Raw genomic sequence first — 84,199 nt, forward strand, 5'->3', positions numbered from 1 at the left:
CTGTGTTGAAGACAACCGCCCGAGACCTGACGGCATGGCGCGAGGACGACGAGAACATCAGCGCGCGAAGCATATCCGAGATCATTGCGCGCGATCCCATGATGACGGTCAAGTTGTTGCGCTATCTGCAGCACCACAAGCGTAGCAAGCAAGAGCACGAGGTGATGGAAGTTGAGCAGGCGATGTTGATGCTCGGCGTCGATGCGTTTTTCACCAAGCTGCCGCCGGAGCCATTGACTGACGAAATGCTGCGGGCGCATACCGCCGCACTGGTGAGTCTGTTGCGCGTGGTGCGCCGTGCGCAACACGCGTCGGCGTACGCATTGGATTGGGCATTGCGCCTTCGCGACCTGCACTTTGAAGAAGTGCGCATTGCGGCATTGCTGCACGATCTCGCCGAATTGCTCATGTGGTGTTTTGCGCCGGTCGAGATGCTCAAAATACACGCCATGAAACAGCAGGACAAGAGCCTGCGCAGCCACGATGCACAAACACAGGTGCTGGGATTTTCACTGGTCGAGTTGCAGTCGGCGCTGACGCGCGAATGGGGTCTGCCGAAATTATTGCTTACGCTGATGGATGACAAGTGCGCCGATCAGGAACGTGTGCGCAACGTGGTGCTGGCCGTCAACCTTGCGCGCCATCTCGCCAATGGCTGGGACGATGCCGCCTTGCCCGATGATTACAAAGATATCGGCCAGCTACTTGGCATGCCACCGGACAATGTCATGATCATGATCGGGACCGAAGAAGACACTGTTTGCGACGTGGTCTCGCCGCATTTCTGATTTTTCGCGCGTCAATCATGCCGTGGATCGAACGGGTCCAATTGCCAGTGGCAAATACGTCGGACTCCTTGTCCGGCGTGCGTTTTCAGCCAATATCGCCCTGAACGCCGCGCCAGTGCTTGACTTCTAATTCTTGGTCGCACATAAAGCTCTCCTGCGCGCGCCGCCGTCGCCCGCCACGCGTCGCAGATGATGTCAAAATACACAGACATTCATTATGCGGAATCCATGTATGGTTTATCTCATCGCAGGGCTGGTGTTGTTCCTCGGCGTGCATTCGGTCCGCATCTTCGCCGACGACTGGCGCACGGCGCGTATCGCCGGAATGGGCGCGGGTGCCTGGAAAGCGCTCTACGCGGTGGTCTCGATCATCGGATTCATTCTGATCGTGCACGGTTATGGATTGTCGCGGCAGACACCGATCAACTTGTGGATGCCACCTGTTTGGACGCGGCACGTTACCGCTCTTTTGACGCTACCCATTTTTGTCATGCTCGCGGCGGCATATGTGCCGGGCACGCACATCAAGGCCGCGCTCAAACACCCGATGATGCTGGCTGTGAAGCTTTGGGCGTTCGCGCACCTCCTGTCGAATGGCCGGCTTGATGATGTGTTGTTGTTTGGCGGATTTGCACTGTGGGCCGCGCTGGCATTTCGCGCCGCGCGCCAGCGTGACCGGAAGTCAGGCGTGGCGTATCAGGCCACCGGGTTTTCGCGTGATGTCATCGTCGTTGTCATTGGTCTCGCCGTTTGGATGGCGTTTGCGTTCAGTCTGCACGGCATGCTGATTGGCGTACGGCCTTTTGGATAATCCTGGTAGCAGAAAATGATCGCAACCCATCATCGTCACGGCCGGGTCCCGCATCATTTGATGGGGCAAGGGGCGGCATCTTGCTCGGGGCCTTTCAGCCCCCCCCCCCCCCCCCCCCCCCCCCCCCCACGGCGGTCTCGATCGCGGCCCAAAAGCAGGGCGCGGGGGGCGGGGGGGGCGAGGCACACCGCGCGTTGCAGGCCGTGGGGCAGTGCCAGCCCGGGAGTCGGATAAGTAAAAAAACAAGGGACAGTGCATGCGCCATCCCTTGCTGTTTTGTCTGCCCGATCTTAATGAGGCGGGCGTAAATCTGTTTCTAGAGGTTCTTCGTATCGTGGCACGCTGCGCCACATTTGTTGGTGTAGGGAATCGGCATGGCCGCGCCCGGTGCGACGCCTTTCACGCCCTTGTTGTCCTTGCGCGGAACATCGTAGACGTGTGAGCTGATGTCATTGACCCAGTAGTTCTTGCCGTCCTTGCCATCCATGCCCTTGCCGAAGCCGGCGCCGGTCTGCGCGGTCTTGCTGTTGTGACAATCGATGCAGGTAATCTTGCTTGCATCGACCGTGCACTTTGCTTTTTCCGCCAGATGTTTCTTCATGTCGTTGCTGCCCTTGTGGCAGGACGTGCAAACCTCGGAAGTCTTCGGATCGTGCTTCAACTGATGGAGGGATTTGCCGTTTCCATGCGTATCGTGGCAGTCCGAGCAAGCCACCAGTTGGCTGCCGTTGCGGTACTTCTTGGCCTTGATCAAATCCGAGTAGGGCTGATGGTGGCTCTTGGAATGCAAACCATCCGCCCAAAAATCTTTTTCGCCACCATCTGGCCGGGTGGTGTATTCCTTGATGAATCTATTGCGCGAGGTGCCCGGCAACATCATCTTGTTATCCTTGTTGACCGGCTGGTCGTTGTTCAGGAAGCCCTGGGGTCGGCTGTGACACTGCCCGCATAGCACATCGGCGCGTTCCGCGGACAGCTTGTTGGGACTGACAATGGTGGCAGGCATGTCGATCTCTTTCGCCTTGTCATGCACGGAGCCGGGCCCGTGGCAGGTTTCGCAACCCAGGTTCAGCTCATTGGGCTTGCCGTCGCCATCGATGTCCATCTCACCATTACGATCATTGGCTGAGCCGGCGATGTAATCGCCATTCGCTTTCTTCGTCAGCGTATAGCCGGCGTAATGGCAGGACGCACATTCCTTGTCAAAGGACTTGCCCACCGGAGGATCGGTCAGCTTTGCGGTCTGTTCATTGAAGAACCAGTCGGCGTGGTAATCGCGCCAGGGCTTGCGGCTGCGGTCGGCAAAACTGTCGTCGCCGTTCTGGTTGAACTGCACGAACGGGAACAGGTTGGCACCAACACGAACCAGGTAGCGCTGCTTGTACAGGCCGCCTCCGTAGGTCATATCCACCGAGTAGATGCGGGCCGGGTCCTTGGGATCCTTCACGTTTTCGGCGCGGAACCTGAGGTTGCCGCCATTATCCTTGTAGAAGGTTGCTGTAAAACTCACGCTGGACGCATCGGCGGGGGCCTTGGTGCTGATCTGGTATTTGTCGAACCCACGCGCCTTGTCGTAGCCATAGAACCAGAACTTGGTGCCGGCCATGAGCTTGTCGAGGCCCTTGTTGAATTCCGGGAAGCGGGAGAAGTCCTGCAGCTTGCTTTGCTTGCCGATGACCGTCATGCCCAGCCGGTGCAGGGGTTTTGGTGAAGTGTTTTTGATTCTCGTGGCACTCGATACAGGCCGAGCTGCCGATATAGGTGGCATTCGGTGGAACGTTGCCGGAAATCTTGATCAGCATGGGTGCGGCACCCAGTTCATCGGTGCCGAAAGCCTTTCGCGATTTGTCCCCGCCCGGCAGGTACTTGCTGGTGGCCGGTTCCACATAAACGAAGTATTTGCCGCCCGGCACGTTGGCAAAGCTGAACTCGCCCTTGGCGTTGGTTTTCGCATTCAGGTAGCGCCCGCGGTTGGCGGCCAGGTTGTCTTCCAGCGGTTCGTCATTCGTGGCGTCCGCCTTGACCTCGATCGGCGTCTTACCCATCGCCGCCACGTCGATCGACGGAATCAGCCAGACCGTGGCGTCGGCCACCTTGAGGAAAGTTTCCTTGCTGCCGTCTTCAACCACACCCTTGAACGGCATATTCGGATAGCTCTTTTCGCCGGTTAGCGTGCAGCCGTACATGATCAGGCCCAAACCCAATGCGAGCAATCCCGCGATAAATCTCTTCTTCATGACCTTCTCCCCAAGTGAAAAGCCGACAATACGTGCAGATACTATCCCCCGCCCCGCGCCGACTTGTTTGATTTGCATCAAACCGGTGGCACAAGTTCGGCCCTTGAGCTAATTTCGGCGCCGAAGTCAATGTGCTCCCGAGTGCCACGCAGGACAAAGACGCTATTTGTCGCGGAAGTACTTACACTACACGCATGCCCCTGGACTTCAATTCGCATTCACTCTTGGCCGTTTGCATCGCACTCGGCATTGGCCTGCTCATCGGCGCCGAGCGTGAGCGGCGCAAAGGCGAGGGACCGGCGCGCGCGCCCGCGGGTATCCGTACCTTTGCCGTCGCCTCGCTCACGGGCGTGGTCGCCATGCTGCTGGGCGATGTGTTGTTGATGGCCGTTGCGGCATTGCTGGTGGGTGCGTTTGCGCTGCTGGCTTATCGCCGGGCAAGCACGGACGACCCGGGCATGACGACCGAGATCGCGCTGGTCCTGACATGCTTCATCGGCGGGCTCGCCGCGCGTGAACCGCTGCTCGCCGCCGGGCTTGGCGTTGCGCTGGCGGGTTTGCTGGCGGCGCGTGATCGCCTGCACCACTTTGTAAGCGGGGTGCTGAGCGAACGTGAATTGCACGATGCATTGCTGTTTTGCGCGGCCGCATTGATCGCACTGCCGCTGGCGCCCGATCGTTTTCTCGGCCCTTTTAACGCCATCAATCCGCACTCGCTGGTCGCCATCGTCGTGCTGGTGATGTCGGTCAGTGCGCTGGGCTACATCGCGTTGCGATTACTCGGCCCGCGCTACGGATTGCCGCTGGCGGGACTGGTATCGGGTTTCATTTCCAGCTCCGCGACCATACACGCAATGGGCCGGCGCACGCGCGAGGAACCCGCGCTGATGCCGGGACTGGTGGCGGGCGCGGTACTGTCATCGGTGGCGACCATCGTGCAACTATCGGCGGTGATTGCTTTTCTCGCGCCAACACTGCTCGCGCAACTCGCGCTACCGCTGGTGTTTGCCGGACTGGCGGCCGTGCTGTATGCCGCCTGGTTTACCCTGCGCCTTGCGCGCCGTTGACGCGGCACCTCGCGGCAGTGGACGGGCATTCGACCTGGTCGCCGCATTGACGTTTGCGGCATTGATCGGCGCGGTACTGACCATCGCCGCCGCCCTCAACGCCTGGGTAGGTGAGCGCGGCATGCTGGTAACCGCCGCGGCGTCCGGCCTTGCCGACGCGCATGCCGCCGCCGTCGCGACGGCATCAATGCTGGTGGCGGGGAAAATATCGTTGCCGCTCGCGGTGACCGCCGTGCTGACAGGATTGAGCACCAATGCGCTGGTCAAGGCGGTGCTGGCCTTCACGTCGGGGGGCGCGCCATATGCATTGCGGATCGTGCCAGGACTGGTGATGATGATCGCGGCAGCGTGGGTGGGCACCTTGATATAGGGTGCGGCGCATTCGCCGGTGTTCCGACGATGCGCAAAGGGCGATTGCGGACGCCTGAGGGCTTATTCTCGAACGAACAAAGGAGCTGCACAAATGCTAGGCGTTTTGGGGGGAATGGGTCCACTGGCCACCGCCGATTTTTTTTCGAAGCTGCTTGCAGCCACGCCCGCGAGTGACGATGCCGATCATGTGCCGGTGCTGATCCTCTCCGATCCACGCATTCCGCCGCGCCCTGTGGCCATTCTGGGCGATGGCGAGTCGCCATTGCAGGCGCTGCGTGCCGCGCGCGACAAGCTGGTCGCCGCCGGTGCCACCTTTTTGGCCATGCCCTGCAACACAGCGCATTTCTGGTTCGCGGACCTGACTGCGGATTGCCCGGTACCGTTCATCAGCATCATCGACGCGACCTGCCGCGAAATCGCCTCACGGACGGCGCCTGGTAATGCGGTCGGGGTCATCGGAACGCGCGCGACGCTCGCCACGGGTCTCTACGATTCGCGTCTGGCTGCGCTGGGTTACGCATCGCACGTGCCGGACGAGGCTTCGATGATCCGCAACATTTTGCCGGCAATCGAGTTGGTCAAAGCGGGCAAGTCTGGACAAGGTGGTGCGCTACTTGAGCCGGTGGTCAGGCAGTTACTTGCCGACGGTGCCCAGCTGGTGATTCTCGCTTGCACCGAAATGCCGCTTGCACTGGACGCCATCGACTCTCCGCTGCGCGAGCGTTGCATTGATTCGACCGCCGCACTGGCCCGCGCCTGTGTGACTTTCTGGCGTCGGCAACAAGCCTGACACAAGCGCACGAACTTGAAAGCCCGTTCAGCGCCACCAAGGCTTCGCGCCCGTGGGCGGTCTGCGCTGGATCAATTCGTCGCTCATTTTTACGCCCAATATCTCATCCATGTCCGCCAACGTGCGCCGACGGGCACAAATATGCACGACCATTGATCCAAAGCAAACTTGACGTTATATCAAAATCTATAATGAATTGTCCGTCTTTTGCGGATCTTTCGCCCTATCAGAAGGAGCATTCGTGAATCCCGCGTTTACCCGACTTGCGCTCGTTACGTGCTGCGCTGCCTGGCTGGCGGTTGCTGGCTCCGTGTTGGCCGAAGAAGCCAAAACGGAACCCAAGCCTCTCAAGCTCAATACCACCGCTGATCACAGCAAATTCAAGGAGTTGCAGGGCCAATTCAAGTCCGGCCCGGAAGTGACCAAAGCCTGCCTGGTCTGTCACACGGAGGCCGCTGGCCAGATTCACCGTACCAAACACTGGAAATGGGAATACCTGAACCCTGATACGAAGCAAATGCTGGGTAAGAAAACCATCCTCAACAACTTCTGTATCTCGATTGCCTCCAACTATGCGTCCTGTACCAGCTGCCACATCGGTTACGGCTGGAAAGATGCCAACTTCGACTTCAAGTCCGAAGAAAATGTCGATTGCCTGGCCTGCCACGACACTACCGGCAACTACAAAAAACCACCGGGACTGGCCGGCAACGTCGTTACCAAGGAAATGGAATTCCCGGCCGGTTCAGGCAAGATCCTGAAGGCGATCGACCTCTCGAAAATCGCACAGAAAGTCGGCAAATCCAGCCGTGACACCTGCGGCGCCTGCCATTTCTTCGGCGGCGGCGGCGATGGCGTCAAGCACGGCGATCTGGATAGTTCCATGTCAGCGCCAGACAAAGAGCTTGATGTACACATGGATGCGACCGGGCTCGACTTCACTTGTGCCTCTTGCCACAAGACATCGAGCCATGATGTGGCTGGTAGCCGCTACACGCCGACCGCAAAAGATACCAAGGGTGCGCACATGCCCGGCCGGGCCAGCAACGGCAATCCGGCAAGCTGTGTGGCTTGCCACAACAACGCCCCGCACAAGAAAGAACCGCGCCTCAACCAGCACACCGCCAAGCTTGCCTGCCAAACTTGCCACATTCCAGCTTTTGCGCGCGGCGGTGTTGCCACCAAGATGACCTGGGACTGGTCCACGGCGGGCCAAAAGGACGAGCAGGGCCAGCAAATCACCCGCAAGGACGCCAAGGGCCGCATCACCTATGAATCCCGCAAGGGTGACTTCACGCTGGCCGAAAACGTTACGCCGGAATATGCGTGGTTCAACGGGCATGTCGAGTACACGCTGCTTTCCGACAAGATCGAGAAAACCGACCAGCGCACGCCAATTAACAAACTCGGCGGTAGCCCGACCGACGGCAAATCGCTGATCTGGCCGATGAAGGTTTTCCGTGGCTCGCAACCCTACGACCCAATCAACAAGACACTGATCACGCCACACACCGCCGGCAATGACGACACCGGCTTCTGGAAAAACCTGGCGTGGGACAAAGCCATACCGGTCGGCATGAAGGATTCCGGCGCGCCGTATTCGGGCAAATTTGAATTCATCAATACCGAAATGTCGTGGCCGATCACCCACATGGTTGCGCCGAAAGAAAAAGCGCTGGGTTGTGTGGCATGCCACACCAAGGATGGACGGCTGGCCGGCATACAGGGTGTGTATTTGCCCGGGCGCGATGCCAACAAATTCGTCGACACCGCCGGCTGGGGCATTGTCCTGCTGACTTTGCTCGGCGTACTCGGCCACGGCGCGCTGCGTGTCGTGCACCGCAAGCGCTAAGTTGAACCAATGCGAAACATGACGAATTTCGGAGAACTCACATGACACAACGCGTTTACATCTTCAAGGCCTTCGAGCGCTTCTGGCACTGGTCACAGGCCGCCCTGATCATCTTCCTGATGCTCACCGGTTTTGAAATCCACGGCACTTATACCAACTTCGGCTTCGAAAAGGCGGTGGCCTACCACGTCATCGCCGCCTGGTCGCTGGTGGGATTGTGGATTTTCGCGATCTTCTGGCATCTCACCACTGGCGAATGGCGCCACTACATTCCGACGAGGGAGAAAATATTCGTGATGGCGAAGTTCTATTCGTCCGGCATCTTCAAGCACGAACCCCATCCGTTCAAGCCGAGCCACATCAACAAACACAACCCCCTGCAACGGCTGACCTACCTCGCCATTCTCACGATGCTCAGTCCGCTCATCTGGTTTACCGGCTGGCTCTACCTTTTCTATGCCGACTGGGCCGCGTGGGGACTCACCAAACTGCAGCTGGAATGGATTGCCGTCGGCCACACCGTCGGCGCCTTCCTGATGCTGGCATTCCTGATTTCGCATCTTTATCTCGCCACCACGGGTCACAAGGTCACCTCCCAAGTCAAGACCATGATCACCGGCTGGGAAGAAGCCGAATAATCCGCAACCCTAAATCACCAAGGAGCAAAACCATGAAACTCAACCACACACTCGCCGCAGCAGCCGTATTGGCCTTGCTCGGCACTTCATTGTCCGCCCAGGCCTACGATGCCGACTGGAAACGCGGTCGCGTCTATTACCGTGCTGTCTGCACCACTTGCCATCTCGCCGCGCCGATCGGGTCCATCAACCCAAGCACGAAAACCAAAGCCGAGTGGGCCGCTTATCTGAAGGCCGACAAGCACGCAAAAGGCAAGGATACGGTCAAGGAATATGTCAGCAAGGCCTACCGTGCCAAGATCAAAGCCGGCAACAAGGCCGCCGAGAAGTTTGCGGATGCGCCGGACCAGGAATTGCTGGATGACGTCGCGGCATTCCTCAACAAAGGCGCCAAGGACGGTGACGCACCGGCCAGTTGCAGCTGATCGTTGCCCGCTGGCGGTGCGGCGCCATTCAGCCGCGGGCCCGCCGCGCGCGCGATATGTCGCCAACGATAAGCAAGGAGAAAACAGATGAGCGCCAAGAGTGAAGCCGGCTGGCTGGCCGGCTTCAAATCGGACTACGAAAAAGTCGTCGTCAAGGAATGGTCACCTTTCGTCGGCGCCCTCCTGCTGATACTCGTGATCATCGGCCTGATGCTCAGTGGATTGGTGTGGGGCGTATTCGGTGGCGTCAAATTCTGGGGCGACTGGTTCAACAACCTTATCGGCCTCGGGCCACTGATCGGCGTTCCCCATGACCTGGATAATTTCATCATGCACCGCATGTCGCTGATGAATATCATGCTGGTGGTGGGTGCATTCGCGGCGGCATTGCTGTCGGGTCAGTTCACGCCCAATCTCGCGCCCAAACTGGAGTACATCTGGGCAGCCGTGGGTGGAAGCTTCCTCGGCATTGGCGCGGCACTTGCCGGCGGCTGCACAACCGGTGGCTTTTTCAATCCGGTGCTGCACTCCTCTCCCGCGGGCTGGGCGATGTGGGCCGGCCTGCTCGCGGGCGCGGCCATTGGCGTCAAGCTTTTGTTGTGGACGCTGGAAAATATCGACTGGGGAATGAAGGCGCCGCCCTCGATCAAGGTTCCGGATGGCGTCAAACGTAAATATCCCCTGCTGGGACTTGTCGTGGTCGTCGGCGTGTTGATCTGGGCCACGAAATGGTACGGCTCAGCCAACGAGCAACTGGCGGCGCGTGCCGTGATTGTCGTGGCAGGATTCGCCATCGGTTACATCATGCGCAGCTCGCGCCTGTGCTTTGCCCGCGCCTTTCGCGAACCCTTCATTACCGGTGAGGGCGCGATGACCAAGGCCGTGATTCTGGCGCTGGCCGTGGGCATACCGATCGCCGCATTGTTGTTCCAGAAAAAGGTGATTGATCCCTATCTCGCCATTCCCGCCACGTTCTGGATGGGCTCACTGGTGGGCGGCTTCATTTTTGGTATCGGCATGGTGTTTGCCGGCGGCTGCGCATCGGGCTCGCTTTGGCGGATGGGCGAAGGCCAAAGCAAGCTTTGGGTGACGATTTTCTTTTTCTCCTGGGCCGGATCCACCGCCAGCGCCCTGTTCAAGAAATTCGGCCTCACCTCGATTGACGAAACCAATGTCGAGACCTTTGAAATGACCCGGGTCGGCTTTCAGGCCTACCTTCCCGAAATGCTCGGCAACTGGGGATGGACGCTGGCCATTGGTGGCGGCCTGCTGCTGCTCTGGTATGCACTGGTGCGCTACAACGAAACCACCGAAAAATTCACTCTGATGTAAATTCTGTCGCACGTTCAAGGAGAACCTTATGAATGCCAAACGCATGACCCTGCTGACCGCGATACTCGCGGCCCTCGCCATCAGTCCCGTCGTATTCTCGACGGCCGCGGTTGCACAGCCCGCCGCCATCCAGGTCAAGGATGGCTACTACAAGACGCTGGTTGATTTCGATTTCATGCGCCAGAACGTCGATATCCCGCTAAAGAAGGGCGTGATGATCATCGACTCGCGTCCCGCCGCGCGCCAATACGATCCGGGCCACATCCCCGGTGCGGTAAATATTCCTGACAGCCAATTCGACAAAAATGTCGACAAACTTCCCGCCGACAAGGCCACGCTGCTGCTCTTCTATTGTGGTGGTCTCGAATGCATGCTCAGCCACAATTCCGCATTCAAGGCCGAAAAACTGGGCTACACCAATATCAAGGTCTATGCGGCCGGCTCACCGGACTGGAAGGCGAAGGGCGCTCAGATATCGGTGTCCGCCGCGCATGTCAAGAAGCTGATCGATGAAAAAGCCGCTTACGTACTGATCGACGCACGACCGAAACGCGTCGCCGAGAAAGGCATGATTCCAACCGCCCTCAACATTTCCGACAGCGAGTTTGACAAGAACATCGACAAGCTTCCTGCCGACAAAGCCACGCCACTGATCTACTACTGTGGCGGCATGGAATGCGTGTTGTCCGACAAATCGGCGGAGAAGGCCAAGAAGCTTGGTTATACCAATGTCCTCACCTATCCGCCGGGCTATCCGGAGTGGGAAAAACTGCACGGCGCCCCCGCCACGGCAACAGCCGCAACTTCCGCGTCCTCCGCCACCAGCGGCGGCGTCAAGTCCGCAGCCGCATTGGTACCAGGAAAAGAAAAGGGCTCGGTCACTGTCGCCTCGTTTGAAAAGGTCTGGAAGGAAAATCCCGGATCGATCATGCTGGTCGATGTGCGTGACGCAAAAGAGTTCGCTGCCGGAACCGCCAAGGGCGCCGTGAATATCCCCATCAACGAGCTTGAGAAGAAACTTTCTACGTTGCCCACCGACAAACCCGTGGTCTTTATCTGCGGTACGGGCGCCCGCTCTGGCGAGGCCTATGACACCGTGAAGCTACTGGGTGGAAAAGTACAGGCTTACTTCATCGATGCCGACATCAAGTTTGCCGGCAATGGCGAGTACACGATCACCGAAAAGAAATAGTTCGCCATCTACACAACACTGTTGCCAACGGCCGGGGTGCGCTCTTCCCCGCCTCGGCCAATTCGTTTTATTTTCCGGAGTTCAAAAACAATGAAAAAGCTGTCTATCGTCCTCGCGCTGGGCCTCTCGTGCGCATTGCCCCTTCACGCGGAAACCGCGACGGAACTTTTCGTCACACTCAACTCCGGCAACCCGCAAACGCAGGGCATGGCGTTAGTACTGGCGACGCAAGCCGTCGAACAGAAAGCCGGCGTGCGCGTGCTGCTATGCAGCGAGGGCGGCCAACTGGCGGTCAAGAACAAGGAATCCACGCTCCTCAAGCCACGCAACGTGACCCCCAAGGACATGCTGCAAGGCCTGTTGAAAGCCGGCGCCAAGGTCGAAGTCTGCGCCTTGTTCCTGCCTAACAGCGACTGGAAACCCGCCGACCTGATGGAAGGCATCAGCGTTGCAAAACCTGGCGACGTGGCTGCGCACCTGCTGAAGCCGAATGTGAAAGCGCTGTCGTACTGAATGCCGGTGGTTGCATTTGAATCGTGAGGCAGGTCAGGAACCTGCCATCGATTGCGATTGACTGATAGCGATTCCGGCAATCAACATAAAACCCTAGATCTGGCGGGGCTTTCCGGGCATTTTAGGCCGGAAAGCCGCGCCAGTCTTTGTGTTTTATTCAATCGACATTGCGCAGGCCGCCAGAAAGTCCGAGGCTCGTCGCGGCCCAGAATTCTTTTGCGCGCGCCGCGCCACGCAACTGCCCAATGATGTTGCGCACGCGCTCGGCATGGCTGACAAATTCCGCGACTGTCTTGACGCTCAATGGCGACGGCGAGACCATCGCCTTCCGGCCCGAGCAAAGAGACTCGATCTTCTCGGGGACCCTTGGCATCGGCCAGATTGAAGGTCGCCGAAACGCTAGCGGCGATATTGGCAGCGCCCGGTAATGCGCCAGCGGCAGCCGCCTGCCCTCCCACGGGGGAAATAAAACCATCGCGCCACAATTTCTCTATCGACGCAAATCCATCGCCCGGGATCTTGGACAGCAACACCTCCACTGTCTGCTTGCCGTCGACCTGAATGAGTGCGATGCGATGTCGAAAATCGATGTGAAAGGCGCGCTTCTCGATTTCTTCGGTGCCCTTCGCTTTCTTTTCAAAGATGTCGCCGGTGTCCATGAAGCCCTCTGATCGCACGATCATGAATGGCCATTGTGTTTCCGCGGCCAAGGCGGGTCAATGTACTTGTGCCCGCGATACATACCCGCGATGAGCACCCGGCTGTGCGCGCACGACACCTCGAGATTCAGGCTCGCTGGGGACAAACAACATGACATCACGAAGAAGTGAACGGAAACCGGCAAGCGCGCGCTTGCCTGCACATGCGCTCGCGTGCATATACGTATTCGGCACATTTTCAGGAATAAGCAGGGTTGCGCAAATAAAAACCTGAAATTGCCCATCGCAATGGGCAATTTCAGCGGAAGTTACGCGAATTCACCGCGCGGGACGATCTGCCGCCATCAAGAAAAGCTGCGCGCTGCCGAAAGCATGGTAGGGCGCCTTCATCGTCCGCCGGCGCAAAAACGCCGCCGGTGAGCGGATCCATTCCGGCATGGAAGCACACGTCCCCATCAACCATCGCAGGCACGCCAATGCACACTGAACCCATGACCGTCCTAATCATCGATGACAACGCGACGAACGTCCTGTTGCTGTCCGCGCTGGCGCAGACGGTCGCTGGCTCGCGTCCGGTCACCTTTGAAGATCCGCTGGAGGCAATCGGCTGGTGCACCTGCAACATGCCCGACCTGGTGCTGGTTGATTACATGATGCCGAACATGGACGGCCTCGAATTCATCCGCCGATTTACCGCCATGCCGGGTCGCACCGATATTCCGATCATCATGGTCACAACCGAAAATGAAAAGGCGATACGGCGCGAAGCGCTGACCGTCGGCGCCACGGAATTTCTCGCCAAGCCGGTGGACACCATTGAGTTTCGCACCCGCGTGCGCAATCTTCTGGCCCTGCGGCGCTCGCAAAAAATGCTCCGGGATCGCGCGACGCTGCTGCAGACCGAAGTTGAATGCGCGGTGGAGAAAATCATTCAGAGCGAACGCGACCTGATCCTGCGTCTTTCAAAGGCGGTCGAATACCGTGATTCGGAAACGGGATCGCACGTTTCGCGCATGTCGAAATACTCCGCGCTGATTGCAAAGGAATTGATGCTTCCGGCGGAATTTCAGGAGATGATGCTGCTCGCGTCACCACTTCACGATGTCGGCAAAATCGGCATTCCCGATCACATCCTGTTAAAGCCCGGACGCCTTGATGACGGCGAGCTCACCATCATGCGGCGGCACGCGGAAATCGGCGAACGCCTGCTGGCTGGCAGCGAATCCCCACTGGTGCAATTGGCGGCGGAAATCGCCGGATCCCACCACGAAAAATTCGACGGGTCCGGTTACCCGCGCGGAATCGCCGGCGAGAAAATTCCCCTTTCCGGGCGCATAGTTGCCGTCGCCGATGTTTTTGACGCCTTGACCTCGACACGTCCATACAAAAAGGCGTGGACAGTTGAAGCCGCCCGAAAATTCATCCTGGAGCAAAGCGGCGGTCACTTCTGCTCGCTGTGCGTGATTGCGTTTTTTGGTGCCTGGAGCGAAATCCTCGACATCCGGCGGCAATACCCTGATGAAACGCATGAGTCCGAGCAATTGGAGAACATGCTATGAAAACCCAACAGGTCTTGCTGAAAGACACGCTCAACCTTGACGCGGATCTGCAAAGCCTTTCGGTCTTGAGTCCCGGATTGGTGCTGGTATTTGGCGGCGTTGGGTTCTTCTCGAATCCGGCGCTGGTTGGCGCACTGCGCCGGCGATTTCCACACGCGACGTTCGCTGGTTGCTCGACGGCGGGCGAAATACACGGCAATCGTGTTTACGACAGCACTGCCAGTGTCACGGCGATCGAGTTTGATCGAACCATGGTTGACGTCAAATCCATTCGCATTGCGTCGATGCCGGAATCGTTTGCGGTTGGCGCGCGGCTGGCGCAAGCGCTGCCGGCTGAAAATCTCACCGCGGTTCTGCTCTTTGGCACCGGTGTGGCGATCAATGGCAGCGCGTTGGTTGCCGGGCTGCAATCGATACTTCCAGGCGAGGTGAAAATCTCCGGCGGGCTCGCGGGTGATGGCGGAAAATTTGTTCGCACCTGGACGCTGGGACCATCGGGTGCCACGGATGATCACGTGGTGGCGGTCGGACTCTATGGCCGCGACCTGCATTTCGCTTGCGGGTCATTCGCGGGCTGGGTACCGTTCGGCCCGGCGAGGAAAGTCACGCGCTGCGATGAGAATGTGCTGTTTGAGCTCGATGGCGAGCGCGCACTGGATGTCTACAAGCGCTACCTCGGTGAGTATGCCGAGAAACTTCCCGCATCCGGCCTGTTGTTTCCATTCGAGATGCTGAGTGAAACGCAGGAAACGCTCGGCGTCTATCGCACCATCCTCGGCATCGATGAGGCCGCGGGATCGCTGACGCTGGCCGGCGACATCAACCCCGATGGATATCTGAAACTGATGCATGCCAGCACCGACAAATTGATTGACGGTGCGGAAACAGCCGCGCAGATGGCGGGGGAAAATGGCCTGCTGAAGGGCGATGGGTCGCTGGCGATCCTGGTCAGTTGCGTGGGCCGAAAGATCATCATGGGCGACCGCGTCGAAGAAGAAGTTGAAGTCGTGGCGGACCAATTGCCCGTCGGGACAGCACTCACCGGCTTCTACTCCAATGGCGAGATCTCCAGCACCGAGATGCATGGCGGATGCCGCTTGCATAACCAGACCATGACAATCAGCTGGATGGCGGAAACCTGACATGCACCGCACCCTCGCCCGGCAACTTAAGCGCTGTACCGGTATCGGTACCGAAGACGCGCGAGCGAGCCTGACCAACGCAATCGCCAGCGCCAACCTGCCAGCCGACTCCGCACTGGTTCCATTCCTGTCCGGGCTGGGCGACTTCATCGATCGAATCGACAGCACCTACGAGCAGTACGACCGCGACCTCGATCTGCGCACGCGCAGCCTGGAGATCAGTTCCGGCGAACTCAGCGGCGTCAATCAGCGCATGCGCCAGGATCTGGCGAGCCGCGATCGCATTCTCGAGTCGCTTGTCGATGCCGCCTCGGCATTGATGGCGCATAGCAAGGAGGTGGTGACGATTCCCGACCAGGGCGATCTGGAAGGCATGTCGGCGCTGCTCAGGGCACTGATCAAGCAGCAGGAGAAAAATCATATCGAGCTGATCAATCATCGCTTTGCCATCGATCAGCACGCCATCGTCAGCGTGACCGATACGGCGGGGGTCATCCGTTACGTCAACGACAAGTTCTGCGAAATCAGCGGCTACTCGCGCGAGGAGCTGATCGGCCAGAATCACCGGATGGGCAAGTCGGATTTTCATTCCGATGCGTTTTTCAGGGAACTCTGGGAGACCATCTCGGCCGGCAATGTCTGGCATGGCGAAATTCGCAACATGAAACGCAATGGCGAGTGCTACTGGGTTGATGCGACAATCGTGCCGCTCAAGGACCAGGACGGCAAGCCGGAGGAGTTTGTGGCGATCCGTACCGAGATCACGGAACGCAAGCTGCTGGCGGAAAAAATTGCGTCGAGCGAAGCGCAATACCGGTCGGTGGTCGACAGTGTGCGCGAAGTCATCTTCCGCATGGATGCCGGTCTTCGCTTCACATTCCTCAACCCGGCGTGGACGCAGATTACCGGCCTCGCCGTGGAGCACACCATTGGCCAGCGCTTCCCGGAATTTATCCCCGCCGAGGACCGCCACACGTTGCTGATGCTGATCCATGAGCATGCATCAGGCGACAAATGCATCAATCACTGCGAAGTTCGCTACATCCATCGGGATGGAACCACGCGCTATCTGGAAGTTGACGCACGGATCGAGACCGATGAGTCCGACAACGTGACTGGCCTTGCCGGGACGCTCAATGACATGACCGAGCGGCGGCAGGCCACCGAGTTGCTGCGCGAGCAACTGCAACTGGTCGACGCCCTGTTCGAGTCCATTCCGGTGCCGGTCGTGATGAAGGGCGTTGATGGCCGCTACCTGCGTTTCAACAAGGCGTATTGTGACTTGCTCGACAGTACGCCAGACCGGCTCTTTGGCAAGACCGCCTACGACATGCTCAATGACGTCGCGGCCCGCACGCATCGCGAAATTGACGAAGCACTGATCAACCATCCGGGCTCTCGCACCTACGAGGTGCGGCAGCGCGTCGGTCACGGGCGCGTCATTGATGCGCTGGTAAGCAAGGCGACGCTTTGCGACAAGGAAGGCAACGTCACCGGGCTGGTCGGCACCATCGTCGACATGTCGGATCGCAAAGCGGCCGAACGAGCGATGCTGCACGCGAAAGAAGTGGCGGAATCGGCCAACTCCGCCAAGAGTGATTTCCTCGCCAACATGAGCCACGAAATTCGCACGCCGATGAACGGCATTATCGGCATGACCGACCTGGTGCTGGAAACGCAACTTGATCCGGTGCAGCGGGAACAACTGGAAGTGGTCAAGGCGTCGGCGGGCGGGCTTCTCACCATCATCAACGACATTCTCGATTTTTCCAAAATCGAAGCCGGCAAACTCAGCATTGAATCGATTCCCTTTGATTTTGGACGCGTTGTTTCGGACGCGCTGCGGCCACTGGCGCTGCGCGCGCACCAGAACGGCCTGGCGTTCATCGTTGAAAACAACGTGGCACTCGCCACCAGACCGATCGGCGATCCCGGACGGATTGCGCAAGTGCTGATCAACCTTGTGGGCAATTCAATCAAGTTCACGAAACAGGGCAAGGTCCTGGTTCGTGCCGACACCGTGGACAGCGATGAACACGAGGCGCTTATCCGCATAAGTGTCGCAGATACCGGCATCGGCATCGCGCCGGAAAAACAGGCTGCTATTTTTGAGGCCTTCTCGCAGGCGGATGCTTCAACCACGCGCAAATATGGCGGCACAGGACTCGGCTTGTCGATCACGCGCCAGCTGGTTGAAATCATGGGTGGCTGCATCGGCGTGCAAAGTGAGCCGGGCAATGGCGCAACGTTTTCGGTCGAGCTGACACTCCCGCTCGAGGCCCGCCGCGCGCCACCGGCGGATGCGAAGCCGCCCGCAATTTCCGTCACTGCTCCCAACAGCGTACCGTCATCGGTTCTTAATGTACTGCTGGTCGAAGACAACGCAATCAACCAGATGCTGGCAAAGACGATCCTTGTCAAGCGCGGCCATCAGGTGACCGTGGCCAAGGATGGCATGGTCGCGCTCGAATGCCATGCTGGCAGAAAATTCGACGTCATCCTGATGGATATGCAGATGCCGGTCATGGATGGCATTACTTCCGCGAACCATATTCGCCGCCGCGAAATGGAGACGAACGCACCGCGCACCCCGATCATCGCCATGACCGCGAATGCGCGCGAGGAGGATCGCGAGGAGTGTATCGAGGCCGGCATGGACGACTATATTTCCAAGCCATTCAAGAGCGAGGTGCTGTTCGACGTGCTATCGCGGCATTGTCCCTCGGCGACGGCCGGCAGCGAAAGCATCTCCTGTTTGTGCGCGAGCCACGACAATGCGGCGGCATTCTCCTCCAGCGCTGCATTGGACAGCTTTGATTATGAGCGCGCGTTGCGGTCCGCGGACGCCGAAGTCGTCGGCCTGATCGCGACTCACTTTCTCGAACAGGCGCCCAGGCAATTGCGGGACATGCATGCAGCATGGAACGCGCAAGACCTGGCCAAGCTTCACCGGCTTGCACATTCACTTGGCGGTCTGTTTGCGAACTTCAACGCCCAACCACTGATCGCCACCTGCCAGCGCATTGAACACGCCGTTGCCGCGGGGGAAAGCGACGGCATGGATGACGAACTCGCGGAACTTGATCAGCTTTTTCCCCCATTCGCGCAAGCGCTTGAGGAGTGGTCAGCCGTAGCGGCCTAGTTGACCCCGCTGAGAGGGCGGCTTTGCGTTTTTTGCACAGCTCACGGCAAACTCCGCCGAGGACAATTGGACGTTGAGCCCGTGCAATCGTCATGATGCACAAATCACTAGCACTGGCGCGGCTTTTCAGCCATTTTTGCCCCAAACGCCGCACCAAATGGCGTTCTGCGCATTTGACCTTCTCGCGCAACCCTGCGCCGCGGCAACATGCGCCGTGACAGTTGATGCGCCTTGCGCACATATCTGATAGCGTGATGTCCATCGACATTTCGCGTCCCAGTGCCTCGCCATGAAAACCATCCTGATCGCCAACCCCAAAGGTGGCGCGGGTAAAACCACGCTGACCACCAACCTTGCCGGCTATCTCGCCTCGCGCGGCGAGTCTGTTTTCCTGTGGGACCTTGACCGGCAGAAGTCCGCGCTGCATTGGCTGTCAATGCGTCCCGCGCATTTGCCCGCGATCCATCGCCTGGACAGCGCGAAACACAAGCCAGGTGACGGCGTGCTGGTACTTGATTCGCCGGCAGGATTACACGGCGAAAAGCTGGCGGATTTGGTCAGACAGGTCGAACAGGTGATCGTGCCGATTGTGCCGTCGAGTTTTGATTTCGCGGCAACGCGAACTTTCCTCGACGAACTGCTCGAGGAAAAAGCCATCCGAAAGGGCAAGGCCTTTGTCGCGATCATTGGCATGCGTGTTGACGCCCGCACCCGCGCGGCGGAAAAACTCGACGAGTTCCTGGCACCCATCGATCTGCCGGTCCTGACGCATCTGCGCGATACGCAGAACTACGTCACCGCCGCGTTTGAGGGCAAATCCATTTTTGACATGGCGCCCTCGACCGTTGCACAGGATGTGGCGCAGTGGCAGCCGATCGCGCATTGGCTTCGGGCCTGAACGGGACAAAGTGGGGCCAAAGCGCGGCCAATCGACGGAGGCCTGCGCAGGATAAAGTGTCCGCTGAAGCGCGCCACGCATACCGCCCGCGAGTGCTTCACGCCTCATTTCGCATTTCGAGCCTTTGTGGCTTTGGTGGTCTCGGTGGCCTGGGAGGATTTCGCGGCCTTGGAAGACTTCTTGGCCTTGGCGGCGGCACCCCTTCCCGTTGCGGCCAGCACCTGCTGATATCGCTCGATATACACCTTCGCCGGCACGCGCTTGAACGCTTCACCGATGACGTCGAGCGCCAATTCCTCCACTTTCTTGAATCGCACACAGGCCTTGCCCATATCGAGTTTCTTGCCCGTCTTGGCCCAGGCGTCACGAAACCAGCGTGCATGCGGGGTCTCGCTGGCGCCAGGCCCTTCGCCACAACCGCAATACACACCCATCATGTAAAGGGAAAAATAGTTTTTCTGCGAAGCGAGCGCCGCAAACGGCAACGGCTGTTTCGGGTCGCAATGATATCCAGCGGGAAATAGCTTGTGCGGCACGTAGTAGCCGATCATGCCGTACTGCATACCCTCTTCGTATCCCGCATCGAGATTGGCGCGGATGACCTTGCGCACGGCTTCGACCGTTTTGCGGCGGTCTTCGGGAAGGGATTCGAGGTACGCTGAAACGGTAGTAGTTTTGGATTGCATGGCGCTCTCCCACATCCATCAAGACAATTTTTCGCAAGCGCACTGCCTGGCGCCTGTCCGCGCAACAAGCGGGAAATGCGCGCCACTGCTGGCGGGGTTCCGCGTACAGCCTGCCCAGGGTGAAGAATTGGGCGGCGCAAATGCCTGCGGGTTTGCGGCACGCCGTCACCGCGGTATTGGCAGTATCATAATTGTTCATCGATCAGGAAAGGAACGACACGAATGACGTACTGCAACTTCATGAAAACGGTGTGTGCACTTTCTCTTGTTCCCGTGCTGCTGGTTTGCACGGGCGCATCTGCCCAAGGCACGTCCGATTTCAGGGATGGCTACGCCCAAGGCTACAAGGAAGGCTTCGACGCGGGCTATCGTAAAGCGACCGGCGAGCAAGGCAGCGCGCCGGCGGTCCAATCGAAGGGTTTTCCGATCGCCGTGCAAGTCGCCACCTATGGCCCGGATGGCTCGCGCGACCGTTGCGATGCCACGCACTATGTTCGCCGGAGGGCCAATGGACAACGCAGCGTCTCGGTGGACATCACCAACCAAATGTGCGGCGACCCGGCGCCCGGCAAGCGCAAGGGTGTGGAGATCACGTATATGTGCGGATCGGTCGCCAAGACGGCGTCGGCGTATGAACATCGGTCCGCGTATTTGTACTGCGACTAATCACTGGCTAAAGGTACAACCATGAAATTGCTGCTTTGGCTGCTGCTGTTCATCCTCTGCTGGCCGCTGGCACTGCTGGCGCTGGTGCTCTATCCGCTCATCTGGCTGATCGCGTTGCCGTTCCGGTTGGTGGGAATCGCGGTGGAGGGCGTGTTTGAGTTGCTGCGCTCAATTGTCCTGCTGCCGGCAAGGATGTTGCGCGGCAAAACCTGAGATCTTCCGCACCTCTGCACACTTGGCTGGCTCAACTCGACCCCGCTCCCACGACACGGCCATCGACCAGTTCAATAATTCGATCGCAGCGCTGCGCCATGCTCAGGTTGTGCGTCACCATCAGGAAAGTGGCGCCGGTATCGGTATTGACCTTGCGCATCAGCTCAAAAACCGCGTCCGCGGATTTGGTATCGAGATTGCCGGTCGGCTCATCCGCCAGGATCAGCGGCGGCTCCAGCGCCAGTGCGCGCGCAATGGCCACCCGCTGCTGCTGGCCACCTGAGAGATTGTTGACGGGATTGTCCTTCCACTGCTCCAGGCCTACCTGCGCGAGCAGGCTAAGTGCCTGTTCGCGCATCGCCCGGTCCGGCCGGCCGCGCCGCATCAGGAACGGCATCATGACGTTTTCCAACGCCGTGAACGCCGACAGCAAAAAGTGTGACTGGAATACGAAACCGATCGCGTGGCCACGCAATTCGGTGAGCTTCTTTTCATCGAGCGTGCTGGTTTCCTGTCCCGCAATAAATAGCTGTCCACTCGACGGACGATCCAGCAGGCCCATGATGTTGAGCAGCGTACTTTTCCCGGATCCCGATGGCCCGATCAGGGCCACAAATTCACCCGGGCGAAGTTCCAGGTTGACACCGTGCAGCACTTCGGTTTCTGCCGGCGTGCCGACGTTGTAGGATTTCCGGATGTCCAGAAGTTGCAGGACTGCCGAAGAGACCAGATCAGCCACGCATTGCCACCACAGGGTCGAGCCGCGACGCGCGAACCGCCGGGGTTGCTGCGGCGAGCAATCCCGTAAACGTCGCAATGACTGCCGCCCAGACGAACAACATCGGATCAATGTCGACTGTAAACATCGTTGTCCCGTCCGGATTTTTTGCCACGCTCTGCCACGCCGCCAGCAGCCCCGCACCCAGAGCGGAGCCGAGCAGCGAACCCAGGCAGCCCACGACCGCGCCCTGTATCAGGAAAACGCGCATGATCTGACCGCGCGACCCGCCCATCGCGCGCAGGATGCCGATATCCTTCTGTCGCTGGACCACGGACACCACCAGCACGCTGGCGATGCCAGCGGCGACCGACAGACCGACAAACAGCCGGATCATCATGCTGGAGAAAGTCTGCGCTTTCATCCCGAGAAAAAACTGATTATTGGCGACGATCCATGAGATCGCCTGCAACCCGGTCTGGGCGGCGATGGACTGCGCGATGGTCTCTGCCGCATACGGATCAGCCACCGTCATGTCGATACTGGAAACCCCACCGACCAGGTTGAGCAGGTTCTGGGCGGTGGCAAGCAACACGTACGCGTTGCGCAGGTTGGCGCCGCGGCTGCCAAGATCGAAGATGCCGACGATGTTGAGCGTGAGGTTTGCTCCATTGGCGGTGGCCACCCGCAGTTTGTCGCCCAGTTGCACGCCCATGTCCTCTGCAAACTGGACGCCGACAATAATGTCGCTGTTGGTCATGCGAAAAGTGCCGGCGACGATCTTCTCCGGCAGCGGCACTATGCGCGTGTACTGCTCGGGGTCAATGCCGATGACCGAAATTGATTGGGTGGCGTCGCCGCGCACCACAAACGCCGGGCCGGCGGCAGTTGGCGAGACCGCCACGATGTCTGACCGTTGCTGCATCTGGTCGCGCAATTTTTGCCACTGGTCCAGCGAACTCATGCGCTGTGAAGGTTTTTGAACGGTGGCAATCAGTGTTTCCCCAGGCCCGGCCGTGCGCTGCGGAGTGGCAATCTGTTTCGGCCGCTCCAGGGTGATGTGCGGCTGTGAGCTCAATACCCGTTTGAACATATTGGCCTGCATGCCTGCCAGCAGCGCCGACATGAAGACAATCACGCCGACACCAATAGCCACACCGGAAATAATGAACAGCGATTGCATGCGGCCCTCTCGCAGAAAGCGAAGCGCCGCAATCCACTCGAAGGGCAACAAAGCATTCATTTGGCCGCGGCTGGTGGAGATGAAGAAGGCATGTGAGATGGCACGGTAATCGGTCGCACGCGTGCGCCTTCGGTAATCGTGTTGCCAGTCGCCCGCAACACCAGATCGCCATCGACAAGCCCCTCAAGGATTTCAACTCGTTTGTCTCCTCGCACACCAAGCGTTATCCGCCGTTTCAGCGCGCGTCCGTCTGCAACCAGCATCACCCATGGCGCCACGCCGGCGGCATCACGAATCGCCTCCGGCGCCAGAGACAGTGCATTGGCAATTCGCGCGACTTCGATATCGACCGACACCGTCATATCCTGCCGCAGGTAGTCCGGCGGCGCAGGCACGTTGAGTTTTACCGCCACCGAACCGCGCGTCGCATCGACACCGGGATTGATGTAGACGAGTTCGACCGGAAAACGTTTGCCCGGATAGGCATCGGCCGAGCCAATTGCACGCTGCCCGAGCGACAGGTAACGCAGGTTCTTTTCGTCGATTTGTACGATCAGCTGTGTCGGTCCGGCCGGGGACAGTACCATTAGAACTTTGCCGGGCTGGACAACATCGCCTCGCTCAACATTGCGCGAAATAAGCGTTCCGCCGATAGGAGCCTTGATGAGCGTGTGACCGAGCTTCGCCTGCGCAGCGGCAAGCGTCGCGCGTGCCTGCTGCAGGTTTGTCTGGGCAATCGCGTAATCGGTGCCGGCAGGTCGATTCGACTTCACCTGAAGTTGCGCGGTTTCCACCTGGCTTTGTGCGACCTGCAAATTACGTTCTGCATCGTCGAGTTGCGATTTTCCGATGAAGCCTTTCCCCGCCAGGTCTTTGGTCCGCTCATATTGTTTCTGCGTATTGGCGAGCGTCGCCTTTGCCTGTGCGAGCGTCTGTTCGGCAATCGGCGTGGTCAGTTCGCGTATCTGCCGCAGGCGGGCGGCGGCCTGATTGACGGCGGCCTTCGCCTGATCAACCGCTGCGGCTTCGTCACTGTTTTCAAGCAGGATCAGCGATTGGCCGGCCCTCACCACTTGGCCTTCGGCCACCGGTACGCCAGTCACCTCACCGGTGATCTGGCTACCGATGTCGATCCGTGATGGGCTCTCCACGTGACCACTTGCAACCACCGTTTGAGTGAGTTCGCTGCGCAGTACCGGAAATGCCGGCAGGCTGGGACCCAGTATTTTCGGTATCAGCCAATAGCCTGCTGCTGCCAGCAACACTATCGCGCCAAGCGCCGGCCAGCGCCATTGGACAAGCTTCAACCGGAATTCATTGGAGTTCATCGTGTACTACTCCTTCTTTGTCCGATGACCCATTCACGTTCCACTGGGACAATTCCGGAAAACTCGCGGAATGCGCAATCCGCCGATGTGCGGAAAGCGCATCAGCCAAAATTATTGGCCCCTGAATGAAATAGTACGGCCACGCGAAGTGGGCGAGTTTGATGCGCATCAAAATGACCGGCAATCGACCAAAACTTATCTTGTGCGCATCAGAACAGCAAACGCCAAATCAAACTTGCAATGATCGCGATTGCCGCGCGCCTACCAGCGGGCATGACGGATGCACAGACCGGACAGTTGCCGGGACTTGACGGACGGGCTAGAACGCCTGACGAACAATTGCCCGGCTTGAAGTCACGCCATTGAGCGTGTAATTCATGGTGCCGGCGCTCGCGCCGCTGAAGGCGAAGGTGATTGAACCCACCGAGCTCGCCGCATTGGTGCCATTCCAAATGGCAGTAAGGGGTTCTCCTCCGGTCACCTGGTACAAGGCACCCGAGCAACCGGCGCCCGAGACCGGGCAATTCGGTACGACGTACCAGACCGGCTTGCCGGTCGCGTCGTAGACATACCAGGCGGCGAAGATGATGCCGTACTGCTGGGTCAGCGATATGCCCCAGCCGTCTTCGCCCGGATTCCACCACAGGTCGGTGTAGTCGATGGCCGGCGCGGTTGTGCCGGTTGCCAGCGGCTGCAAGGTGATGGACTTCGATCCGGCGACATTGTTGATGGTGAAATTGAAGTTACCCGCGGTGGCGCTGGCAAACGTCAATGTACCCGTTCCCACCTGCGCCACCGCCTTGCCTGCGGCGCTCCATGCCACTGCGGGCGAGGTGCCTCCGGTCACCTGGTAGATGGCGCCGCTGCAAGTGCCGTTGGTGACCGGACAATTGGGAATCACGTACCAGGTAGGCTGGCCGGCGGCATCGTAGGTGTATAGGGCCGCGAAAATGATATTGCCATGCTGTGTGACACTCATCCCCCAGCCGGATTCGTTGGCGTTCCACCACAGGCCTTGGTAGCTATTGGGCACTGCCGTTGCGGTGCTGACAAAGACGAGATTCTTCTTTTCGATCGTGTTGTTTGTGACTGTGCCGACAATCGGCATGGAGTCGAACGGGCTGCCGGCATTGGCAAGCGGCAGCAGTGCGATCGCATCGGCGACAGCCATGCTGCCAGGTGTCACCTGACCAAAAACGGTGAACCCGCCGTTCTGTGCATCGAGATTCGCGGCGTTATCGCCCAGATTGATGAACCATTGCGAAGTTGCGCTGTTTGGATCGCTGCCCAGCTTGGCCATCGCGATCGTTCCCCGCACATTGGATCGGCCGGCGCTGAACTCATTGGCGACTGGTGCGTTCTCCCGCACGCCGACAACCGTCGCGCTTGCGTCATCCCAGACAAATCCCCCGCCCTGGATGACGAAACCGGGCACGCTGCGATGGATGATGGAGTTCCGGTATGCACCGCTGTTCACATACGTCAGGAAGTTCGCTACCGTGCGCGGGGCGGCGGTGTCATACAAAAGGATATCAATGGCGCCCAGCGACGTCTGCATTCTCACCGTCGTGGCTTCGCCGACGGCCGGCAAGGCAAGGATGAAGATCATTGCCAGAATGCGAAAGGTTTTTCGTTTGAGCTGATTCAAAGACATTTTTCCCTCGATAGATCTGCTTGCGTAAGGTCCGGCGATGCGGTATGCCGGGTGGCGCACATTGTATTACGGCAGCCGCACTGCGCGGCGGATTGATGGTCTGTTGGTCTACGAATGGCCGGTTCGCTCGATGGTAGTGACGAGGGTGGCAACGCCATTCGACCGCGAGTTGAAGACCCGCAGGTCTTCAGCGTGATGAAGCAGGCAGCGGAAAAGGTGCCGGAAATGGCGCCAGGGCAGGCGCGAGCGGGGCAGGCTTCGGCGAAAGCGCACCGGCTACATGTCCGAAATCAAATCCTGCCACAGCTTGCGCCGCCGCCGACCCCAACTTGCCATATAGCTCAAGAATGTTGGCCTTGTCGTTCGGGTAAACGCGGTTCGACAGAAATACGAAAAAAGTCTTTGAGAAAGGATCAATCCACAGGATGCAACCGGTGAATCCGGTATGCCCATAGCTGCCGATTGGAAACACGCTGCCGCGCGGTCGGGAGTAAGGCGAATCGATGTCCCAACCCGCGCTGCGGCGCCACTCGCTGCCCGATGGTGATTGCACACTGCTCATCAGGCGAACACTCTCACGACTCAGTACCCGCACGCCATCAAGTTCGCCTTCGTTCAGCATCATTCTGGCAAAGCGCGCGAGATCGGACGCCGTGGTGAATACGCCGGCGGATCCGCCCACGCCACCCAAGAATCGCACAGTGGGATCGTGCACCACGCCTTGCAGGACCTGGCCATCATGCAAATCGCGATGCAACGACTGTGCGAGCGGGTCGGCCATTCGTTGCGTGGGTGCGATGCGCGCCGTGGCCATTCTTTCCAATGGCAAATAACCCGTGTCGCGCATGCGCAACGGACCATAAAGGCGTTTTGCGGCGAATTCGTTTAGCGGCAGGCCACTCACGCGCTGCACCAACATGCCCAGCAGGGTGAAATTAATGTCCGAATAGCGGAACAGGCTGCCGGGAGGATGCGTGACAGCCTGCGAACACGCCAGATTGAATGCGGCCATTTCGCCCCGCCATGACGGTATGGCCGGCAGACCCGCTGCGAGGCCCGAAGTATGAGTCAGGAGGTGACGCACGCTGATGGCGTCCTTGCCGCCACGGGAACATTCTGGGAAATACTGGATAAGCGGCGTATCGAGCGCGACTTTTCCCTCCTCGATCAGCAGCATGATGGACGGAGCGGTTGCGATCACCTTGGTCAGCGACGCCGCGTCGAAAACGGTATTCAGGTTTGTCACGTTGGCATCGGCTTCAAATGTTTGGCGGCCGAAGGCTTTCTGGTATGAGACGCCATTGCGTTCCAGCCAGAACACCGCACCGGGCATCTGGCGGCGGGCGATAAAGGATTCGACCGCAATGTCGATCTCCGCATATCGGCTGGCATCCAGCGGGGAAGGCGAGGGCGTAGGCAAGTGAGTACATCCTGTCAGCAGGTTAATCGCAAACAGAACAGCGGTTGTGGCGCGCGTGCTGGCGCGCATTCCGGACATTAAAGAAAAATGGGGAAACATCACCGGATAATAAGGCAAGCCACGCCCGAATACCGCCGATCAGAATCCGGATCCAGGTTGCTTCAGGAATTCGCTTTCCTCCGCAGTGCTCCTGCGTGACAACGCTTCATTGCGGTGGGGGAAACGTCCGAATCGGCGAATGATGACAAGGTGTTTTTCAGCCCACACATGCAAGTCCCGGGTCTCGCGAAATCCGGACAGCTCTTTCATCAGCCGCAGGCAAAGTTCCTGGTCGGGCAAGTGTTCGCTGTGCTCAAACGGTAGATAGATAAACAATCGCTCGACCGGTCGCAGTGTGCGGTCATATTCCTTTGCCAGTGCGTAGCGGGCGGCCTTGCGGGCCATCGCGTCAGCTTCAAAGGCGCGGCGTGTGCCGCGGAACATGTTGCGCGGGAATTGATCGAGCGTGACGATCAGGGCGAGACACGCGAGCGGTTGGTCTTTCCAGTGGGGAAACTCACCCGCCACCGCCTGCTCGTAGACGGCCAGAAAACGCGTACGAATTTCCTCGTCGAACGCGGCGTCTTTCTTGAACCATTGTTCGCGACTCTGACCGCGAATTCTGCCGTCACCAAACCAGAAAGTGAGAATATCCTGTGCAACGGCGTCCAGCGTGGGTGCGGTGATCATACCGCCATCATAAGCGACCCGGCCCGCGCAGACGCGGAATTCCTGCTTTATGATGCGGGTTCACGCCAAAACACAAGGAGCAAACATGATCGGCTACGTGACACTGGGAACAAACGACCTGGCGCGGGGTGCCAAGTTCTACGATGAGCTGCTGGCGGTCATTGGCGCCAAGCGTTTTATGGAATCAGACCGCTTCATTGCGTGGTCGGTCAGCCCGACCACGCCTAGCCTGGGCTTGATCAAGCCGTATGACGGAAAACCTGCCACGGTCGGTAATGGCGTGATGGTCGCGCTGGTGGTCGACAGCAAGGAAAAAGTCGACGCGCTTTACAAAAAGGCCATGGCCCTCGGCGCCAAGGATGAAGGCGCACCCGGTCCGCGTTTCGATGGATTCTATGCCGCGTATTTTCGCGATCTGGATGGCAACAAGCTGAATTTCTTTTTTATGGGGTGAACGCGGGGTTTCGAGGAGCAAACAGTTTTGCTCCTCGCCGCGTGAACCGGCAGCCCTCCGGGGTGCCGTGGGGCCTAGCAACACCGTGGTAACAAAAGACTTCTGAACGCCTGCACTTTCCTGTTCCCATCCTCAGCAAATTCTCAACACGCCTCGCCATGCAAGATTCCTTCGATCCCTTCAAACCCAGTGCGAGCGGCTTCTACAATCCGGCTGTCGCAAAACTTTTCTTTGAATCCTCGGGGAAGAGTGAGGAATTTGCAGCCGGCACGACGCTATTTGTCGAAAACGAAAAATCCAGCCGCCAAGGGTTGTTCACCAAGCCAATCGGCCAGGCACTCGCGACCCCGATCGACGGCGCGCTGTTCGCGAAGCCAAACATTCATCGCATGTACTTCCTGACGGACGGCGAGGTCGCTCTTACCACCAATGGCAAACCGTTGGTGACGATCTGGCCGGGCGACATATTTGGCGAAATGGCCGTGATTAGTGAGATCCCCAGCCTGTCGGTTTCGAGCGCGCGCAGCGCAACGGCAACGGCAAGCACGGACTGCCGTGCGTGGTCGCTGGATGGCAAGGAAGCCGAAGCCGGCCTCGCGAAGACACCAGAATTCGCTCTGATGCTGATGAGCGTGATGTTCGAACGCCTGCGTTTCCTCGCCACGCGCCTGGCCGCGCGCAGCGATACCAGTGGACACCGCAGCAATCGCAGCGAGCCGGTATTCGATGGCGCGATGCTTTCACAACTCGAACAGAAGCTGGAACGGGCCACCGTGGTGCGGTTCAACCAGGGCGCCAAAATCATGATTGAAGGTCGGCCGGGCACCAGCATGTACGTCGTGCTTGAGGGCGATGTCGCCGTCGCTATTGGTATACGCATCGTCGAGAAGCTGTCGGCCGGCGGTGTATTTGGTGAGATGGCACTTGTCGATCAGTCACCTCGTGTCGCCACCGCTGTCGCGCGCACCGATTGTGCGCTGCTGTCGATCAACCGCGCCGCGTTGATCGCACTGGTGCGATCGGACCCAGCCATCGGCATGGCGATGATGCGCGCTGTGGCGGCGCGAATTCGATACATGAATTCACTTTTCGTCTGAGTCCGCCAAGCTGCAAGTGCTTTCCGCAATCAATGCGGAACCGATCGACTGTAATATTCCGTGGCAATCACAATCAATCAGGGAGCTCAAATGAAACGCGTACTTATTGCAGTATTTGCCCTCATCATATCCGGCGTCCATGCCCAAGACCTCACGGGCACGCTGAAGAAAATCAAGGAAAGCAACACCATCGCACTCGGCACCCGCGATACCTCCCTGCCATTTTCGTATCTCGACGACAAGCAGCAACCGATCGGCTACTCGATTGACCTCTGCAACAAGATTGTTGACGCGATCAAGTCCGAACTGAATCTCCCCAATCTTCAGGTCAAGCTGATCCCGGTCATCTCGCAGACCCGTGTTCCGCTGGTGTCCAACGGCACCGTCGACCTTGAGTGCGGATCGACCACCAATACCTTGACGCGTCAGAAGCAGGTCGAGTTTTCGCACATCACGTTTGTCGGTGGCACGCGATTGCTGGTGAAAGCCAACTCCGGCATCAAGGAAGTGGAAGACCTGAAGGGAAAAACCATCTCGGTTTCGCAGGGCACCACCAACGAGCGCATCATCAAATCCATCAGCGAGCAGAAGCAGCTTGGCATCAAGATCCTGAATGTGAAGGATCACGGCGAAGGATTCATCGCTCTCGAGACTGGACGCGTGCAGGCAAACGTGAGTGACGACATACAGCTACTGGCGCTGGCGGCGAATGCGAAGCGTCCGCAGGATTTCGCCGTGGTCGGCCGCCAGCTATCGTATGAGCCTTTCGGCCTCATGTTCCGCCGCGGCGATGCGGATTTCAAATTGATGGTGAACAAAACGCTATCCGGCTTGTTCCGTTCCGGCGAAATCGAAAAAATCTACAACAAGTGGTTTACGCCTTTGGGTGCGCCAATCAGCGAGACGCTGCGTACTGCGTTTGCGATACAGGCGCTGCCGGAATAACCGCATAGAAAGGCGAAACCCAAGCGCTGGCGCGCCTTCTGGCGGCAAAATGCCGTGAACACCGCGCCAGTGCTTGAGTTTGCATCTGCGACTAATCGGCCATGGCCGGCTTTGCCATCCGCGCGCGTTCCGCACCATTACCTTCCGCCTCATTGACTTCCGCTTTATCGCCTTCCATCACCATCGGCCCGCTCCCCGACCAGCGATCGAGATAGAGGTAGATAACCGGCGTGATGAAGAGCGTGATGACTTGCGAAAACAGTAGTCCGCCGACCACGGCAAGACCCAATGGCTGCCGCAACTCCGCCCCGGCGCCCAGCCCGAAAGCGATCGGCATGGCGCCCATAAGTGCTGCGAGAGTCGTCATCATGATCGGCCGGAATCGCAGCAGGCACGCGGTGCGTATCGCCATTTGCGGTGACATGCCTTTGGTACGTTGTGCATCGATGGCGAAGTCGATCATCATGATGGCGTTCTTCTTGACGATGCCGATCAACATGACGATTCCGACGGTAGCGATGATCGACAGATCCATATTGAAGAACCACAGCGTGATCAGCGCACCGACCGCCGCGGAAGGCAAGCCCGCCAGAATGGTCAGCGGATGAATGTAGCTCTCGTAGAGCACCCCGAGCAGCACATAGATCACCAGCAGCGCGGAGATGATCAGCACCACCTGCCCACCTTGGGACGACTGGAAAGCGGCAGCATCGCCACCCCATGATGTGAGAATGCTCGCGGGCATTTTCAGCTGGTCGCGATACTGCAATATCTTCTTTGACGCATCGCCCAACGCCACACCCGGCGCCAGGTTGAATGACACCGTCAGCGCCTCCAGTTGCCCGGCGTGATTGATGGCGGTCGCGCCGGTTTCGCGTCGCACCGTTCCCAGCGCTGAAAGCGGAATCAGTTTGCCGCTCTTGGCGCGCACGAAAATCTTGCTGAAGGCGCTTTCGTCGGCGCGATCTTCGGCGCCCACTTGCATGATCACCTGAAAACTGTCGACCGACGTGAAGATGGTCGCGATCTGCCGCTCGCCGAATGCCGAATACATGGCGCTGCGAATATCCTGAATGTTCACGCCCATGGCGTTGGCGCGGTCGCGGTCGATGTCGAACCGTGCCTGCAAGCCTTTCAACTGCGCGTCGCTGGTGACATCGCGGAACAGCGGATCCGTGCGCATGAGGTTGATCATGCCGTCGGCGGCACTGCGCAGCGCGGCATTGTCGACGCTCTTCAAAGAGTACTGGTATCGCGCCTTGCTGGGGCGGCCGCCCAATCGCAGATTCTGCAATGGATTGGGAAATACATTGACGCCCGCAATCGCACGTGTCTCGCGCCGCAGCGATTCAACGACCTTTGACATGGACGGTCGCTGGCCGCGCGGTTTGAGTGTCACAAAGATGCGTCCGGAATTTCCGTCGAACGCATTGACGATCACGGTATCGGTGGCAGGATTGGCGCGAATGACCTCGCCGGTTCGTTGTAACAATTCACTCATTGCCGGGAAAGAAATATCTTCCACCGCCTCGACCGTGATGAGCATTTGACCGATATCCTCTTCCGGAAAAAAACCCTTCGGCAATAGATAGAACAGAAAGCCGGTCGCCACAAAGGTGGCGAGGGCAACACCCAGCACGACGCGCCTGCGCGCCAGCGCCGCGTCCAGCGTGCGCTCGTAGCGCCCGAGAACCCATTTGAAGACTCGCTCGAACCAGGCGGTCCAGCGTTCCGCGACATTCGCACCCGCACTGGCGTCATGCAGTTTCAGGAAGCGGCTCGCCAACATCGGGATCAGCGTCAGCGAGACCATGGCGGACACCATCACGGCAACACCGACGACCACGGCGAACTCGTGAAATAAAAGTCCGATCACGCCCGGCATGAAGAAGATCGGGATGAACACTGCCACCAGCGAGATCGAAATCGAGACGATGGTAAAGGTCATTTCGCGCGAGCCCTGCAGGGCGGCCTGCATCGGCTCCATGCCTTCTTCCATATGGCGGACGATATTTTCCAGCACCACGATGGCATCGTCCACCACCAGGCCGACGGCGAGCGTGATGGCCAGCAGTGAAATGTTATCGAGGCTGTAGCCAAGCCAGTAGACGACGGCCAGCGTGCCGAACAGGGAAATCGGCAATGACAGCGCCGGAATGATGGTGGCCATGACGTGCCGCAGGAAGAGGAAGATCACCAGTACCACCAGTGCCACGGTCAGGCCCAGGGTCAGTTTCACATCGTGGATCGCGTCGCGGATCGACTGCGAGCGGTCATTGCGCAATTTCACTTCCACCGAAGATGGCAATTGCTCGACCAGTCGCGGCAGCATCGCCTTGATGGTATCAACCGTCGCCACCGTGTTGGCATCCGGCTGGCGGCGTATAGACATGGTGATCGCGCGCTCGCCGTTGGCCCAACTCGCCGTCTTGACGGATTCCACACTGTCTTCCACTTGTGCAATATCGCCGAGCCGCACCGGACCGGCCGCGGTGGTGGCGATGATCAGATTGGAAAATTCGGCTGCACGCGTGAGTTGGCGATTGGCGGTGATGACGAGCGTCTGGCGCGCGCCTTCGAGCGTGCCCACCGGTGTATTGGCGTTCGCCGCGCGCACGGCGGCGGATACATCGTCCAGCGTCAGGCCGCGCGCGGCGGTTGCTTCCGGATCGACGCGCATGCGGATCGCGAATTTCTTCTGGCCATTGATGTCCACTTGCGCGACACCTGGCAGCGTAGATAACGACGGCAGGATCAGGTTTTCGGCATAGCTGTTCAATTCCGACAGCGGCATCGATGGCGAAATCAGGGTGAGAAACAGAACGGGCGAATCCGCGGGGTTGACCTTGCGATACGATGGCAGCGTGGTCATTTCAATCGGCAGCGCCCGCTGTGCGCGCAGCAGCGCGGCCTGCACGTCCACTGACGCGGCATCGATATTGCGGCCCTGATCGAACTCCAGCGTAATTTGGGTATTGCCAAGGCTACTGGTCGAACTCATGGTGTTCACGCCAGCGATGGTCGAGAACTGGCGTTCGAGTGGTGTGGCCACCGAAGAGGCCATTGTCTCCGGACTGGCGCCGGGTAAAACCGCCGACACCTGAATGGTCGGCGTGTCGTATTGAGGCAATGCGGCGATGGGAATGTTGTTGTAAGCGAGTACGCCCGCGACAATCACTGCCGCATTGAGCAGCACCGTCATGATCGGACGGCGAATGCAGAGTTCGGAGATATTCATGGGGGCCTCCTCGTCATTTCTTGACAGGCTTGGCGAGGTCTGTCCCGGTGGGCACGCCGTCTGTGTTACCACCCGCAGTATCTTTTGCGGTGGGTCTGCCGGTTCCAGCCGATGCGGCTTCGACAATGGTGCTGTCCTTGCGCACGTTCTGCGCACCTTCCACCACCACGCGGACGCCGGCACTGATACCGTTGGCGCCCTTGATGGCCGCGAGCCCGGACTGGATCAATTCGACCTCGACCGGCGTCATGATTGCCTTGTTGCCCTCGCCGACGATATAGACGAACTTGCGTTCCGGGCCCGATTGCACCGCCTGAACCGGCACGACCAACGCGCCGGGCAGCGTGCGCGCGGTGAGCGAGACATTCACAAAACTCCCCGGCCACAGCAATCGCTCGCCGTTGGCAAACGCCGCTTTCATGGCGATGGTACCGCTGGCGCTGTCCACCGTGCTCTCAATGAACGTGAGCTTGCCGGAAAGTGTCTGTTTTTGCGGCGTGGTCAGTTCGATGGTGACCGCCAACGGACCCTTGGCCATTGCGCGCTGTACATACGAAAGCTCGCGTTCCGGCAACGCGAACGACACGCCGATCGGATCGATCTGGCTGACGGTCACCAGCGCCTGTGTATTGGGCTGAACCAGACTGCCGACGCGAACTGAAATGGCGCCGGTGCGGCCCGCGAATGGTGCGCGGATTTGCGTTAGCGTACGCGCGACGCGGCTTGCTTCCGCGGCGGCTTCGTCGACCGCCAGTTGCCCTTTCAACACATCGGCCTGGTTGATGGCGGTATCGAGCGCGGATTGGGAAATGAACTTTTGCAGAAACAGTTCTCGCTGACGCACCAGATTGCGCTCGGTATTGGCCAGGTCGCTCCTGGTCTTGATGACCTGTGCCTCAGCCTTGCGAAGATTGGCTTCTTCGGTACGCGCATCAAGGACAAATAGCAGGTCACCTTTGTTGACGGCTTGGCCCTCCGTGAAGTGAATTGACTGGATGGTGCTGGATACCTGGGCGCGGATGTCGACTGCCTGCAAGGCCACCACCGAGCCATTGGCGATGACCGTGACGGGTAGATCCTGCTGTTTCACCCGCGCCGTGGTCACCGAGACCGGCGGGCTCGCCGTGCGTCCGGCCGTCGTCGCCGCATCGGCGCGGCTGCTTAACCACCACCATGTGGCCGCAACGAGCAAAATGACGACCGTACCAAGGACAAACGCCCAACGGAAAGAAAGAAAACCAGGGTTACGTGAGGTACGTGAGGGAACGGCAGTCATGGCAAATCCAAAAGGTGGTGGCGCCGGGCATACATTGCCCGGTGAAGTATCGTTATTCTGCGGGAAAGTGCGCTTGCTTGCGATGACTAGCTACAAGCAAACGCGAGAATGACTGCGAATGACGCCGCCGGAATGGCAAGTGCTTTGGCATAATGGCTTATCTTTGGTTCACCAGCCGTCAACGATTCCCGCCTCCTTCAAGCATGCAAGACGATTTCGATTTCACCAAGCCCCCGTCCGCGGGGCCTGCCGCGCCGGCGGTTGCCCCAGCACGCTTCAATCCTGCGGTCAGCAAATTCTACGATGCAATCGTCGCCGCCAGACTTTTCCGGACATCGGGAAAATACGAACAATTTCCGGCTGGAACCACACTGTTCACGGAAAAAGAACGAGCGGGGCGGAAAGGGTTATTTGGCAAGCGTGTGGTACCCCGTATGTACCTGGTCGTCAGTGGCGACGTGACGTTGAGCGCCAACGGAAAATTGCTGGACATAATCAAGACGGGCGGAATTTTCGGCGAGATGGCGGTGATCGACGATTCACCAGCCGGCAGCACCCGCAGCGCGACCGCCACCACCAAGTCCGAATGCCACGCGTTTTCGCTGGATGCCGCGGAACTGCAGGCGGCGCTGCAATCCACCCCTGAATTCGCTTTGATGCTGATGAGCGTGATGTTTGACCGCCTGCGTTTCCTCGCGGCGCGGTTGACGGTGCGCAAAATTGCCCCGGGGGCACATACCGGGCGCGAAGGCGCCACATTTACAACGGAACTTTTGTCCCGGTTGAACGGTGCACTGCCGCACGCCACGACGGTTCGATTCGACGCCGGCAAGGCCATCATGCGTGAAGGTGAGCCCGGTGTATGCATGTACGTGGTCATGCAAGGCAAAGTGGGAATATTCATACGCGACAATGAAGTTGAGACGGTCATTGCCGGCGGAACCTTTGGTGAGATGGCACTGGTGGATCAATCCCCGCGCACCGCCAGCGCCATCTCCCAAACTGAGTGCGTGCTACTGTCGGTGAACCGCAATACATTGTTGGAGCTCGTCAAATTGCAGCCGGAGATCGGGATGATCATGCTGCGCTCGGTAGCCGATCGGCTGCGGCATATGAATTCGCTGCTGGCCTGAGTGCGCGGCTGACGAGGCATGGTGGCGCCCGCGTGTAGCGTAATCAGGCTGGACAGTCGTCAACTCAGAGTGATTCCGGCGGGCGTGTTTCAGCAGCGCGACGTCACGTCGCTCAGCCTGTTTCAAAATGCATTGACCGAACTTCCCGATGCACTGTGGCGGCTCGTGCAACTTGAAACACTGAACCTTGGCGACAATCTCATCGAGACACTACCGGACGGTATTGGCCAATTGCGCCAACTGCGCATGCTCGATTTGGGGCACAACAAACTGACTGTGCTGCCGGATGTATTGGGTGACTTGAAAGCACTATCCGGTTTTCTCTATCTCAGCCACAACCGGCTCGTTGTGTTGCCAGATTCGCTCGGCAGGCTGTCCCGCCTTATGTATCTGAACGCCGGCGATAACTTGTTGACGGCACTGCACTCGCGTCTCGGCGACATGAAGGCACTATGTGAATTGCGTGTCCACCGAAATCGGCTGTCCGCCTTGCCCGACGGCATCGGCGAACTTGTGCAACTGAAGGAAATGCATGCGCAACAGAATCGGTTGTCCGCGCTACCGGAGAGCGTGGGCAATCTGCGGGAACTTCGGGAACTGGATCTCGCCGACAATGCGTTAACCGTATTACCGCATTCAATCGGCGGGCTTGGTCAGCTACGGCGGCTCAACCTGCGCAATAACGCCCTCACGGTGCTGCCGTCATCGCTCGGCGAACTTGCGCAATTGACGCACCTGGATCTCCGCGCGAACCCGCTTCATACACTGCCCAAAGAGATAGCCACGCTACCAAGACTGGAGAAACTGGATCTGCGTTGGTGCCAGCTCGATCCAGCGCCGACCTGGCTTGCGGACCTTCAAGCGCGCGGCTGCACGGTATATCAGTAGAGGCAGGTCGCTGTCGATGGCTGTCACCGTCGCGCCATACTCGTGTTTGTTGACCTCATTCTTTGCTATTCCATTTCGCCGTAAAACACTCGCGTGTCGTACTCAAACGCTATTGAGCCGTTTTTCTGGTGCGCGGCAAATATTTCCTGCGCGCGTCTTGCCATCGCCGCATGGCGCGGATCGTCGCGTCCTGGCACGTACGATGAGGAATTGAGCCGGCCCATCAGGCCATCGAGATCAAAGCGCTGCACGTTGTCAAACGCCGCTTCGAGCGGTGGCGCACCAAAAAACGCGGCGAACACCGCCTTGTCCTGTACGTTCTTGTGATTGATCTCGTTATAGTCGGTGCCGAATTCCTGGAGCAATGCTTCGTAGTCGCGCAGGAACGGCGTGGAATCGGTGCGGCGATCATTCCAAATCAACGACACCCAGCCGGGTTCCTTCAATATGCGCTGGAACTCGAGGCGCGCTTTCGGCTGATCGAACCAGTGGAACGCCTGACCGGCCACCACAAAATCCATTGAGTTTGCCGGCAGGCGCGTGGCCTCGGAGGCCCCTTCCACACTGGTGAAGCGCGCGTATTCCGCCAGGTGGTGCTCCCCGGCTTCGCGCATGTCGCGATTGGGCTCCACGCCGGCAACCGGATTGCCATTTTCCAAAAACAATTTGGTGAGAATGCCGGTGCCGGAACCGATGTCGGCGATGACGCTTTCCGGCGTCAGTCCGCATTTCTCCGCCAGCAGATCAATGATCTCGATGGGATAGTTCGGGCGATATTTGATGTAGTCGTCGACACGGGATGAGAAGCGCGTGGTGGCGTTCTTGGCAACCATGGGTAGTTCTCCTAGAACCAGTTATCTTTCATATCCAGCGTCGTGGTATCGAGCGACTCCAGCAGATTCAGCATCGGCCGAACCTTGGGCAGTTCCCAGCGAATGAAGTATTGGCAGGCCTGCATTTTGCCGCGATAAAAATCATCGTGGCGATTCGGCGCGGCGGCCGCCGCAAGCGCCAGTTCAACCCAGATCCACGCCATGACGATATGCCCGAACGCTTCCAGATAGACGGTTGCGTTGGCGAGTGTTTTATTGATATCTCCGGCCGCGTGCAAATCCCGGGTCGCTTCAACCAGATGATCGAGCAGGCTGAAAACCTCGCCAACGAGTTCCGTGAGATCGCCATCTTCATCGGCCCGATGCAGCGTCGCCTCCATCCGCGACACCAGCAACTTCAATGCGGCGCCATCCTGCAACACCACCTTGCGGGAAAGCAGGTCCAGCCCCTGAATACCGTGCGTGCCTTCGTGAATCGGATTGAGGCGATTGTCGCGGTAAAACTGCTCGACCGGAAAATCGCGCGTGTAGCCGTAGCCGCCGTGTACCTGAATCGCCAGGCTATTGGCTTCCACGCACCATTGCGAGGGCCAGCTCTTGGCGATCGGCGTAAGAATATCAAGCAGCAGGGTTGCGTCGCGACGCGCGATTTCACTCTCCGCGGTTTTTTCGTCATCGACCAGTTTTGCGCAATACAAATTCAGCGCCAGTGCGCCTTCCACATAGGATTTTTGTGCTAGCAACATGCGCCGCACATCGGCGTGCTCAATGATGGGGACTTGTGGCGAAGAGGGGTCTTTCGCCTGCGGATGCCGGCCCTGCGGGCGATTGCGCGCGTAGTCGAGCGCATGCAGATAGCCGGTATAGCCGAGCATGGTTGCGCCGAGTCCCACGCCGATGCGCGCCTCGTTCATCATGTGAAACATGCAAGCGAGGCCTTTCCCGGCTTCGCCCACCAGATAGCCGACCGCACCGGCTTTCCCGGCAGGTTTCCATTTGCCCTCGCCGAAATTGAGCAGCGTGTTGACGGTACCGCGATAGCCCATTTTGTGATTGAGGCCAGCCAGCGCGACATCGTTTCGTTCACCCAGTGTGAAATCGGCATTCACCAGAAATTTTGGTACGACAAAAAGCGAAATGCCTTTGGTGCCGGGAATCAGCTTCCCGTCCGGCCCGGGCAATTTGGCCAGCACCAGGTGAATGATGTTTTCGGCGAGATCGTGTTCGCCCGCGGAGATCCACATTTTGTTGCCGCTGAGGCGGTACGCATCCGCGCCATCGGGTTCAGCGCGAGTCTTGATATCCGCCAACGACGAACCGGCCTGTGGCTCCGACAGGCACATGGTGCCGAAGTAGCGGCCCGCCAGCATCGGTTTTACGTACCTCTCAACCTGTTGTGGCGAGCCGTGCGCCAGCAACAGGTTAGCGGCGCCTATAGTGAGAAACGGATAGCCCGCGGTCGCAACGTTGGCACCCATGAACCAAGCCATGCACGCCTTTTCGACTACGGTGGGCAATTGCATGCCGCCCAGCGGATAGTCCTGTCCCGCCGCCATCAAACCGGCAGCGGCAAACGCGTCCAAGGCGGGCTTGATCTCCGGGATCAGGTGAACATGCTTACCATCGAAATGCGGTTCATTGAGGTCGGCCTTGCGGTTATGCGGCGCAAACAAATCCGTGGCGATCTGCTCACTGGTTTTCAGGGACGCATCGAACGTGTCACGCGAATGGTCGGCGTAACGGGGACGAGCCGTCAACGATTCGACATCGAGCCATTCGTAGAGCAGGAACTCGATGTCGCGGGCGGAGAGGATCTTGCTCATGCTGTGTTGAACGTTTTTCCTTCCGCCGCCAGTCTCCTCAGCAGAGGCGCGGGTTCCCAGAACAGCGAATCGGCATGGGGATTGCGTGCAAAGCCATTCATCACCTCGACAACTTTTTCAAGTCCGATCCGATCGGCATAATGCATCGGACCGCCGCGCCACAGTGGAAATCCATAGCCCGTGAGATAGATGACATCGATATCCGATGCTCGCGAGGCAATACCCTCTTCGAGGATATGCGCCGCCTCGTTAACCAGCGAATAAACGAGGCGATCGACGATCTCTTGCTTGCTGATGGGACGCGCGGAAACGCCGATGACTTTTCGATGTTGCAGAAGCATCTCCGCGACAATCGGCGAGGCGTAGGCAGTACGGTCGCCAGCTTTGTAGTCGTACCAGCCGGCACCTGCCTTTTGCCCGAAGCGCCCGAGCTCGCACAGCCGATCGGCGGCTTGCGAATATTTGAGCGTGGGATGTTCGACATAGCGCCGCTTGCGGATATACCAGCCAACATCATTGCCAGCGAGGTCGCTCATGCGAAACGGGCCCATGGCGAACCCGAATTCCTCGATCGCGCGATCGATCTCTTCCACCGACGCGCCTTCATCCAGCAGGAACATTGCCTGGCGCAAGTACTGCTCGATCATGCGATTGCCGATGAACCCGTCACAAACGCCGGAGACTACCGCGGTCTTCCTGATTTTCTTCGCGAGCTTCATGACGGTAACCAACACGTCACCGGCCGTTTCCCTGCCGCGCACCACTTCCAGCAACTTCATCACATTGGCGGGGCTGAAAAAATGCATGCCGATGACATCGCGTGGTCGCTTGGTGAATTGGGCGATACGATTCAAGTCGAGCATTGAGGTATTACTGGCGAGAATGGCGCCCGGCTTCATGACGCGGTCGAGCTTCTCGAACACTTGTTGCTTCACGCCAATATCTTCAAATACCGCTTCGATGACGAGGTCCGCATCAACGAGATCTTCGTAATCAAGTGTCGCCTTCAAATGACTCATGCGTTGTTCGCATTGTTCCGCGGTGAGCTTACCTTTCTTTACGGTGTTCTCGTAGTTCTTCCAAACAGTCGCCACACCGCGATCCAGCGCGTCCTGTTTCATTTCCAGCAGCACAACCGGGATGCCGGCATTCAGGAAACTCATCGTGATACCACCGCCCATGGTGCCCGCGCCGATGATCGCGACCATCTTGATCGGACGCGTCGCGGTTGTGTCCGGCACATTGGGAATTTTGGAGGCCGCACGCTCGGCAAAGAACGCGTGCCGCAAGGCGGCCGATTCCGGCGTCGCGACCAATTCCGAAAACAGTTTGAATTCGTAAGCGAGGCCTTCGTCGATCTTATTCGTAACAGCAGCTTCGACCGCGTCGACACACTTGAGTGGCGCGGGAAAATGTTTGCTGGCCGCGGCAACCTTGGTGCGCGCCGCGGTGAAGATCTCCCCTGCATTCGCCAGCTCTATTGTCATGTCGCGCACGCGCGGCAGCTTGCTTCCCGCAGCGATTACTTCGTGCGCGAATGCCAGCGCTCCGGCGAGAAAATCACCGTCGATCAACTTGTCGAGCATTCCGGTTTGGGCAAGTAACTCCGACTTCACCGGATCGCCTGAAACAATCATGTTCAAGGCGAGTTCCATCCCGGCTCGACCATGCAATACGCGCGGCAGACGCTGCGTGCCACCGGCGCCCGGCAAGATACCTATCTTCACTTCGGGCAGTCCGATCATGACGCCGGGTGCCGCGACACGGTAATGACAGCCGAGGGAAATCTCCGTGCCGCCGCCCATGCAAACGCCATTGATCGCGGCAATTACCGGCTTCGGACTGGCCTCGAACATGGCGATGAGGTCGTGCAGATTCGGCGATTGCATCGCCTCGGGCTTGTCGAATTCCTTGATATCGGCGCCACCGGAGAAAACTTTGCCCGCACCAGTAATGATGATTGCGTTGACGCGGGTGTCGGCGAGCGCCTTTTTCAGGCCGCCTTCGATGCCTTGGCGGGTGGCAAGGCCCATGCCGTTAATGGGTGGATGGTCGAGCGTGACTACCGCAACGGATTCATGGGTTTTGTATTGGGCTGTCATGGGATTTGATGTTTCTGTTTTTCGAGAAGTGTGTCGGGGATTCTGCGCGAATGCCGATGAGATTTGCCCTCGCAAATTTCATCTTGCTTTTTTCGGCATGCGCGAGAAGACGCGGTCATACAGCCAGTTGGGCGCGATTCGCAAAATTCGCCCGGCAATGCCCATCGTCCACGGAATCACCGTGAAGCTGGTCCGGGCATCGATTGCGCGCGCAAATCGCACTACCGCTTCGTCAACATCGATCAGGAACGGCATCTTGTATTTATTGACAGCCGTCATCGGCGTGCGGATATATCCCGGACAGATAGTGACAACCGAGACCCCACTGGCGCGTAGTTCAACGCGCAGTGATTCGCAATATTTGATCGCTGCCGCCTTCGACGCAGAATAGGCGCCGCCACCGGGGATGCCGCGAAATCCCGCCACACTGGCAATTCCGACCAGCGTCCCTGCGCCCTTGTCACGCATGGGCGCGACGAACGGATGAAATGTGTTCACCATTCCCATTACATTTACATCGAGGATTTCCTGGAACGCCTTGAGGTCGTCCCTGATTTCGGTCAACGTACCTCGCGAGATACCGGCGTTGGCAATGACGATGTCCGGGGCGCCATAGCGGGTCATGAAATCGTTCGCCGCCTGCGTCAGGCCGACGGCATCGCGAACGTCGAGCAAATAGATGGCGGGCGCGGGATTGAGATCGGCGGCGAGTTTCTCAAGGTGTTCTTTGCGTCTCGCCACCAGCCCCAATTGACATCCGCGAGAGGCATAGAGTCTCGCGAGGGATTCACCGATGCCCGAGGAGGCGCCGGTGATGAAAACGGTCGGTGCTGTCATCAGGCTATTTTACGCGGGTCCGCGCGACGCACGATGTCGCGCAATGCTTTCGCAGGATCGGAAATGAAAAACGCGGGCCGGAATGCTCCGGTACCCGCGCTTCTTGTTTTGCCGTGATCCTGTTATTTCTTTTTTGCAGGTGCGGTTGGTGCCGTGGGAGCGGTCACTGCGGCGACTGGCTTGCTGGCAGCACGCGCATTCGCAAGCAGCTGATCAACATTCGCAAACAATTGCTCGGATCCTCCCTCCAACAGGAAGCGGCCATTGACCGCGACGGCAGGCGTGGATTGGACCTTGTAATCACTGCTCATCCTGCGCGCACGATTGATTTTGTTTTGCACTGAGAAGGAGCGTTGCATTTCTTCATATTTCTTGGTGTCGACACCCTGTTTTTCCAGCCACTTGTTGAGTGTTGCAGGATTGCCAAGCATCACATTTTCGAGGTTTGCTGCATCAAAAAGCTTTTGATGCAGTTTTTCCTGCAGGCCCATGGCTTCCAGTGTGTAGAAGATCGGCGCGCTGTCGATACCGCGAACCGCAAATGCCGCAGGAACACGTTTTACCTTCACGTCGGCGGGCTGTTTGGCCATCCATTCGGCCAGCCGCGGCTCGAGGTTTGCACAGTGTATGCAGCCATAGGCGAAGAATTCCAGCACCTCAAGCTTGCCGTCGTTTTCGACCGGCTGCGGCGGGTTCAGAGGAATCACATCACGCGGACCGCCCTGAGCGAGCGCATTGCCAATGGCAAATGCAGCGACAAGCGCAATGCTGGCGCGCTGAATCCAGATTTTAAAAGTCATATTCATCCTGTTGAGCTTAATGGCAGGGGGTTAGTCGGAACTTTTTACAACGGCGGCGGCAATACTGCCTTGAGACAGCGTTGCCTTGATTCTGTTCACTTCGTCCATGCTTTTGAAGGGGCCGAGTCGCACTCGATATAACGTTCCCTTGTCGGGCAAGTTGACAGGCCGGACAATCGCCTCAAATCCGGCGAATGCAACCTTGGCTTTCATGTTATCGGCGTCGGTCTGGCTCTGAAAGGCGCCCGCTTGCAGGTAGAAAATTTCGCCGCTGGCGGGTTTCACATCCGGCTTGGCGTCGGGTTTCGAGACCGGTTTCTGCTCCGGCGCGGTGCGCGCCGCCGGTTCAACGAATTTGGGCGCGCTTGCCGCCTCAACTTTGGGACCCGTCTTGCCACCCTTGTCGCTTTTGTCACCAGGTAATATTTGATAAAACTCGAAGCGCGGCTTTTCCGCTTCGCCCTTGAAAACGGGGGGCGGGGAAGTGTCTGGCGCGGCCAATGTTCTGGATGGAATTGTCGGCAGCGCTTCGATCGGCCGCGATTTCTCAATAAATGGATTGTTGGCGCGATTCAACCAGATCGCGAGTCCCAGCGCCAAGCCGATACCGAGCAGCAAACCGATGATGATGCCGATAAACATCGGATTCATCCCACGCTTCTTGCCGCCGTCACCACCGTCGGTCCGCGATCCCGCAGGTTTGTAATCCCTGGCCATGATTTACATTTTCTCCGGCGCGGATACACCCAGCACCGCAAGCCCGTTCCTCAGAACATGCCGCGTCGAGACGATCAATGCCAGTCTTGCCAGTTTCAATTTTTCATCCTCAACCAGAAACTTTTCAGCATTGTAGTAGCTGTGCAACTTGGCGGCGAGTTCGGCCAGATAGACGCAGACCAGGTGCGGCGAAAGTTCACGCGCGGCGGTGGCAAGCAACTCCGGAAAATCAGCCAGCGCGCGCAACAGGTCGGACTCGTATTTGCTGGTCAGCGGCGATAGATCCGCTCCCGTCAATGTCTCGGTATTTCCGCCCCACTGGCCCAGTACGCTGCAAATGCGCGCATGGGCATATTGCACGTAGTAGACCGGGTTTTCTTCCGAGCGGCTCTTGGCGAGGTCGATATCAAACGTGAGCTGCGAATCGGACTTGCGCATCACGAAAAAGTAACGCGTGGCGTCCCGGCCAACTTCGTCGATCAGATCGCTCAGTGTCACATAGCTGCCGGCGCGCTTCGAGATTTTTACCTCTTCGGCGCCGCGCATCACCGTGATCATCTGGTGCAACACGTAGTCCGGATAGCCTTTCGGCACGCCCATTTCCATCGCCTGCAGGCCCGCGCGCACGCGCGCAAGGGAGCCGTGGTGGTCGGCGCCCAGCTCGGTAATGGCGCGCGTGAAACCGCGTTCCCACTTGGTCACGTGGTACGCAACGTCCGGCACAAAGTAGGTGTAGGTGCCGTCGGATTTCCGCATGACGCGATCTTTATCGTCACCATAGTCGGTGCTTTTGAGCCAGAGCGCGCCATCCTTTTCGTACGTGTGGCCCATCTTCACCAGATGATCGACCGTTTTTTCGACGAGACCATCGGTATAGAGCGATGACTCGAGAAAGTACATATCGAACTGCACGTCGAAGGCCTTGAGATCGAGGTCTTGCTCGTGACGTAATGCGGCCACGGCAAACTTGCGGACGGCATCAATGTCTTCGCCTTTGGTGTCGCGGGGATTCTCCTGCGCGTAGCGCTCGGCGATTTCCACGATGTATTGACCGCGATATCCATCCTCCGGAAACGCCGCATCAAGGCCTGTTTTCTCACGCAGGCGCGCCTGCACGGACAAACCCAGATTGTTGATTTGTGCGCCCGCGTCGTTGTAGTAAAACTCGCGGCTGACGCTCCAGCCCTGCGCTTCCAGCAGACGCGCCAGCGTATCACCGGTCGCCGCGCCGCGGCCATGGCCAACATGCAGCGGACCCGTGGGATTGGCTGAAACAAATTCAACCATTACCTTGCGCCCGCCGCCCGTCGTACTTTTACCGAAGTCATTAGGGTTGGCCAAAATCGCGGCGACCACTCGTGTTTCTGCAGCCGAGGCAAGCCGGATATTGATGAATCCGGGACCGGCAATTTCGGGCTGGCCTGCCAGCAATTCGGACGCGGGAAGTGCTGCAACGATTGCGACGGCGATATCGCGTGGCTTGACGCCAAGTTTCTTGGCGAGCTGCAATGCGCTGTTTACCGCGAAATGCCCGTGGTCGGGATTTTTCGGTTTTTCCACTTCAATGACGAACGGAACGGCATCATCGCGTAGTTCGGGATAGGCGACAAACAGGGCTTGCTGAAATAGCGCGGCAATGGCGCTCTTGTTGTCGATGAACGTGGCGGATGGCATGCAGAATACTCAAAAGTAAGTCGGAAATTATAGCTGGAAGGGACGGTGAAAGCGACTAAATCCCGCGAAATCCACCCGGCGATAGCCCGCATAAATCACGAAAACACTAGCATTGGCGGGGCGTTATAGCCATTTATGCTCGAAGAAGCCCGTCAATACTGGAGTTTTGTTGTTGCCAATAGCTTCGTATCAATATGTTGCCAAGGTTCGCGAGCGGCTCATCCGGTTACGCCAACGTCTAGACGTCCAACGGATCCACATCGATCACCCACTTCACGGCACGCGAATCGTGCTCGCGCACCTTTGGCAGCCATTTCGACAGAAACTGTTGCAGCTCCATCCGTGAACCCGCCTGCACCATTAACTGCTGCCGCTCAAAACCCGCCTTGCGCGAAAGTGGGGCCGCGACCGGATCCCAGACGTGCAGCGATGCGGCAGGCTGTGCGGATAGATATTGGCGCGCCTCATCAACCGCATGGCTCATGAATTCACGCAAGACGTCCTCGGCTTTCGCCTCCGCTCGCAGCAGTGCGAGAAACGAATACGGCGGCAGATTCGCGAGTTTTCTCTCGGCCATCGCCATTTCCGCAAACCGCGGATGATCCTGTGCGGCAACGGCCTGATACAGCGGATGGGTGGCGAAGCGCGTCTGGATCAGCACGCGTCCAGGCAAATCGGCGCGTCCCGCGCGTCCGGCCACCTGCATAAGCTGGGCAACCATGCGCTCGGCAGCGCGGAAATCCGCCGAGAACATCGCGCCATCGGCATTTACTACACCGACCAGCGTGATTCGCGGAAAGTCGTGGCCCTTGGAAAGCATTTGCGTACCGACCAGCACATCGAGTTCACCGGCAGCGGCCGCATCGAATATTTTCTCTGCCGACCCGCGCCGTCGCGTGGAATCGCGATCGACGCGTGCAATGCGCGCGTCTGGCAAATGCGCGCGGAGCGCAATCTCGACGCGTTCAGTACCCTGTCCGGCAGGGATCAATTCATGGCTGCCACAATCTCTACACGTGCCCGGGACGCGGGTTTGATATCCGCAGTGGTGACACTTCAGACGCCTGTCCCGCTGATGAAAAACCAGCCGCGCGCTGCAACGCGTGCAATCCGGCATCCAGCCACAGTGCGCACAAACCAGCGCCGGCGAATAACCGCGACGATTGATGAATACCAACGCTTGTTCGCCGCCTTTGACGGTGTCTTCCAGCGCCCTGATCAGCGTGGCCGACAACCCGTCTTCAGCGCGCTCGCCATTCAGGTCGATGAAATCAATTCGCGGCAATGCCGCATTAGGCGCGGCGCGCTGGTTGAGTCTCAACCCGGTGAATCGTCCCCGTGCGACGTTTTGCAAACTCTCCAGCGACGGCGTGGCCGAGCCCAGGACGACAGGACATTCCGCCTGCTGTGCACGGAACACGGCCACGTCGCGCGCCGAATAGCGGAATCCTTCCTGTTGCTTGAAAGAGGCGTCATGCTCTTCATCCACAATGATGATGCCCAGGCGCGGCAGGGACGTAAACACGGCCAGACGCGTACCGATGATGATATCGGCGCGCCCTGAATGAGCGTCGAGGTAGCCGGACAATCGCGGCACGTCCGCGAGGCCGCTATGTTGCTGCACGATGCACGCGTCGGGAAAGCGCGATTCCAATTGGCGGAGAAACTGCGGTGTGAGATTGATTTCCGGCATCAGCACCATTGCCTGCTTGCCACGATTCACTGCCGCCGCAATGACATGCAGATAAACCTCGGTCTTGCCGCTGCCCGTGATGCCTGAGAGCAGAAACGGCGCGAACACGCCCAACTTGTCAGTGACTGCGCCAACGGCCTCCGACTGTTCACGATTCGGCGTGGGACCGGGAACGAAAGCTCGCGGTAGTGAAGCCGCAATTGGCGGCGGTTTATCAGCATCCAGTTCATGCACAGCGACCCAGCCTTTCGCCTGGAGCGTACGCAGGATGCCGGCAGCGCGCACATGGCGCGATTGCAGCGCCTTCACCGTTTGCGGCGCCGGCTCAACGGCGGCCAATATTGCACGTTGCGCAACGGCGCGCGCGGACACTGAGGGCAGCGCTTCACGACCGGCGCCGGTAATGGTCACGACATGATTTTTTCTTCGCGCCACCAGCCGCATCGCGCGCATGGCGGGCGGCAGTCCATTCAATGCGATTGGACCAAACGGGTGATGGTAGTAATTCTGGCAAAAGCGGATCAACGCGAAATCGTCCGCGGAAAATTTCGGCAATCCACGCTGGATAAACCTGACCGGCTTCAGCTTGTCCCGAGCGACCTCGGAAACGTCGCTGATGCCGACGATGACACCGCTAAACAACTTGTTGCCGAATGGCACGACGACCAGCCTGCCAATATCGCTTTCGGTCACATTCGCGGCAAAGAAATCGAAATTTTTCGCAATCGGAAGATCCAATGCCACTTGGACAATATCCAAGACCATATCAGCGCAAACTCTCTAGCGGGGCTGCCGGAAACCCGCATGGATATTGGGTCTCCAGCCTGTGGATAACTTTGTGCATAGGTCTGGTTGCAACAATGATTTCTTGCGGCATACTCGTAAAGGGCCAGGATCTTGAATGCAGGAATACATTTAATTTTCATTAAATACAAGTATTTATAACGTCTTTCTGTCAAGCGTCACGAAATACCGCCGCTATTTTTGGAGAACAAGCTTTCTGTGCATAAGCAAGCCTGCAACGCATCCAAATTCAAAATATTTTTCTTGACAAGGCCCTCTGCTTAAACACTAGTGCTGGCGCGGTGAACAGCGTTAACGAGCGCTTCCACATGCTCCGGGTCAGTAAATTGCGAGATGCCGTGACCAAGATTAAAAACATGCCCCGATGCAATATTGTCGAAGGCAAATTCGGCCAGAACGCGCCTCGCTTCGCGTTCAATGGTGGCCTTATCGCCGAACAATGTATTCGGGTCGAGGTTGCCCTGCAACGCAACTTTGTGCCCGACACGTTTCTTTGCCTGCGCCAGATCGACCGTCCAATCGAGCCCCAACGCATCGGCACCGATGTCGGCCATCGGTTCCAGCCACAACCCGCCGCCTTTGGTAAAAAAAATGCGCGGCACGATTCGCCCATCGTTGGTTCGCTTCAATCCCGACATGACGCGTTCTGCATATGCCAGCGAGAATTCGCGATAGGCATTGTGCGCAAGCGTTCCGCCCCAGGTATCGAAGAGCATGACGGCCTGCGCGCCTGCGTCAATCTGCGCGTTCAAGTATGCAATCACGCTCCTAGTATTTTTTTCGAGGATGGTGTGCAGCAGATCGGGGCGCTGATAGAGCATTGTTTTCACGCGGCGAAAATCATCCGATCCACCACCTTCGATCATGTAGCAGGCCAACGTAAACGGGCTGCCCGAGAAGCCGATCAGTGGCACCCGGCCATTCAATGCCCGGCGAATTTGCGATACCGCGTCGGTGACATAGGAAAGCTGCGACATATCCGCGACCGGCAGTTTTTTCACATCCTCTTCCGTGCGAACAGTGCGTTCAAACTTGGGGCCTTCTCCCTCCACAAAGTACAGCCCCAAGCCCATCGCATCCGGAATGGTGAGGATGTCGGAAAATAGTATCGCCGCGTCGAGCGCAAAACGGTCGAGCGGCTGCAGCGTTACTTCGGTGCAATAGTCCGGGCTTTTTGCAAGCCCCAGAAAACTGCCCGCGCGTTTGCGGGTGGCGTTGTATTCCGGCAAATAACGGCCCGCCTGACGCATGATCCAGATGGGGGTATAGGGCGTTGGCTCGCGCATCAGTGCGCGCAGGAAAGTGTCGTTTTGGATTGGAGACATGAGAATTTGATGTGGTAGAAACGAAAAGGCGCGACCGTTAGTCGCGCCCCGCATTATCTCACTGCAACCGCAGCCGCGCGGTCTAAAATTCCTCTATCGCGGCAATTCGCTCGACCCCATCAAATACTCGTCGACCGAACGTGCGCACTGCCGCCCCTCGCGAATCGCCCATACCACCAGTGATTGACCCCGGCGCATGTCGCCAGCGGCAAATACCTTCGGATTCGTGGTCTGGTAAGCGCCGTTGCCTTCGGTTGTCGCCCTGACGTTGTCGCGCGGGTCTTTCTCGACGCCCAAGGCGCCAAACTGTTCCAGCAATCCCTTTTGCACTGGCCCCATGAATCCCATCGCCAGCAACACCAGGTCGGCCTTCATCTCAAATTCCGAGCCGGGAACTTCCTGCATCTTTCCTTCTTTCCATTCGACTCGAACCGCCTTAAGTTTTTCAACTTTGCCATTCTTGCCAATGAACGCCTTGGTCGCGACTGACCAGTCGCGCTCGCAGCCCTCTTCGTGAGACGAGGAAGTGCGCAGCTTGATCGGCCAGTAAGGCCACACCATCGGCTTGTTTTCCTGCTCCGGAGGTTGAGGCAACAATTCAAACTGAGTAATTGATTTGGCGCCATGACGATTGGATGTGCCGACACAATCACTACCCGTGTCGCCGCCGCCGATCACCACCACATGCTTGCCGGTCGCCATCAATTGACCCGGCACCTTATCCCCTGCCACCACCCTGTTTTGCAGTGGCAGAAAATCCATCGCGAAATGAATGCCCTCCAGTTCCCGCCCAGGCACCGGGAGATCGCGCGGCCATTCGGCGCCACCGGAAAGCACGACGGCATCAAAATCCTGCATCAGTACGTGAGCAGGCGTATCAACACCGACATGCTGATTGACGCGAAACTGGACACCTTCCGCCTCCATCTGCTCAATTCGGCGATCGATATGCGATTTCTCCATCTTGAAATCCGGGATACCGTATCGCAGAAGTCCGCCGATGCGGTCCGCTTTTTCAAATACGATCACATCATGACCAACACGTCCAAGCTGTTGCGCTGCCGCGAGACCCGCTGGCCCAGAACCAACCACGGCAACTCTCTTGCCGGTTTTGCGCTTGGGCGGCAAAGGCGTGACCCAGCCCATTTCCCAGCCTTTGTCGATAATGGCGTGCTCGATGGATTTGATTCCTACCGCATCGCTATTGATATTCAACGTACATGCCGCTTCACACGGCGCGGGGCACACGCGACCGGTGAATTCCGGAAAGTTGTTGGTCGAATGCAAATTATCCAGAGCACCTTGCCAATTTTGTCGATAAACCAGATCGTTGAAATCCGGAATGATGTTATTGACCGGACAACCATTCTGGCAAAACGGGATGCCGCAATCCATGCAGCGGGCACCCTGCGTCTTCGCGTCGTCGTCATTCAGGTGTAGTGTGAATTCGCGATAATTCTTCAGTCGCTCGGCCGGCGCAATCGATGCCTCGCTCAGTCGTTGATATTCCAGAAATCCTGTTGGCTTGCCCATGCAATTCTTTCGCGCTGTCGTTGCGCATCAATCGCGCAGCGGTTGTTATGGAGGAGGCTGACGTGAATCGTCAGGCGGCCTTTTTCTTGAGCGCCGCAATGTTTTTCTCGGCTAGTTGCTTCAAGGCCCGGCGGTATTCGGTCGGCATCACTTTCACGAAGGTTCGCGACCACTTTGGCCAATTTCCGAGCATGTCGACGGCGCGCTGGCTGCCCGTGTATGTGGCATGGTTTTCAATCAGGGATTTCAGTAGCGCGCTATCCGATTTCCCCAAGTGCGATCCAGAAGTGACTGCATCGGTGATTTGCTCAAGTTCCACCATGGCGAGATTGCAGCGGTTCCTGAAACTGCCATCCTCATCCTGCACATAAGCAACGCCACCCGACATGCCAGCGGCGAAGTTGCGGCCCGTTGGCCCCAACACCACGACTGTTCCACCGGTCATGTATTCACATGCGTGATCACCCGTACCCTCCACCACGGCCGAGGCGCCGGAATTGCGCACGCAAAATCGCTCACCCGCGACGCCGCGAAAATATGATTCCCCCGCCGTCGCACCATACATGACCGTATTACCAACGATGATGTTCTCCATGGGGTCCCCACGGAATTCGGCCAGCGGCTTGACAATGATGTGTCCGCCACTCATGCCTTTGCCAACGTAGTCGTTGGCCTGACCCGTCAATTCGAGCGTGATGCCCCGAGCGAGAAATGCGCCAAAACTCTGCCCGGCCGTCCCAGTGAGCTTGATCGTGATCGTGCCCTGCGGCAAGCCTTCGTTGCCGAAACGCCTGGCAACTTCGCCCGACAGCATTGCGCCCACTGTTCGGTTGAGATTGCGAATGGTTGCTTCAATGGCAACTTTCTCGCGTTTTTCCAGTGCCGGTTTCGCGCGCTCAATAAGCATATTGTCGAGCGCGCCAGTCAAGCCGTGATCCTGGGTTTCGCAATGGCGGCGAGCAACGTCGTTTGGCATGTCGGGCAGATGAAAAATTCGCGAAAAATCCAGCCCCTTTGCCTTCCAGTGCGAAATGCCCTTCCGCGTCTCAAGCAAGTCGGCGCGACCGATCAGGTCATCGAACTTGCGAATGCCCATGCTAGCCATCAACTCGCGCACCTCCTCAGCGACAAAAAAGAAGAAGTTCACCACATGCTCCGGCTGCCCGGAAAATTTCTTGCGAAGCACCGGGTCCTGTGTGGCGACGCCGACCGGGCAAGTATTCAAGTGGCATTTGCGCATCATGATGCAGCCTTCGACCACCAATGGTGCGGTGGCAAAACCGAATTCATCCGCACCCAGCAATGCACCGATAATCACGTCACGACCGGTTTTCATTTGCCCATCAACCTGCACCGCGATGCGGCCACGCAGGCGATTCAGAACCAGTGTTTGCTGGGTTTCCGCCAGACCCAACTCCCCCGGTGTGCCCGCGTGCTTGATGGATGACACGGGCGACGCCCCGGTTCCGCCGTCGTGACCGGCAATCGTGACGTGATCTGCTTTCGCTTTCGCGACTCCAGCCGCCACTGTCCCCACGCCAACTTCCGACACCAGCTTCACGGAGATCGAGGCCTGTGAATTACAGTTTTTAAGGTCGTGAATCAACTGCGCCAGATCTTCGATGGAATAAATATCGTGATGCGGCGGCGGAGAAATCAGTTCGACGCCGGGTGTCGCGAAACGTAACTTGCCGATGTACTCGGAGACCTTGTGTCCCGGGAGTTGACCACCTTCACCCGGTTTGGCGCCTTGTGCCATCTTTATCTGGATTTGATCGGCGGAATTGAGGTATTCGGCGGTCACGCCAAAGCGTGCGGACGCAACCTGTTTGATCCGCGAACGCATTGAATCGCCTGGCAACAGGCGAATGTCCGTTTCCACGGCGTCGCCCAGTTTGCTCTTCATCGTTTCACCAGCCTTCAGCACGGGGATGAAACGCCGGGGATCTTCTCCACCTTCGCCCGTGTTCGACTTGCCGCCGATTCGATTCATTGCGACCGCCAGCGTCGCGTGTGCTTCAGTCGAAATGGAGCCAAGTGACATCGCACCCGTTGCAAATCGCTTGACGATTTCTTTGGCTGGTTCAATTTCCTCGATTGGAACCGGCGCACCAACAGACTTGATCTCAAACAAGCCGCGCAATGTCATGTGACGCCGCGTCTGATCATTGATGAGCTTCGCGTACTCCTTGTAGGTCGAATATGAATTCGCTCTGGTGGAATGCTGCAATTTGGCGATCACGTCCGGCGTCCACATATGCTCTTCGCCACGCACACGATAGGCATGTTCACCACCAGCGTCGAGTTGGGTACGTAACACAGGATCGTCACCAAACGCTTTTTGGTGCAGCCGCATCGCCTCTTCGGCAATCTCAAAGATACCAATTCCTTCGACGTTGGTCGCAGTGCCGGTGAAATACTTGTTCACGAACTCCTTGGACAAGCCCACCGCCTCGAAAATCTGCGCGCCGCAGTAACTTTGATAGGTCGAGATGCCCATCTTCGACATTACTTTCAGCAAGCCTTTGGATATTGCCTTGATATATTTTTGCTCGGCTTCCTTCGGATCCACTCCGGGGAGGTACTCGCGCATATTGTGAAGCGTCTCCAGCGCCAGATATGGATGCACGGCTGCAGCACCATAGCCGCCAAGCATGGCGAAATGGTGCACTTCACGGGCACTGCCTGTTTCCACCACCAACCCGGTTGATGTACGCAAGCCCTTCCGCACCAGATGCTGATGAACCGCGCCCACCGCAAGCAGCGCGGGAATCGCAACATTGTTCGTGTCGACCTTGCGATCGGTCACGATCAATATGTTGTAACCCAGACGCAAGGCATCTTCTGCATGTGCGCAAAGCGACGCAACCGCCGCCTCGATGCCTTCCGGTCCCCACGTGGCGGGGTAGGTAATGTCCAGTTCGTGGCTGCGAAAATGGTTGCCGGTAAACATATCGATATGGCGAATTTTCTCCATGTCCTCAGCAGTCAGCACCGGTTGCGCGACTTCCAACCACTGGCCAGGGTCCGTGTGATGAATATCCAGCAAATTGGGTCGTGGGCCAATTGTGATTGCCGTCGACATCACCAATTCCTCGCGGATCGGATCGATCGGTGGATTGGTCACCTGCGCAAAAAGCTGTTTGAAGTAGTGATAAAGATTGCGCGGCTTGTCCGACATGACTGCCAGCGGTGAATCGTTTCCCATCGAGCCGGTGGCTTCGATGCCGGCGGTAGCCATGTTGGTGAGGACGATTTTCAGGTCCTCTTGCGTGTAACCGAACGCCTGTTGCAAATCGAGCAGCGCCACGGGAGACTTCTCGGCCGGCGCGGGTTCAGGCAAGTCGTCCAGGCGAATTCGCGCTTGTGCAACCCATTCCCGATAGGGTTTTGCGGTTGCCAATTCCCGTTTCAGTTGTTCGTCAGCAACAATGCAACCCTTTTCAAGGTCGACCAGGAACATCTTGCCAGGTTGCAAACGCCATTTTTTGACGATTTTTGATTCTGGAAAATCGAGTACACCGGCTTCTGACGCCAGCACGACAATATCGTCATCGGTGAGGATGTATCGTGCGGGGCGCAAGCCATTGCGATCCAGCGTTGCACCGATCTGGCGGCCATCGGTGAAGGCCATCGCCGCCGGGCCGTCCCAAGCCTCCATGAGCGTCGCATGATATTCATAAAATGCGCGACGATCCTCGTCCATTAACTTGTGACCGCTCCATGCTTCCGGAATCATCATCATCATCGCGTGGGCCAGGGAATAGCCGCCCATCACCAGCATTTCCAGGCAATTGTCGAAGCTGGCCGAATCTGATTGGCCGTCGTAAATCAACGGCCAGATCTTCTTGAGATCCTCCTTCAATACCGGCGATGCAATGGATTTTTGCCGGGCGCGAATCCAGTTCACGTTGCCACGCAGCGTGTTGATCTCGCCGTTATGCGCAACCATTCGAAACGGGTGCGCGAGGTCCCACGTTGGAAAAGTATTGGTCGAAAAACGCTGATGCACCAGCGCCAATGCCGTCATCATTGTCGGATCCTGCAGGTCAACAAAGTACCGACCGACCTGGTCCGCCAGCAGCATGCCTTTGTAGACAATCGTGCGCGACGAAAACGACGGCACATAGAATTCTTTGCCATGGCGCAGACTCAGCGCCTGAATGGCGTGACCCGAACGTTTCCGGATGATATAGAGCTTGCGCTCCAGATCGTCCTGGCTCATTTCGCTGGATCCGCGCGCGACGAATACCTGGCGAATCAAGGGCTCAACCGCGATCGTTGCGGGAGACAGACCATGATTGTCTGTGGGTACGTCGCGCCACCCCAACAGGATTTGGCGTTCCGCATGAATGGCCCGCACAATTTCCTGTTCGCAAGCCATCCGTGAAGCGGGTTCCCTTGGCAGGAATACCATGCCAACGCCGTATTGACCGATCGCGGGCAATGTCATTCCCTGCTTGCCACATACGCGACGAAGATGCTGATCAGGAAGCTGGATCAGAATACCCGCGCCGTCTCCAAGCAACGGGTCATAGCCGGTCGCACCGCGATGCGACAGGTTTTCCAGGATCTTGAGCCCTTGCGTAACCAGCGAATGGGAGCGCTTTCCTTTAATATTGGCCACAAACCCGACGCCACAAGCATCATGTTCCTGACTGGGGTCATATAATCCCTGCGCAACGGGCGCAGGCGAGGCTAGCAAGGCACTGGCGACGACTTCTGACATGCGAAGATACTCCGGGGAAAACGTGGTAACAAAATGCATTGCTATATCTTCGCGCGGAATGGTCGCGCGGAAAAGCAATATGGCAGGGTGATGATTGTTACCGGGAATGTCGGGTTTTTGGCCCCGCAGTTTTTCGACGGACGGGACGCTCGGTAAAGCCACCCAACACGCTGATACAGAAAGACTATTCCTGGAAGACTTCATGATAGCGCCGCTTATTGCGCGCCGCAACAAATTTGTCTCGAATGGAATAAACCTGCAACAGCGGTAGCGCGCATTGCGCCATGCGAGGATAATGGAGCGTCCGCGTTGCTTTGATAGAATTCCAATGATGGCAAGCACTTTTGTCACATTGTTGCCGTGAAGCCTTAACACCAGAAAGGATGTTTTCGTGATGATGAAAAGGTCGATTGGGCGGGTCGCAATGCTTCTGCTTTCCGCATTGCTGGTGGCACTGCTAAGCTCCTGCGGCAGTGGTGCAGTGACAGGGACCGATCCCTCCGCCGGATCCACGCTTGCCGTGTTTCCGGGCGCAGCCGATGCATTTGCAGATATCCCATTAACATTGACGATCAGCGGCGGGCAATCGCCCTATTCCGTTTTCTCCAGCAATACCGTGGCGCTGCCTGTGACCACCGTGGCATCGGGGATTTCTGGCACCAACCCCTCGTTCAGCCTCGTTCCCACTAGCGTCAATGGAGACACCCCGGTCGACGTCACAATCAAGGATGGTCTCGCGAAATCGGTGATCGCAAAAGTCAACGTGCATCCATCCACGCTGAACAATCAGGTAACTTTTACGCCTCTTGGCCCGACCGGCACGGGATGTGGTACGGGACTCTGCAGTGGCGGCGATGCGCAGGTGGTCGTGAAGGCGGTACTGAATGGTTTGGTATTGCGCTCACGCGCCATTCGTTTCGACGTATACCAGGGCGGCTTTCAATTGGTCACGCCGGGAACCGGTGTGTTGGTCAGTTCATTGGTCATTAACACAGACGAGCAGGGCGAGGCCGTCGTGCGTCTTCTCGCCAATACCTCCGTTCCGACGCAGGTGGCTACACTACAATCAACCGATGTCAGTACCGGCCTTGCCCGGCGCTACAACTTCAACATCATTCAGACGACTTCAGGCGCCGGAATTCTGTCAACCTTGCCTAGCGGCACCATTACGATCAAGGGGGCAAAAGGTGGTACGGGCCAGGACGGTTTCTGTCCAAATGCGCATGTCGATTTCTACGTATACGGCGGGTCACCGCCTTATGCTGTCGCTTCTCCTTTGCCCGGCGTGGCGTCCCCGACTACCGCGACCGTCGCAACGACAGGCGGCGTCTTCGGCGTGCTGGTGACCAGTTGCGGAAAAGTTTCGATGATCGTCACAGATTCAAGGGGTTTGACGATCGAGACGGCTGCAATTGACTCCCAGCAGGGTGATAAAGGTGACGCGGCGACAGCCACAACACTTACGATCGCACCCACTACCGCAAGCGTGGGCTGCGGGCAATCCGCCTCGATCAATCTGGTGGGTTCCGGCAGTTTCACGACGCAGATCGTGACTGCGGGGGTGGATACCACCAAATTCATCGTCTCACCAACCGCGGGCGCGATTCCTTCGACCATCACTTTTTCGCGCTCCTCCACGGCAAATACACAGCCCACCTCAATTGTTGTTAATGTCGTTGCGGGCGCGACCGTGACGCCGGTGACCATCGCGACCCCGGCTACTTGCCCGTGAAGTACTTAGCAATCATATAGTTAGTGGGGATTTCATTTCATACGGCCGCGTTGTGTGCAAGCCATCGCAGCAACGGCATGGCCATTAGTTGTCATGGCAAGAAAAAGACTTGCATCAAACTGCAAGTTGCGCTTTAATAAAGCGAGGTAAGGCCATAATTTTTAAGTAAACTGGCTAAATTGGGACTGAAAAGTCCTGACCAAGAACTGAAGACATGAGGACATCATCGTGACGACAACTAATTACTTCGGCAATATGAGCACTCTGGCGAAGCGGGGTGCAGTTGCCGCGCTGTTCGGTTCGATGACCGCCATACTGGTGTCATGCGGCGGAAGTGGCACAACCGGCGGAAATCCGTTGACCAACGGTACGCTCGCCATCCTGCCCAAGTACTGGTTCCTTTACGCTAATACCCCGACAACGATTAATATTGCGGGCGGCATGGACCCTACTTCGTGACATCAAACGAGCAAACCGTGCTGCCATTGAACTTCACACTCAATGGCAACTCCTTTACCGCCGTGCCGAATCAAATAGGGGTATACGGTACGCTCACGACGGAAAACCAGTCTGAGGTCGGCGCGACCGCATTTAGGATCGTCACCGTCACGGCACGCGATTCAACCGGCAAGGAAACTACCGCCACTTATAACGTTTTGCAGAGCTTTCTGACCGGCTACGGTCTATCAATACAAACGGCGGCCAGCTGTTCTGCTTCTGGTGAGGACTCGTTAATTTCGTTGGTCCCATAATTCCAACGGCCTGCGATACCCAGAATAAACAAATGCGCCTTACCGCGAACTTTGGGCCTTTCGCATTCATTCTAGATAGCACAGGCATTACCGGCCCCACGCTAACAGGCGTTTCTGACTCAGCCGGTGGCGTAACTGCGCGCATCCGTGTGACACCCAACGCGGCGACCCAATATGCCCAGTTCCGACTGATCGATGTGGCCACCGGTGCATACCGGGATTTCACTTTCATCGTCAAGAATGCAAACGGTGCAAACGTGGCACTCTCGTGCTGCCTTCGAAAGTCAGCCTCGGCGGACCCACGACAGCGGCCTGCGGCACGGGATTGGTGAATTTATTTGTGTTTGGCGGGATTGCTCCATATAAGGCCAGTACCAGTTTTCCCAATTCAATCACGATTACCCCTCCGCTTGTGGACAGGAGTGGCGACGCATTTTCCGTACAGGTATTCAATCCCAATATCTGCCTGTCTCCGGGCAGCGTTGTGGTTACTGATTCCTTGGGCGCCTTTGTGACGTTGGAAGTGACAACAACGCCTGGCACGGCGGCACCTGTGCTTCCGTTAAGAGTTGCGCCCTCCGCGCTCTGCATACCGGATGGTGGCACGGGCGTAATCAGTATCTCCGGCGGCAATTCCAACAAGGTAATCAATTCAACTACCCCAGGCTTGGCGACGGCCATTCCAACCAGCGGGACAGGAAATTTCACCAGCACCATTAATGCATCAGGCGCAGGCGGTGCGATCGGCACATTGGTTACCTTGACAGTAGATGACGGTGGTACATCCGCTCTAGTATCCGTTACGCGGAAAACAACCTGCCCATAGGGCAGTTGGTACCAACATCGACGGGCACCTGCGGGTGCCCGTTTTTCTTTCACTATGACTCCAGCGACCCACATTGCCACTCGTAAAGGCGCGTAACAGAAAATGGCTTTGGTGATTGCTGCATTTCTTGTCTCGATTGCACTTTCCGCTGGCATGGTGACGCTGCTTCGCCGAAACTCAATGTCCGAGTGGTCACTCGACCAACCGAATCATCGCTCGTTACATAATCGACCAACGCCGCGCATCGGCGGATTGGCGATGCTGATGGCCGTCGCGACTTCGCTGGCTATGCTGCGTCCTGATGAGCTTCCCTTGACGCCTTTGCTACTGGCTGCAGGACTCGCACTGGTTTCGGTTCTGGATGACCGAGAACACTTGCCTGTTGCGCTACGCCTAGCCGTCCACGTAGCGACCGCAATATGTGTTGTCCTAAGTTGGATGCAAGCTTTTCCCGCTCCACTTTTTGGCGATTCAATCTACATACTTGCGGGGATGGTATCCACGTTCGTTGTGATCATGGCGATATGCTGGATGATCAACTTGTTTAACTTCATGGATGGCGCAAACGGCTTGGCCGGGGGCATGGCGTTCCTTGGTTTTGGCGGCTACATGATTGCGGCGGCATTGAGTCCGGCGCAAGGCTTACCCATTGCCGCCTTATCAGGCGCGGTTTCTGGCGCTGCGCTGGGATTTCTATATTTCAACTTTCCCACCGCCAGTGTCTTCATGGGCGATGCGGGATCGGTGCCCCTTGGATTCCTGGCCGCCGCAATTGGCTTGCAAGGAAGTTTGATGGGTCTCTGGCCTTGGTGGTTTGGCCCGCTGGCTTTTTCGCCTTTTATTGTCGACGCCACGGCCACATTGTTGAAACGAATTGCCCGCCAACAAAAAATCTGGGTTGCGCACCGTGAACACTACTACCAGCGGCTAATCCTTTCAGGGTGGAGTCATCGCAAGACAGTTATTTCGTATTACTTTTTAATGCTTGGAAGTACAGGATCTGCGCTCGCGGCACAAAACAGTCACCTTCTCTATCCAATTGTCAGTGCCTGGGTGATAACATATGCGTCGTTGCTGGTATATCTGGAATGGCGCTTCTACAAACATAAAAAAGACAATAAAGAAGAAACTCCTGGAGCAAAATGAAAAGGTTTGCATTCAATGAACGCGCCGTTTTAGCGTTCTGTCATGACGCCGTGATGCTGGTTGTCTCATGGACTGTCACTGGCCTACTGCTTGCGCAATATCAACCTGGTCAGCGCGATACGCTCATTTCCGCGTTGAGTTTGGCACTTGCCGTAGCGATTCCCGTTCAAGCAATGATTTCCACACTTTTCGGCATGTATCAGGGACTGTGGAGATATGCGAGTCTGCCCGATGTGCAACGGATTGTTGTCAGTGTAGTGGTGGGCTCAAGTGCTTCTGCGTTCATACTTTGGGCGGCTGGCTGGCTGCAGGCTTTAGGTTTCGCACACTTTTTCATCCAGGCACTATTGCTGATCACCTTGATGGCGGGTAGTCGGATCAGTTATCGATCGTGGAAAGAGTGGCGCCTGTATGGAAACACCAATGAACAGGGCACTCCGGTACTCGTATTGGGTGCCGGCGACGCGGCCGTCGGGCTTCTGAAGGAACTTTCGCGCAGCGCCGACTGGCGCGTAATGGGGCTGCTGGACGACGACCCAAACAAGCGCCAGCGCCTGTTGCATGGCGCGCGGGTGTTGGCGAGTATTGATGAATTGCCGCGTGTGGCACGCTCGCTAAAGGTCAAGCATGTCATTATCGCAATGCCTTCCGTCACGTACCCAGTCAGGCGCCGCATCGTTGAGGTATGCAACAAGGCGCGAGTAACGATATTGACCGTGCCCAAGTTCAACGGCGTTACCTTGAGTCCGGCTGTTAGAGGGAAAGTGGTCCCCGCAAAAATTCGTCGCGTGGCGGTTGAAGATCTGATGAAACGCGAGCCAATCGTACTCGATGATGCCGGGCTGCACGACCTTATTACCGACAAAGTCATCATGGTCACGGGAGCTGGCGGTTCGATCGGCTCCGAACTTTGCCGCCAGATTGCCGAGTACCAACCTTCGATGCTGGTGCTATTTGAGCAGAGTGAATTCGCGATGTACAAAATCGAGCAGTCTTTGCGCGACGCATACGACAATTTGCCGATTGCCAGTGTGATCGGTGATATCAAGAATTTCAAGCGCGTCAATCAGGCGATGCACCAATATTCTCCGTCGCTGGTTTTTCATGCGGCCGCATACAAGCATGTGCCTTTGATGGAAGAAAGTAATGCGTGGGAAGCCGTGCAAAATAACGTGCTGGGCACACTGGTGGTCGCACGCGCCGCAATCGAATATGGCGTCAGAAAGTTTGTGCTTATCTCGACCGACAAGGCCGTTAATCCAACCAACGTGATGGGCGCGACCAAACGTCTTTCCGAAATGCTCTGTCAGGCATTGCAGCAGACCAGCAATACACGCTTTGAGATGGTGCGCTTCGGCAATGTATTGGGCAGCGCCGGCAGTGTCATTCCGCGCTTCCAGGAGCAGATCGATCACGGCGGCCCGGTCACCGTGACACATCCGGACATGGTGCGCTACTTCATGTCAATTCCTGAGGCCGCGCAATTGGTTTTGCAGGCCGGAACGATGGGTTTAGGCGGCGAGATCTTTGTGCTCGACATGGGTGAGCCAGTCAAGATCGTCGACTTGGCGCACGACATGATCCGCCTGTCCGAGCCAACTGACGAGGAAATAAAGATTGTTTATACCGGACTGCGTCCGGGAGAAAAACTGTTTGAAGAATTGCTCGCCCATGATGAGCAAACACGTCCGACCCCACACCCGAAGCTGCGCATTGCCAAAGCGCGTGAAGTCGACGGCGGCTTTATCAACAGCGTATCGACTTGGCTATTTCAGGATCGGATTCCGGATGATTCGGATGTGCGTCGCGACTTGAAGCGCTGGGTGCCGGAGTACGTGGCACAGGTGCGCCCACGCCTAAAATCGATCAGTGGCGGGGTGGAGAAAAAGTTGGCCTAGGCAGTGGTTAAACTTCAACGTAAGGCGAGAAATTAGTTCGCATGACTTGCACATGCAATGCGCCACACTTGATGCTTAAGTTGGCGCGCCCGACACGATTCGAACGTGCGACCCCTGCCTTCGGAGGGCAGTACTCTATCCATCTGAGCTACGGGCGCGCTGATAAAACGACTAACGAAGTCGGCAGTCTACCATCCTAGCGCTGCCGCCAACCACCCTTCAATCAATGTCCCGCCGCCAGATTTGAGTTGAAAAGCGCTTCGCCGTTATAATTTCCCGATCAGCAGGACCCACACCAACGTTTTCCAGGAATCCGCCATGTCCCAGAATCACTCCGACATCGTAAATGCAGAAAAAGCCAATCCAGTCAAGCTTGCCATCGCCGTCACGATTGGCGCGGTAGGATTGGTGGTGGGAATTATCATGTTGGCGTATTTCGCCGTAGGCACACATCAGATTGGCGAAGCCAATGCCAAGGCAAATTCTGCCGAGGCGGTTGCGCGGCGCATCGCGCCCGCGACAGTGCTTGTGGTCGACCCCTCGAAGGTGGCTGCATCCGCGCCGACAGGGGCGGTTGTGCCTAAATCCGGTAATGGACCGTCCTAGCAACAACGAGCCGGCTATGACTCGCTGAATTCCGTGACGAAAATTGTTGAGGCGGTTGTAACGCCAACGGCATCTTGAGCCTGTGCTCAGGGGTTGGTCCGATTCCGGCGCATAAACCAATCCTACTCCTTCCGATGCAGTTTTCGAGGCAGCCATTGATTGACGCGGGATGCAAGGTAAATTGTCGAGGCTTGACGCATTCCGGAATGAGGCTGTGCGCCGCACCATTTTTTTCACATAGTAGCCGAAAGCACTCTATGGCGACCTTCGCTATCGGCGACTTGCAAGGTTGTTTTCGCACGCTGGAGACGCTGCTTACCAAAATTGCGTTCAGCTCTTCGCGCGATCAGCTTTGGTTCGTCGGCGATCTTGTTAATCGTGGCCAAGGTTCCCTGGAATGCCTGCGTTTAATCAAAGGCCTGGGGACTCGGGCCGTCGCGGTGCTGGGCAATCACGATCTGCATTTGCTGGCGGTCGCGGAAGGCTTTGGCAGATCCGGCAGGAATGACACGTTGACGCCAATTCTCAATGCCCCGGACCGCGATGAACTCATACAATGGTTGCGCCAAAGGCCATTGATACATACCAAAGATGAGTTCGTAATGGTTCATGCCGGTTTACTGCCGCAATGGGATCTGGAGTTTGCGATGAAGCTTGCGCATGAAGTGGAAGCCGTACTGCGCGGAAAAAACTATCGTGCATTGTTGGCCATTTTGTATGGCAACGAGCCCGATCTGTGGCGCGATGATCTCACGGGAGCGGATCGCTACCGAATCATTATCAATGCCATGACGCGGATGAGGGCAGTTACAAACGATGCGCGAATCGATCTCGAATTCATGGGCGAGCTTGTCAATTTACCGGAAGGCCTGTCGCCGTGGTTTGAGCGCAAGCATTCTTCACTCGCGGAAAAAACTGTCATCGCTGGTCATTGGTCCGCGTTGGGATTGCACGTAACTTCACACTTTGTTGGCATCGATACGGGTTGCATTTGGGGACGCAAGTTAACTGCCATGCGACTCGAAGACCGAAAGATATTTCAGGTTCCCTGTGCCGAATCCTCGACCCCAAAAGGTTGGGATTGAGACACAATTGGTTCGCGACCTATCTTGTTCAAGCACCGGCCGCCGCCGCATTCAGCCGACCTGAATGGCTCACTTGGCGCGCGGTCGTGGAGGACATCACTTTTTGGAACAATGCCGTACATCGCGCTGGAACTGGGTCAACCTGACGCCGCCGCACCTTCATCCAGCGAACTCGTGAATCGATGATGCATATTTGGCGCCGCAACGCCAAGCATCGCCGCGATTGCACCTTCTGCCTGTAGCGCCAGTTCGCGCCGCGTAAGTGCTGACGCTTCAATTTGCGGCGCGAAGGTTATCTCTGCAATCATTGACTTCTGGCCGATGATCAAGCCGACCGATTCGGCGAAGCTCAAATCGCCGATAAACGCGACCGCTTCATTGCGCTCACCGTCGCTGGATAGATAACAGATCGCAGCGGGCGCAAGTGTGGCTGAATTCACCACCGCCGGCTCAAACAGCGATGTGTGAAATTTCAGCAGCCTATCCCCCTTCGTGGTTGTGCCCTCGGGAAACAATCCGATGCTGGCACCGTCGGCGAGCGCCGCGTGCATGAGGTCGTTAATTTTGGCAGTATCACTCCGACGTGTGCGTCGAATGAAAATCGTCCCTGCTCTTTCGCTCAGCCACCCGGCAATTGGCCAATCGCGTATTTCGGATTTCGCAACAAAGCGGGCGGGGTGTGCCGCGCTGATGACAAAAATATCCACCCAGGAGACGTGGTTCGCCGCAATGATCAGGTTACGCGCTTGCGCAGCCGGTCGAGCGCCTCGCACAGACAATACGATATTGAGGATGCGTAACAACTTCTTCGCCCACCATCCAGTCAGATGCGCGTGCCATGTCGGCGAAGCGTGCGGAAAGAAGATGCCGACCATTGTCAGGCCAACCGCGACATGAGTAAGTAGTCGCACCCAACGAAACGCGCGCACAGAGCGGTGTGTTTCGAACCGCTTCGACGCCATTACAGTTTGTTTGTCAGACATGACGTGATGGTACTTGATGAAGGACGCTGTTGGCCATTGGAAGAGCTCGCAAAAAGGAAAGGGACGCAGATAGCGTCCCTTTTCTGACAAGTTCGGGAAAACTCAACGCAACACTAGAACCGCGTCACGCGTGTGGTTCCCTGCCCGGTCAGAATGCGAATTCGGTCACCAACGCGAAATTCCTCATCTTTTTCCTGCGTGACAGCAATGAGTTTTCCGTTCTCCAGTCTTACCGTCACCTCCACCCCTCTACGGTCATTGGCGTTTTTCTCCATGGAGTTCCCAATGATGCCGCCAACCAATGCTCCGGCGATCGCTCCTGCCGCATTGGCCCTGTGGCCTCCACCGACGGTTGAACCCGCAAGGCCTCCAATGGCGGCTCCGGCGAGCGTCCCCGTGCCGGTATCACGAGCATCAATTGCCACATCACGGACGTTTTCGACCACGCCAAGACGCACCGTCTGTTCGCCACGCACCTGCGCGCGCGCGTAGTTGCCACCACCCAAACCTGGAGCGGCACATCCAACCAGCATTGTCGCAACCGCAGCGACTCCGATTACCAGCTCTCGCTTGAAATTCATGACTTTCTCCTCGTTCCAAGGTTACCAAAGATTTTCTGCATATGCGGACTGGTATCGCGCTTCTATTTCACCGCGTGTCGGATGGTGACCCTGCGGTCCACGGTATTCGATTTTCAAACTTCCCATCGTATTCGCGAGACCGCCCACCTTTTCCCATGGCCAATCGCGCTCAATACCGTACAACAAACCCGCCCGGAAGGCATCGCCGCAACCAGTCGGATCCATGCGTCGATTTTCTTTAACGCTTGGAACCAATATCTGTTGACCATTTGCATAAATGGCTGATCCATCCGCGCCCTTGGTAACAATGAACGCTTTTACGCGCTCAGCCATTTTTTCAATGGAGTCGCCGGTACGCTCCTCCAAAACACGCGCCTCATAGTCATTGACGGCAACGTAATCGGCAAGTTCCACGAAATGCCGCAATTCGTCACCGTTGAACACACCCATCGCTTGACCTGGATCAAAAATGAACGGGATCTTGAGGTCATGAAACTGTACTGCGTGCTGCAGCATGCCGTCGCGAGAGTCGGGAGCAAGAATACCGAGTTTTACGCCAGTTGCATCGCCGACTTTGTTCAAGTATGACGATGCCATTGCCCCAGGGTGGAACGCCGTAATCTGATTGTCCTTCAAATCAGTTGTGATGAATGCCTGCGGCACGAATGCACCTGAGATCTCGCGCACGTGAGTGCGCGCAATACCTAATTTGTCCAAGCGCTCCTTGTACGGTCCGAAGTCATCACCCACGGTGGCCATGATCAAGGGGTCTCCACCAAGCAGTTTCAGGTTGTATGCGATGTTGCCCGCGGTACCGCCGAACTCACGGCGCATATCCGGCACCACAAAGGCCACGTTCAAGATGTGAATCTGGTCAGGCAGGATATGGGTCTTGAACTCACCGTGAAAAACCATGATGGTGTCGTACGCAATTGAGCCGCAAATCAGAACGGGCATGGTAAATTTTTTCCAAGTAAAATGTCATTATATCGCCTGCACTTTCCTGACCCTACCGCTTGTCGGAAAGACAATTTCCGCCTTGACACCGAATTGTCAATTCTTGTAAATTGGCTTTACACGGGCGTCACTTCATGCGTTCGGTGCGTTCCGCAATAGCAGCAAGCAGAAAAATGCGAATTCTGAAACAAGGCAAACTCATCGAAAGGTGAGGACGCAAAGTCTCCGGTCTGAAGGATTGTCAAAATCCTGAGATAGCGGGATTACCAGAGAGTCGAACATGGAAGTTTTCGTTTTCGGGTCAGTGGGTCATGTACCCGCCTGCAAGTATCCCGGGATTCCAGCCCGGCGCATTGCATGGAACACCTTATTCCTCGGTGTCTCCGCGATTTTCCTGCTCCCCATCTCTGTTGGCTCCTGCATCCATCTCCCCCGTGGCGACTGGAAACATTTGTCATTCTTGTTCGTCACGAGACACGTCAGGCGCACCCAACAGAAACACCCGAATTGGCGCCATTTTGGCGCATGGAGAAGGACATGGTCACACAATCCATCGACAATGTAATTTCGATTGCGGACGCTCGCGGGACCGCCAATTTTGGTGCGCGTCGCCGAACGGTAAAGCCCGAATCTGTTGGTGTCCTCAATGACTGCCGCGACATGGCATTGAAGCGGATCATCGAGTTGCTCGCTAGCACCTTTGACAAGATCGAAGACGAACTCTTTACGATGGCCGAAAAGGCAGGGGACCGCGATGCCCAAAACATGTATCTCGATGCCCGCACACAATCGCGAGAAAAACGTAACGCAATTGAAGTCGCCTTCAAGAAACAGTTCCTCAGTTTTTTTGAAAGAAAAGTTACTGGCGAGGACGATCCCGGAAGAGCGCCGAGCGTCGACTACGGCTCGATGGAGCTATCACTGCTTGAAGACAATGATCTGGAACAAAAACTCGCCGTAAGGGACATCGCCAATCGCATGACGGACACATGTGATGACGAATTGCGAACGCTCTCGCAACGCATGGGCTTCCTCTTGTCCGAGCCCGAGCTCAAGGACGACGCCAACCCGATTGCGCCCGACACCATCATCAAGGCACTAAAAGTGGCGTGTGACCAGATGACCAGCGGCTACCAAACCAAACTCACGGTCATGCGAATGGTCGAGCAACACATGGCGAAAGACATGCTTTCGCTCTATCACGATATCAACAGTCACCTTGTTGCTCGCAAGATTCTTCCGCAGATTCGTCCGATGTATCGAAAGGCGCCGAACAGCGCGCCTCAAAGGGCAGCATCCGGCGCGCCGGCCACACCGCCTTCGCCATTGTCTGGTGGCGACGCCGGTGTCGCTTCGGGCAATTTTTCCAATCCGGCGACGGATATTCTTGCGACGCTTCAACAACTGCTCGCTGGCGGAGCCATGTTTGAGGCAGCAACGGGCACGGCCAACAGGTCGCCGCAGGCCAATGGCGTTACGACGGGCAGCTTTGCGCCCGCCCCCGTGGTTGGCAACGCAGATCCCGTTTCAAACGCGGCGGTTTCAGAGGTGATGCGCCGCATTGCCGATGGCAAGACCTCGCTTGGCAATGCCGGTCTGGTATCGGTATTGACGCAAATGCAGCAACAGGTCATGTCGGCTGCCGCCGGCTTGAACGCCTCGGCGGCACTCAGAAATTTCATCCCGGGGGAGACGCCCGCCGCGACATTGAACATGCTTCGCGATATCAAGACGCCAAGCATGGTGGAAAACAGTTCGCCAATCGACGTGATGACTATCGACATTGTCGCGATGTTGTTCGACTATGTTTTTGACGACAAGGCAATCCCCGAAGCCGTCAAGGGCCTGATCGCGCGCTTGCAGATTCCGGCGCTGAAAGTTGCACTCCTGGATCGCACATTTTTCTCGAAAAAATCGCATCCTGTACGCCGTTTGCTGGATTCGTTGGCCGAAGCTTCCGTCTGCTTCGCCGGCGTGGCCAACCGGGACGACCCACTTTACCGGATGATCGAATCCGTAGTCGATCGCGTTCATACGGAATTCGATACCGATTTCCAGATATTCGCGGATGTACTGATCGACTTTGAGAAATTCATGGCCGAGCGTGAGGCCGCGAATGCGCAATTTGTCGAACAGTCCGCGCGCGCCGTTCACGAACGCGAAATGCGCGAAATGGCAAGACTGGTCGCGCAAGACGAAACAGAACGGCGCCTGGCCAATGTCGACTTGCCGGCGCCAGTTGCCGCAATACTCAACGGCCCCTGGACACGGGTTCTTGAGCGCATCTACCTTCGCGAGGACGGACGCCACGCGGGTTTTGCGCAAGCGCTGGAAACGGTCGATAACTTGATCTGGAGTGTGTTGCCAAAGGCCAATGCAGAAGAGCGCAAACGCTTGGTCGGAATGCTCCCGAGTCTGTTGAAAAATCTCCAGCAGGGCATGGAGATCGCCGCCGTTGAATCCGAGGATCGGGGACGCTTTTTTTCCACACTGGTCGATTGTCATGCGGCAGCAGTCAAGGCGGGATTGCGCGGAGAAAGCGTTTCTGTCTTGCTGGCCGCTGCGCGGCCCAATGCCGATACCGAACCGCTGTTTGCAAAACTGATTGCCGAGGAAAAAGCACTTGAGGCGGAATGGAAGCAGGCAGCGCGATCGGGCGTGGCGCGCATTCAATTCACCGATCACGGCGTCGAAATTGAAGAGCTCGCCGCGCGCAAGGTCTCTTCAGGTTACGTGCAGGCGATGCCTGAAAGCGGAAAACCCCGGGCGGTTGTCACGCCGACCGCATCCCCTTCCACGCAAAGTACCGATAGCGCGGTGGATTTCGATATCACCGACATGCCGGCGGTGGAATTGACGCGCGGCACGTGGGTGGAATTCCTGCGCGATGGAGGCAAGAGCATCCGCGCCAAGCTATCGTGGATCAGTCCGCTGAAAGGAGTCTATCTTTTCACAAATCCGGGAGCCACGGAGGCCTTGTCGGTGACGCCGGAAACGCTGCAAACTCAATTGCGTCGCGGTGATGCGAAAGTGCTTAACGAATCGTCCTTGATCGATCGAGCGGTCGACAGGATGGTGAATTCCCTGTCTCTCGCTGCACACGCCTGATTCAACGTGCTCGTTGAGCGTTTCCTGGGATCGCAACAGCGCGGGTTCACGTGCGTGGCATCGATGTGCGGGCTAATTGTAAAAGGCACGGACACCATAGCCGGATGCCTGGGCCTTGTTCGTCAGCTCGATACTGAGATTTACATACACCTCAACATTGGGCGCAAGACTTTCATCTTTGGCCGGCGCACGCCCCAGATATTCTTGCGGCTGCAGTATGCGACTCAGGATGATCTGATTGGCGCTGTCCGTCAGCTTCAACTCCAGGGCCGGGAGATCTTGCCGTGTCGCGCTACGATTGACCAGCGTTGCGGTCAGCAATATGTGGCCGGCCTTGCCGGGGGTTTCGATTAAATCCGATGCCTCAATCCGGATTGCACTATCGTCGCGTCCCCAAGGCAGATTGCAGCCCACCCATTCGCATACGCTTACAAATGAAGGCCGCAACTGCGGATAGGACTGGGTGATTGTTGATCGAAACGCAAACGCGACCTGAACGGCCAACCCCACCAACAAGAACATTCCCCCCCATGCCCACCGTTGCCCGTGTGCTGCGCTCTGGGTTGGTCGATATCCAGGAGCGGGCGCAAGGAGTGGATTATCTCCCGACTTCCCAAGCACCTCTTGCGCCGCGGAGGCCTCGGGTGCTTCGTGCGCTTCTTGCTCCTCTGGCAGCTCTGCATCGTTCGAGACAATGGAGGGCAAAGGTGGAGGCGTGTTTTCCAGGAAATCGTCCGGCTCCGGCAAGACTTCAGGCAGAAGTTTCAGTCCAAGCGCGGAATCGTCTTCGAGGGACGATGAGGACAATAAGGGGGAAGATGGCGACTGGGAAGAGGGCGGCAATGGAGGTGGCGAATCGTCAACCCTGAGGCCGTACGCAAAGTGAGTATGCGAAAAATCCTGTGACAAAGGCAATGGCTCTTCGCGCAGGAAAAGGCTATTCGTCAACGTTGGCGAAGCTTCTTCGACCACGGGTGTTGCCGCATCAAGCGCCGATTCAAATTCAGCATCGTCGCTTTCGATTACCCGCGTCAATGACTGGAACGCATTGAAGACATGCCTGCAACGGCCGCACATCACGCGGCCCTGGCGCACATTGAGTTGTTCGGGTTGTACTTTGAACTGAGCGGAGCAGTTTGGGCAGGTGGTCAGAAGCATGCTGCAAAGTATAACTTAGCGGCTTTGCCTTACCGGGCCGGCCCGCTATGGCGTGCACCCGCAATACAGGACCAACCTTCTTCACTCTTCCAGACAGAAAGCGCAAACCATGGGTGATAAATTTCGATGATGTCTTCCGCCTGATGGTCGAGAATTCCCGCTAGCACCAGCGAGCCTCCCGCTCGAGAATGCGACGCAAGCAATGGCGCCAGCATTTTGAGCGGATTGGCGAGAATATTGGCGACGGTAATATCAGCGACGGCGTCGAGGGTGCGTTCGGTGGTGGAAAGGTCGACGGTTACCGCGTTCTGCCTGGCGTTTTCACGCGCAGCCTCGATTGCCTGCGGGTCGATATCCACACCGATTGCATGCGCGGCCCCCAATTTCATGGCCGCAATGGCCAGGATTCCTGATCCGCAACCATAGTCAAGTACGGACGAATGGTCGGCACGCACCAGATTCGCTTCCAGCCATTGAAGGCACATACGGGTTGTCGGGTGGCTGCCGGTGCCAAATGCGGCGCCAGGGTCGAGGGTGATGTTGACCGCCTCCGGTTGCGGGGCGCTGTGCCACGTCGGCACAATCCAGATGCGATCGGAGATCCTGATTGGCTGGAATTGCTCGCGGTTCTTCTGTACCCAGTCGATGTCATCGACAATCGCCAGGGCGAGCGCGGGTAGTCCGATATCCAGTGCTTTGCACGCGTCGGCAATCACCGCACGTGCATCAATGCCCGCGTCAAACATCGCCGTCAAATGGCAGCGATCCCACCATGCACTTTCAGCTCCCGGCTCGCCGAAGATCGGCTTTTCTTCATTGGTACCCTCAAGCGCATCTTCGACGGTCACCGACAGCGCGGCCCGTTCCATTAACGCATCGCCTAGCCGCTCGGCATTAGCGGAAGTTAGTTCAAAGGTGGCGGTCAGGAAGGACATGTGGGTACGGTCAGAAAATTCTTGCCAAACAAGTTGACAAACTCTATATTGGGCGCGGCTTATAGACCATTTTCGGCTGGAAGTGCGCACCAATGCTGGTGTTTGTGTTTTTCCGCGATGAATCAATCGCCGTCGCCGGCGATTTTCTTCAGCGTGGCCATCCGCTCTTCGAGGAAGTGTATGGATGTGCCACCGCGAATGAATGCGGAGTCATTCATCAATTCCTGGTGCAACGCCAGGTTAGTTTGAATGCCTTCGACCACCATTTCTGACAATGCCGTGCGCATACGCGCGAACGCCTGTTCGCGGGTGTCACCATGGGCAATCACTTTGGCGATCAGCGAATCGTAATGCGGTGGCACGTAATAGTCCGCATATACATGAGAGTCAACACGAATGCCCGGTCCGCCGGGGACATGGAAACGCGTAATGCGCCCCGGAGAAGGCACGAATGTGAAGGGATTTTCCGCGTTGATGCGGCACTCGATCGCATGGCCGCGAAGTGCGATGTCCTTCTGGCGATAACGCAACTTCTGCCCTGCCGCAATGCGTACTTGTTCCTGCACAATATCGATACCTGTGATCATTTCCGATACCGGGTGCTCGACTTGTATGCGGGTATTCATTTCGATGAAAAAGAACTCGTCTTTTTCAAACAGAAATTCGAACGTGCCTGCGCCACGATACCCGAGCTTCACGCACGCTTCCGCGCAACGCTCGCCGATACGATCACGCAACCGCGCTTTCAACAGCGGAGCGGGTGCTTCTTCTATGATCTTTTGATGCCGCCGCTGCATCGAGCAATCGCGTTCCCAGAGGAATAGCGCATTGCGGTGTTCGTCGGCAAGCACCTGGATTTCGATGTGCCGCGGATTCTCAAGGTACTTTTCCAGATAGACCACGGGATTGCCAAAGGCTGATTGCGCTTCGGTTTTGGTCATTTGTACCGCGTTGACCAGCGCAGCCTCGGTATGCACCACGCGCATGCCGCGCCCGCCGCCGCCGCCCGCCGCCTTGATGATGACCGGATAGCCCACGGCATTTGCGATCTTCCGGACCTCCTTCGGATCATCGGGCAACGCGCCCTCGGATCCGGGAACACACGGAATGCCGGCTTTCTTCATTGCTGTTTTGGCGGCGACTTTGTCGCCCATGGTGCGAATATTTTCCGGGCGTGGTCCAATAAAGACAAAACCGGAATTCTCCACGCGCTCGGCAAAGTCAGCGTTCTCGGACAAAAAACCGTAGCCCGGGTGAATCGCCTGCGCGTCAGTTACTTCGGCGGCGCTGATGATGGCAGGAATGTTGAGATAGCTGTCTTTGGAGGGTGCCGGACCGATGCAAACCGATTCGTCGGCCAGCATGACGTATTTGGCGTCTGCATCGGCCTCGGAATGCACGGCCACTGTTTTGATGCCCAGTTCGCGGCAGGCGCGCTGGATGCGCAATGCAATCTCACCACGATTGGCAATGAGAATTTTCTCGAACATCGCCCCTTGGCGGGGGCCGGAACCGAATACCGCCATAGTCAATACCTGTGGTTATTCGATGATATAGAGCGGCTGGCCGTATTCCACCGGTTGCCCATTCTCAACCAGGATTGCTTTAACGACGCCCGACGCATCTGACTCGATTTCATTGAGCAGTTTCATGGCTTCAATGATGCAAAGTGTCTGGCCCTTGGAGACCGTTTGTCCCACTTCGACAAATGACGGCGAGCCGGGTGACGGTGAGCGATAGAAGGTACCGACCATTGGCGACTTCAGTGTGTGTCCGGTGGGTTCCGGTGGGCCTGCCGCGGCGAGCGGAGCCGGCGCGGAACCACCAACGTCCGGAGGCAACACAATGTTCGAACCCGCAATCGGCTGGGGCGCATATGTGCCGGGCGTGCCCGTGCGGCTGATACGCACCTTTTCTTCGCCTTCGGTGATCTCCAGCTCGGCAATGCCGGACTGTTGCACCAGATCAATCAGCGTTTTGATTTTCCGCAGGTCCATGACGAATTCGCCTTCCAACTGTTATTGGCCGAAATAATTGGTGGTGTATTGACTGCCCGCCGCCAGAATTCCGGACTCTCTGTTATGTATGTAGCCGGGTAACCCGCGTGAGTCGAGGAATCGCTGCCGAGTCAGGCTCGGCAGCGCGCAAGAATAGGAAGACCCCAATTACCACATTGGCTGCGCCCGAAGTCTGGAGGCAGCATTGGTTGATACTGATATTTGTGTTGATTCCGTACCAAGCCGGTTCTCACTTCCCAACCGTTTCAGATTGGAGCCAAACCAAAGCATAGTCTTTGACATGCGAGAGAGTTTGCCTCAACAAGAGGGAAAAAGTCCAGCCTTAATGAGGGATTGAAATTCGATGATCAAGGCATTTTCACAACAGATGTTGCATTTTTAACGAAGATTTGATTCGACGATGTGACGCCTCGCACAATTCACGTCTGACTAACAGACTTGCAATCCAAGCTCGCCCGCAAAAATTTTGTCGTAATACTTTTAGCTGAAAATGACGATAGATAACCTATTTTATGGCATTTTTGACAATAATTTTGTTCATTTCCACCTCTGGAACAATGCCCAATCGGCTATATATCACCTCCCCGCCCGGCTTAACGACGACGGTAAATGGCAATAGGCCCAAGCGGTTCCCGAGGCGTTTGGAGAACTCAATTGCGCGAGCCTGATCCGGGAAAAGCGGATACGCTACTGGCGATTTTTGCAAGAACTTGGTGACATTTTCGGGAGAATCGACCGCGATCCCAACAATTTGTAGGCCCTGGGCGCGGAGTTTTTCCTGCGTTTTAGACAACATTGGCATTTCTTCCATGCAAGGTGTACACCAAGTCGCCCAAAAATTAATCAGCAGGAGGCGATGTTGCCATTGCCCAAGTTCTTGTTCCTTGCCTTCCGTATCGGTCAACCGGGTGGAATAAATGGCTCCAGCGGTGATGTCAGTTTTTTCCGTGAGCGCAGCGCGCAATGGATCGTTGGCTGCCGGTTGGTCGAGCCAAAGCGCCAGGCCAGCGAGGGCCAACAACAGGATCGCCCCCGATGCAAGGATCAACTTTGGCACGGATCACCGGCGCTGATTTCAAGGCACAGCCAGCAGAGCAGCCGCATTACTTTCCACCGGTCAGTTGATTCGACAAGGCACTGCCGGGTGTTCCCCCATGCGAAAAGCCCGTCGACAATTCTCCTTGCGCAGTGACCCATGTCGCCGAACCAGGAGCAAGCGCGAGTGTCTGGCGCAATGGGGGATAACAAATGCCGGCGTCCGCACAACCCTGGGAACTGACCGCGAGTGTGAGCGATTCATGGCCAGATTGTGTTTTGTCCAAGACCGTAGTTGGCAAAGGGAGGAGTAGGCGCACACTATGTCGGTATGTAACCACTTTGCCAAAGCTGGCGTCCTGCTTCCACTTTCCGGTCGGCCATGCTTGTCGGGACAGTGAAACCGGCTGGCCATTGACGGCAAAGCGAAACCGATCGCGGTACATGTAGTAGCCATTGGCGATCGCAAATCTTAGTTCAAGCGTTTTGGCATCGACAAGCCGCGCCCTGACAGCAAACGCCTTTTCCGCTTCGAGTAGATCCGGTTCCCGGTTTGGCGCGACAGCCCTTGCCGGGCGAATGGAGATCGCAGCGACAGCTAATGTCTGACAAAGGATGAACAGGATCATCGCGCGACGAACAAGGCGATTCAAGTCCCGGCGATATAGCGTTCTATTTGGTTTCATTCGTGATCCAGTTCAGATAGGCGGAAAGACCCGTGTCGATCGGGAACGCAATGATTTCCGGAACATCATACGAATGTAGACGCTTGATGTCGGCCTCAAGTTCTGAATAGCGGTTTGCCGTGCTTTTGATCAACAACGTTATTTCGGCTGAGGATTCGATGCGTCCCTGCCAGTGGTAACGGGACTTTCCCATCGGGAGTGCATGCACACAGGCCGCCAATCGTTGTTGTAACAAAGACTCAGAGATCTTTACAGCCAGATTTTCATCCGGTACTGTGGTAATTACGAGGAGAGCCCCAATGTCAAAAGTCATGCGGGTGCGAGTCTTGGAAAGGAAGTCATTATGCGGCTGTTGTTGATCGGCATTTTAATGGGATTCCCGTTACTGGAAGGCGCGGTGCTATATAAGCTCGCGTACGGTCCCTCCGGACATGGAGGCTGGGTATTGGCGTGGCTGGTGTTTGCCTGCATTGCCGGCATTGTGCTGATCAAAGAGGCGCGCTTTTCGCTGATGACGCGCTTGGCGGGCGCTTTCTCTCAGGGCCAATTTTCATTGGCGGCGTTCATCGACAGTTTCCGCACAGTCCTGGCGGGTCTACTGCTGATTTTTCCGGGAATTATCTCGGACGTCATGGCGCTCGCCTTGCTGCTGTTGCCAATTCGCGAACCTGCCCTGCAGCAGGCTTCAATGCGGCCCCAGCGCCCGTCACACGGGCCGCGTTTTCGTCCGGATGGCGTGATTGAAGGCGAGTTTCGTCGCGAACGTTAGCGCAGTTTCATTTCCCGCAGAAAATCATCGACCGTCGGATATTGCAAGCTGAAACGCAATTCACGTTTCAGCCGCTGATTGCCTATACGGCGCGATTCACTCATAAAAGACAATAGTGCCGGTGAAATCCGCGTTGCCGCCTCCGTCCGCGAAATCCGTGGTGGTTGCGGCAGACCGAATGCATCCGCGACCCGATCAAAATAGTCCGCCATGGGCAGTGCCGTATCATCGACCACGTTGTAGACGCGTTCCGGCTTACCCTTATACATCGCCGCAACGGCCGCACGCGCCAAATCCTCCGCATGAATGTGGTTGGTAAATACATCGTCTTCCGCCACCAACGCAGCGGTGCCCTTGCGCAAGCGCTCGACGGGCAACCGATCGCCTGCATAAATTCCTGGTGCTCGCAAGATGAAAACCGGCGCGCCAACTTGGCGTCCCCACGCGCGCAATTGGCGTTCGGCGTCCACCCGTCGACCGGCACGCTCGGTGGCGGGTTTGAGCGGTCGGGTTTCATCTATCCACGCGCCACCGCAATCACCATATACACCGGTCGTACTGATATACACCAACCGCCGGGGTGTGCCCGGTGAGAGCTGTGATAGCATCCTCGCTCGCGTGGATTTGTGCGCCGGCTGCCAGGACAATGCGGCAAGCAGATGCATGGTGTGGGTGTCACGAACGCCATCGCCGGGCGGCGGTGCGAAATGAAACACCACATCGGCTTGACCGGCGAGTTTGCGCAAACTGCCGGGCACGCTCAAATCACCGCGAATCACTCTGATACCCATGGAACGCGCGTAATTGGCCCGCTCGTCACTACGGACAAGCGCACTGACGGCATAACGATTCACCAGGCGCTTCGCTACGCGTTCGCCGATATCGCCAAAGCCGATGATGAGTATTCTGGTTGATGAATGCATGATGTCGCGAAGTATAGAGAATTGAGAACCTAATGAGCACACCTGAATACCAAGTCACCTTGCAGCCGTCGGGCAATACCTTCAAAGTTGCCGTGGATGAGACGGTCCTCGATGCGGCACTGCGCCAGGGCATTGGCCTGCCGTATGGCTGCCGCAACGGTGCCTGCGGATCGTGCAAAGGAAGACTCGTGTCTGGTGACTTTGATTACGGCACTTATCAGGAACGCACTTTGTCAGCGGAAGAGAAGGTCGCGGGCAAGGCACTGTTCTGCGTCGGCAAGCCGCTCTCCGACCTGACGCTGGAAGTAAAAGAAATCGGCGGCACCGGCGATATTCAGATTCGCACGTTGCCGTGCCGGGTCGAAAAGGTTGAGAAAGTCGCGCCGGATGTCGCTGTGCTCTCCCTGAAATTGCCCGCGCAGGAACGATTGCAGTACTTCGCCGGACAATACATCGATATCCTGCTGAAAGATGGCAAGCGTCGCAGCTTCTCGGTCGCCAACGCGCCGCACCATGACCAGTTCATAGAACTCCACATGCGCCAGATTCCTGGTGGCGAGTTCACCAACTTCGTTTTCAACGAAATGCGTCCCCGCGCCATCCTGCGTTTTGAGGGTCCGCTCGGCACGTTTTTCCTGCGCGAGGACTCCGACAAGCCGATCATCCTCGTGGCCGGCGGCACGGGTTTTGCACCAATCAAAGCAGTTATTGAGCATGCGTTGCACGAACATCTCGACCGCGAAATGGTGCTCTACTGGGGTTGCCGCTCCATTCAGGATTTGTATATGCCGCAATTGCCCGCCCAGTGGGCACGGGAACACCCGAACTTCACCTTTATCCCGGTTCTCTCCGACCCCAAACCCGAGGATAATTGGCAGGGACGGATCGGCTTTGTGCATCAGGCCGTAGTGGATGATTTTGAATCACTGGCCGGTTATCAGGTCTATGCCTGTGGCGCACCCGTTATGATTGACGCCGCGCGAGAAGCTTTCGCGAGGCGTGGATTGCCGGATGATGAATTTTTTGCCGACTCGTTTACTTATTCCCCGCAGCCCGAACCCTTAGCCATCAAGTAGCAAACCGTATTCCCAACCAAGGAGAATCCCATGATCAAAGCAGGCGACAAACTACCCGACGGAACATTGAGCGAATTCATCGAAGTCGAAACCGCCGGCTGCGCGGTCGGCCCCAACAGTTTCAAGGTGAGCGATCTCACCAAGGGCAAGAAAATCGCTGTGTTTGGGTTGCCCGGCGCGTTCACACCGACTTGTTCCGCCAAGCATGTACCGGGCTATGTGAACAACTACGACGCGCTGAAGAACAAGGGCGTGGATGAAATCTGGTGCGTGTCGGTTAATGATGCCTTTGTCATGGGTGCATGGGCCAAGGATCAGCACACAGAAGGCAAGGTTCGCATGTTCGGCGACGGTTCCGCCGCCTGGACCAAGGCACTCGGGTTGGAATTCGATCTCACCGCCAAAGGCATGGGCATCCGCATGCAACGCTTCTCAATGCTGGTCGAGGATGGCGTGGTCAAGACATTCAACCTTGAAGGTCCGGGCAAATTTGAAGTCTCGAACGCCGAGACAATGCTCGCACAGGCATAGCCTTAATCGCAATATTCCGAATGTCAACACCCAAAATCTTCATCGACGGCGAACACGGCACAACGGGCCTGTTGATCCGCGATCTATTGCGCGAGCGCAAAGACATCGAACTCGTCAGCATCGCGCCGGACAAGCGCAAGGATCAGGCCGAACGCAAACGCCTGCTCAATGCGGTCGACCTGGCGATTCTGTGCCTGCCGGACGATGCCGCGCGCGAATCGGTGTCGATGATCGACAACCCGACCGTACGCGTGATCGATGCGAGCACCGCGCACCGGGTGTTGCCGGACTGGGCATTCGGCTTTCCGGAAATGACCGCCAAGCAGGAACAACTCATCAAGCAATCACACCGCGTTGCCAATCCTGGCTGCTGGTCGACTTGCTTTATCGCACTGGTGCGCCCGCTGGTCGATGCCGGGCTGCTGCCGGCTGATTTTGCAGGTACAACTTGGGGCATTTCGGGTTACTCGGGCGGCGGCCGGCAGATGGTGGAAGCGTTCGAGAGCGGCACCACCAAAACAACATTTTTCACCTACGGCCTCAAATTAACCCACAAGCATCTGCCGGAAATGCAGCTGTATTCCGGGTTGACGCGCGCGCCGCTTTTTACACCCTCGGTGGGCGCCTTTCGACAGGGCATGCTGGTGCATGTGCCGATCCAGTTGTGGTCGTTGGCCAAACCGGTGTCGGCCCGGCAGTTGCACGAATGTCTCGCCGCGCATTACGCCGGCAAACCGCATGTTGACGTCAAGCCGTTCGGCGGCGAACCACCCGGCGAACTCAATCCCGAAGCGCTCAACGGCACCAATCAGATGGAACTGTTCGTGTTTGAGAATGCCGGGAATGAACAGGCGGTCCTGGTGGCGCGGCTGGACAATCTCGGCAAGGGTGCGGGGCGCGCGGCATTGCAGAATGCGGCGTTGATGCTGGGGTTAGTACAGTAAATCGTAGATCGCCATATGTCGCGCCTTTCCGGGCGCAAATATCCTGAAAACCGCACCAGTACTAGTGTTTACCTGTTTGAGTAAACATCCGGATCGTGTTTTTCCATCCAGCGTTCCGGCGCTTTCAGCAGCGTGAATCCGAATTGCGCATACAGCCCATGCGCATCCGACGTCGCAAGCACCCATCGCCGCAACCCCTGCAATTCCGGGTGACTACCGATGCATTCCATCAGCCGCTTCGACAATCCCTTGCCGCGGTGCGCGGGCAACACAAACACGTCACCGAGATACGCGACCGTTGCCCGATCGCTGGTTACTCGCGCAAAACCTGCCAGTTCATCATCGCGCAGGATGGCAAAACACAATGAACCCCGCATGGAGCGCTCGACCACGTCGCGTGGAATGTTGCGGGCCCAGTAAGATTTTTCACTGAGGAAGCGGTGCACCGCATTCAGGTCCATACGCTCGCGATCGGTGGTGATTTCGTAGCCGTTACGTGTCCACGACAGCGATTCGGACATCATTTCAATCGGCTTATTTTGCCAACTCCGCGCTGCGCCGGATGTGACGCACCGCTTCGTCGCGCTTGCCCATCTGCTCCATCAGGCGCGCCAGCGTCATGTGCGCATCCAGCGTCGGTTGCAGCGCCACGCTGGCTTCCAGATAGCTTTGCGCCTTGCCCCACAGCGACTGGCGCATGCACAGCTTGCCGAGCGTGGCCAGCAACACCGCATCGCGCGCATGCTGCTTCAGCCACTTCTCGGCGCGCTCAATCTGCGCCAGCGTGGATTCGCCTTTGCAATCGGCGTAGATCGCGGCCAGCGAACTTTCCCATCCTTCAGGTCCGCGCCGGTTGATGGTTTCTTCGACCACCTTTTGCGCGCCTCGCCGCTGCCCAGGCCAACCAGCCGCTTGCCCACCGTCACGGCCATGCTGACGTCGTAGCGCGAGACGCTTTCCAGCGACTCCCATGCCGCGATGATCACTTCGCGGTTGGCTGGTTTCGATTTGATCAGATTCAGCTGGGCATTCAGTCGGATTTGCTGGGCAGCCGCCTCGGGCAACAGGCCCGAGCGCGCCAGCGGGTTCGAGGTCGCCAGCACATCGTCCCAGGCCTTCTCGGCCATTTCGGCTTCGACCTTCATCTTCAGTACGCCCGGATTCTTCGGGTCGTTTTCCGCCAGTCCCTTCAGCAACGACAGCGCTTCGTTGGCGCGGCCGTCGGCCAGCAGCATGTAGGCTTTCGAGGCGTCGCGCATGTGCGCCGATTTCCCGCCGCCCTCGCCGCGAATCCGGTCCAGGTAGGGCACCGCGGCGCCGGAATTGCCGCCCTCGTAGGCTGCCCAGGCCGCCAGCGCCGCGGCCAGATCGCGGGTGTCATCGTGCTGCATGCCGGCGCGTGCCTTTTCCTCGGCATCACGAAACCGCCCCGAAAAAAGCAGCTCCAGGCTCGCAAAAACGGCATCGCGCGCTTTTGGCGCGCTCCTGTTCGGCGTGGCACTTTTTCAGTTGGCGTGGCAGCCCGTACGGCGCCACCGCCAGCCGGATCAGCCCAATAGGCCAGCGCAAAACCGGCCAGGCCAGAATCACAAACATCATCACCGACATCTCGACGCGGAACGGCGGCGCCACCATCACCACATAACCGCTGCCGTGACGGCCGGCCAGCGCGACAGCCACGGCAAAAGCCGCCATGCCCAGCAGCCACAACACCCAGCGAATCGGACGGCTGATCATCGGCTACTTTCCACTGCGTTCACGCGCTGCCCGCGCGGCGCGAACGGCATTGAGGCTGGACGTGATATCGGGGGTGGAAATCGACAGCGGGTTGTCGGCCAGCTGCTTCAGCATGGTCAGCGCGTTGACGTTGACGCGTGCCTTGGGGTCGAAGTAACGGGTGAGCATCTCGCGCGCCAGCTTGATGTCTTCCTTGTAATTGACTTCATCGCGCGCAATCAGCGCGGTACGCGCAGACAGCAGCCGCAGCTTCAGGTTCTCGCGCAGGAAGTAGCCCTGCTGCGGCGACAACAACGCCGGATCGCTGCTGTCCAGTTCACGGATGCGGATCAGCTGCTTCATTTCATGCCACAGGTCCTTGCCGAAGCGGAGCGCAATATTGTCATTGGCATCGACACTCTTCTCGTCGCGGGCGCTGGCGACCATTTTGTCCGGTACTGCCAGCGGCAGCGTGGGCGCCAGGCTCATCAGGTTGTCCAGCTTGACGCTGACACCCTGGGTATCGACCATCGGCAGCGCCTTCAGGCGCTCCATGTCCTGGGTGATGGCGCGGCGCAGCTGCACCACCTGCAATTTGTCGGCGCGCCCCAGCCGCTGGTCGGCGGCCTGCAGGGCGATCAGCGCGGCGCGCACGTTGCCGGCCAGGGTCAGCTCGCGGCTGGCGATATTGAGCGTCTGCTCGATTTCCGCCAGCAGCCACTCGTCCGGCGCGCGCGCCAGTTCGCGGTACATCTCTTCCATCGCCACCCGCTGCCCCTGGAATTCGGCCAGCTTGCCTTCCAGCTGCGCCACGCGGTTCTGCGAATCGCGCACATCACGCGCCAGCACCTCCACCTGGGTCGCGGTCTGTTTCTGTGCGGTCGACTGTTCGGCCAGCCTGATGCCGAGACTCTGCGTCAGGGTCTGCTCGGTTTCGCGGCTTGGCAGCAAGCTCCATAATGCCAAGGCCAAGGCCGACCACGGCGACCACCAGCGCGGCCAGATGCAGGCTGCCACGCAGCCCAGCCGTTGCCCGGGAACACGGGGGAGGGATCGGGTTTGAACTCGTCCATGATATCAGGACGCCTCGGCATTGATGCGCGGTTTCAATTTCACCAACGCCAGGAACGAGCCTGTTTCGGCGGACATCGGCGCCTCCGCGACACGGGCGAACCCGCGCGACTTTGCCGCGGCAGCTACCCGCCCATGCGGAACCAGCAGCCAGGAAGACTTGAGCGCCGTCTCGTGGCCCGTAAATGACTTCAGCAGACTATCCAACGTTTCCACACTCAGCGCCATCACGGCGAATCGGGTTTTCATCAACTTGACCAGCGATTCGATTTGCGCACGCGGCGGAATCAAATCGTTTCTTTGATAGCACTCCAGCGGCACCACCGTGGCGCCGCGTTCCGACAGTCTCTTCCAGCAGGTTGCGCCCGCCAGCGAGGCTATGACCCCGCATCAGGATGATAGTTTGCCCCTGCACCTGCTGCAATTGCGGCAGCGCCAGCAGGCCCTCGCTGTCGATATTCTGTTGCGGTGACACAACACGTTCGATTCCGGCATCGCGCAAAGCCGTCGCGGTCGCGTGACCGATTGACATGATCAGGGTGCCTTTGGCCAGCGCGCCGTGTGCACGCAGGCAGGGCAGGCCGTGCTCGACCGCATTGACGCTGACGAAAATGGCTGCGTACGCCTTGGTCAGGACGCCGAGATCGATCATGCATGCCAGTGGCGTTATCTCCAGCACCGGCATCTCGATCGCCGACGCACCGGCACTGCGCAGCGCTTTTGCGGTTGATTCGCCCTGCTGTCGCGGGCGTGTCACCACGATTGTCATGCCCGACAAGGGCAACGCATCAGGCATTGCGCGACAAGCTGGCAAGAATCTTGTCGGCGCCGGCAGCGAGCAAGCCTTGCGGCCAGTGCCAGTGCCGAGTCGCTCGGCGTCCGCCGGATCGCCCGAAATCGCATCGCGAATCATCCGATGGCCGGCAGAAACTGGGCGGGGTCGAGAATGGCGCGGATACGCGAGCTGAAGCCTAGACGTTTCAATCCCGCCGCCGCCAGGATGATCGCATCGTAGTTACCGGCATCGAGTTTGGCGAGTCGCGTATTGACATTGCCGCGCAACGCTTCGATCTTCAGATCCGGACGCAAAGTCCGCAACTGGCTCTCGCGCCGCAAACTCGACGTGCCGACCACGGCGCCCTGCGGCAATTCGTCGATCGCGGCGAAGCGATTCGATACCAGGGCATCGTGCACATCTTCACGTTCGCCCACAATCACCGCCGCAAATCCGGCGGGCAAGGTCATGGGCACATCCTTCATCGAATGCACCGCGAGGTCCGCGCGCCCTTCTTCCATCGCCACTTCGAGTTCCTTGATGAACAGGCCCTTGCCGCCAATCTGCGCAAGCGGCTTGTCGAGGATCTGGTCGCCCTTGGTGGTCATGCCAATGATCTCGACGTTTGCACCGGGGTAGAGCTGCCGCAGTTTCGCTGCGGTCCATTCGCTTTGCACCATCGCAAGACGGCTTTCACGCGAAGCAATCCGAAGGCGGGTTGGGGGGCTGATCTGTGGAGAGCCGGCAGTAGAAGCGGTGGCAGACATGCTTGCGGAACCTAAGTTAAACACTAGCACCGGTGCGGCTTCCAGACCATTTTTGCCTGAAAAACCGCACCAGTGCTGGGGTTTTATTGTTTTTTCGAGGAATAGCGTTAAAAATTTTAACACGGCACCCGACGGGCTGCTTTTTGCCGGTTGGGAGCGGAGTTGATACCCGTCAATTTTTGTGCGCTGCGGTAGAATGGAAATGA

73 protein-coding genes, 1 tRNA gene, 1 pseudogene and 1 riboswitch (1 of these 76 running past the window's edge) are annotated in these 84,199 nt (G+C 57.6%); of the genes and pseudogenes, 33 read left to right on the top strand and 42 right to left on the bottom strand.

Annotation, left to right across the window (positions count from 1 at the left end; genetic code table 11):
• Positions 1-788, top strand: the 3' portion of a protein-coding gene (locus tag IPP88_16725; protein ID MBL0124290.1) for an HDOD domain-containing protein. 64 nt of this gene lie to the left of the window's left edge; 788 of the gene's 852 nt are visible here — the last part of the coding sequence; its start codon lies beyond the left edge, outside the window; the stop codon is at positions 786-788.
• Positions 789-1,020: 232 nt separating this feature from the next.
• Positions 1,021-1,599: an NnrU family protein gene (locus tag IPP88_16730; GenBank protein ID MBL0124291.1), complete on the top strand. Its 579-nt coding sequence runs from the start codon at positions 1,021-1,023 to the stop codon at positions 1,597-1,599.
• Between the two features lie 316 nt (positions 1,600-1,915).
• On the opposite strand, the gene IPP88_16735 is transcribed toward IPP88_16730, so the two are convergent.
• Complete coding sequence (locus IPP88_16735; protein ID MBL0124292.1) at positions 1,916-3,205, bottom strand: hypothetical protein; 1,290 nt, start codon at positions 3,203-3,205, stop codon at positions 1,916-1,918.
• 825 nt (positions 3,206-4,030) lie between these two features.
• Here IPP88_16735 and IPP88_16740 point away from each other — a divergent pair.
• From IPP88_16740 to IPP88_16775, 8 genes and pseudogenes are all read left to right on the top strand, one after another.
• Positions 4,031-5,273 (top strand): annotated as a pseudogene (locus IPP88_16740) (MgtC/SapB family protein).
• 93 nt (positions 5,274-5,366) lie between these two features.
• Complete coding sequence (locus IPP88_16745; GenBank protein MBL0124293.1) at positions 5,367-6,065, top strand: aspartate/glutamate racemase family protein; 699 nt, start codon at positions 5,367-5,369, stop codon at positions 6,063-6,065.
• Positions 6,066-6,357: 292 nt separating this feature from the next.
• The gene (locus IPP88_16750; GenBank protein MBL0124294.1) at positions 6,358-7,917 is read left to right on the top strand and encodes a tetrathionate reductase family octaheme c-type cytochrome; all 1,560 of its coding nucleotides are present in this window, start codon (positions 6,358-6,360) and stop codon (positions 7,915-7,917) included.
• Between the two features lie 41 nt (positions 7,918-7,958).
• Entirely contained in the window at positions 7,959-8,555 is a 597-nt protein-coding gene (locus IPP88_16755) for a cytochrome b/b6 domain-containing protein (protein ID MBL0124295.1), read from the top strand.
• 32 nt (positions 8,556-8,587) lie between these two features.
• Complete coding sequence (locus IPP88_16760) at positions 8,588-8,980, top strand: c-type cytochrome (protein ID MBL0124296.1); 393 nt, start codon at positions 8,588-8,590, stop codon at positions 8,978-8,980.
• An 87-nt stretch (positions 8,981-9,067) separates the two neighbouring features.
• Complete coding sequence (locus IPP88_16765; protein ID MBL0124297.1) at positions 9,068-10,312, top strand: YeeE/YedE family protein; 1,245 nt, start codon at positions 9,068-9,070, stop codon at positions 10,310-10,312.
• Positions 10,313-10,340: 28 nt separating this feature from the next.
• A complete protein-coding gene (locus IPP88_16770) occupies positions 10,341-11,504 on the top strand; it encodes a rhodanese-like domain-containing protein (protein ID MBL0124298.1) in 1,164 nt (387 codons plus the stop codon).
• Between the two features lie 90 nt (positions 11,505-11,594).
• Complete coding sequence (locus tag IPP88_16775; GenBank protein ID MBL0124299.1) at positions 11,595-12,017, top strand: hypothetical protein; 423 nt, start codon at positions 11,595-11,597, stop codon at positions 12,015-12,017.
• Between the two features lie 80 nt (positions 12,018-12,097).
• Here the strand turns inward: IPP88_16775 and IPP88_16780 are convergent, their stop codons facing one another.
• On the bottom strand, positions 12,098-12,676 hold the full coding sequence (locus tag IPP88_16780) for a hypothetical protein (GenBank protein ID MBL0124300.1): 579 nt from the start codon (positions 12,674-12,676) through the stop codon (positions 12,098-12,100).
• 491 nt (positions 12,677-13,167) lie between these two features.
• On the opposite strand from IPP88_16780, the gene IPP88_16785 reads away from it, so the two are divergent.
• The 4 genes from IPP88_16785 (at position 13,168) to IPP88_16800 (ending at position 19,417) form a co-directional block, all read left to right on the top strand.
• Positions 13,168-14,235, top strand: coding sequence for a response regulator (locus IPP88_16785; protein ID MBL0124301.1), 1,068 nt, complete (start codon positions 13,168-13,170; stop codon positions 14,233-14,235).
• Positions 14,232-15,377 (top strand): FIST C-terminal domain-containing protein, encoded by a 1,146-nt coding sequence (locus tag IPP88_16790; GenBank protein ID MBL0124302.1) that lies wholly within the window; start codon positions 14,232-14,234, stop codon positions 15,375-15,377. The genes IPP88_16785 and IPP88_16790 overlap by 4 nt, the downstream gene beginning before the upstream one ends.
• A 1-nt stretch (position 15,378) precedes the next feature.
• Positions 15,379-18,519 carry a PAS domain S-box protein gene (locus IPP88_16795; GenBank protein ID MBL0124303.1) on the top strand — a complete coding sequence of 1,047 codons (3,141 nt, stop codon included), beginning with the start codon at positions 15,379-15,381 and terminating at the stop codon, positions 18,517-18,519.
• Positions 18,520-18,808: 289 nt separating this feature from the next.
• Positions 18,809-19,417, top strand: a complete 609-nt coding sequence (locus IPP88_16800) for a ParA family protein (protein MBL0124304.1) — start codon at positions 18,809-18,811, stop codon at positions 19,415-19,417.
• Positions 19,418-19,521: 104 nt separating this feature from the next.
• On the opposite strand, the gene IPP88_16805 is transcribed toward IPP88_16800, so the two are convergent.
• The gene (locus tag IPP88_16805; protein MBL0124305.1) at positions 19,522-20,103 is read right to left on the bottom strand and encodes a DUF1801 domain-containing protein; all 582 of its coding nucleotides are present in this window, start codon (positions 20,101-20,103) and stop codon (positions 19,522-19,524) included.
• A gap of 222 nt (positions 20,104-20,325) precedes the next feature.
• Between IPP88_16805 and IPP88_16810 the strand changes: the two genes are divergently transcribed.
• Positions 20,326-20,769, top strand: a complete 444-nt coding sequence (locus IPP88_16810) for a hypothetical protein (protein MBL0124306.1) — start codon at positions 20,326-20,328, stop codon at positions 20,767-20,769.
• Between the two features lie 21 nt (positions 20,770-20,790).
• The gene (locus tag IPP88_16815) at positions 20,791-20,982 is read left to right on the top strand and encodes a hypothetical protein (protein ID MBL0124307.1); all 192 of its coding nucleotides are present in this window, start codon (positions 20,791-20,793) and stop codon (positions 20,980-20,982) included.
• Between the two features lie 31 nt (positions 20,983-21,013).
• On the opposite strand, the gene IPP88_16820 is transcribed toward IPP88_16815, so the two are convergent.
• From IPP88_16820 to IPP88_16845, 6 genes are all read right to left on the bottom strand, one after another.
• Entirely contained in the window at positions 21,014-21,712 is a 699-nt protein-coding gene (locus IPP88_16820; protein MBL0124308.1) for an ABC transporter ATP-binding protein, read from the bottom strand.
• A 1-nt stretch (position 21,713) separates the two neighbouring features.
• Complete coding sequence (locus IPP88_16825) at positions 21,714-22,943, bottom strand: ABC transporter permease (GenBank protein MBL0124309.1); 1,230 nt, start codon at positions 22,941-22,943, stop codon at positions 21,714-21,716.
• Complete coding sequence (locus tag IPP88_16830) at positions 22,940-24,211, bottom strand: efflux RND transporter periplasmic adaptor subunit (protein MBL0124310.1); 1,272 nt, start codon at positions 24,209-24,211, stop codon at positions 22,940-22,942. The genes IPP88_16825 and IPP88_16830 overlap by 4 nt, the downstream gene beginning before the upstream one ends.
• Before the next feature lie 319 nt (positions 24,212-24,530).
• Positions 24,531-25,820, bottom strand: a complete 1,290-nt coding sequence (locus IPP88_16835) for a peptidylprolyl isomerase (protein ID MBL0124311.1) — start codon at positions 25,818-25,820, stop codon at positions 24,531-24,533.
• A gap of 232 nt (positions 25,821-26,052) precedes the next feature.
• Entirely contained in the window at positions 26,053-27,354 is a 1,302-nt protein-coding gene (locus IPP88_16840; protein ID MBL0124312.1) for a beta-lactamase family protein, read from the bottom strand.
• 69 nt (positions 27,355-27,423) lie between these two features.
• Complete coding sequence (locus tag IPP88_16845; GenBank protein MBL0124313.1) at positions 27,424-28,014, bottom strand: DUF924 domain-containing protein; 591 nt, start codon at positions 28,012-28,014, stop codon at positions 27,424-27,426.
• A gap of 85 nt (positions 28,015-28,099) precedes the next feature.
• Between IPP88_16845 and IPP88_16850 the strand changes: the two genes are divergently transcribed.
• From IPP88_16850 to IPP88_16860, 3 genes are all read left to right on the top strand, one after another.
• Positions 28,100-28,468: a VOC family protein gene (locus tag IPP88_16850; GenBank protein MBL0124314.1), complete on the top strand. Its 369-nt coding sequence runs from the start codon at positions 28,100-28,102 to the stop codon at positions 28,466-28,468.
• Between the two features lie 158 nt (positions 28,469-28,626).
• Positions 28,627-29,565 (top strand): cyclic nucleotide-binding domain-containing protein, encoded by a 939-nt coding sequence (locus IPP88_16855; GenBank protein MBL0124315.1) that lies wholly within the window; start codon positions 28,627-28,629, stop codon positions 29,563-29,565.
• A 90-nt stretch (positions 29,566-29,655) separates the two neighbouring features.
• The gene (locus IPP88_16860; GenBank protein ID MBL0124316.1) at positions 29,656-30,510 is read left to right on the top strand and encodes an amino acid ABC transporter substrate-binding protein; all 855 of its coding nucleotides are present in this window, start codon (positions 29,656-29,658) and stop codon (positions 30,508-30,510) included.
• Positions 30,511-30,601: 91 nt separating this feature from the next.
• Here the strand turns inward: IPP88_16860 and IPP88_16865 are convergent, their stop codons facing one another.
• Both IPP88_16865 and IPP88_16870 read right to left on the bottom strand, forming a co-directional pair.
• Positions 30,602-33,748, bottom strand: a complete 3,147-nt coding sequence (locus tag IPP88_16865) for an efflux RND transporter permease subunit (GenBank protein ID MBL0124317.1) — start codon at positions 33,746-33,748, stop codon at positions 30,602-30,604.
• Positions 33,749-33,761: 13 nt separating this feature from the next.
• Positions 33,762-35,024: an efflux RND transporter periplasmic adaptor subunit gene (locus IPP88_16870; GenBank protein ID MBL0124318.1), complete on the bottom strand. Its 1,263-nt coding sequence runs from the start codon at positions 35,022-35,024 to the stop codon at positions 33,762-33,764.
• 203 nt (positions 35,025-35,227) lie between these two features.
• Between IPP88_16870 and IPP88_16875 the strand changes: the two genes are divergently transcribed.
• Positions 35,228-36,157, top strand: a complete 930-nt coding sequence (locus IPP88_16875) for a cyclic nucleotide-binding domain-containing protein (protein MBL0124319.1) — start codon at positions 35,228-35,230, stop codon at positions 36,155-36,157.
• Between the two features lie 18 nt (positions 36,158-36,175).
• Positions 36,176-37,045, top strand: coding sequence for a leucine-rich repeat domain-containing protein (locus IPP88_16880; GenBank protein MBL0124320.1), 870 nt, complete (start codon positions 36,176-36,178; stop codon positions 37,043-37,045).
• A gap of 65 nt (positions 37,046-37,110) precedes the next feature.
• Here the strand turns inward: IPP88_16880 and IPP88_16885 are convergent, their stop codons facing one another.
• The 11 genes from IPP88_16885 to gltB form a co-directional block, all read right to left on the bottom strand.
• Complete coding sequence (locus IPP88_16885) at positions 37,111-37,878, bottom strand: class I SAM-dependent methyltransferase (GenBank protein MBL0124321.1); 768 nt, start codon at positions 37,876-37,878, stop codon at positions 37,111-37,113.
• 11 nt (positions 37,879-37,889) lie between these two features.
• Positions 37,890-39,701, bottom strand: a complete 1,812-nt coding sequence (locus tag IPP88_16890; protein ID MBL0124322.1) for an acyl-CoA dehydrogenase — start codon at positions 39,699-39,701, stop codon at positions 37,890-37,892.
• On the bottom strand, positions 39,698-41,803 hold the full coding sequence (locus IPP88_16895; GenBank protein MBL0124323.1) for an enoyl-CoA hydratase/isomerase family protein: 2,106 nt from the start codon (positions 41,801-41,803) through the stop codon (positions 39,698-39,700). Before IPP88_16895 ends, IPP88_16890 begins: the two co-directional genes overlap by 4 nt.
• Positions 41,804-41,881: 78 nt before the next feature.
• The gene (locus IPP88_16900) at positions 41,882-42,640 is read right to left on the bottom strand and encodes an SDR family oxidoreductase (GenBank protein MBL0124324.1); all 759 of its coding nucleotides are present in this window, start codon (positions 42,638-42,640) and stop codon (positions 41,882-41,884) included.
• 122 nt (positions 42,641-42,762) lie between these two features.
• Positions 42,763-43,446: a thiol:disulfide interchange protein DsbA/DsbL gene (locus IPP88_16905; GenBank protein ID MBL0124325.1), complete on the bottom strand. Its 684-nt coding sequence runs from the start codon at positions 43,444-43,446 to the stop codon at positions 42,763-42,765.
• 24 nt (positions 43,447-43,470) lie between these two features.
• Positions 43,471-44,157, bottom strand: coding sequence for an SPOR domain-containing protein (locus tag IPP88_16910; protein MBL0124326.1), 687 nt, complete (start codon positions 44,155-44,157; stop codon positions 43,471-43,473).
• 3 nt (positions 44,158-44,160) lie between these two features.
• Positions 44,161-45,831: an arginine--tRNA ligase gene (locus IPP88_16915; GenBank protein ID MBL0124327.1), complete on the bottom strand. Its 1,671-nt coding sequence runs from the start codon at positions 45,829-45,831 to the stop codon at positions 44,161-44,163.
• A 238-nt stretch (positions 45,832-46,069) separates the two neighbouring features.
• Entirely contained in the window at positions 46,070-48,268 is a 2,199-nt protein-coding gene (locus IPP88_16920) for a primosomal protein N' (GenBank protein MBL0124328.1), read from the bottom strand.
• Between the two features lie 320 nt (positions 48,269-48,588).
• A complete protein-coding gene (locus IPP88_16925) occupies positions 48,589-49,653 on the bottom strand; it encodes a uroporphyrinogen decarboxylase (protein ID MBL0124329.1) in 1,065 nt (354 codons plus the stop codon).
• Positions 49,654-49,746: 93 nt separating this feature from the next.
• Complete coding sequence (locus IPP88_16930) at positions 49,747-51,186, bottom strand: glutamate synthase subunit beta (GenBank protein MBL0124330.1); 1,440 nt, start codon at positions 51,184-51,186, stop codon at positions 49,747-49,749.
• A gap of 70 nt (positions 51,187-51,256) precedes the next feature.
• Positions 51,257-55,915 carry a glutamate synthase large subunit gene (gene gltB / locus IPP88_16935; GenBank protein ID MBL0124331.1) on the bottom strand — a complete coding sequence of 1,553 codons (4,659 nt, stop codon included), beginning with the start codon at positions 55,913-55,915 and terminating at the stop codon, positions 51,257-51,259.
• A 391-nt stretch (positions 55,916-56,306) separates the two neighbouring features.
• Here gltB and IPP88_16940 point away from each other — a divergent pair, with 391 nt between their 5' ends.
• The 3 genes from IPP88_16940 to IPP88_16950 all read left to right on the top strand — a co-directional run bounded on the left by IPP88_16940 (position 56,307) and on the right by IPP88_16950 (position 58,399).
• Positions 56,307-57,647, top strand: coding sequence for a hypothetical protein (locus IPP88_16940; protein ID MBL0124332.1), 1,341 nt, complete (start codon positions 56,307-56,309; stop codon positions 57,645-57,647).
• A 228-nt stretch (positions 57,648-57,875) separates the two neighbouring features.
• Positions 57,876-58,106: a hypothetical protein gene (locus IPP88_16945; GenBank protein MBL0124333.1), complete on the top strand. Its 231-nt coding sequence runs from the start codon at positions 57,876-57,878 to the stop codon at positions 58,104-58,106.
• Positions 58,107-58,123: 17 nt separating this feature from the next.
• Positions 58,124-58,399: a hypothetical protein gene (locus tag IPP88_16950; protein MBL0124334.1), complete on the top strand. Its 276-nt coding sequence runs from the start codon at positions 58,124-58,126 to the stop codon at positions 58,397-58,399.
• A gap of 234 nt (positions 58,400-58,633) precedes the next feature.
• Here IPP88_16950 and IPP88_16955 read toward each other — a convergent pair whose 3' ends face one another.
• Positions 58,634-59,149 carry a hypothetical protein gene (locus IPP88_16955; protein MBL0124335.1) on the bottom strand — a complete coding sequence of 172 codons (516 nt, stop codon included), beginning with the start codon at positions 59,147-59,149 and terminating at the stop codon, positions 58,634-58,636.
• Between the two features lie 178 nt (positions 59,150-59,327).
• Between IPP88_16955 and IPP88_16960 the strand changes: the two genes are divergently transcribed.
• Both IPP88_16960 and IPP88_16965 read left to right on the top strand, forming a co-directional pair.
• On the top strand, positions 59,328-60,371 hold the full coding sequence (locus IPP88_16960; GenBank protein ID MBL0124336.1) for a glycosyltransferase family 4 protein: 1,044 nt from the start codon (positions 59,328-59,330) through the stop codon (positions 60,369-60,371).
• Entirely contained in the window at positions 60,368-62,269 is a 1,902-nt protein-coding gene (locus IPP88_16965; GenBank protein MBL0124337.1) for a polysaccharide biosynthesis protein, read from the top strand. Before IPP88_16960 ends, IPP88_16965 begins: the two co-directional genes overlap by 4 nt.
• Before the next feature lie 81 nt (positions 62,270-62,350).
• On the opposite strand, the gene IPP88_16970 is transcribed toward IPP88_16965, so the two are convergent.
• Positions 62,351-62,427, bottom strand: a tRNA-Arg gene (locus IPP88_16970).
• A gap of 160 nt (positions 62,428-62,587) precedes the next feature.
• On the opposite strand from IPP88_16970, the gene IPP88_16975 reads away from it, so the two are divergent.
• Positions 62,588-62,875: a hypothetical protein gene (locus IPP88_16975; protein MBL0124338.1), complete on the top strand. Its 288-nt coding sequence runs from the start codon at positions 62,588-62,590 to the stop codon at positions 62,873-62,875.
• A 257-nt stretch (positions 62,876-63,132) separates the two neighbouring features.
• Positions 63,133-63,960, top strand: coding sequence for a symmetrical bis(5'-nucleosyl)-tetraphosphatase (locus IPP88_16980; protein ID MBL0124339.1), 828 nt, complete (start codon positions 63,133-63,135; stop codon positions 63,958-63,960).
• Positions 63,961-64,097: 137 nt separating this feature from the next.
• On the opposite strand, the gene IPP88_16985 is transcribed toward IPP88_16980, so the two are convergent.
• The 3 genes from IPP88_16985 to IPP88_16995 all read right to left on the bottom strand — a co-directional run bounded on the left by IPP88_16985 (position 64,098) and on the right by IPP88_16995 (position 66,481).
• Positions 64,098-64,943 (bottom strand): 1-acyl-sn-glycerol-3-phosphate acyltransferase, encoded by an 846-nt coding sequence (locus tag IPP88_16985; protein ID MBL0124340.1) that lies wholly within the window; start codon positions 64,941-64,943, stop codon positions 64,098-64,100.
• A gap of 113 nt (positions 64,944-65,056) precedes the next feature.
• On the bottom strand, positions 65,057-65,524 hold the full coding sequence (locus IPP88_16990) for a glycine zipper 2TM domain-containing protein (GenBank protein MBL0124341.1): 468 nt from the start codon (positions 65,522-65,524) through the stop codon (positions 65,057-65,059).
• 21 nt (positions 65,525-65,545) lie between these two features.
• On the bottom strand, positions 65,546-66,481 hold the full coding sequence (locus IPP88_16995) for a carbohydrate kinase family protein (protein ID MBL0124342.1): 936 nt from the start codon (positions 66,479-66,481) through the stop codon (positions 65,546-65,548).
• 181 nt (positions 66,482-66,662) lie between these two features.
• A riboswitch (cyclic di-GMP riboswitch) is annotated at positions 66,663-66,752 on the top strand.
• A 266-nt stretch (positions 66,753-67,018) separates the two neighbouring features.
• On the opposite strand from IPP88_16995, the gene IPP88_17000 reads away from it, so the two are divergent.
• Positions 67,019-69,589: a DUF1631 domain-containing protein gene (locus IPP88_17000; protein ID MBL0124343.1), complete on the top strand. Its 2,571-nt coding sequence runs from the start codon at positions 67,019-67,021 to the stop codon at positions 69,587-69,589.
• A gap of 72 nt (positions 69,590-69,661) precedes the next feature.
• Here IPP88_17000 and IPP88_17005 read toward each other — a convergent pair whose 3' ends face one another.
• The 7 genes from IPP88_17005 to IPP88_17035 all read right to left on the bottom strand — a co-directional run bounded on the left by IPP88_17005 (position 69,662) and on the right by IPP88_17035 (position 75,734).
• A complete protein-coding gene (locus IPP88_17005) occupies positions 69,662-70,747 on the bottom strand; it encodes a DUF3426 domain-containing protein (protein MBL0124344.1) in 1,086 nt (361 codons plus the stop codon).
• A gap of 29 nt (positions 70,748-70,776) precedes the next feature.
• Positions 70,777-71,682, bottom strand: coding sequence for a 50S ribosomal protein L11 methyltransferase (prmA, locus tag IPP88_17010; GenBank protein ID MBL0124345.1), 906 nt, complete (start codon positions 71,680-71,682; stop codon positions 70,777-70,779).
• Positions 71,683-71,804: 122 nt separating this feature from the next.
• Complete coding sequence (gene accC / locus IPP88_17015) at positions 71,805-73,172, bottom strand: acetyl-CoA carboxylase biotin carboxylase subunit (protein ID MBL0124346.1); 1,368 nt, start codon at positions 73,170-73,172, stop codon at positions 71,805-71,807.
• Between the two features lie 51 nt (positions 73,173-73,223).
• Positions 73,224-73,679 carry an acetyl-CoA carboxylase biotin carboxyl carrier protein gene (locus IPP88_17020; GenBank protein ID MBL0124347.1) on the bottom strand — a complete coding sequence of 152 codons (456 nt, stop codon included), beginning with the start codon at positions 73,677-73,679 and terminating at the stop codon, positions 73,224-73,226.
• Between the two features lie 526 nt (positions 73,680-74,205).
• Complete coding sequence (locus IPP88_17025) at positions 74,206-74,757, bottom strand: TlpA family protein disulfide reductase (GenBank protein ID MBL0124348.1); 552 nt, start codon at positions 74,755-74,757, stop codon at positions 74,206-74,208.
• Between the two features lie 46 nt (positions 74,758-74,803).
• Positions 74,804-75,421 carry a protein-disulfide reductase DsbD N-terminal domain-containing protein gene (locus IPP88_17030; GenBank protein ID MBL0124349.1) on the bottom strand — a complete coding sequence of 206 codons (618 nt, stop codon included), beginning with the start codon at positions 75,419-75,421 and terminating at the stop codon, positions 74,804-74,806.
• A complete protein-coding gene (locus IPP88_17035) occupies positions 75,408-75,734 on the bottom strand; it encodes a divalent-cation tolerance protein CutA (GenBank protein ID MBL0124350.1) in 327 nt (108 codons plus the stop codon). The genes IPP88_17030 and IPP88_17035 overlap by 14 nt, the downstream gene beginning before the upstream one ends.
• 30 nt (positions 75,735-75,764) lie before the next feature.
• Here IPP88_17035 and IPP88_17040 point away from each other — a divergent pair, with 30 nt between their 5' ends.
• Positions 75,765-76,190, top strand: a complete 426-nt coding sequence (locus tag IPP88_17040; GenBank protein MBL0124351.1) for an FxsA family protein — start codon at positions 75,765-75,767, stop codon at positions 76,188-76,190.
• On the opposite strand, the gene IPP88_17045 is transcribed toward IPP88_17040, so the two are convergent.
• Positions 76,187-77,113 (bottom strand): SDR family oxidoreductase, encoded by a 927-nt coding sequence (locus tag IPP88_17045; GenBank protein MBL0124352.1) that lies wholly within the window; start codon positions 77,111-77,113, stop codon positions 76,187-76,189. The two genes, IPP88_17040 and IPP88_17045, sit on opposite strands and share 4 nt — an antisense overlap.
• A 32-nt stretch (positions 77,114-77,145) precedes the next feature.
• Here IPP88_17045 and IPP88_17050 point away from each other — a divergent pair, with 32 nt between their 5' ends.
• From IPP88_17050 to argC, 3 genes are read left to right on the top strand one after another with little or no spacing between them, the layout of a single operon-like run.
• On the top strand, positions 77,146-78,189 hold the full coding sequence (locus IPP88_17050) for a CDP-6-deoxy-delta-3,4-glucoseen reductase (GenBank protein MBL0124353.1): 1,044 nt from the start codon (positions 77,146-77,148) through the stop codon (positions 78,187-78,189).
• Positions 78,190-78,219: 30 nt separating this feature from the next.
• On the top strand, positions 78,220-78,720 hold the full coding sequence (locus tag IPP88_17055; GenBank protein ID MBL0124354.1) for a peroxiredoxin: 501 nt from the start codon (positions 78,220-78,222) through the stop codon (positions 78,718-78,720).
• Positions 78,721-78,740: 20 nt separating this feature from the next.
• Complete coding sequence (gene argC, locus IPP88_17060) at positions 78,741-79,664, top strand: N-acetyl-gamma-glutamyl-phosphate reductase (protein ID MBL0124355.1); 924 nt, start codon at positions 78,741-78,743, stop codon at positions 79,662-79,664.
• A 68-nt stretch (positions 79,665-79,732) separates the two neighbouring features.
• Here the strand turns inward: argC and IPP88_17065 are convergent, their stop codons facing one another.
• The 7 genes from IPP88_17065 to hemC all read right to left on the bottom strand — a co-directional run bounded on the left by IPP88_17065 (position 79,733) and on the right by hemC (position 83,993).
• Positions 79,733-80,185 carry a GNAT family N-acetyltransferase gene (locus tag IPP88_17065; protein MBL0124356.1) on the bottom strand — a complete coding sequence of 151 codons (453 nt, stop codon included), beginning with the start codon at positions 80,183-80,185 and terminating at the stop codon, positions 79,733-79,735.
• A 228-nt stretch (positions 80,186-80,413) separates the two neighbouring features.
• Positions 80,414-81,055 carry a hypothetical protein gene (locus IPP88_17070; GenBank protein ID MBL0124357.1) on the bottom strand — a complete coding sequence of 214 codons (642 nt, stop codon included), beginning with the start codon at positions 81,053-81,055 and terminating at the stop codon, positions 80,414-80,416.
• Positions 81,056-81,080: 25 nt separating this feature from the next.
• Entirely contained in the window at positions 81,081-81,377 is a 297-nt protein-coding gene (locus IPP88_17075; protein MBL0124358.1) for a hypothetical protein, read from the bottom strand.
• 27 nt (positions 81,378-81,404) lie between these two features.
• Positions 81,405-82,397, bottom strand: a complete 993-nt coding sequence (locus IPP88_17080; GenBank protein MBL0124359.1) for a uroporphyrinogen-III C-methyltransferase — start codon at positions 82,395-82,397, stop codon at positions 81,405-81,407.
• A gap of 60 nt (positions 82,398-82,457) precedes the next feature.
• Complete coding sequence (locus tag IPP88_17085; GenBank protein MBL0124360.1) at positions 82,458-82,700, bottom strand: hypothetical protein; 243 nt, start codon at positions 82,698-82,700, stop codon at positions 82,458-82,460.
• The gene (locus IPP88_17090; GenBank protein ID MBL0124361.1) at positions 82,651-83,364 is read right to left on the bottom strand and encodes a uroporphyrinogen-III synthase; all 714 of its coding nucleotides are present in this window, start codon (positions 83,362-83,364) and stop codon (positions 82,651-82,653) included. Before IPP88_17090 ends, IPP88_17085 begins: the two co-directional genes overlap by 50 nt.
• Positions 83,361-83,993 (bottom strand): hydroxymethylbilane synthase, encoded by a 633-nt coding sequence (gene hemC, locus IPP88_17095; protein MBL0124362.1) that lies wholly within the window; start codon positions 83,991-83,993, stop codon positions 83,361-83,363. The genes IPP88_17090 and hemC overlap by 4 nt, the downstream gene beginning before the upstream one ends.
• Positions 83,994-84,199: the final 206 nt, after the last annotated feature.

The organism is Betaproteobacteria bacterium (genome assembly GCA_016720925.1).
Taxonomy (GTDB): Bacteria; Pseudomonadota; Gammaproteobacteria; order Burkholderiales; family Usitatibacteraceae; genus UKL13-2.

Bases quoted from the DNA above. Each gene is read 5' to 3' on its own strand.
- IPP88_17035 (MBL0124350.1), bottom strand. From the start codon at position 75,734: ATGACTTTTGACATTGGGGCTCTCCTCGTAATTACCACAGTACCGGAT.
- IPP88_16915 (MBL0124327.1), bottom strand. From the start codon at position 45,831: ATGCCATCCGCCACGTTCATCGACAACAAGAGCGCCATTGCCGCGCTA.
- IPP88_17020 (MBL0124347.1), bottom strand. From the start codon at position 73,679: ATGGACCTGCGGAAAATCAAAACGCTGATTGATCTGGTGCAACAGTCC.
- IPP88_16860 (MBL0124316.1), top strand. From the start codon at position 29,656: ATGAAACGCGTACTTATTGCAGTATTTGCCCTCATCATATCCGGCGTC.
- IPP88_16965 (MBL0124337.1), top strand. From the start codon at position 60,368: ATGAAAAGGTTTGCATTCAATGAACGCGCCGTTTTAGCGTTCTGTCAT.
- IPP88_17085 (MBL0124360.1), bottom strand. From the start codon at position 82,700: ATGAAAACCCGATTCGCCGTGATGGCGCTGAGTGTGGAAACGTTGGAT.
- IPP88_16775 (MBL0124299.1), top strand. From the start codon at position 11,595: ATGAAAAAGCTGTCTATCGTCCTCGCGCTGGGCCTCTCGTGCGCATTG.
- IPP88_17005 (MBL0124344.1), bottom strand. From the start codon at position 70,747: ATGCTTCTGACCACCTGCCCAAACTGCTCCGCTCAGTTCAAAGTACAA.
- IPP88_16865 (MBL0124317.1), bottom strand. From the start codon at position 33,748: ATGAATATCTCCGAACTCTGCATTCGCCGTCCGATCATGACGGTGCTG.
- IPP88_17050 (MBL0124353.1), top strand. From the start codon at position 77,146: ATGAGCACACCTGAATACCAAGTCACCTTGCAGCCGTCGGGCAATACC.
- IPP88_16845 (MBL0124313.1), bottom strand. From the start codon at position 28,014: ATGATCACCGCACCCACGCTGGACGCCGTTGCACAGGATATTCTCACT.
- IPP88_16830 (MBL0124310.1), bottom strand. From the start codon at position 24,211: ATGAACTCCAATGAATTCCGGTTGAAGCTTGTCCAATGGCGCTGGCCG.
- IPP88_17090 (MBL0124361.1), bottom strand. From the start codon at position 83,364: ATGATTCGCGATGCGATTTCGGGCGATCCGGCGGACGCCGAGCGACTC.
- IPP88_16770 (MBL0124298.1), top strand. From the start codon at position 10,341: ATGAATGCCAAACGCATGACCCTGCTGACCGCGATACTCGCGGCCCTC.
- IPP88_16790 (MBL0124302.1), top strand. From the start codon at position 14,232: ATGAAAACCCAACAGGTCTTGCTGAAAGACACGCTCAACCTTGACGCG.
- IPP88_16735 (MBL0124292.1), bottom strand. From the start codon at position 3,205: ATGGCCGGCACCAAGTTCTGGTTCTATGGCTACGACAAGGCGCGTGGG.
- IPP88_16870 (MBL0124318.1), bottom strand. From the start codon at position 35,024: ATGACTGCCGTTCCCTCACGTACCTCACGTAACCCTGGTTTTCTTTCT.
- IPP88_16800 (MBL0124304.1), top strand. From the start codon at position 18,809: ATGAAAACCATCCTGATCGCCAACCCCAAAGGTGGCGCGGGTAAAACC.
- IPP88_16985 (MBL0124340.1), bottom strand. From the start codon at position 64,943: ATGTCTGACAAACAAACTGTAATGGCGTCGAAGCGGTTCGAAACACAC.
- IPP88_16840 (MBL0124312.1), bottom strand. From the start codon at position 27,354: ATGCGCGCCAGCACGCGCGCCACAACCGCTGTTCTGTTTGCGATTAAC.
- IPP88_16780 (MBL0124300.1), bottom strand. From the start codon at position 12,676: ATGGACACCGGCGACATCTTTGAAAAGAAAGCGAAGGGCACCGAAGAA.
- IPP88_16910 (MBL0124326.1), bottom strand. From the start codon at position 44,157: ATGGCCAGGGATTACAAACCTGCGGGATCGCGGACCGACGGTGGTGAC.
- IPP88_17055 (MBL0124354.1), top strand. From the start codon at position 78,220: ATGATCAAAGCAGGCGACAAACTACCCGACGGAACATTGAGCGAATTC.
- IPP88_16755 (MBL0124295.1), top strand. From the start codon at position 7,959: ATGACACAACGCGTTTACATCTTCAAGGCCTTCGAGCGCTTCTGGCAC.
- IPP88_16880 (MBL0124320.1), top strand. From the start codon at position 36,176: ATGGTGGCGCCCGCGTGTAGCGTAATCAGGCTGGACAGTCGTCAACTC.
- IPP88_16730 (MBL0124291.1), top strand. From the start codon at position 1,021: ATGGTTTATCTCATCGCAGGGCTGGTGTTGTTCCTCGGCGTGCATTCG.
- IPP88_16960 (MBL0124336.1), top strand. From the start codon at position 59,328: ATGGCTTTGGTGATTGCTGCATTTCTTGTCTCGATTGCACTTTCCGCT.
- IPP88_17000 (MBL0124343.1), top strand. From the start codon at position 67,019: ATGGTCACACAATCCATCGACAATGTAATTTCGATTGCGGACGCTCGC.
- IPP88_16745 (MBL0124293.1), top strand. From the start codon at position 5,367: ATGCTAGGCGTTTTGGGGGGAATGGGTCCACTGGCCACCGCCGATTTT.
- prmA (MBL0124345.1), bottom strand. From the start codon at position 71,682: ATGTCCTTCCTGACCGCCACCTTTGAACTAACTTCCGCTAATGCCGAG.
- IPP88_16815 (MBL0124307.1), top strand. From the start codon at position 20,791: ATGAAATTGCTGCTTTGGCTGCTGCTGTTCATCCTCTGCTGGCCGCTG.
- IPP88_16895 (MBL0124323.1), bottom strand. From the start codon at position 41,803: ATGACAGCCCAATACAAAACCCATGAATCCGTTGCGGTAGTCACGCTC.
- gltB (MBL0124331.1), bottom strand. From the start codon at position 55,915: ATGTCAGAAGTCGTCGCCAGTGCCTTGCTAGCCTCGCCTGCGCCCGTT.
- IPP88_16905 (MBL0124325.1), bottom strand. From the start codon at position 43,446: ATGAATATGACTTTTAAAATCTGGATTCAGCGCGCCAGCATTGCGCTT.
- IPP88_17070 (MBL0124357.1), bottom strand. From the start codon at position 81,055: ATGCAGCACGATGACACCCGCGATCTGGCCGCGGCGCTGGCGGCCTGG.
- IPP88_16835 (MBL0124311.1), bottom strand. From the start codon at position 25,820: ATGATCTTCATCCTTGCCTTGCCGGCCGTCGGCGAAGCCACGACGGTG.
- IPP88_16825 (MBL0124309.1), bottom strand. From the start codon at position 22,943: ATGAATGCTTTGTTGCCCTTCGAGTGGATTGCGGCGCTTCGCTTTCTG.
- IPP88_16975 (MBL0124338.1), top strand. From the start codon at position 62,588: ATGTCCCAGAATCACTCCGACATCGTAAATGCAGAAAAAGCCAATCCA.
- IPP88_16760 (MBL0124296.1), top strand. From the start codon at position 8,588: ATGAAACTCAACCACACACTCGCCGCAGCAGCCGTATTGGCCTTGCTC.
- IPP88_16765 (MBL0124297.1), top strand. From the start codon at position 9,068: ATGAGCGCCAAGAGTGAAGCCGGCTGGCTGGCCGGCTTCAAATCGGAC.
- IPP88_16900 (MBL0124324.1), bottom strand. From the start codon at position 42,640: ATGACAGCACCGACCGTTTTCATCACCGGCGCCTCCTCGGGCATCGGT.
- IPP88_16980 (MBL0124339.1), top strand. From the start codon at position 63,133: ATGGCGACCTTCGCTATCGGCGACTTGCAAGGTTGTTTTCGCACGCTG.
- hemC (MBL0124362.1), bottom strand. From the start codon at position 83,993: ATGTCTGCCACCGCTTCTACTGCCGGCTCTCCACAGATCAGCCCCCCA.
- IPP88_16810 (MBL0124306.1), top strand. From the start codon at position 20,326: ATGACGTACTGCAACTTCATGAAAACGGTGTGTGCACTTTCTCTTGTT.
- IPP88_17040 (MBL0124351.1), top strand. From the start codon at position 75,765: ATGCGGCTGTTGTTGATCGGCATTTTAATGGGATTCCCGTTACTGGAA.
- argC (MBL0124355.1), top strand. From the start codon at position 78,741: ATGTCAACACCCAAAATCTTCATCGACGGCGAACACGGCACAACGGGC.
- IPP88_16885 (MBL0124321.1), bottom strand. From the start codon at position 37,878: ATGGTTGCCAAGAACGCCACCACGCGCTTCTCATCCCGTGTCGACGAC.
- IPP88_16990 (MBL0124341.1), bottom strand. From the start codon at position 65,524: ATGAATTTCAAGCGAGAGCTGGTAATCGGAGTCGCTGCGGTTGCGACA.
- IPP88_16875 (MBL0124319.1), top strand. From the start codon at position 35,228: ATGCAAGACGATTTCGATTTCACCAAGCCCCCGTCCGCGGGGCCTGCC.
- IPP88_17030 (MBL0124349.1), bottom strand. From the start codon at position 75,421: ATGAAACCAAATAGAACGCTATATCGCCGGGACTTGAATCGCCTTGTT.
- IPP88_16925 (MBL0124329.1), bottom strand. From the start codon at position 49,653: ATGTCTCCAATCCAAAACGACACTTTCCTGCGCGCACTGATGCGCGAG.
- IPP88_16795 (MBL0124303.1), top strand. From the start codon at position 15,379: ATGCACCGCACCCTCGCCCGGCAACTTAAGCGCTGTACCGGTATCGGT.
- IPP88_16850 (MBL0124314.1), top strand. From the start codon at position 28,100: ATGATCGGCTACGTGACACTGGGAACAAACGACCTGGCGCGGGGTGCC.
- IPP88_16855 (MBL0124315.1), top strand. From the start codon at position 28,627: ATGCAAGATTCCTTCGATCCCTTCAAACCCAGTGCGAGCGGCTTCTAC.
- IPP88_17045 (MBL0124352.1), bottom strand. From the start codon at position 77,113: ATGCATTCATCAACCAGAATACTCATCATCGGCTTTGGCGATATCGGC.
- IPP88_17065 (MBL0124356.1), bottom strand. From the start codon at position 80,185: ATGTCCGAATCGCTGTCGTGGACACGTAACGGCTACGAAATCACCACC.
- IPP88_16930 (MBL0124330.1), bottom strand. From the start codon at position 51,186: ATGGGCAAGCCAACAGGATTTCTGGAATATCAACGACTGAGCGAGGCA.
- IPP88_16805 (MBL0124305.1), bottom strand. From the start codon at position 20,103: ATGCAATCCAAAACTACTACCGTTTCAGCGTACCTCGAATCCCTTCCC.
- IPP88_16890 (MBL0124322.1), bottom strand. From the start codon at position 39,701: ATGAGCAAGATCCTCTCCGCCCGCGACATCGAGTTCCTGCTCTACGAA.
- IPP88_16785 (MBL0124301.1), top strand. From the start codon at position 13,168: ATGACCGTCCTAATCATCGATGACAACGCGACGAACGTCCTGTTGCTG.
- accC (MBL0124346.1), bottom strand. From the start codon at position 73,172: ATGTTCGAGAAAATTCTCATTGCCAATCGTGGTGAGATTGCATTGCGC.
- IPP88_16995 (MBL0124342.1), bottom strand. From the start codon at position 66,481: ATGCCCGTTCTGATTTGCGGCTCAATTGCGTACGACACCATCATGGTT.